The organism is Halomonas sp. IOP_14, from assembly GCF_021021315.1.
Lineage (GTDB): Bacteria > Pseudomonadota > Gammaproteobacteria > Pseudomonadales > Halomonadaceae > Vreelandella > Vreelandella titanicae.
Genome location: NZ_JAINWD010000021.1, coordinates 1 through 103447, shown reverse-complemented (window position 1 = coordinate 103447; position 103447 = coordinate 1). Strand labels below are relative to the sequence as shown.

Annotated in this window: 92 protein-coding genes and 1 tRNA gene; 47 read left to right on the top strand and 46 right to left on the bottom strand. The window is 51.6% G+C overall.

All coding sequences use genetic code 11. The annotated features are described in order from the left end of the window. Positions 1 to 416 precede the first annotated feature (416 nt). From K7H09_RS15125 to K7H09_RS15015, 23 genes are all read left to right on the top strand, one after another. Positions 417 to 977: a sugar transferase gene (locus K7H09_RS15125; protein ID WP_035537425.1), complete on the top strand. Its 561-nt coding sequence runs from the start codon at positions 417 to 419 to the stop codon at positions 975 to 977. Positions 978 to 1147: 170 nt separating this feature from the next. Further along, a complete protein-coding gene (locus tag K7H09_RS15120; RefSeq protein WP_051051897.1) occupies positions 1148 to 2323 on the top strand; it encodes an O-antigen ligase family protein in 1176 nt (391 codons plus the stop codon). A 43-nt stretch (positions 2324 to 2366) separates the two neighbouring features. After that, positions 2367 to 2993 (top strand): ElyC/SanA/YdcF family protein, encoded by a 627-nt coding sequence (locus K7H09_RS15115; RefSeq protein WP_230805089.1) that lies wholly within the window; start codon positions 2367 to 2369, stop codon positions 2991 to 2993. A 51-nt stretch (positions 2994 to 3044) separates the two neighbouring features. Further along, complete coding sequence (locus K7H09_RS15110) at positions 3045 to 3482, top strand: low molecular weight protein-tyrosine-phosphatase (protein WP_009286545.1); 438 nt, start codon at positions 3045 to 3047, stop codon at positions 3480 to 3482. Between the two features lie 661 nt (positions 3483 to 4143). Then, on the top strand, positions 4144 to 5136 hold the full coding sequence (locus tag K7H09_RS15105) for a phosphoribosyltransferase (RefSeq protein ID WP_230805087.1): 993 nt from the start codon (positions 4144 to 4146) through the stop codon (positions 5134 to 5136). A 474-nt stretch (positions 5137 to 5610) separates the two neighbouring features. Then, the gene (locus K7H09_RS15100) at positions 5611 to 6765 is read left to right on the top strand and encodes a polysaccharide export protein (protein WP_084625324.1); all 1155 of its coding nucleotides are present in this window, start codon (positions 5611 to 5613) and stop codon (positions 6763 to 6765) included. A 28-nt stretch (positions 6766 to 6793) separates the two neighbouring features. After that, positions 6794 to 9049, top strand: a complete 2256-nt coding sequence (locus K7H09_RS15095; RefSeq protein ID WP_022523695.1) for a polysaccharide biosynthesis tyrosine autokinase — start codon at positions 6794 to 6796, stop codon at positions 9047 to 9049. A 6-nt stretch (positions 9050 to 9055) separates the two neighbouring features. Further along, positions 9056 to 10870: an ABC transporter ATP-binding protein gene (locus K7H09_RS15090; protein ID WP_041158420.1), complete on the top strand. Its 1815-nt coding sequence runs from the start codon at positions 9056 to 9058 to the stop codon at positions 10868 to 10870. A 24-nt stretch (positions 10871 to 10894) separates the two neighbouring features. After that, on the top strand, positions 10895 to 12040 hold the full coding sequence (locus K7H09_RS15085; RefSeq protein WP_022523694.1) for a hypothetical protein: 1146 nt from the start codon (positions 10895 to 10897) through the stop codon (positions 12038 to 12040). A 53-nt stretch (positions 12041 to 12093) separates the two neighbouring features. Next, on the top strand, positions 12094 to 14094 hold the full coding sequence (locus K7H09_RS15080; protein ID WP_027959257.1) for a polysaccharide biosynthesis protein: 2001 nt from the start codon (positions 12094 to 12096) through the stop codon (positions 14092 to 14094). A 216-nt stretch (positions 14095 to 14310) separates the two neighbouring features. Then, the gene (locus K7H09_RS15075; protein WP_022523692.1) at positions 14311 to 15495 is read left to right on the top strand and encodes a hypothetical protein; all 1185 of its coding nucleotides are present in this window, start codon (positions 14311 to 14313) and stop codon (positions 15493 to 15495) included. Between the two features lie 68 nt (positions 15496 to 15563). Beyond that, on the top strand, positions 15564 to 16631 hold the full coding sequence (locus K7H09_RS15070) for an NAD-dependent epimerase (RefSeq protein ID WP_027959258.1): 1068 nt from the start codon (positions 15564 to 15566) through the stop codon (positions 16629 to 16631). Between the two features lie 50 nt (positions 16632 to 16681). Then, positions 16682 to 18040, top strand: a complete 1359-nt coding sequence (locus tag K7H09_RS15065) for a UDP-glucose dehydrogenase family protein (RefSeq protein WP_027959259.1) — start codon at positions 16682 to 16684, stop codon at positions 18038 to 18040. A 158-nt stretch (positions 18041 to 18198) separates the two neighbouring features. Beyond that, a complete protein-coding gene (locus K7H09_RS15060; RefSeq protein WP_009286552.1) occupies positions 18199 to 19407 on the top strand; it encodes a glycosyltransferase family 4 protein in 1209 nt (402 codons plus the stop codon). A 217-nt stretch (positions 19408 to 19624) separates the two neighbouring features. Then, positions 19625 to 20527 (top strand): phosphoribosyltransferase, encoded by a 903-nt coding sequence (locus tag K7H09_RS15055; RefSeq protein ID WP_141441176.1) that lies wholly within the window; start codon positions 19625 to 19627, stop codon positions 20525 to 20527. A 147-nt stretch (positions 20528 to 20674) separates the two neighbouring features. Beyond that, a complete protein-coding gene (locus tag K7H09_RS15050; RefSeq protein ID WP_027959262.1) occupies positions 20675 to 21493 on the top strand; it encodes a glycosyltransferase family 2 protein in 819 nt (272 codons plus the stop codon). A 262-nt stretch (positions 21494 to 21755) separates the two neighbouring features. Beyond that, positions 21756 to 22715 carry a glycosyltransferase family 2 protein gene (locus tag K7H09_RS15045; protein ID WP_230805085.1) on the top strand — a complete coding sequence of 320 codons (960 nt, stop codon included), beginning with the start codon at positions 21756 to 21758 and terminating at the stop codon, positions 22713 to 22715. A gap of 44 nt (positions 22716 to 22759) precedes the next feature. Further along, positions 22760 to 23686 carry a glycosyltransferase family A protein gene (locus K7H09_RS15040; RefSeq protein ID WP_230805084.1) on the top strand — a complete coding sequence of 309 codons (927 nt, stop codon included), beginning with the start codon at positions 22760 to 22762 and terminating at the stop codon, positions 23684 to 23686. 196 nt (positions 23687 to 23882) lie between these two features. Next, a complete protein-coding gene (locus K7H09_RS15035) occupies positions 23883 to 24389 on the top strand; it encodes a hypothetical protein (protein WP_230805082.1) in 507 nt (168 codons plus the stop codon). Beyond that, positions 24386 to 24658 carry a hypothetical protein gene (locus K7H09_RS15030; RefSeq protein ID WP_230805080.1) on the top strand — a complete coding sequence of 91 codons (273 nt, stop codon included), beginning with the start codon at positions 24386 to 24388 and terminating at the stop codon, positions 24656 to 24658. Before K7H09_RS15035 ends, K7H09_RS15030 begins: the two co-directional genes overlap by 4 nt. A gap of 169 nt (positions 24659 to 24827) precedes the next feature. Further along, a complete protein-coding gene (locus tag K7H09_RS24555; RefSeq protein WP_041158423.1) occupies positions 24828 to 26876 on the top strand; it encodes an acyltransferase family protein in 2049 nt (682 codons plus the stop codon). Then, a complete protein-coding gene (locus K7H09_RS15020; protein ID WP_230805078.1) occupies positions 26877 to 27824 on the top strand; it encodes a glycosyltransferase in 948 nt (315 codons plus the stop codon). 238 nt (positions 27825 to 28062) lie between these two features. Then, complete coding sequence (locus K7H09_RS15015) at positions 28063 to 28821, top strand: DUF3750 domain-containing protein (protein ID WP_009286560.1); 759 nt, start codon at positions 28063 to 28065, stop codon at positions 28819 to 28821. A 180-nt stretch (positions 28822 to 29001) separates the two neighbouring features. On the opposite strand, the gene mntR is transcribed toward K7H09_RS15015, so the two are convergent. Continuing rightward, a complete protein-coding gene (mntR, locus tag K7H09_RS15010; protein WP_022523680.1) occupies positions 29002 to 29481 on the bottom strand; it encodes a manganese-binding transcriptional regulator MntR in 480 nt (159 codons plus the stop codon). Between the two features lie 160 nt (positions 29482 to 29641). On the opposite strand from mntR, the gene K7H09_RS15005 reads away from it, so the two are divergent. After that, positions 29642 to 29779, top strand: coding sequence for a hypothetical protein (locus K7H09_RS15005; protein WP_155705819.1), 138 nt, complete (start codon positions 29642 to 29644; stop codon positions 29777 to 29779). Positions 29780 to 29895: 116 nt separating this feature from the next. Here K7H09_RS15005 and K7H09_RS15000 read toward each other — a convergent pair whose 3' ends face one another. The 4 genes from K7H09_RS15000 to K7H09_RS14985 form a co-directional block, all read right to left on the bottom strand. Further along, positions 29896 to 30243 carry a P-II family nitrogen regulator gene (locus K7H09_RS15000; protein WP_027959268.1) on the bottom strand — a complete coding sequence of 116 codons (348 nt, stop codon included), beginning with the start codon at positions 30241 to 30243 and terminating at the stop codon, positions 29896 to 29898. 15 nt (positions 30244 to 30258) lie between these two features. Beyond that, positions 30259 to 31047 carry a Na,Li,K/H(+) antiporter subunit UmpB gene (gene umpB / locus K7H09_RS14995; RefSeq protein WP_009286562.1) on the bottom strand — a complete coding sequence of 263 codons (789 nt, stop codon included), beginning with the start codon at positions 31045 to 31047 and terminating at the stop codon, positions 30259 to 30261. Then, the gene (locus tag K7H09_RS14990) at positions 31044 to 31811 is read right to left on the bottom strand and encodes a DUF1538 domain-containing protein (protein WP_230805074.1); all 768 of its coding nucleotides are present in this window, start codon (positions 31809 to 31811) and stop codon (positions 31044 to 31046) included. The genes umpB and K7H09_RS14990 overlap by 4 nt, the downstream gene beginning before the upstream one ends. A 242-nt stretch (positions 31812 to 32053) precedes the next feature. Further along, positions 32054 to 33262, bottom strand: a complete 1209-nt coding sequence (locus tag K7H09_RS14985; protein ID WP_039858333.1) for an MFS transporter — start codon at positions 33260 to 33262, stop codon at positions 32054 to 32056. 166 nt (positions 33263 to 33428) lie between these two features. On the opposite strand from K7H09_RS14985, the gene K7H09_RS14980 reads away from it, so the two are divergent. Beyond that, on the top strand, positions 33429 to 34778 hold the full coding sequence (locus tag K7H09_RS14980) for a Na+/H+ antiporter family protein (RefSeq protein ID WP_041158427.1): 1350 nt from the start codon (positions 33429 to 33431) through the stop codon (positions 34776 to 34778). A 66-nt stretch (positions 34779 to 34844) separates the two neighbouring features. Here the strand turns inward: K7H09_RS14980 and K7H09_RS14975 are convergent, their stop codons facing one another. From K7H09_RS14975 to K7H09_RS14960, 4 genes are all read right to left on the bottom strand, one after another. Beyond that, the gene (locus K7H09_RS14975) at positions 34845 to 35576 is read right to left on the bottom strand and encodes an RNA methyltransferase (RefSeq protein WP_027959272.1); all 732 of its coding nucleotides are present in this window, start codon (positions 35574 to 35576) and stop codon (positions 34845 to 34847) included. 200 nt (positions 35577 to 35776) lie between these two features. Further along, entirely contained in the window at positions 35777 to 37420 is a 1644-nt protein-coding gene (groL, locus tag K7H09_RS14970; protein WP_230805072.1) for a chaperonin GroEL, read from the bottom strand. Positions 37421 to 37505: 85 nt separating this feature from the next. Continuing rightward, on the bottom strand, positions 37506 to 37799 hold the full coding sequence (locus K7H09_RS14965) for a co-chaperone GroES (RefSeq protein ID WP_027959273.1): 294 nt from the start codon (positions 37797 to 37799) through the stop codon (positions 37506 to 37508). Positions 37800 to 38034: 235 nt separating this feature from the next. Next, the gene (locus K7H09_RS14960; RefSeq protein WP_039858336.1) at positions 38035 to 38520 is read right to left on the bottom strand and encodes an FxsA family protein; all 486 of its coding nucleotides are present in this window, start codon (positions 38518 to 38520) and stop codon (positions 38035 to 38037) included. Between the two features lie 181 nt (positions 38521 to 38701). Between K7H09_RS14960 and K7H09_RS14955 the strand changes: the two genes are divergently transcribed. Beyond that, entirely contained in the window at positions 38702 to 39463 is a 762-nt protein-coding gene (locus K7H09_RS14955; RefSeq protein ID WP_027959275.1) for an SDR family oxidoreductase, read from the top strand. 111 nt (positions 39464 to 39574) lie between these two features. Here K7H09_RS14955 and K7H09_RS14950 read toward each other — a convergent pair whose 3' ends face one another. From K7H09_RS14950 to K7H09_RS14940, 3 genes are all read right to left on the bottom strand, one after another. Beyond that, a complete protein-coding gene (locus K7H09_RS14950; protein WP_027959276.1) occupies positions 39575 to 40561 on the bottom strand; it encodes a hypothetical protein in 987 nt (328 codons plus the stop codon). Between the two features lie 49 nt (positions 40562 to 40610). Further along, positions 40611 to 41270 (bottom strand): hypothetical protein, encoded by a 660-nt coding sequence (locus K7H09_RS14945; RefSeq protein ID WP_027959277.1) that lies wholly within the window; start codon positions 41268 to 41270, stop codon positions 40611 to 40613. Between the two features lie 336 nt (positions 41271 to 41606). Then, positions 41607 to 41691 (bottom strand) — tRNA-Leu (locus tag K7H09_RS14940). An 83-nt stretch (positions 41692 to 41774) separates the two neighbouring features. Here K7H09_RS14940 and K7H09_RS14935 point away from each other — a divergent pair. Together K7H09_RS14935 and K7H09_RS14930 are read left to right on the top strand one after the other, a co-directional pair. Continuing rightward, complete coding sequence (locus tag K7H09_RS14935) at positions 41775 to 42479, top strand: ComF family protein (RefSeq protein WP_027959278.1); 705 nt, start codon at positions 41775 to 41777, stop codon at positions 42477 to 42479. 54 nt (positions 42480 to 42533) lie between these two features. Beyond that, positions 42534 to 43508 (top strand): serine/threonine protein kinase, encoded by a 975-nt coding sequence (locus K7H09_RS14930; protein WP_009286566.1) that lies wholly within the window; start codon positions 42534 to 42536, stop codon positions 43506 to 43508. A gap of 45 nt (positions 43509 to 43553) precedes the next feature. Here K7H09_RS14930 and K7H09_RS14925 read toward each other — a convergent pair whose 3' ends face one another. Next, positions 43554 to 44114 carry a hypothetical protein gene (locus K7H09_RS14925; protein ID WP_230805070.1) on the bottom strand — a complete coding sequence of 187 codons (561 nt, stop codon included), beginning with the start codon at positions 44112 to 44114 and terminating at the stop codon, positions 43554 to 43556. Between the two features lie 391 nt (positions 44115 to 44505). Between K7H09_RS14925 and folE the strand changes: the two genes are divergently transcribed. Next, positions 44506 to 45057: a GTP cyclohydrolase I FolE gene (gene folE, locus K7H09_RS14920; RefSeq protein ID WP_022523664.1), complete on the top strand. Its 552-nt coding sequence runs from the start codon at positions 44506 to 44508 to the stop codon at positions 45055 to 45057. Between the two features lie 120 nt (positions 45058 to 45177). Next, the gene (locus K7H09_RS14915; RefSeq protein WP_022523663.1) at positions 45178 to 46635 is read left to right on the top strand and encodes an NAD-dependent succinate-semialdehyde dehydrogenase; all 1458 of its coding nucleotides are present in this window, start codon (positions 45178 to 45180) and stop codon (positions 46633 to 46635) included. A gap of 152 nt (positions 46636 to 46787) precedes the next feature. On the opposite strand, the gene purH is transcribed toward K7H09_RS14915, so the two are convergent. The 8 genes from purH to ppa form a co-directional block, all read right to left on the bottom strand. Beyond that, on the bottom strand, positions 46788 to 48404 hold the full coding sequence (gene purH, locus K7H09_RS14910) for a bifunctional phosphoribosylaminoimidazolecarboxamide formyltransferase/IMP cyclohydrolase (protein ID WP_202606275.1): 1617 nt from the start codon (positions 48402 to 48404) through the stop codon (positions 46788 to 46790). Positions 48405 to 48453: 49 nt separating this feature from the next. Beyond that, a complete protein-coding gene (gene fis, locus K7H09_RS14905) occupies positions 48454 to 48822 on the bottom strand; it encodes a DNA-binding transcriptional regulator Fis (RefSeq protein ID WP_022523661.1) in 369 nt (122 codons plus the stop codon). Beyond that, the gene (dusB, locus tag K7H09_RS14900; RefSeq protein WP_230805068.1) at positions 48819 to 49856 is read right to left on the bottom strand and encodes a tRNA dihydrouridine synthase DusB; all 1038 of its coding nucleotides are present in this window, start codon (positions 49854 to 49856) and stop codon (positions 48819 to 48821) included. The genes fis and dusB overlap by 4 nt, the downstream gene beginning before the upstream one ends. A gap of 113 nt (positions 49857 to 49969) precedes the next feature. Beyond that, positions 49970 to 50884, bottom strand: coding sequence for a 50S ribosomal protein L11 methyltransferase (gene prmA / locus K7H09_RS14895; protein WP_230805066.1), 915 nt, complete (start codon positions 50882 to 50884; stop codon positions 49970 to 49972). A gap of 128 nt (positions 50885 to 51012) precedes the next feature. Then, positions 51013 to 52353 (bottom strand): acetyl-CoA carboxylase biotin carboxylase subunit, encoded by a 1341-nt coding sequence (accC, locus tag K7H09_RS14890; RefSeq protein WP_027959283.1) that lies wholly within the window; start codon positions 52351 to 52353, stop codon positions 51013 to 51015. A 31-nt stretch (positions 52354 to 52384) separates the two neighbouring features. After that, positions 52385 to 52861: an acetyl-CoA carboxylase biotin carboxyl carrier protein gene (gene accB, locus K7H09_RS14885; RefSeq protein WP_022523657.1), complete on the bottom strand. Its 477-nt coding sequence runs from the start codon at positions 52859 to 52861 to the stop codon at positions 52385 to 52387. A 334-nt stretch (positions 52862 to 53195) separates the two neighbouring features. Continuing rightward, positions 53196 to 55070 (bottom strand): protein-disulfide reductase DsbD, encoded by a 1875-nt coding sequence (gene dsbD, locus K7H09_RS14880; protein ID WP_230805064.1) that lies wholly within the window; start codon positions 55068 to 55070, stop codon positions 53196 to 53198. 190 nt (positions 55071 to 55260) lie between these two features. Next, on the bottom strand, positions 55261 to 55791 hold the full coding sequence (ppa, locus tag K7H09_RS14875; RefSeq protein WP_022523655.1) for an inorganic diphosphatase: 531 nt from the start codon (positions 55789 to 55791) through the stop codon (positions 55261 to 55263). Between the two features lie 283 nt (positions 55792 to 56074). On the opposite strand from ppa, the gene K7H09_RS14870 reads away from it, so the two are divergent. Further along, positions 56075 to 57790: a bifunctional protein-serine/threonine kinase/phosphatase gene (locus K7H09_RS14870; protein ID WP_009286572.1), complete on the top strand. Its 1716-nt coding sequence runs from the start codon at positions 56075 to 56077 to the stop codon at positions 57788 to 57790. 186 nt (positions 57791 to 57976) lie between these two features. On the opposite strand, the gene K7H09_RS14865 is transcribed toward K7H09_RS14870, so the two are convergent. Then, positions 57977 to 59236: a 6-phosphofructokinase gene (locus tag K7H09_RS14865; protein ID WP_009286573.1), complete on the bottom strand. Its 1260-nt coding sequence runs from the start codon at positions 59234 to 59236 to the stop codon at positions 57977 to 57979. A 168-nt stretch (positions 59237 to 59404) separates the two neighbouring features. After that, on the bottom strand, positions 59405 to 60073 hold the full coding sequence (gene rnt, locus K7H09_RS14860) for a ribonuclease T (RefSeq protein ID WP_230805062.1): 669 nt from the start codon (positions 60071 to 60073) through the stop codon (positions 59405 to 59407). 271 nt (positions 60074 to 60344) lie between these two features. Here rnt and K7H09_RS14855 point away from each other — a divergent pair, with 271 nt between their 5' ends. The 3 genes from K7H09_RS14855 to K7H09_RS14845 all read left to right on the top strand — a co-directional run bounded on the left by K7H09_RS14855 (position 60345) and on the right by K7H09_RS14845 (position 63152). Beyond that, on the top strand, positions 60345 to 61565 hold the full coding sequence (locus K7H09_RS14855; RefSeq protein WP_027959286.1) for an argininosuccinate synthase: 1221 nt from the start codon (positions 60345 to 60347) through the stop codon (positions 61563 to 61565). A 75-nt stretch (positions 61566 to 61640) separates the two neighbouring features. Beyond that, a complete protein-coding gene (locus K7H09_RS14850; RefSeq protein ID WP_022523652.1) occupies positions 61641 to 61970 on the top strand; it encodes an HlyU family transcriptional regulator in 330 nt (109 codons plus the stop codon). Positions 61971 to 62009: 39 nt separating this feature from the next. Next, complete coding sequence (locus tag K7H09_RS14845; RefSeq protein WP_027959287.1) at positions 62010 to 63152, top strand: DUF294 nucleotidyltransferase-like domain-containing protein; 1143 nt, start codon at positions 62010 to 62012, stop codon at positions 63150 to 63152. Between the two features lie 6 nt (positions 63153 to 63158). Here the strand turns inward: K7H09_RS14845 and K7H09_RS14840 are convergent, their stop codons facing one another. From K7H09_RS14840 to K7H09_RS14820, 5 genes are all read right to left on the bottom strand, one after another. Then, positions 63159 to 64385: an EAL and HDOD domain-containing protein gene (locus K7H09_RS14840; RefSeq protein ID WP_230805060.1), complete on the bottom strand. Its 1227-nt coding sequence runs from the start codon at positions 64383 to 64385 to the stop codon at positions 63159 to 63161. Between the two features lie 97 nt (positions 64386 to 64482). Next, positions 64483 to 67227, bottom strand: coding sequence for an ATP-binding protein (locus tag K7H09_RS14835; RefSeq protein WP_230805058.1), 2745 nt, complete (start codon positions 67225 to 67227; stop codon positions 64483 to 64485). A 2-nt stretch (positions 67228 to 67229) separates the two neighbouring features. After that, positions 67230 to 67439: a hypothetical protein gene (locus tag K7H09_RS14830; protein WP_022523648.1), complete on the bottom strand. Its 210-nt coding sequence runs from the start codon at positions 67437 to 67439 to the stop codon at positions 67230 to 67232. Further along, the gene (locus K7H09_RS14825; protein WP_039858347.1) at positions 67439 to 69499 is read right to left on the bottom strand and encodes a 3'-5' exonuclease; all 2061 of its coding nucleotides are present in this window, start codon (positions 69497 to 69499) and stop codon (positions 67439 to 67441) included. The genes K7H09_RS14830 and K7H09_RS14825 overlap by 1 nt, the downstream gene beginning before the upstream one ends. Continuing rightward, positions 69496 to 69870, bottom strand: a complete 375-nt coding sequence (locus K7H09_RS14820; protein ID WP_022523646.1) for a response regulator transcription factor — start codon at positions 69868 to 69870, stop codon at positions 69496 to 69498. Before K7H09_RS14820 ends, K7H09_RS14825 begins: the two co-directional genes overlap by 4 nt. Before the next feature lie 368 nt (positions 69871 to 70238). Here K7H09_RS14820 and K7H09_RS14815 point away from each other — a divergent pair, with 368 nt between their 5' ends. Further along, entirely contained in the window at positions 70239 to 71372 is a 1134-nt protein-coding gene (locus tag K7H09_RS14815; protein WP_230805055.1) for a tRNA-queuosine alpha-mannosyltransferase domain-containing protein, read from the top strand. 11 nt (positions 71373 to 71383) lie between these two features. Here K7H09_RS14815 and nth read toward each other — a convergent pair whose 3' ends face one another. From nth to K7H09_RS14760, 11 genes are all read right to left on the bottom strand, one after another. Next, positions 71384 to 72022 carry an endonuclease III gene (gene nth, locus K7H09_RS14810; protein WP_009286578.1) on the bottom strand — a complete coding sequence of 213 codons (639 nt, stop codon included), beginning with the start codon at positions 72020 to 72022 and terminating at the stop codon, positions 71384 to 71386. A 73-nt stretch (positions 72023 to 72095) separates the two neighbouring features. Beyond that, positions 72096 to 72797 (bottom strand): electron transport complex subunit E, encoded by a 702-nt coding sequence (locus K7H09_RS14805; RefSeq protein ID WP_009286579.1) that lies wholly within the window; start codon positions 72795 to 72797, stop codon positions 72096 to 72098. Further along, the gene (rsxG, locus tag K7H09_RS14800) at positions 72794 to 73453 is read right to left on the bottom strand and encodes an electron transport complex subunit RsxG (protein WP_009286580.1); all 660 of its coding nucleotides are present in this window, start codon (positions 73451 to 73453) and stop codon (positions 72794 to 72796) included. Before rsxG ends, K7H09_RS14805 begins: the two co-directional genes overlap by 4 nt. Continuing rightward, positions 73450 to 74499, bottom strand: a complete 1050-nt coding sequence (locus tag K7H09_RS14795) for an RnfABCDGE type electron transport complex subunit D (RefSeq protein ID WP_009286581.1) — start codon at positions 74497 to 74499, stop codon at positions 73450 to 73452. Before K7H09_RS14795 ends, rsxG begins: the two co-directional genes overlap by 4 nt. Continuing rightward, positions 74496 to 76151, bottom strand: coding sequence for an electron transport complex subunit RsxC (gene rsxC / locus K7H09_RS14790; RefSeq protein ID WP_230805053.1), 1656 nt, complete (start codon positions 76149 to 76151; stop codon positions 74496 to 74498). The genes K7H09_RS14795 and rsxC overlap by 4 nt, the downstream gene beginning before the upstream one ends. Next, on the bottom strand, positions 76151 to 76747 hold the full coding sequence (rsxB, locus tag K7H09_RS14785) for an electron transport complex subunit RsxB (RefSeq protein WP_039858351.1): 597 nt from the start codon (positions 76745 to 76747) through the stop codon (positions 76151 to 76153). The genes rsxC and rsxB overlap by 1 nt, the downstream gene beginning before the upstream one ends. Before the next feature lie 12 nt (positions 76748 to 76759). Further along, entirely contained in the window at positions 76760 to 77341 is a 582-nt protein-coding gene (rsxA, locus tag K7H09_RS14780; protein ID WP_007114112.1) for an electron transport complex subunit RsxA, read from the bottom strand. A gap of 176 nt (positions 77342 to 77517) precedes the next feature. Next, a complete protein-coding gene (gene metG / locus K7H09_RS14775; protein ID WP_009286583.1) occupies positions 77518 to 79554 on the bottom strand; it encodes a methionine--tRNA ligase in 2037 nt (678 codons plus the stop codon). 104 nt (positions 79555 to 79658) lie between these two features. After that, on the bottom strand, positions 79659 to 79940 hold the full coding sequence (locus K7H09_RS14770) for a hypothetical protein (protein WP_022523639.1): 282 nt from the start codon (positions 79938 to 79940) through the stop codon (positions 79659 to 79661). A gap of 128 nt (positions 79941 to 80068) precedes the next feature. Then, positions 80069 to 81250 carry a 1-acyl-sn-glycerol-3-phosphate acyltransferase gene (locus K7H09_RS14765; RefSeq protein WP_230805044.1) on the bottom strand — a complete coding sequence of 394 codons (1182 nt, stop codon included), beginning with the start codon at positions 81248 to 81250 and terminating at the stop codon, positions 80069 to 80071. 93 nt (positions 81251 to 81343) lie between these two features. Further along, positions 81344 to 82273, bottom strand: a complete 930-nt coding sequence (locus K7H09_RS14760; RefSeq protein WP_230805042.1) for a recombination-associated protein RdgC — start codon at positions 82271 to 82273, stop codon at positions 81344 to 81346. A 141-nt stretch (positions 82274 to 82414) separates the two neighbouring features. Between K7H09_RS14760 and K7H09_RS14755 the strand changes: the two genes are divergently transcribed. The 8 genes from K7H09_RS14755 to K7H09_RS14720 all read left to right on the top strand — a co-directional run bounded on the left by K7H09_RS14755 (position 82415) and on the right by K7H09_RS14720 (position 93471). Further along, positions 82415 to 82849 carry an acyl-CoA thioesterase gene (locus K7H09_RS14755; RefSeq protein WP_230805040.1) on the top strand — a complete coding sequence of 145 codons (435 nt, stop codon included), beginning with the start codon at positions 82415 to 82417 and terminating at the stop codon, positions 82847 to 82849. A 152-nt stretch (positions 82850 to 83001) separates the two neighbouring features. Further along, positions 83002 to 85746: a DNA gyrase subunit A gene (gyrA, locus tag K7H09_RS14750; protein ID WP_027959296.1), complete on the top strand. Its 2745-nt coding sequence runs from the start codon at positions 83002 to 83004 to the stop codon at positions 85744 to 85746. Further along, positions 85730 to 86833, top strand: coding sequence for a 3-phosphoserine/phosphohydroxythreonine transaminase (serC, locus tag K7H09_RS14745; RefSeq protein ID WP_022523604.1), 1104 nt, complete (start codon positions 85730 to 85732; stop codon positions 86831 to 86833). Before gyrA ends, serC begins: the two co-directional genes overlap by 17 nt. 6 nt (positions 86834 to 86839) lie before the next feature. Next, positions 86840 to 87931, top strand: a complete 1092-nt coding sequence (gene pheA / locus K7H09_RS14740; RefSeq protein WP_009286587.1) for a prephenate dehydratase — start codon at positions 86840 to 86842, stop codon at positions 87929 to 87931. A 5-nt stretch (positions 87932 to 87936) separates the two neighbouring features. Next, a complete protein-coding gene (locus K7H09_RS14735; protein WP_039858355.1) occupies positions 87937 to 90216 on the top strand; it encodes a bifunctional prephenate dehydrogenase/3-phosphoshikimate 1-carboxyvinyltransferase in 2280 nt (759 codons plus the stop codon). Next, positions 90209 to 90907: a (d)CMP kinase gene (gene cmk / locus K7H09_RS14730; protein ID WP_022523601.1), complete on the top strand. Its 699-nt coding sequence runs from the start codon at positions 90209 to 90211 to the stop codon at positions 90905 to 90907. The genes K7H09_RS14735 and cmk overlap by 8 nt, the downstream gene beginning before the upstream one ends. Positions 90908 to 91090: 183 nt before the next feature. Continuing rightward, positions 91091 to 92770 carry a 30S ribosomal protein S1 gene (gene rpsA, locus K7H09_RS14725; RefSeq protein WP_008957327.1) on the top strand — a complete coding sequence of 560 codons (1680 nt, stop codon included), beginning with the start codon at positions 91091 to 91093 and terminating at the stop codon, positions 92768 to 92770. Between the two features lie 326 nt (positions 92771 to 93096). After that, a complete protein-coding gene (locus K7H09_RS14720; protein ID WP_022523599.1) occupies positions 93097 to 93471 on the top strand; it encodes a histone-like nucleoid-structuring protein, MvaT/MvaU family in 375 nt (124 codons plus the stop codon). An 88-nt stretch (positions 93472 to 93559) separates the two neighbouring features. Here K7H09_RS14720 and K7H09_RS14715 read toward each other — a convergent pair whose 3' ends face one another. Further along, on the bottom strand, positions 93560 to 94390 hold the full coding sequence (locus K7H09_RS14715) for a helix-turn-helix transcriptional regulator (protein WP_230805038.1): 831 nt from the start codon (positions 94388 to 94390) through the stop codon (positions 93560 to 93562). Between the two features lie 374 nt (positions 94391 to 94764). Here K7H09_RS14715 and K7H09_RS14710 point away from each other — a divergent pair, with 374 nt between their 5' ends. Further along, positions 94765 to 95124, top strand: a complete 360-nt coding sequence (locus K7H09_RS14710; protein ID WP_039858361.1) for a hypothetical protein — start codon at positions 94765 to 94767, stop codon at positions 95122 to 95124. Positions 95125 to 95147: 23 nt separating this feature from the next. On the opposite strand, the gene K7H09_RS14705 is transcribed toward K7H09_RS14710, so the two are convergent. The 6 genes from K7H09_RS14705 to pilB form a co-directional block, all read right to left on the bottom strand. Further along, positions 95148 to 96035 (bottom strand): DNA replication terminus site-binding protein, encoded by an 888-nt coding sequence (locus K7H09_RS14705; protein WP_230805036.1) that lies wholly within the window; start codon positions 96033 to 96035, stop codon positions 95148 to 95150. A gap of 39 nt (positions 96036 to 96074) precedes the next feature. Continuing rightward, positions 96075 to 96308 carry a DNA gyrase inhibitor YacG gene (gene yacG / locus K7H09_RS14700; RefSeq protein WP_022523595.1) on the bottom strand — a complete coding sequence of 78 codons (234 nt, stop codon included), beginning with the start codon at positions 96306 to 96308 and terminating at the stop codon, positions 96075 to 96077. 35 nt (positions 96309 to 96343) lie between these two features. Then, on the bottom strand, positions 96344 to 96946 hold the full coding sequence (coaE, locus tag K7H09_RS14695) for a dephospho-CoA kinase (protein ID WP_039858363.1): 603 nt from the start codon (positions 96944 to 96946) through the stop codon (positions 96344 to 96346). A 68-nt stretch (positions 96947 to 97014) separates the two neighbouring features. After that, the gene (locus K7H09_RS14690) at positions 97015 to 97860 is read right to left on the bottom strand and encodes a prepilin peptidase (protein WP_230805034.1); all 846 of its coding nucleotides are present in this window, start codon (positions 97858 to 97860) and stop codon (positions 97015 to 97017) included. Positions 97861 to 98052: 192 nt separating this feature from the next. Next, complete coding sequence (locus tag K7H09_RS14685) at positions 98053 to 99285, bottom strand: type II secretion system F family protein (protein WP_230805032.1); 1233 nt, start codon at positions 99283 to 99285, stop codon at positions 98053 to 98055. A 3-nt stretch (positions 99286 to 99288) separates the two neighbouring features. After that, positions 99289 to 101037, bottom strand: coding sequence for a type IV-A pilus assembly ATPase PilB (pilB, locus tag K7H09_RS14680; RefSeq protein ID WP_230805030.1), 1749 nt, complete (start codon positions 101035 to 101037; stop codon positions 99289 to 99291). 241 nt (positions 101038 to 101278) lie between these two features. Here pilB and K7H09_RS14670 point away from each other — a divergent pair, with 241 nt between their 5' ends. The 3 genes from K7H09_RS14670 (at position 101279) to K7H09_RS14660 (ending at position 103253) form a co-directional block, all read left to right on the top strand. After that, positions 101279 to 101794, top strand: coding sequence for a pilin (locus tag K7H09_RS14670; RefSeq protein ID WP_171051140.1), 516 nt, complete (start codon positions 101279 to 101281; stop codon positions 101792 to 101794). Positions 101795 to 101902: 108 nt separating this feature from the next. Further along, positions 101903 to 102337 (top strand): anti-virulence regulator CigR family protein, encoded by a 435-nt coding sequence (locus K7H09_RS14665; protein WP_138800338.1) that lies wholly within the window; start codon positions 101903 to 101905, stop codon positions 102335 to 102337. Between the two features lie 94 nt (positions 102338 to 102431). Continuing rightward, positions 102432 to 103253: an inositol monophosphatase family protein gene (locus tag K7H09_RS14660; RefSeq protein WP_138800339.1), complete on the top strand. Its 822-nt coding sequence runs from the start codon at positions 102432 to 102434 to the stop codon at positions 103251 to 103253. The last annotated feature ends 194 nt before the right edge of the window (positions 103254 to 103447 follow it).

The following is a 103447-nucleotide window of genomic DNA, read 5'->3' as shown; positions in this document are numbered from 1 at the left end:
AATATCGGCAGTTATTCAGACCTTCCTTAAGGATCGAAAGTATTTGGCTGTCTGAAAAACGTGATTTTTTCGTGCAGGTTATCCCTGCGTTTAGCTTACGGAAAATTCTACTTCTGAGTTCCCTGGTTTTTCGGAGGGGATTACCAAATAATATATATTAATGGGAATTGTTTTAGCCTTTTTTGCTTAATTTCTAATTGGTGAGACTAGTAAAATAGAATGAGAAAATATGCCTAAATTGTTAGGTTAACAGTTATAGCTATATAAACAGCTTGTTTATATACTTCTCTTCGAGATCGTTACTCTTTGGTTGCCTTTGTTTGGGTGATAAAGCGTATTCTTGTTGAAGTGGAAGTTGCCAAGATCTAATTTTTATATGGTAATAATAGTGACTTAACTATGCGGGTATTGACATCATGACTAAAATATTACGATTTTTTGATATCCTGTTTGCTGCCACGGGCCTACTCATTGGTCTGCCATTATTGCTTATATTAGCCTTAATCGGTTACTGGGACACGGGGTCTCCTCTATTTTTGCAAAAGCGTGTGGGATACCGTGGCCAGCCGTTTGTATTGATTAAATTTCGTACTATGAAGCCTGATACCGCTTGGGTTGCTTCGCATCTTGCGGATTCTTCTTCAATTACCAAATTCGGTCATTTCTTACGGCGTACCAAATTGGATGAGTTACCGCAGCTATGGAATGTATTGAAAGGGGATATGAGCCTTGTGGGGCCTCGTCCTTGCTTATACACGCAAGATGAGTTGATCAAAGAGCGTACCGAGCGTGGTGTATACAATGCTCGCCCAGGAATTACCGGGCTGGCGCAACTTAACGATATTGATATGTCTACGCCTCAATTACTGGCAGAAACGGATCAAAAAATGTTGGCGACAATGGCGATGCCGACGTATTTTCGCTACCTGTTCCTCACTGTGATGGGTAGAGGAAGCGGAGACCGGGTGAGACAATAAAGCATGCGCACTCCTGTGGCCTACAAGGTAAATACTGCATGCAGGCTTTAGCAATCACCGTGTTACCGCTATTGGCCCCCTTGGGCTATTGGCTAGGATTGGCGATCACTATTATATGGTCGTTTCTTGCTAGGCATGAGCGACAAAGGCGTAGCTTTTTTAGAAAACCAATGGGGCGTGGTGATGGCCTTCTTTTGGCGTTGCTACTAGGAGTCGGTATTGTCGAAGTAGTGGCTGGCGCTTGGCATTCTAGCTTGGAGCGGGCCTTGCCATTAGCTGGTGCAGCTTGGCTCGCGGCATTGGCGTTTATGTTAGTGCGCGCCGTTCCACCACGTCCTTCAGCATGGTGGGTGGGTTTAGCGCTAAGTGGATTGGGTGCAGGGGGTTGGGCGGCGTGGCAAAAATGGATAGTCGGTTTAACCCGTGCTACAGGCCACCCACCGTTACATTCAATCTTTTTCGGCAATCTTGCGCTATTGATGGCGCTGTTATGTTTGGCCGGATTGGGGTGGGCCTGGCAACAGCGATCAACACGTTTTTTTTGGGTAGCGCTTTTGCTGAGCGGCGCAATGGGGGGCGGACTAGCCTCGGCTCTTTCTGGCACCCGGGGCGGGTGGTTGGCACTGCCGCTAGTGATATGGGTATTTTATTACGGTTATGCGCGTCGCTGGCGAGCGCTGTGGCGATGGTTGGCACTGACTGCTGCAATAGCTGTGATGATAGGGGTGTATACGACGCCCCATAGCGGCGTAGAAAAAAGGGTGGATAAGGCGGTGGCCGAGGTGCATCGCTACATGGAAGGCGCTGACTATGGCTCCGTAGGGGCTCGCTTGGAAATGTATCGCGGCGCATTCTGGCTGATTTATGAACGTCCCCTCGTGGGCTACGGGCATCAGGGCTATCTACCCGCCATGCAAAGACTAGAGACTCAAGGCGTGCTAAGCCCCGAGTTAGGCAATTACTGGCATGCGCATAACGACCTTCTGGATGCCTGGGTACGAAAAGGGCTGCCAGGTCTTGTTATAGTCGTGAGCCTCTATCTCATTCCCCTGTGGCTTTTTTTCCCAGGTTTACGCGCTGAAAGCGCCACTCAGCGCTCCTATGCCGTGGCTGGTATATTGCTGCCAATCACTTTTATGGGCTTTGGCTTAAGCTATTCTTTTTTTGCTTATCCAGCAGGGGTAGCGGTGTATGCTAGCTGGCTGATTTTCCTTTGGGTTCTCGTTTCCGAGCAAGTTCTGCAAGATGGTTGCCATGTATACACTAATGAAAAGCCTGACGGCGATATTGCTGATGCCAATGTCTCTGATGGCCCTCACTTTTACTATCGGATGGTTGATTCGTAAGCTTGGGTGGTACCGCCTGGGTCACAGCATAATGACGTTAGCAATGCTCTTGCTATTGCTGGCGGCCTGGGCACCAGTGGCAGATAATTTGCTAGGGCCGTTGGAGTCTCAATATGTCGCTTGGGAGAAATGGCCTGAAGAGCAGAACATCGAAGCAGTGGTAGTCCTCGGGGGTGGTTGGCAGCCGGATCGCCCTTGGTCGATAACCGGCAGGCTCAGCGAAAGTTCGGGTTTGCGTCTGATGGAAGGCCTGCGGCTATGGCATGAGCGTCCAGACTTGCTACTGGTAGTGTCAGGGGGAGGGCAAGATCCAAAAATGACCATGGCTCATGGTTACGCCGAAGCTGCCGAAGCATTGGGGGTTCCGCCAGAGAGTATCGTGACGCTGGTGTCGCCCAACGATACTGCTGAAGAGGCCAAGTCAGTTCGGGCGCTGCTCGGTGAAGGTGCGCAAGTATTGATTGTGACATCAGCGTCGCATATGCCGCGCGCTATGCGTCATTTCGAGGCGGCAGGCCTAGCTCCAGTTGCTGCACCTACCCATTATTTGGCCGATCGAACGGAGGGATTAGCGCTAGCTTATTGGCTGCCCTCTGCCCGTGAGCTACGCAAGACTGAGAGGGCAATCTACGAAACCCTTGGGTTGCTTGCTATTCAGTGGGAGCATTGAAGGTGTCATTTGAAAACGTCTACCTCTGCTCACCCAGGAGATAAGTAAGACATGTTCGAGCGTATTTTAGTGGTGTGTACAGGTAATATTTGTCGTAGTCCTGTCGCTGAGGCATTTCTTAAACAGCGGCTACCCGAGCGTCATATCAGTTCTGCAGGCTTGGGCGCCTTGGAAGGCGAGCCTGTATCCCCGTTTGCACGTCAATTGGCCGAGGCCGATGGTTTGGATGTGACCAGCCACCAGGCACGGCAATTAACGGTGATAATGATACAGGAAGCCGATCTCATTCTGGTGATGTCTGAGGGCCAGCGCCGTGCCGTAGGACAACACGTACCCCAAGCCTTAGGTAAGACGCTATTGCTAGGTCGTTGGCTAGATAGTGGCAAAGGGCGCAATATCCCCGATCCTTACCGAAAATCCAGGGAAGTTTTCGAGCATATCCATATGTTGCTAAAGGACGCTGCCTTTACGTGGGCAGAGAGGCTCTAGAGGCATCGCCATCGCTTCTTTTTCTTTTTTACTGCTTGATCTGTCTGCGGTATGGCCAATGTGCATGTCAGTATTAGATCCATTTTTCGTTTTAAAATTTTTAGTTGACTAATCATTAAGTAATGATTTTTTTGCTGTTTTTTTGCTATTTTTTAATTATGTATTTCTTGTTTTTAAGATGTTGATCTTTGTATTTATGATGGGAATTATGTATTGTTTTTCTCATTTATTTTGAAGGAGTAAAATTGTTAAAAATGCCTGATTTAAATGCCAATAGAGTAGAAGATTGAGGTTTCTGTCTTTAGACTATGAAGGTGAATAAATTTAACAGAAACAAATGCTTGTATTTTTTTTATTGTAGTTTTAATAATTTTTTCTGGAGATATAATATAACCTATCATTTAAGTGACACGATTTTGTCATTCGATAAAGTTACCGTTCCACTATAAGTCGTAACTAAGCGATTTTGTTCATTGCAGAAACTATCGGAAAAGCCTTTTTAACTCTCTGGCGTGATGCTCCATCTTGGGTAGAGGCGTGACGTACCGAGAGTATGTCTTTGTGTTTAGGGCCATCACCGCTGGGTTTTACAAGAAAGGCGATTCTACCTAACCATCCATTAATTTGGCGGTCAAGCCTGATAAATAAGGAGGGATAGACAATGAATTACAAATCCTATGGTGATTTAAGTGAGGACATCGCTGCGTCCTTGTTCAAAGTTCACGGGAAGGATTACGACCTGGTGGTCGGTATTCCCCGTAGCGGCATCATCCCTGCCAGCATGGTTGCGTTGGGTTTGCATCTCGATATGATGGGGCTCCCAGACTTTATTGACAACCAACCGCTGAAAACTCGCTTGCGTAGAAAGGAAGAAAAGCCGCCGGGAGCCGCCTGGGACGCGAAAAAAGTTCTTTTCGTCGATGATAGCGTCATTACAGGGAAGACTGTGCAGAAAGCACGGAGTGCTATCCCCGAAAACTGTCCTTGTATAATAGATACCTTGGCGATCTATGCTGATCCCGACGGTAAGCAACATGTTGATTTTCATTTTTACACGCTAGAATCGCCTTGTGCTTTCCAGTGGAACCTTTTCACTCCTGCCATACTTTCCCAGTCATGTGTCGATATCGATGGTGTACTGTGCGTCGATCCTACCGACCTTCAGAACGATGATGGAGAGCAGTACATTGCGTTTTTGAATAACGCGGAGCTTCTTTTCCTACCTGCTGGCCGAATCGGCTGCTTGGTAACCAACCGTCTTGAGAAGTACCGTAGCCAGACAGAGCAGTGGCTGAAGCAACAGGGAATTGACTATGAGCGCTTGGTCATGCTGGATCTGCCTTCGAAAGAGGAGCGCCAACGCCAGGGGATTCACTCTACGCACAAGGGCCTGTTCTATAAGAACTCGGATTACACTTTCTTCATTGAGAGTGCTACCAGGCAGGCTGCAAGTATTGCAAAAATATCGGGGAAAGCCGTTTATTGCTGTGAAGATAATAGAGTCTATACAGCGTCTGATAAAATCTCCGCCAAAAAGGGATCGCATAGCTATACGAAACGCCTTCTCAGCGCCAGCAAAAGAAAGATTTTATCTAGCTTTCCAAGCCCCCTCAAGACGGCACTGAGGGAGCGGTGGAAACCCAAAAAGGCGTGAGCGGATTCAAAGACCAACTTATGGCCGCCCCTCCAAGGGTGGCTTTTTTCTATGTGACCACTGTCACTAAGAAACCCCTCAATTAAGGCGATATTACAATTGTTCCGCGATTGTAACTTGAAATTTCTTCTTTTGTAACTTTTTACAACTTATTAATTTTAAATATAAATTTTTTATTATCATTAAATGTTTAATACCGCTAGGCATGATCTCCTCTCCTCTCACCCATGACGCCAAACCTCATTTCTAAACGCCTAAATAGCGTTAGCTATCTCATCCTCAGCAATGAAGTAAATCAAAGTATGTTTTTTGTTTTTTTATGTAACATTATATTTGTCTGCCGTAATGGCATTCATGTCTTATGGCGGCTCGAAGGTTGCACTGCCAAGGCGAGTTTCCAAATAGGCTCTGGGAAATGCCATTTAAAATCCCCGGGCGGTAGCGTGGTAAGACACAAAGCAAAGGGAACAAAAAATGAATAATTTCAAAGCAATAGAAGGTGTAGAAACCAGAAAAAACCCATTGCGGCTGGTTCGCTATCTAATGTTCATCATGCTGCTGGGGATATTAAGTGGCTGTGCCATGGCCCCAGGCGGGCATATTGATGAAAGCGAGCTCGACCAATCGCTTGATGGCCGAGTGGACGTACAACCCATTACACCAGAGTTTGTAGATAGGTTGTATGTCCCAGAAGAGCCTACCACGCAAGCCACGTCTCAAGCATTGAATCAAGAAGTGCAAGACTACGAATATCGGGTAGGGCCTGGGGACATTTTAAGCGTGATCGTCTATGACCATCCAGAATTAACGATTCCTGCCGGCGCCGAGCGCTCCGCTGCGGAAACCGGGAACCGTATACGGCCCAATGGCACGATGTTCTATCCCTACGTAGGGCGTGTGAGAGTCGAGGGCATGACGCTTGACGAGGTGCGCGAGTTAATCGCACGGCGATTGTCCGCAGTAATCAATGAGCCGCAGGTAGAGGTAGGCATTGCGGCGTTTAACTCCCAAAAAGTGTACATCAGTGGTGCAGTGGAAAACCCCGGCACTCTGCCTCTGAGTATTGTGCCGATGACGGTACTTGATGCCATTAGTGAAGTAGGCGGGGCACGTGATAATGCGGATTGGCGTAATGTCACCCTAAGCCGCAATGGTGGTGAAGAGGTGATATCGCTTTACGCCATGATGCGTCAAGGGGATATGACACAAAACCGGTTACTGCGTGATGGCGATCTACTTCACGTGCCCACCATGGAAAATCAAAACGTGGTCGTTCTGGGACAGGTTAGCCGTCCAGGTGCCATTGCCCTGGGCAATGAACGCATCACGTTGACGGATGCATTGGGAAGGGCAGGTGGTGTGAATGAAAATCGCGCCCAGCCGTCGGGTATTTTCGTAGTAAGGGGAAACCCGCCGGGTAGCGAGAAAATTGCCACCGTCTATCAGTTGGATATTCAGGATGCCACTCGCTTATTGCTAGGAACACGTTTTCCTCTTGAGCCGCAGGATGTGGTGTACGTGACGTCAGCACCGCTGGCTCGCTGGAACTCTGTGATCTCCCTGCTGTTGCCATCAGTTAGTTTGCCAGGCGACTTTGCAACGTCTGCTATTGATGCCGGTGAGCTTTAATATATTTTCTGAGTGATGAGGCATCTCCATGACTAATTTCCCTTCACCAGCGCCGTCGCCAGCACCTCGAGAGAGCGATGAGCTTAATCTGCGTAAGTTGGTAGACACGCTGTCCGATCATCGCTGGTTTATTGTGTCGGTGACGGGATTTTTTCTGCTGGCGGGCTACTTTAATGCCAGCTCTCAGCCGAGAATTTATCAGGCCGATGCCTTAGTTCAGATAGAGACCCGAGGATCGAACTTGGCGTTTATGGAGTCATTGGGAGAGCCGCAACAAGGCAACCCTACCTCTGCTGAGCTCGAAATTCTGCAGTCACGTATGGTGTTGGGTGAAACCGCTGACCGTCTTGACCTTGCCATTCAGGTTGAGCCGCGTAGGTTGCCGGTGGTGGGGGACTTTCTGGTTCATCATGGAGTTAATCAGCAGTGGTTCGAGAGCCTCACGCCTGAATTCATTCGCCAGTGGTTAGCAGACTCTGTGGATGATGCTTGGAGTAACCCCTATGTGTGGGCTGGGGAATCACTGCGAGTCGCTCGTTTCGATGTTCCCGAGGAGAACGTGGGGGGGGAGCATGTGTTGCGGCTTCTCGACGGCGGTGAATTCGAGCTGCTGCTGGAAGAAGAAACGCTGCTTACTGGTAGCGTTGGGGAAACGGTACAGAATGATGAATTGGGGTATCGTCTTTTTGTCAGCCAGGCAGAGGCCCACCCCGGCGCAGAATTCACATTAGTAAGAACGTCTGCTCTTAGTGCAATAAGTGAGCTGAAGAATCGCTTTGAAATCATTCCGCGTGGGTTAGAGTCGGGCGTCTATGAACTGACGTTGAACGGGGCGGATCAAAACCAGATTCAGCCAACACTAGACACGCTGACCAGCGTCTTTTTGACTCAAAACGTGCAGCGTCATTCAGAAGAAGCAGAAAAACAGATCGCCTTTCTCAACGAGCAAATTCCTCAGGTTAGCAACCAATTGTCAGATGCCGAAGGCATGCTCAACGATTACCGAGCTCAGCGCGACTCTGTCGACCTGACGTTCGAGACACAGAACCTGCTTACTCGGGTAGTCGATGTGGAAAACCAGCTTGGTGAGTTGGCTATGCGGGAAGCGGATCTGGCTGAGAGGTACCGTCCTTCACACCCTAACTACCAAACGTTACTGAGACAGCGCGGCCAGCTAGAAGCCGAGCGTGACCGACTTAACGCTCTGGTGAGTGAATTACCCGAAACCCAACAGGAGGTGCTGCGTCTTACTCGGGATACTCAGGTCAATCAGCAAGTGTATGTCCAGCTACTCAATCAGCTTCAAGAGATGCGTTTGGTGAAGGCTGGCACAGTAGGCAATGTGCGTATCTTGGATGCGGCCATGCTGTCCCCCGGTACCATTGCTCCACGTATCCCTTTAATAACCGCTGTTAGCGGCCTGTTTGGCGCCTTGTTGGCAATGTTATTAGTGATCGTTCGTATGTTGCTTAGTCGGTCTATCAAAACCCCCGAGCAGCTTGAAGAATTGGGTCTGCCTGTCTATGCCACCTTACCGAATTCCGGTGAACAGGCAGGGCTTACCGAGCGTATTCGTCCGCGTCGTGCCAAGAAAGCCCAAGAAGTTTTTCGTGGCTTGCTGGCCGTCAAGAAACCCGCTGAAATTGCCGTTGAGGCATTGCGTGGGCTTCGTACCAGCCTCTACTTCGCCATGCTCGAATCCGATAACAATCGGTTGATGATTACTGGTGCTAGTCCGGGGGTAGGTAAGAGCTTCATAGCCGCGAACTTAGCGGCGGTATGTGCCCAGGCTGGCCAAAAAGTGTTGTTAATCGATGCTGATATGCGCCGCGGCCATTTGCACCATGCCTTTCACGGTAAGGGAATAAAGGGACTTTCAGAGTTGTTGGCACGGCGTATCAGTGTGGAGGAGGCCATTCGCCATAGTGAGCTTGATGGACTTGATTATGTGGCAAGAGGAAGCGTACCGCCTAATCCATCAGAGCTTTTGATGCAGCAGAGTTTTCACGACTTTCTAGACACGATAAGCCAGCACTATGACCTGGTAATCGTGGATACGCCCCCGATTCTGGCGGTAACCGATGCCTCGGTAGTCGGCAAGTTGGTTGGTACCAGTCTAATGGTGGTGCGGTTCGACACGAACCCTCCTGGCGAAATCAAAGCCGCTAAGCGTCGTCTTGAGAGTGCTGGTGTGAGGCTCAAAGGTGGAATTCTAAATGGTGTTAAGAAGCCGACCAGCAGCCGTCACGGATACTATGGCAGCTACCTCTATGCTTACCGGTGAGCCAATATGCTTAATCAATTGCGCGAATTTTATTCTTTACTAACGCAACAACAGCGCCGCCGATTGTTAGGGCTTCAGGCACTGATCATTGTGATGGCGCTAGCTCAAATTGCCAGTGTCATCGCCATTGGGCCTTTTATGGCGGTGGTCGGCGATATGAGCAAACTCCAGGGCAATGGTTGGTTAGCCTGGGCTTATACTTATAGCGGAATGCAAAGCCACAAGTCCTTCTTGAGTCTATTGGGCGGTATGGTACTTGGAGTGTTGTTAATGGCAGCGCTAATTTCCATGTATACCACCTGGCGGCTGTCGCTCTACAGTGAGCAAGTGGGAGCGGAACTCTCTAGCCGCCTCTATCGTTATTATCTGTACCAACCTTGGTTATTTCATTCGAGCCAGAATACCAGTGTCCTGATCAGCAAGGTCTCCGTTGAAGTCCAGCGCGTTACGACAAAGGTGATCAATCCAGCGATGGAGCTCAACGCCAAGGCGGTCATGGTGACCTTGATGAGCTTGGCTATCTTTATCTATAACCCTGTTGTAGCAATATCCGGCTTAGTGATATTCCTCGCCACTTATCTACTGCTTTATCAGACGGTGCGGCGCTTTCTCAGCATTAATGGAAGGCGTATATCTGAGGCTCAATCGAAACGCTTCAAGCTGATGACTGAAGGGTTTGGAGGCATCAAAGATCTTCTTTTATTGCATCGTCAGGCGAGTTTTACCACGCGGTTTGAAAAGGCCAGCAACCGCATAGCGCGAGGCCAAGGTGTAACACAAGGACTGAGTGAGGCACCCCGTTATGCTATCGAGCTAGTGGCCTTTGGTTCGGTAATCCTGCTGGTTCTTTACCTGCTTAACCTCTACCAAGGCAATCTGGGCGCCATTTTGCCGGCGCTTTCAATTTATGCCCTAGCCGGTTTCAAGATGCTGCCTGGCTTTCAGAAAATCTATACCTCCATTACTAAAATACGCGGCAACCTGGCGGCTTATGATGCAATCCGTGAAGATTTGATCGCCAGCAGTGAGGAAACCATAAAACTGAAAACAGGCAGTGAATCTAAGCCTGCTGCTCAGTCAATGCCGTGGGTTCCTCAGCGAGAAATCAAAATTCATGAGGTCGCCTTCGACTACCCAGGAGCGCGAGCACGGGCGCTGAATGGCCTGACTCTGACAATTCCGGTCAACAAGATGGTCGGCTTAGTCGGTGCTTCTGGCAGTGGTAAAAGTACTGCTGTGGATCTATTGCTGGGTCTGATCGAGCCTCAGCAAGGGCAAATACTCATTGATGGTGTGGCTTTAACGCAGGAGAACTTGCGGAATTGGCATGCCAGTGTGGGGTTTGTGCCGCAACAGATATTTCTGTCCGATGCCACGATCCTCGAAAACGTCGCCTTTGCCATTGAACGCGAAAATATTGATGTTGAGAGAGTCAAAGAAGCCCTACACATGGCGCAACTCGATGAACTGATCATGCGATTTCCCGAAGGGCTCGAAACTAGAATCGGGGAGCGCGGAGTGCAGATATCAGGGGGACAGCGTCAGCGTTTGGGTATCGCCCGTGCTCTTTATCAGCAAGCCAGTGTATTAGTTTTTGATGAAGCCACCAGTGCTCTGGATGGGATCACCGAACGTCGTGTGATGGAAGATATCCAGCGCTTCGCAGGCCAAATGACGGTGGTGCTTATTGCCCACCGCCTGGCCACGGTCAAAGAGTGCGGCATAATTTATATGCTTGAGGACGGGCAAGTAAGTGATGCAGGTACTTATGATGACCTGGCCAGTCGCAATCATACCTTCCAGATGATGGCTAACCTCTAGCCACAGTAGAAAAAAGGTATCGCCATGAATCTGATCGGTGCGCTATTGCTGTTTGTGGGGCTTTCGCTAAGCAGCCTTTATTTGTTTCCCAGCGGTGGGCCACAGCTGGCTGATTTTGTGCTGATCGGTTTTGCCGGCGTGATGCTTTTGATGTCATTAGGAGACAAACACCTGAAAGTTTCACCCTTCGCTATGTGCTGGGGATTAATGGTGTTGTGGGTAGTAATGGTATGCCTTAGCTGGACGTTAGTGATGGAAACCACTGAATTTTTTAGACCAGCCCAGTTTTTCCTGTTCAATTTTTTAATCGGTATGGGGCTGCTGCGTTTCCTAAGCGTTTACGGTGAACGTGCCATAGGGCTTATTCGAAATAGCATCTCTATTGCGCTAGTGATCGCCGGTGGCCATGTGTTAGTGCAATTAGCCTTGGGGATCAACCGCACCACTGGCAGCTTTAATAATCCCAATCAGCTGGCCTACTTTTCGCTATGTGGCGTAGTGGTGTTGTTAATGCTCGATGATTTTCACCCTAAAATGAGGCCTTTGGCATTGGCCGGGCTAGCTAGCGGCGTGTTGGGGATCTTATCGGCGTCGTCGTTGGCCGCTATGGGAGGTGGGGCTATGGTGGGGATCGGCTGGGCCATAGCAAATGCTAAGCAGGTCAAGTACTTTGCGCGCCTGTTGCTGCTGGTGCCACTATTATTGGGAGGTGTTGTGCTCGCCAATATTAGTACTGAGGGGCAGGTGTTGCGCAACCTGGAAGCGCGTATGGATCGAGCACCAAGCAAAATTGATAGTGTGTATGAAGAACGCAAGTTTGACCGACTGACTAACTTTCCCGCCTACGCAATATTGGGGGCAGGAGAAGCCGAACGGCAGCGTTTTGCACCATATGATGGGGCCGAAATCCACTCCTCCTTTATTAACATGTTGTTTGCTTATGGCTTGCCAGGCCTAGTGCTTTTCCTATCGATAATAGCCACCGTATTGCGCCGAGCTCCCCTTTACATCTGGGCTGGAGTAGCAGGGCCATTGATTTATTCCACTACTCATAACGGGCTGCGCGCGACGTTATTCTGGGTACTACTAGTGATCTGTTGGCATCTCTATCGAGAAGGCTCGATAGCGGCTTCCCGTCAAAATCTCGTTTTTGATCGCCCACTTCAATAATGCGGCTGTCAGCGCTGTAACTTGGCAACCCGCAAGGACGGATAGAGATAACTATGGCTAGTTTCATAAAGTCGTTATCAATGGCGCCGCGCTCCATAAAGCGCCGGGTACTTGTTGTATTTGATGGTTTGATTGTGGTGGGTAGCCTGCAACTTGCCACAATGATTCACCTGGAAAGCCTACAACCACTCAGCAGCATTTCCTTGTGGATGACCATCAGCGTGTTAGTTCCGATAAGCCTTTTGCTTTTCCGCTGGTTAGGGCTTTATCGCGCCGTCATTCGCTACATGAGCCATGCCACTGTATCCACTATAGCTGTTGTTGTGCTGGCATCGACTTTGTTAGTAGCGCCGGCCAGTTACATGGTTAACTCGCCCATTGGACTATCTATTATCATCATTTATGCGCTGCTCTTATTGTTGGGTATCGGTAGCCTGCGTTTTCTATTGCGCGAGTTGTATCGCCACAGTCAGCTTCGACAGCGCAAGCCAGTGGTGATTTATGGGGCAGGGGCCGCAGGTTGCGAGCTGGTGGCTGCTCTGCGCAATGGAGAGGAATACCAGCCGGTGGCCTTCGTTGATGACTGGCGGGGATTGGAAGGCGCCATGGTAGAAGGGCTGCGGGTACATCAGCCGGTAGCATTAGCTGCTCTGGTTCAAGAACACCGCGCCACAATGGTCTTGTTAGCTATCCCCAGCGCCCCACGTTGGCGTCGCCGCGAGATACTGCACTGGCTTTCGGGCCTTTCCGTGCCTCTTAAGACAATTCCTGGTAGCGCCGATGTAATTGCCGGTAGAGCCAAAATCAGTGAACTTCGCGATGTGGCGCTGGAAGATTTATTGGGTAGGGAGTCTGTGCCTGCCTTCCCCGAACTGATGGAGGCCAATATCCGCGATAAATCGGTCATGGTGACGGGGGCAGGAGGCTCGATAGGCAGTGAACTGTGTCGTCAGATTCTTGATCAGAATCCTGTCCGCCTGCTTTTGATCGATAACTGCGAATTTGCGCTATACGCCATTGAGCAAGAGTTGAAGCAACATATCGAAAGCACCGCGTCACGGTGCGAGCTAAAACCATTGCTTATCTCAGTGCAGCATTCGGGCAGTCTTAAGGCAGTGTTCGAATGTTTCGAGGTGCATACTGTCTACCACGCTGCTGCTTACAAGCATGTGCCGATGGTGGAATTTAATCTCGTGCAAGGAGTGAGTAATAACGTCTTTGGCACATTGAATCTGGCCAAGGCGGCAATGTCGGCCAATGTTGAAACCTTTGTGGTGGTATCCACCGATAAAGCGGTTCGCCCCTCCAATGCCATGGGTGCATCCAAGCGTTTGACTGAGCTTATCTGTCAGGCCTTCGCACATTCTCAGTCCAACACTCGATTCTGCATGGTGCGCTTTGGCAATGTTCTGGGTTCAAGTGGCTCCGTTGTCCCAGTGTTTCGTCAGCAGATTGAGCAGGGCGGCCCCGTTAAGGTGACTCACCCGGATATCACCCGCTATTTCATGACAATTCCCGAAGCTGCGCAGCTGGTTATCCAGGCTGGCGCCATGGGGGAAGGTGGGGAGGTTTTCGTGCTCGATATGGGCGAGCCGGTACGCATTCATGATCTGGCCATGAATATGATTCGCCTTTCGGGATTGGAGGTAAGAGACGCTGCGCATCCTGAAGGGGATATCGAAATCATCTATTCCGGCTTGCGGCCTGGTGAAAAGCTTTACGAGGAATTGTTGATAGGTCATGACGTCAGCAAGACGCGCCATGATCGTATCATGACTTCAAAAGAGCGCTTCTGGGAATGGCCGAGGCTCGAAGCCTTTTTAAAGCAGCTGGAGCAGGCATTTATCGCTACTGATCACCTGCGTATCCGCCAGTTGTTGCAGTCGGCTCCACTGGACTACAACCCTTTGGACGAAATAGCCGACCTGGTATGGAAAGCGCGTCAGACCATGACCTCAGATACGCAACGCCAACATGTTGATGCAACGAACACAGCCTTAAGGTCGGTCGCCAGACTAGGCCCTGTATTACGCTCCGTACCCAAAGAAGGTTGAGAATCTTATTGAATCGCTGGCTATCACAAGACGACGGAATCTTACCAACTTTGCTGCAACCCGTTTACTTCCGGCGCCTACGCCATAGCGACTGAGCCGTTTCCCCCTCGCTCTGATCACCACTTTTCATGCTTGAGTGATGCGAAAAGCATTATTGAGCATGTCATCAATGCTTATTTAAAAATAAGTGCTCTCTTTAGCACAAGGAGGCAAGTCATGACGAACAAACAATCTGATGACGAGCAACAAGAGTGGCTATCCGGGATTACTGTTTTTCTGATTAGAGAGTGTGAGTTGGCGTATTTGGACACCCTTCTTAAGTTGCTTGATCACTATGGATTTAATGTGTTGTGTAGCGTGCCAATCGAAAGTGGGCAGCAACAGGCGCTCGCTCAGTGGGTTCTTGATGATGGACAAGAGCAAGGAAATTTTGCCAGCAGTGGGTCGCCGCCAGTTTTTCTGCTTGTGGTACAGGATGTCCATCCAGTACCGGTGAAGCGGATGTCGAGTGACTCTCCCAATTTAAGACTACCTACCATCAGGGCAACCTTCAGTGCCACGCTCTCTCCAGAGGAGAGCAAAGCAGAACAACAGAGTCCGATACATTGCTCCCGCGATGCGGATCAGGCGTTTAAGTATCTCAAAACCTTGGTGCCCGAGCAGATCGGTAAGATACGTGAAGCAGCCCTAAGCAACGATGCAGCATTTCGCACACCTTACCCGGTATTAGCTGACCTAAGTAAAGAGGTTTGCCGAGCCAAAGTAGAGCTGGTGGATTTTCATGGCACTGAGGCGATTTGCAAGACATTTCGGCCTGGGCGTGAGCGCTACCTAGAGCGTGAAGTAAAGGCGCGTGAACTCGGTGCCTCTCTGCCAGAAGTATCCCGTCTGCTAGAAGTCGGTACTCATTATCTAGTGTTTGAGCGCTATGCCAATTGCATGGAACGCATTTTATCGCCTCGTGCGCCTTTTTCTAATCATGGTTTGCTGCCTATCTGGGCCATCGAGCGCGTGAGAGCCGTTATTTTGCACTATCGCAGTCTTGGCTATGAATGCATCGATCTTAATCCGCATGACCTTATCTATGACCCTTGCCAAGGGCTAAAGATTATCGATTTCGAGTTTCTACAGCCCGGTTCTGACGAAATAAAGACGCTGAAAGGCAACTATGCCTGGTACGCCGTACCTTCGATTTTTACCGGCGATTTACCTCCTTCAGCCCGGCAGAGCTCCTATCGACAATGTTGGTTTCCCTATACCGGCCTGCCGCGAACCTTATGTCTGAGTGAGCTTCCGCGTCCGTTACTTGCCATGGTGCGTTCAGTGGCTCTGGTGCCCTTGACGTTGGATGGCTTGAGGCGAGTGAGCTGGCGCCATATTCAGCGCTTTGTACGCAGCTGAGATTAGCGCTGTTATTTGCCCTACTCCTGCCAATGCCCTCTATTTCTCCCACGTCATGGAGTTATTAAATGAAGATTCTTGTTACCGGCCATGCCGGATTCATCGGCTTTCACACTGCCAAGCGGCTACTGGAGCGCGGTGATAGTGTCGTCGGCTTTGATAGCGTCAATGACTATTATGACCCTGCCATTAAGGAGGCGCGCCTAAAAATTCTTGAGCAGACGGCGAAAGAGACAAGAAACGACTACCTTTCTATTCGCGCTAATCTAGCTGATCAACAGGCGGTGGCCGAGTGTTTTAATGAACACCACTTTGACCGAGTTATTCATCTAGCTGCCCAAGCAGGGGTTCGTTATTCGCTGGAAAACCCACTTAGTTATGTGGAAAGTAACTTGATTGGGTTTACTAATGTTTTGGAGGCGTGTCGTTACTCCAGCATTGCGCACCTGACGTACGCCAGTACCAGTAGTGTTTATGGCGCTAATACTTTAATGCCGTTTTCCGAGCATGAAGGAGCCAACCATCCACTGCAATTTTATGCTGCCACCAAAAAAGCCAATGAAATGATGGCCCACAGTTATAGTCATTTGTTTAGATTACCGACCACCGGGCTAAGGTTTTTCACCGTCTATGGCCCCTGGGGGCGCCCAGATATGGCGCTTTTTAAATTCACCAAAAATATTTTGGCCAATGAGCCCATCCAGGTTTTCAATTATGGCTGCCATACCCGCGACTTCACCTATGTGGATGATATTGTTGAGGGCGTTATTCGCGCCAGTGATGATATAGCCACTCCTGCTTTTGAGTGGAATAGCGATAACCCTGACCCTGCTACCAGCAATGCGCCATTTCGTATCTTCAACATTGGCAATAATGATCCTGTGACGGTCAACATCTATATCGAAGCCATTGAAAAAGCATTAGGTAGAAAGGCCATCAAGGATCTACTGCCTTTGCAGCCTGGCGATGTTCCAGACACTTATGCGGATTCAGGTGAATTAGAAAAAAAGGTTGGTTATAGGCCCGCCACATCAGTTTTTCATGGCGTTGCCAAGTTTGTCGAATGGTATCGAAGTTACTATTCGCCAAATAAGGCGAGCAGCACCATAAGTGAAATTCATAGCTTGCCTAAATAAAACTTCTCTCTAATTTTTCTCACCACTTTACTCTCCAGTTAGGAAATCCAATGAACGTTACAGTTTTCGGCACGGGTTACGTAGGCCTGGTTCAAGGAACTATTCTGGCTGAAGTTGGCCATCATGTTGTTTGCATCGATCTAGATGATCATAAGGTCGAACAACTTAGGCAGGGCAACATCCCTATTTATGAACCTGGTCTAGAATCTTTAGTAAAAGAGAACTACGCCGCTGGGCGCCTTGAGTTTTCTACCGATGCGGCCACGGGAGTCAACCATGGCCAAGTGCAGTTTATTGCTGTGGGAACTCCACCGGACGAAGACGGTAGTGCTGATCTCAAGTACGTTCTCACTGTGGCTGCCACCATTGCCGAACATATGGAGCAGAACCAAATTATCATTAACAAATCCACCGTACCTGTAGGTAGTGCTGACAAAGTGCGTGACGAGGTGGAAAAAGTGCTGGAAAGGCGCGGACGCAATGATATCGCGTTTGACGTGGTGTCTAATCCTGAGTTTTTAAAAGAAGGTAGTGCGGTCGTAGACTGCCAAAAGCCTGATCGTATTATTATCGGCACAGAGTGCGATGCCACGATTGAAGTCATGCGCGAGCTATACGCCCCCTTCAATCGTAATCACGACAAGATCATCGTGATGGATGTAAAAAGTGCCGAACTGACCAAGTATGCAGCTAATTGCATGTTGGCTACCAAAATCAGTTTTATGAACGAAATGGCAAACCTGGCTGAGCGTCTGGGTGCCGATATTGAGGCGGTGCGTAAAGGAATAGGCTCGGATCCACGCATTGGTTACGACTTCATTTATCCCGGTGTGGGCTATGGCGGTTCGTGCTTTCCTAAAGATCTGCAGGCTCTTATCCACGTCTCGAATACCATTGATTTTGACGCCAAATTACTCAAAGCAGTGGAGTCGCGTAATAAAGAGCAAAAAAACACGCTATTCAATAAGATAAGCCAGCACTTCCATGCTGAATTAAAGGGTAAGACCTTCGCCATTTGGGGGCTTTCATTCAAGCCCAACACTGATGATATGCGCGATGCCCCCAGCAGGGTACTAATGGAGGCACTTTGGGCAGCTGGTGCCAAGGTGCAGGCTTATGATCCGGAAGCCATGGAAGAAGCTCAGCGTCTCTACGGGAGTCATGATCACTTAATCCTTTGTGGAACCAAAGAAGCAGCTTTAAAGAATACTGACGCCTTGATTATCGTCACGGAGTGGCAGAACTTCCGTGCACCTGATTTTGATCTTATTAAAGAGAAATTAACTGAACCCACTATCTTTGATGGGCGTAATATTTATGAGCCGCGCCGAATGAGGGCGAAAGGATTTACTTATTATTCAGTAGGTAGGCCCAGCCCATTAGAATCTTCATATCTAGCTTCTAATTAAATATTCCATGTATCACATGATTTTGTTTATATTCACTACTTTAAGGATGCATTTATATTATGCATGGGGCTTTATTATAAGTAGGCGTTTATATTTTCGAATTTATATGTTTTTAGCTGGTAATTTTTTTACTATCTGGTGTTCGTTGAGGAGGCAGCATGAACTCTAAGCTTAATAAACCAAAACGTCGCTTTCTGCTAGTGTCGGGCTCAAGCTATTCCTTAGTCAATTTTCGGGGGCCGCTCGTACAAAGCCTGATTAGTGCAGGATTAGAAGTACATGCGGCATCACCAGGGTTACATGATGATCCAAGGACATGCCGCCAGTTAGAGGCTTGGGGAGTATTTGTTCACGATATCCCCATGCAACGAACAGGCCTTAACCCGTGGTATGATTTTTTGACGCTAAAAGCACTTTACTTGTTGATGCGTAATATACGACCCGATGTCGTTCTGGCATATACCATCAAGCCGGTGGTGTATGGGATGTTGGCGGCTTGGCTGGCGAAGGTTCCTCAACGTTATGCATTGATCACTGGCCTGGGATATGCCTTTGCCGGAGAGGCACGCGGTAAGCGCGCTCTGGTTTTCCATCTGGTGCGTAGACTGTATTCGGCAGCTTTGAATAAGGTGGATAAGGTTTTTTTCCAGAACCCCGATGATGAAAGCTTATTTCGTGATTTGGGAATACTACGCGATCGCGTACCTTCCCAAGTGCTCAATGGGTCAGGGGTCGATATGGCGCATTTTGCTACAGCCCCTTTACCTGATGGGCCGCCACGTTTTTTATTGGTTGCTCGCTTGTTGGCAGACAAAGGTGTCCGCCAGTACGCTGAGGCAGCTAGGCGAATCAAGCAGCAGCACCCTGAGGTAGTATTTCAACTGGCTGGTGATATCGACAGCAACCCCGATACGATTTCGCAACAAGAGCTGGATACTTGGGTGGGAGAGGGATCGCTTGAACACTTGGGTTGGCTGAATGATGTGCGCCTGGCACTTGCCGAGAGTAGCGTTTTTGTACTGCCTAGTTATTACCGAGAAGGCACGCCGCGCTCAATTCTGGAAGCCATGTCTATGGGGCGAGCGGTCATCACTACCGATGCACCTGGATGTCGAGAAACCGTCACTAATGGCGATAACGGCTATTTGATACCTGTAAAAAATGTCGATGCGCTTGTTAAAGCCATGCAACACTTTATTGACAGACCAGCTTTAGTTAAAACCATGGGACAGCGCTCCCACGAGATTGCTAAAGATAAATACGATGTGCATAAAGTCAATGCCGTTATGCTTGAAGCAATGGGTATAGGAAAACCAGAGCTTCGTAATAGGGTGCAAAAACCATTTGATACTATTACTGCTAAATAAAATTGTAGCGTAGTGCTGCGTGTTATCTACATTATACCCTGCAAAAGTACTAACAGCCTCGATACTAATTTCCTGATTTTATCTAATTTAATAGCTGCGGCATCACTGATGCAATAGGTATTTCGATTGGTGGTCACCATATATCTATCTGTATCAGCTAAATGGGTGGTAGATAGCTGTTGCTGAAAATATTGAGCGAGTTGTCGGAGAAAACTTAATGCAGATTCAGTTCAAGTCATATGGTGATCTCGGCAGGGATATTACAAAGAATTTTGAAAAATTTTCTGGTGACTGGGACTTAGTCGTCGGGGTACCAAGAAGTGGTATGGTTCCCGCCTACATGATTGCACTTGCACTAAATATAAATTGTACGGATATTTCATCCTGGGTTAATAATTATCCATTGAAAAAAGGGCTTACGAGATGCGTGAGAAAAGATTTGAACTCTCCCTGGGAGGCACAAAAAGTTCTTATTGTAGACGACAGTATAATGACCGGAGGTTCAATAAGAAACGAAATTAACGCGCTCCCCGATTGGTTAGCAGCACGTGCATCGACACTGGCTATTTACTCAGGCAAGCCAATCAGTAGTGATGTAGATATTATTCTTGAATTTCTTCCCCATCCAAGAGCTTTTGAATGGAATATATTTCATCATAATGTAATGAGTAGGTCTTGTATTTGTCTTGAGGGGATGATGTCAGAAAACGAACTTTGTGATGATACAGGTACTACACGCTTTCGTTACCTTCCTTCAAGAGATATCGATACAATCGTTACGTCTCAGAGTGAGTCAAACCGACATAAGGTAGAAGCTTTACTGATGGATAACGGGGTTTCGTATCGTAATCTCGTTATGAAGAAAAATAATAAGAATGTCATGACTATTGATTCGCAGGTGAAATTCAAGGTTGAGACTTTTGTTGCATCCACGGCGGACTTGTTTGTCGAGTTTAATTCTTATCAAGCAAAACTAATTTGTCGAGAAGCAGGTAAGCCTGTTTTCTGTTTTAGTGATAGCCGTATATATAATCCTGAAGATCAGCTTGGGGCTCGTTTTGCCAAGAATAAAATAAAATTATTGATATGGAAAGTAGTCAATATGAAATTTCGCCGATAGAAAAGAGATATAAATTATTTTCAGGCTAAATAAATTGTTAGTTCTGTAGTTAATATGCTAGTGAGTTTTTACTGTTTGTTAGTGATAATTATTATTAATAGAAAAAGTTATCATCATCAGCTTGTCTGATGCCATGGAGGTGGCCTAATGAATCAGATTGATATTTCTGTCATTATGACTGTGAAAAATGGATCCAAATACCTGGAATCAAGTCTTTCTTCCGTTTTTTCTCAAACCTATCTACCTAAAGAAGTTGTTGTGGTCAACGATGGGTCAGACGATGATACCTGGGAAGTGCTCAAGAAGTTACGTCACATGGCCCCTGTCCAGGTTCAGTTAGTGGATACGCAAGGTGTTGGTCGTGCGCGGGCGCTTAACATTGCTGTCAATCATACTCGTTATCCGTGGCTGGCCAATATCGACGCAGACGACCAATGGCTACCCGAAAAATTGGCGCAGCAGGTCGCCACTATAAGCCTATTTCCAAATGTGGAGCTTGTCGTAACAGCTAGCCAGATCGTTTATGGAGAAGGGGAAGGGGAGTTAGTTATTAGTAGAGGATTCTCCGTCACACCAATGGGGTGTGATAGTTTTTATGTTAACAATCCAATAAATCATAGCTCTATATTGTTCTCTCGACGATTTTTTGATGAGGTTGGAGGGTACGATGAAGCATTGTTTAGACAGGTCGATATAGACCTGTGGGTACGCGCTCTGAGAAAAGGTTTTATATTTTACCAAGTGGATTTACCGCTAACAGTTAAACGACTTCACGAAGGACAGAGCTTTGAAGTCGGAAATCGATTGAGTTATACATTTAATTCATTGAAAATTAGTCTAAAAAAATTACGACAGCTTAAAGCTCCTTTCTACTATTTTCCAATTGCTTTTGTTAAATTTTTTTATAATAACATTCCAAGAAGCATCCGGCGTCGCTTGAAAAGGGTGAGCCTTTGGAAATTATAATGATGCTCATCTTTGATATGCTTTAGGGATCGCGCCTGGAATAGCATAATCCTAAATAATTAGCGACATAAAGTGTGTATGTTCTCCATTTGCATTTTACGAATGCACGAAATTCCAGGCTTCTCTTTATGCCAAACAAAAATGTTTATTATATTAAAATGGCAACTAAGGTCAGGTGCTGCCGTATTAATCGCATGTATATGTTAGCCAATAATTAAACGCTGTATTGAGTTTTCAAGGGCATGATTATGCAGGGGACACTATGAGCAAGGTGATCGCGGTGATACTCACCTACAATCGGCAGGATTTGCTACAGCTATGTTTAGCTGCCATTTATTCACAAACATGCATTTGTGACCAGGTGATTGTGGTCGATAATGCTAGCGATGATAATACACAAGAAATGCTAAGTGAATTGGACTATCCGAATCTAAAAGTGTATTTGCTGTCGCAGAATGTAGGTGCTGCAGGTGGATTCAATGCTGGGTTTCGTCTCGCATATAAGGAAGGAGCTGATTATATCTGGATGATGGACGATGATGTCATTCCGGAGCCGTTTGCCTTGCAAAGATTAATTGAAGCAGATAATACCTTGGATGAAAATGGTATTGACAGAGCCTACCTGATCTCTACTGCTTTTACAGAAAATGGTTATGTAACTAATTCACCTTCTATCAACAAAAAAATTAATCATATTGGATATAAAGATTGGCCAAAATTTGCTCAATATGGTGTTGTCTCCGTTGATCGAGCAACTTTTGTATCTATTCTTGTTCCCCGCGGTACCATTGACAGGTATGGTTTGCCTATTTCCGATATGTTCATATGGGGCGAGGATACTGAATATACATTAAGAATAACGGAAGATGTTCCCGGGTTTGTTGTGGGTGCCAGCAAAGTGATGCATTTACGGCAGGAGAAAGGAGTGCTAAATATTATTTCTGAAAATAGTGAGGTGCGCCTTAAGTATTATAAGTACTTAATAAGAAATAGAATATTTGTCACAAAAAAATATCGTCCAGCTCATGTCGTAGTAAAAATTATGTGCTTAGATTTATATATGATATTAAAATTATTACGAAGAAGACAGTTAAAAAAAGCTGGTATTGTAACAGCTGGGTTGGTTGAAGGTTTTTTGTTTTCACCTGAAATTGAATACATTGATTCACCGGTTAAAAGTCAATGTCTTCCATTGAGAGTTTATAAATGTGAAAGTTTATAGTTTTTTGGCTAAAGTTGGCTAATAGCTTAAGACGAGGTGAGTTTATGTATAAGTTTTCTGTCATAGTGCCTGTTCATAACAAGGCTTCAACTTTGTTGGACTCTCTCTCGTGTCTTTATAATCAGACCTTTAAGAATTTTGAAATCATTGTCGTTGATGATGCCTCTACAGATGGGTCTCTCCAGATTTTATTACAAGAGGAACGCAAGGGTAAGCTGCGACTGTTCCAGCGAGATAAGCCTGGCCCAGGCGGCTACGCAGCACGCAATTATGGAGCACAGCAGGCAACAGCTGAATGGTTGGTTTTTTTTGATGCCGACGACCTGCTTGTGTATGACCACCTTTCAAGGTTTGCTAATGCTATTTCCGAAAACCCATCTGTTAATCTTTTTGTAAATGCATTTCGGAAGATGGAAGGAAATATAGTAATTCCGAGAAGTGAACCTTTAAAAAATGGAGTCATGAGTCGACAGGAAGCTTTAGCAGCGTTCTCACGTTCTGATTTCATTCACATGAACGGCGCTTGCATACATAAAAATACATTCATGACCCTTGGTGGTTTTCCTGTTGATCGATACCGACGTGCTGGGGATGTTTATTTTTGGTTAAAAGTTATATGCAGTCTTAAAATGGTTCACTATGATCCCACCGTTACGAGCATGTGGTTGCTTCATAATAGTGGCGTGGTAAGCGACAAAAATAATATGATTCAAATTCATCCTTGCTTAGACTTAAAGAGTGAATGTGAAGTTGACCTATCGTGGCTTGAAAAACATTATCTAAATGCCGCCATTAATCGTAAAATATTGTCATGGGCGGTTGAAAAAAAGATAGTTGGAAGGTCAATTAAGAAAGATATATGCTCATTAATACTATTTAGTATGCGGCCCCGCCAGTGGATGACTTTGGCGACTCTAATAATACCTCAGCCATATTACTGTAGATTACGGGATCGTGTGCTAAGTGGTTAAAAATCGTATCTTCTTTTTATTGCAGAGATTTTTTCGAAATTAAAGTGATAAAGTAAACTATCTAAATAACGGCGCAATTCTCAGAGGATTCGCGGGAACTGTTGTGTCGCTAACACTAACTATCCTGTCTGACGTCAGCATATCTCAGCGAATAATAATAAATCTATGCAAGATCTTCCTTATTAGGTGATTAGCCATGACACAATTAGAATTCATCGCAAAAAACTGGTTAGGTCGACTGCGTACTTTTGAGTATAAGGCACATTTTTTTGTGAAAGGTGTCTTTGATTATCAGATAGAGAACGCAAATAAATCACTTTTTATAGAAGTTGTAGGGTGTCCAGGGGTGGGAAAGAGTACTCTGATAGATTATATGGAAGAAAAGAGGTTAATTAAAGGTTTGATTCGTGCAAGATTGTGGATTGCCAGACTACAACGTAATACGAACATCGATAGTGCTTATAAAAGAATTTTAGATTACAAGTTAATAAGTTTGGAGAATAAAAAATCAAGGTTTAAGTATTCCCAGTACGCTATTACTCCAAGAGCAATAGATAAATATGTTGAAGATAAAAAAATCCCGACTGTCTTGCTAATAGACGAAGGCCTTTTTCACCACTTCAAATATGAAATTAGTGATAATTGGGGAAAGGATAAAGCTTTATTTAGTAAGCTGATGGAAAAAGGGTTATTGTGCATATGACCGCTCGGCCAGAAATTATAGCGGAGCGCATTCTTAAGCGTTATAGGAAGACTGGTAACCTGTTGCCATATTATAAAAATAAACATGAATATGAAATTGCTGAATATTGTAGAAAAGCTCAAAAAAAAAGAAAGAAAGTGATCGGGGAATTTGAGAAAAGAGGAGTACCAGTGTTAACGGTTAATGCTGAAGATGGTGAGCAAGCGAATACGAAACACATAGATGATTTTATCAAAATACTAATGAATGATTACTTAGGAGCTAATTGATTTAACTCGAGGTTGGTTTTTCTAGAAAATACCCGTTGATGAGTAAGAAAATTATCTATTTTTGCCGAAAACTCCTTTACGCAGACTTTAAACTCTCCTCTGGAGGCCCTCAAGGGCATCTGTGGGTAGATGTGTTGAATGTTTTTGCTATTTATTAAGGAGGATAGAAGTGAACAAAACGTTTGATGTTTATACTCTCGATAACAAGTATCGTAAGGATATTCAAGGAGTTCGTGCCATCGGCGCGATACTGGTGCTTGTTTTCCATATCTGGTTTCAGAAGGTATCTGGAGGTGTCGATGTATTTTTCGTTGTATCTGGTTTTCTAATGACCGGAATGTTGCTTCGTCAGTATGCAAGGGATGGTAATATAAAGCCCTTTCATTTTTGGGGAGGAATTATTAAACGGGTGGCTCCATCCGCTTATGTTGTACTCTTAACGACTTTTATTCTCAGTTATTTTTTCGTACCACCTGTTTACTGGGTGGCTACAATACATGAATTTATTTTTAGCGCAGGACATTTAGAAAACTTATTGCTAATAAGAAGAGAGGTTGATTACTTACAAATTGGAGATCCAGCAAGCCCTTTTCAACAGTATTGGGCACTATCAATTCAAGTGCAATTCTATGCCTTTCTCCCTTTGCTTATTGGGCCACTATTGTATATTTCAAACAAAATGAAATCATTGATACCTTTAATGTTGGGAGTTTCTATAGTTTTTTTTATTTCTTTTGTTTACTCGTTGGTCTCTACGCATTTTACTCCTAACACAGCCTATTTTAATCCTTTAGGAAGAGTCTGGGAGTTTCTAGCCGGTGCCTTGGTTGCTATATTTATCCCTTATATTAAGTTGAATAAAAAAACGGCATCAATCATCTCTTTTCTAGGTATTTTTATTCTCTTTAGCATCGGTATAGCATTTCCTAGCGACTGGAATTTCCCTGGATATGTCGCGCTATTTCCTGTTGTTTCAGCTGCTTTTATCATCATTTCAGGAAACGAATCTGAAAAACGTACACTGGTGAATAGGTTATTGTCAAATCGATATCTTGTCATGTTGGGTGCCATGTCTTTTACCATTTACCTTTGGCACTGGCCGATATTGGTTTTTTTTCAGCACTATTATGAAACAACAAACTTAGGCGTTGTAAAAGGTATGACCATTGTTGTATTAGGAGTTTTGCTGGCTATTATTACGACCTGGTTGATTGAAAAGCCTTTTAGGAAAATACCCAAGTCTAGGGTTTGGATCTCCTATATTGCAGGTTTTTCATTTTTCATTCCTTCGGTTACGCTTGGGTTGGGTGCTAAATACTATATTGAAAATCTGCATGATGTAAAAGTTGATTTTAAAAGATCTGCATTCGAGGGCGATGAGATTTCTATACAAGACGATGCTTCCAATTTGAACTATTGGTATGTTACCGCCATTTCTAATGACTTAGGCGAGACCATGGACAGAGATAATGGTTGTGCTACGGTCATTACAGAGTCCAAAATTTCATCTTGTGATTTTGGAGATACCTCTTCAGGAATTGTAGTCGCACTCGTAGGCGGGTCGCATATAGGTCAGTGGGAACCTTTTTTCTCGAGTCTAGGGAATGAATATGGATTTAAAGTGGTAAGTATCATAAAGAATTCTTGTTCCCTTGGCTATGAAATTGTGGAAGGTAATGATACTTGTAAGTTATGGAATGAAAATATCGTTGATTATTTAAGTGACCTGTCCCCTGATCTTGTTATAACAAACTCGACGAGGTCGAATCGTCCCCGTGAGAATAGATTAGTAGTAGGGAATCCTGTTGAGTTTGTTCCTTCTGGACATGTGGAAAAATGGAAGGAAATATCTGCTTTAGGTATTCCTGTAATGGGTATAAGAGATAACCCTTGGTTTGAAAGTGATCCAAGCTATTGCGTTTGGAAGAACCGTCATGAGGCAAGCCTATGTGCTCGACCTATTGAAGAGGTGTTGCTATCTGTTAATCCTGCAGATGCGTATGTAGGTGAAATACCTCTGTTTATCTCAATAGACTTTACCGAATTAATTTGTGTTGAGGGATTATGTCCGGCATATTTTGATGAAAGATTGATGTGGTCTGATACCCACCACCTGACACGAAATTATCTGGAATATATCACCCCAAGCCTGAAAGCTTCGCTTGAGCATCAGACGTCAATTTTTCAGGTTTTTAATAATTACGGGGAGAGCAACTAAATGTTCATTTATGAATTTGAAAAAGCGGTGAAATGTAAAAGTGCGATAGAGGATGCAGGTGGGGTTACGAAGGTTCGCAGCCCAAGAGCTTCAGTAATTGTGCCTACTTATCATGATTGGGCTCGATTGAAGCTGTGTGTTAATGCTTTGAAAAACCAAACATTTCCCCAGGATGATTTTGAAGTTATTATCGTAAATAATGCACCAGAAGATACACCACCTGTTGATTTCTCTTTGCCTCACAATTTCTGTATCATTAAAGAGGGAAAGCCGGGATCATATGCTGCAAGAAATGCAGCTTTAAAATTGGCGAAAGGTGAAATTATTGCTTTTACTGATTCTGATTGTATTCCGGATCCTTACTGGTTGGAAGCTGCTGTTAACCATTTTGATAAAGGTGTAGAGCGAATAGCAGGTAAAATAGAGCTTTTTTTTAAGTCTGATAAGCTCACCCTAGTCGAAATTTATGAGAAGGCTTTTGCCTTTGATCAGGAAAAATATGCTCAGACTGGAGGAGCAGCAACTGCCAATATGATTACATTGGCGAAACACTTTGAGACGGTTGGGCTTTTTAACGATACATTAATGTCAGGAGGCGATAATGAGTGGGGCTGGCGAGCAAAAGATAAAGGTATATCTATTGAGTATGCTCCAGACGTTATTGTAAATCATCCTGCTCGTGCCGATATGAAAGCTATGCTAAAAAAACGCAAAAGGGTGATCGGTGGGGAAGTATGCAATAAAAATAATGCTTCTAAAAATACCTTTTTTTTAATTCTTCTTAAAGGCTATTTTCCTCCACGAAGACAGTTAAATATTTTTGGTAGAAAAGGACTCTCATTTTCTAGAAAGTTTTTGGCATATTTGTTGTGTTATTACTTTAAGATTTACTCAACTACTTATAAGTTAGCCTTGCTAATAGGTATTGCAAAGCCCGAGAGATCTTGATCAATAAAATGAAATGTTGTTGACTCTGTATCAGGTTCATAAAATATAAACCCTCCATAAATATTGGAGGGTTTTTTTTGGTATAAATTTTTCTTTAATTTTTCAAGTGGTGCCTGAAAAGTAGCTTACTGTACTGTTGATCATACTCTATAGAGCACATGGAGTCGTTGGAATCTATACTTGCACCCATTGAGCTATCGCGGTAATAAGCAGATAATCTCCAATTACGGATAATGCGATAAAAATGCTAATGCGTTGGCTTCATAGTCTAGTGGCGCTGTTAGCGTTGCTGTTAGCGGGGCCTGTTTGGCTATTGGCGAGTAATCAGGTGGCGACCGATGGGCATTGGTCGTCGCTGGATCGGTCATCTGCTGGCATAGCGCCTGATCCAGCGGTGAACGCTGAAGCCGTCGTTCAGGTATATTCAGCCCGGGCTTATAACTGGCGCGGAGCGTTTGGCGAGCATATCTGGATTGCGACCAAGACTGAAAACGCCGATAGTTACCGACTGCATCAGGTGTTGAGCTGGCGGCGTCCCACGGTGGTGTCTTCAATCGACACGCCTGATCGAGCCTGGTTTGGCAGTCCTCCTACACTGTTGGCTGACTATCGCGGCGAGGCGGCTGCACAGATAATACCGCAGATAGAGGCCGCCGCCGCTGACTACCCACAAGCTGAGCTTTATCGAGTGTGGCCTGGCCCGAACAGCAATAGCTTTATTGCCTGGGTTATACGCGAAGTGCCAGGCTTTGAGGTGACGCTCCCGGTAACTGCTATTGGTAAGGATTATATTTTCAATGGCGTTTTTGCTGCTGCGCCCAGTGGCAGCGGTTACCAGCTGTCTTTGGGTGGGGTGGTTGGCATTATGTTGGCGCTTGAGGAGGGCATTGAACTTAACCTCCTGGGCTTGAGCTTTGGTATCGATGTTATGCGACCCGCTTTGAAATTGCCGGGCATCGGGCGGTTGGGGATGCCCGTCAAGGTAACAGAAGGTTGATCAATAAGAGTAAAAAACTGTGTTTGCAGATACTTTTTATTAAACTAGTAACTACTGGGCGCTGATGACACCAAGCTGCGTTGCTGACATTATCCAAACCACTTATTTGGAAATGATTTGGAACGGCGCCATCACCCAGGTGAATCAATTGCGTTTTCCCACTGATGAGGAGTAGTGGGGTTAGCTGTTTTGCTGCTGCTCGGTAAAGCGCTGCATAATGGCGAGGGTTTCGTCGCTCACATGGTGCTCCATGCCTTCAGCGTCAATACGCGCAGTCGCATCTCTCACCCCAAGGGCGCGTAAAAAGTGCAGCACGATATCGTGGCGAGCGCGTGACGTTTCCGCCATTTTTTGACCCGCTTCGGTTAGAAACAGCGAGCGATATGGCTTGCTAGTAACCAACTCCAGCTCATTTAAACGCCGAATCATTTTTGAAACCGTCGCCTGGCTGACCGCCATACGGCTGGCAATGTCCGCCGCGCGCGCTTCGCCGCGGTGGGCCAGCAGGTCGCCAATTAGCTCAACGTAGTCTTCAATCAGTTCGGTTTCGTGGGCATTTCGCACCGTTGCATACTGCTGGGCATGCTGCTCCACAGGGGGCAGGGCATCTCCAGGAATGCTTGGGGCAGTCAATGAGGCGTTCGGATTAGAATCAGTCATTGGTAAATTATATCGGAAGCAGTGGGAACAATCATTGGATAGTCGCTGGGATAGTAACGTATTTTTGTGCAATATTGTTAGCCTAGGCTAAACTATTTGCACAATGCTTTCTTGTTGAGCTGCAATATACTTATCGGTCATGTACAAAAAAGGAGAGACAATGAGTAAGCGCAATCTGGGTATGGCCTTGAGCCTACCGCTATGGCTGAGCGCTGCACTAGCCTGTACCGAAGCGCCCAGTGCCGAAGCGCAAGAGAATGCGACTTCTCCTTCCCTACCATCGTGGCGGGTTTGGTAACGGTGGGTATCATTTTAGTGGTGGCGATGCTTTGCTCGCCCAAGCACAGCCTGTTGCTGCGCCAGTGGCGTCGCTGGCGCATGTGCTGAAGCCCAAGACTAGCATCCCCTATATAGCTAAGCTTGATCCGCAGAATCAGAAAGCGATTTGATCTGATTTTTAACGCCCACAGCGTCTTCGACGTCCAATTGAAAGGCGATACCTGTACCGGGGGTCTCATCAAATTCGCCTACTTGGGCGATCGCCTCGAGAATGTGGCGGCTGCGGTGCTCTTCTGCCAGGAACAGAAGCATATCCCGCTGCGCGGTAATCTCCATGCCAAAAATGCCTTGCGCTTTATTAAGCCCTTCCCCGCGGGCGTTATTGATCACCGTGGCGCCGGTAGAGCCCGCGTGGCGAGCGGCTTCAAGAATAGAGTCGGTTAATTCGTCTTCCACCATGGCAACTATCAGTTTAAAGCGCATCGTGATCTCCTTTTCCTAACCACTTGCTTTACAAGAGGGTAAGTCATTTGCTGAGCGTGTCCGCGTGGCTCGCCATTGAGCAATTTGGGCGTAGCCCATCACGGTAATGATGGGGAATAAACAGGCAAGCGCGATCATCCCGAACCCATCCATTACCGGGCTGCGCCCAGGGATTTCAGTTGCAAGGCCTAAGCCTAACGCAGCAATAATCGGTACGGTAATAGTTGACGTTGTGACGCCGCCCGAGTCGAATGCCAGCGGAATGATGGATCTGGGCGAGCGCAGGGTTTGAACAATGACCAGCAAGTAAGCGGCGAAAACGAACCACTGTAAAGGCCAGCCCATCACAATACGCCAAGTACCTAGGGTGATCCCAAAGGCCATACCGAGTGCAACCGCAATGCGCAGCATCAAGGGATCAATCGTGCCACCGGAAATCTCTCCTGCTTTCAGCGAAACTGCAATGAGCGATGGCTCGGCAATGGTAGTACTGGCGCCAATAGCAAAGGCGAAGATATATACCCAGTAGTAGTCACTCCAATGCCGCTGGGCTCCCTCGGTTAAGCTTGGCAAAAAATCATGGTTGGTGAGCTGGGTGGCCATTAACTCACCCATTGGAAACAGTGCTTGTTCCAGGCCGACTAAAAAAAACGACAGCCCCACCCAAACCATAAGAAAACCAACCAAGACCTGCGGCAGACGCTTTACAGGTTTGCGGATGACCAAGTATTGGAAGCCGAAAACGATTGCAGCGATAGGCAAAATATCCAGCAGCGTTCCCCAAAAAGTGGTGATAAGGGTCATGGATCGACTCCTGGTATCAGGTGAATGCCAACAATGCCAAATATCAGCACAAAAATAATCGGCATCACTGATGCCAATGCAATCAGCCCAAAACCATCGAGCATCGGGCTGCGGCCTTTGATTGAAGACGCCAAGCCTACGCTCAATGCTGTCACCAGCGGCACCGTGATGGTAGAGGTTGTGACACCGCCAGAGTCATAGGCAATGCCAACCATCTCTGCGGGGGCGAGCAGGGTTAACAACAGCACTAGCACGTAGCCAGCAATAATCATGAAATGTAGCGGCCAGCCTTTAAAAATGCGTACCACGCCTATGACTACCGCTAAACCCACAGACGCTGCCACTACCATGCGAAGCGCAAAGGCAAAGCTGTTTTGTGCACTAACGCTGTTATCGATAAGTCCGCCTTGGGCAACAACTTCAGCCGCTCGGGCAGCGATGGCGATCAAGGCTGGCTCGGCGACGGTAGAGCCAAGCCCCAGTGCAAAAGAAAACACCAGTAGCCATGTTATTGAGCCTTTATTTACGAATGCTCGCGCTAGGTTTTCGCCCAATGGGAATAGTCCCAGCTCAAGCCCTTTAATAAAAAGGGTCAGACCTAAAACAACAAACACTAGGCCTAAGGCCAGGTCCATCAAGGCGAGAGAGTCGGGCAGTGGCTGGCGAATCACCACTAACTGGAAAAATGCCATCACCAATACCACCGGCGCAAGGTCGCGCAGGCTATCTTTAAGTTGGCGAGCGAGCGATACCACAAGATCCATTAAATTTTCCACGAGTCAGGGGGATAGCAGCGCTGAAGCACTATCTCATTAATGCCAGAGTGTAGAAGGAAAGAGTATCCAAAAAGTTGATCCTGCGCATAAAGATGAGCGTGAGTGCATTTAACAAAGCCGGCTACCTAATAGCAGCAGCGATGGGTCTAACCTGTGCCAGCCCCACCATGCGAGTATTAAACAGCTAAACAGTAGAGTTGCCACCATGGCCTTGAGTAAATTATTGCGTGTCATGGGATCACCGTTGTTGACTGCGAGCGCTCGAGCGGCTTTTCATTGATAAACCAATGCAGTGCAGCAGCGACGACCGAGAGCACAATAGCAATTTGCCAGACCGTATTGTAGTTGCCAGTAAGGTCATAAAAATAGCCACCCAGCCATACACCCATAAAAGAGCCTAACTGGTGAAACAGAAATACGATGCCGCCCAGCATGGAAAGGTGACGAACACCAAACACGGAAGCCACAATGCCGTTGGTTAATGGTACGGTAGAGAGCCATAGAAGCCCCATGACGATACCAAATAGGTAAGCGCTGGTTGGGCTTAACGGCAAATAAACAAACGCCGTAATCACTACGCCGCGAATCAAATAGAGCCAGGTTAGCAGCTTGGGTTTTGACCAGATGCCGCCCATCCAACCCGCGGTATAAGTGCCAACAATATTAAACAGTCCCACTAAGGCCAGTACCGTCGTACCCACCTTTACCGCCAGGCCGTTATCGAATAAGTAGCCGGGGAGGTGCACGGCAATGAACACCACCTGAAAGCCACAGACAAAAAAGCCTAAACAGAGTAGCCAGAAGCCTTTTTGGCCTGCTGCTTCGTTGAGCGCATCTTTGAGGCTTAAATCGGATGCCGTTTTGGCGGAGGGCTTGTCGCGCAGCATTGCCCCCAGGGGCAGAATGATGGTCGCGATAGCTGCCATCGCCATCAGCGCTGCGGCCCAGCCGAGCCACTCGAGCAAACCCAGAGTGCCAGGCAGCATGGCAAATTGCCCAAACGAGCCCGCTGCGCTAACGATCCCCATGGCCATACTGCGTTTTTCAGGCGCCACTGCGCGCCCCACAGCACCTAAAATAACCGAGAATGTGGTACCGGAGAGGCCAAGGCCAATCAACAGCCCGGCGCTGACCGTCATGCCTAGTTCTGACGTAGAGAGGCTCATAAACAGCAGCCCCAAGGCATACAGCAAGCCGCCAACAACGATAATCCTGGCCGCACCGAAGCGATCCGCGAGCGCCCCGGTAAAGGGTTGCGATAAGCCCCAAACCAGGTTTTGTAAGGCTAGTGCAAAAGCAAATACACCACGCCCCCAGCCGAGCTCGCTGCTGAGGGGCTCCATAAAGAGCCCGAAACCATGGCGTAAGCCCATGGCCGTGGAAATAACCAAGCTTCCCAATATAATCAGCAGCAGTGAGTGGCGAAGAACGAAGGCCATGATGTTCTCTTTGTTGGCAGGCTAACAGTTAGCTCACTATCGCATGCGTTGTGCGCTTTTAGAAGCTAGGAATAGGTAAGTAAGGCAGTATTAGTTTTATGCTATTAATCTGCTAAAATCCGCCCCCTTCGCCGTTAATGACCTCTCAATAGCTCTAAGGATTTTCATGAATGCAGTAATTCTTGCGGTGCTGGTGATGGTGGCGCTATCGCTGGCGCGTGTCTCGGTGGTATTTGCGTTAGTGGTGGGCGCTTTAGTCGGCGGTTTAGTGGGCGGGTTGTCACTAGAACAAACTCTGGAAGCCTTTAATACAGGCGTGGGCGGCGGGGCCCAGGTGGCGCTGGCCTACGCCACTTTGGGGGCCTTCGCTGTGGCGATCTCTCGCTCTGGGCTACCGGATATGCTGGCTAATCGTTTGATTACGCTGCTGGGTAAAAAAGAGGCAACCGTTGCGCAGCAGACGCGGGTCAAAATGCTGTTGCTAACGGCTGTGTTGTTGGTGGCTATTTCTTCTCAGAACGCTATCCCGGTACATATTGCCTTTATACCGGTGCTGATTCCGCCGCTATTAACCGTGATGAACCGCTTAAAGTTGGATCGACGCGCGGTGGCCTGTGCGCTCACCTTTGGTTTAACGGCCCCTTATATGCTGCTGCCGGTAGGGTTTGGGGCGATCTTTCTAAACGATATTCTTTTGGCCAACTTAAATAGCGCTGGGGAACCGCTGGGTTTAGAGATCACCCGTGGCATGGTGCCGCTGGCCATGGCAGTACCGGTAGGGGGGATGGCGCTGGGGCTAATCGTTGCGCTATTTTGGAGTTACCGCCGCCCGCGTGAGTATCAGGCCGAAGATATCGCTAACGCCAACGTTGCCGAAGGCCATACGCCCGCTAAACCTCATAGGCTGGGGCTTGTGATGTCTGGAATAGCTATTGTCGCAGCGCTCGGTCTCCAGCTTTATAGCGGCTCGATGATTTTGGGGGGCTTGGTGGGGATTGGCCTGCTTTCAATGGGCGGTATTTTTAAATGGCGCGAAGCAGACGATCTATTTACTAGTGGTATGCGCATGATGGCGCTGATCGGTTTTATCATGATCTCCGCAGCGGGCTTTGCTGAAGTCATGAAAACCACGGGAGAGATTGATGCCCTGGTGTCAGGAGCTTTTTCACTCTTTGGCGATAACCGTGGGCTAGCGGCGCTGGTGATGCTGTTGGTAGGGCTATTCATTACCCTGGGTATCGGCTCGTCGTTCTCAACCATTCCCATTATTGCTGCCATCTTTGTGCCCTTGGCGGTACAGTTTGGCTTCTCTCCCATGGCCACGGTGGTGCTGGTGGGTACGGCAGCGGCGTTGGGTGATGCAGGCTCGCCTGCCTCTGACTCTACCCTGGGCCCCACTTCAGGCCTTAACGTTGACCGTCAGCACGATCATATGTGGGACAGCGTGGTGCCAACGTTTCTGCACTACAACATTCCGTTAGTCGGCTTTGGCTGGCTAGCGGCAATGATGCTCTAAAAGCCTTATCTTCAAACTAAAAAGGGACAACTTGGTTGTCCCTTTTTAGTCGCTTTAACTCTATCACTATTTAGGCAGATGACTTTCAAACGCGCTTAATAGCCCACGCAGAAGCGAAAGCTCTTTGCGGCTGGGCTGAGCGCGAGCGAATAGGGCTTGAAGCTGCTCTTCAGTGCGGGCATGTGGCTGGGTTAAAAAGCCACTTTCCTGCATTAAGCGGCCCAGATGCGCTTGAAAGTGTAAGAACTGTTCGCGGCTGGGTGGCGTTGCCTCCAGCGGGCGCTGATAAGTAAAACCGCTCCCATCACCTTTACGCCAGGCGCGATGTACTTCATAAGCGAGTATCTGTACTGCCTGGGATAGATTCAGAATACCGTAATCAGGGTTGGCAGGAATGCTGACCTGATGCGTGCAGCAGCGAATCTCATCGTTAGTCAGCCCCGAACGTTCACGCCCAAACACCAGTGCCACCGGCGCCGTTTGAGCGTTCTGGATGACGTCTGTTGCCATCTCATCAGGTTCGTCAAAGTGGGGAAGGGGCAGGCTGCGCAAGCGTGCACTGGCACCCACGACCTGCACGCAGTCGTTAACGGCTTCCTCCAGCGAGGTAACCACCCGCGCACTCTCCAGGACATCAGTGGCACCCGCCGCTAGCCGATTCGCTTCTTCATCGGGGAATAGGCGCGGATTAACCAGCACCAGCTCGGTCAGGCCCATGGTTTTCATGGCTCGCGCGGCAGCGCCGATATTGCCGGGATGGAAGGTCTGAACGAGTACGATACGGATATGCTGCAACATGCGCTGGTGCCCAGTAGTGAAAATGTAGCTTAAAAAAATCGCCCAGATAGTAGCACGTTCGGCCCTGGAAATGGCTGACAAAACGCTATCGACAACCTCACGCCTGTAGGCGCCTCAAAACGCAAGAACCCCGCACAAGGCGGGGTTCTTGTTGACAGCTAAATGCTAGCCGTCGATAGAGCGAAGGGCTCAGGGGTGCATTACATCATGCCGCCCATACCACCCATTCCGCCCATGCCACCCATATCAGGTGCAGCGTCTTTCTCTTCAGGGTCTTCTGCGATCATGCACTCAGTGGTGATCATCAGGCCAGCAACAGAACCAGCGGACTGCAGTGCAGTACGGGTTACTTTCGCTGGATCCAGGACGCCCATTTCAAACAGGTCGCCGTACTCGCCGGTTTGTGCGTTGTAGCCGAAGTTGCCTTCGCCATCTTTCACACGGTTAATCACAACGGCAGGCTCTTCACCAGCGTTGGAAACGATTTGACGCAGTGGTGACTGCATAGCGCGTAGCGCCATGTTGATACCGTGATTCTGGTCTTCGTTATCGCCAGTAAGGCCCTGTACTTTGGCCATTACGCGAACCAGTGCTGTACCGCCACCTGGCACCACGCCTTCTTCAACGGCTGCACGAGTAGAGTGCAGAGCGTCTTCAACACGGGCTTTCTTCTCTTTCATTTCTACTTCGGTGGCAGCACCGACGCGGATAACGGCAACACCGCCTGCCAGTTTGGCAACGCGCTCTTGCAGTTTCTCTTTGTCGTAGTCAGAAGAGGTGTCTTCGATTTGCGCGCGGATCTGGCTAACGCGTGCTTCGATATCGCCTTCTGCACCAGCACCATCGATGATAGTGGTGTTTTCTTTAGACATCGTCATGCGCTTAGCAGTACCCAGGTGATCCAGGTTGACTTGCTCAAGCGTCAGGCCGACTTCTTCAGAAATGACCGTGCCGTTAGTCAGAATAGCGATATCCTGCAGCATGGACTTACGACGGTCGCCGAAGCCCGGTGCTTTAGCAGCGGCTACTTTAACGATACCGCGCATGTTGTTTACAACCAACGTTGCCAGGGCTTCGCCTTCGATATCTTCAGCGATGATGGCCAGTGGCTTGCCTTGCTTGGCAACAGCTTCGAGAACCGGCAGCAGCTCACGGATGTTGGAGATCTTTTTATCCACTAGCAGGATGTAGGGATCTTCCAGTTCAACCGTCATGGTGTCCTGGTTGGTAACGAAGTAGGGCGAGAGGTAGCCGCGGTCAAACTGCATACCTTCAACGACTTCCAGCTCGTCTTCAAAGCCACGGCCTTCATCAACAGTGATGACGCCTTCTTTGCCGACTTTTTCCATCGCTTCGGCGATGATTTCACCGATGCGTTTGTCGCCGTTTGCAGAGATAGTGCCTACCTGAGCAATCGACTTGGTATCGGTGCAAGGTACCGACATGGCTTTGATTTCTTTAACCGCGGCGTTGACCGCTTGGTCGATGCCGCGCTTAAGATCCATCGGGTTCATGCCCGCCGTCACGCCTTTCAGGCCTTCAGCGATAATGGCCTGGGCCAGAACAGTAGCGGTAGTCGTGCCATCGCCTGCAGCGTCAGAAGTCTGTGAAGCGACTTCTTTCACCATTTGCGCGCCCATGTTTTCGAACTTGTCTTTCAGTTCGATCTCTTTGGCAACAGAAACACCGTCTTTAGTAACGGTGGGGGAGCCGAAAGATTTTTCCAGTACTACGTTACGGCCTTTCGGGCCGAGGGTAACTTTTACCGCGTTGGCGAGAACGTCGACACCGCGGGCCATGCGTTTACGAGCATCATCGGAGAACTTAACTTGTTTAGCTGACATATCTGCTACTTCCTAATATTGAATGCAAAAACGTGAAAGTAAATAGTCGAAGCACTGGTTAAATAAGTACCAGCTGCAACGATGCTTAGCCTTCAACAACGGCAAGAATATCGGCTTCGCTCATGATCAAGACTTCTTCGCCGTCGATTTTTTGCTTCTCGACGCCATAGCCATCTTTAAAGATCACGTTATCGCCAACCTTAACGTCTAGCGGACGGACATCGCCATTTTCCAGAATGCGACCATTACCGACGGCGAGTATTTCACCGCGTGTCGGTTTTTCTGCTGCATTGCCCGGAAGCACGATGCCGCCTGCGGTTTTTTGCTCTTCTTCAACGCGACGGACGATGACACGATCGTGCAAAGGACGGATATTCATTCACGTTCTCCTGAGTATGGTTGAAGCCCTGGTGAGGGCGGTTAGCCTAAAAGTGTTCTCGAGGGAGTAACCCGCGAGAAGTGAAGACCTCACGGTCTTCTTTGTTAATGGCAGCTACCGTCTCGATCGCTGCCGAATTTGTGTGCTGAATGAAAAATGGGGGCTGCGAATGGCCTTTCAAGGGGGCGAGTAATAAAAAAATTGCTTTTCCGCTGAATTTCTTCCGAAGAAAACCTCAGCGACGGCGTGGGGGCTCATCTCGACTAATAAAATCACCTTCAATCGGGCCATCCTGTTGTGAAGACTGGCTGTTTTGATATTCATTGGGCCGAGCTGATGAAGCGCTGGGGCCTTGCTGTTGTCCGGCAACTTTTTTAAGCCCCAGCCAGGTAAGTGCTTTGAACATCAATTGCCGCGCGCTGGGGATCAAGCATGCCAAGCCTACTGCATCAGACAAAAAGCCTGGGGCCATTAATAAGGCACCGCCGAAGATAAGTGCAGCGCCAGTTAATAGCTCACTGGAGGGGAGTTCACCAGCCTCCATGCGCTGGCGTGCCCGCGCAAAGGTGGATACACCCTCTTTACGAATCAGATGTAGCCCGGCAAAACCTGTGCCGAGCACTAAAAGTAGGGTGGTGAGTAGGCCGATCTGGCTGCCAATCGAAAACAGAACCACAAAATCCAGTAGAGTGAAAAGTGATATAAAAATAAGAATAGGCATGGCTAACTCCCGAAAAAGCGACTCGATAACAGTCGTAAATGCGTAATATGGTGACATAAATATAAATAGCAAGCAGCTGACATGACGTATTCCAGCGATGATGTAGCTCGATTTATGTCCATAATTCTTCTATGCTGCGATGCACAATGAAGCTGGTTTAATCTTTTGTAAGGAGTCACGAATGGTACTTACCGATAAAGTCATTGCAGTCACGGGTGGGGCGCGAGGGTTGGGTTATGCCATGGCGCTGCGCTTGGGCAGGCAGGGTGCACGCATGGCGCTATTGGATATGAGCGCTGAAGCGCTTGATCAGGCAGTATCGCAACTTGCCGCTGAAGGTATCGATGCCCAGGCGTTTGTGGTGAATGTCGCCGAAGAAGCCTCCGTGACTCAGACGTTTGCCGATATCGCGCAACGCATGGGGCCTATCAGCGGTTGTGTCAATAATGCGGGCATTACCCAGGATGCGCTGCTGGTAAAAGCCAAAGAGGGGCAAGTGGAAAAGCGCATGTCCTTAGAGGCTTGGCAAAACGTTATTAATGTCAATTTAACTGGCGTTTTCCTGTGCGGTCGCGAAGCCGCCACTCAGATGATTGAAACCGGACATGAAGGCGTGATCGTCAATATCTCCAGTATTTCCCGGGCAGGCAATATGGGGCAAAGCAATTACGCTGCCGCAAAAGCGGGCGTACATGCGTTGACAGTCACTTGGAGCCAGGAGTTGGCACGCTATGGTATTCGTACCGGCACCGTAGCGCCTGGGTTTGTGGCTACCGAAATGACCGCTGCGATGCGTCCTGATATGTTGGAGCGTATCTCGTCAAGCGTGCCGTTAAAGCGTTTGGGTGAGCCCGATAATATTGCCCAAAGCGTTGCCTTTATTATGGAGAACGACTACTTCTCTGGGCGCATCATCGAGTGTGACGGCGGTTTACGGCTATAGTTTCTTGGCCGTGGTAAGACAAAGGCGTGTTGCATAGGTGGGCGGCTCTAAAAGGCCGCCCGCGTTGCGTGTGTAGATGAACGTGTGAACTCACTCATCTGTACATAACGCTTAAAAGTAGTCGTGGCTAATTTTGCGCTGAAAATACATCTCAAGGCGCAGGGTCATCGCCCAGCGTGGGTCGTAGCTGACATCGCGCTGGAAGTGTAGCTCCGGAATCACATCGGCGAATAAAATACCTTTATGAAGATCACGGCGGTAGCGCGTCTGAAGGTAGTAATTAGTCATGCGAGGATTGGACACACTTTCGCCGATGGCGATAGCCGAGTAGCGCAGTGCACTGCGGCGGTTGATGCGGTGATTGATTTCGGCAACTTCACTGTACTCCAGTTTGTCTTCTTCCTCGCGCCACTGAACTGTCGAGATAAAGCGTAAATGGCGGCGTTTGCTCAACGGTCGGCCGACATCCCAGCGTGTGCGCGCTGAGTAGCCTTCATTGTTGAACCATGAGACGCGGTTATTTGACTCAAGCTGCCACGGCCCTTCACCCAGTTGCCACAGGCGCTCGCTGGTAAAACGCACGTAGGGGTCAAGAGGGAGGCGCAGGCGAACACCGGCACCTACTCGATTGCTCCAGTTTTCGCGTTTATCTCGGCTTTCTAACCAATCCAGGCCGAGCGTAGAGCTGCGACGGTCACGCTGGTCATTGGCAAGGCGCCCAGAGCCCTGCTCTTCTAGGGTGCCTTGCGACTCTTCCGGGTCACTCTCGATGACCAGTCGCAGGCGATCCTCTGAGGTAGGTAGGTCAATACGGTAACGAAGGGTGGTGTCGCCGCGGGTGCCATCCCCCTCCATCCAATCAATCTCTTGGCCGAAACGTAGATAGGACTCGTTGTTGACCTGCATATGGTCGTCAGTGCCAAAGAATCCATCGATGCGGCGCGATGTGTTATCAACCCAGTTGCCTACACTTTCACGAAACGGCTCAATGCGCTCTTCCGCCCACTCGGGTAAGTCACTATCTTCCTCTTCGGCATACACATTCGTCGAAACCGTAGTGAGTAGGCCAAGCCAGCAGAGGGTTAACAGTTTATGCATCGTCGATAGTCTCGGTAATGGGGCGTCGCTGCTTAACAATAGCGTTTATTTAGCGTGCTTTATGGGTCTCAATCTCTTTTGCCCACTCCAGCACACGCTTGCGTTGGCCACGGCTATTGAGTCGATCCGTATCGACGCTCGCCGGGATAAGCTGGTGATTGGGTGGCGCGTTAAGGTCGAGGTTAAAGGTTCGTGACGCGCCTGTCGGCATATCCTCGGAGCCATAAATAGCGATAACGCGAATTTCAAGCTGAATATCCTGCTCTTGCAGTAGATTATCATCGATTTCCCAATAATCTTTAACCTGATTCACAATATCACCAAACGATTGAATGTTCAGATAATCCCCGGAAGCTAACGGGCCTTGATGAGTGCGGTAGCTGGGTTCTTGTTGCTCACCTTTCTGTTGGCTACCCGTTTGCTGTTCACCACCGTGCTGCTGGTACTCCACTACGTCAAGGGAGTAACTGCCCTTTTGGGTATGCAGTACCGCTACCAGGTGTTGAACATAGATCGCTTCGCTGCTCATATTGCTAATTAAGCAGATGGAGTCCACGCCGATACCCTTGCCGCGATTAATGATCACGCGGGGGCGACGCTGTCGCACATAGCCGTTATAAAGTAGCTGGGCGTAAAATACCCATACAAAGAGTGTGCAAATGCTCGCTACAGCCGAGATTGCCTGAGCATTATCGTTGAGCCATTCCATTATATGAGATCCTTCTCATTGTTATTGGTGTTAATCCCTGACACGGGCTTTTGAGGATAGCCATTGAGGGAGGTTGGGTAGCATTATTTAGGAATAGAGACTAGCGGAAAAGTGGGGGTAAGTCAGCCAAATCGGCCTTTGATAGAGGTAGTATTGAGCAAATACCAGACACACAAAAAAATGGCATTAAGCCATTGGTATTTTTCAAACGAAGATAAGGTATTTTGCGAAGAATACTGACCAAAAGCTATCCAGGTAGCGCTAACATCAAGCTGTTTGGAAGCTATTCAAAATACAAGAGGGGTTGTGCTAACTTCTTGAAAACTAACAAGTAATTGGTGCGGATGGGGAGACTCGAACTCCCACACCTTACGGCACTAGAACCTAAATCTAGCGTGTCTACCAATTCCACCACATCCGCTAAGACGAGGCGTATATTATCAAATTTGTGATAGAAGTCAATCAATGATTTGATATTAATGCATATGGCAGTCAGGAGAGGGCATGGCATTAAAGGGGTGGCTACAGTGGGGTAGTAATTGGGTAAAGCAGGCCATGCCCGGCTACTGCGCATTTTGTTTGGCGCCGGCATCCGCAGGGCAAGGGTGGTGCGCAACCTGTTTGTACGAGCTGCCGTGGAACCTACATGCCTGTCGCCAATGCGGTGACCCAGTTGCTCATGGTACAAGCTTGTGTGGGCACTGCTTAGTTGACCCACCGGCATTTTCGACCACCCAAGCGGGGCTGTTGTATCAAGGGTCGATCAAACAGTTGGTGCATGATTTTAAATTTCATGCTTCTCCGCGGGCGGGCACGCTATTGGCTGAATTGATGCTCTTAACCCCGCCGATAGACCTGGGAAACGCACTTCTATCAGTGCCTATGACTACCACGCATGCGTGCACCCGAGGATTTAACCAGTCGCACTGGTTGGCCGAACATCTCAGCCGCCAGCTTGGAATTCCAATGGTGTCGGCCAAACGGATAAAGGATTCCCCCTCCCAGCGCACGTTGAACCGCCGCCAACGGGCTGCCAACCTGGCGGGTGCCTTTGTCTTTGAATCACCGCCCCCGGCGCATTTGTTAATAATCGATGATGTGGTCACCACCGGATCCACAGGCAACGCATTAGGGCGCGCTGCGCTGGAGGCAGGTGCCAAACGTGTTGATATTTGGGCGGCCGCACGGACACCGTTAGGTAAGGATTGATAGAATAGTCTTTTCGCTTATTCATTAGCTCTTTCGCCAACCCAGGAGTGGCCTATGTCACACCCGTTTAGCTCTCTTTCGCCTGATTTAGTGATGTCTGCAGTGGAGTCGCTGGATATTTGGCCTGCAGGCGAGCCTTTTGCGCTAAATAGCTATGAAAACCGTGTACTGCTATTTCGCGATGACGATGGCAAGAACTGGATTGTTAAGTTTTATCGGCCTGATCGTTGGTCAGACAGTGCGATTCAGGAAGAGCATGATTTTCTGCAGGAGCTGGTAGATCAACAGGTGTCGGTCGTTGCCCCTTGGCGTGATAAGGCGGGGGCGTCTTTACACTATTTTAAGGGCTTTCGGTTTACGCTGTTCCCCCATTGCCCCGGCCAGGCGCCAGAGCTTGATAATCCATCGCACCTATTTGCCATGGGGGAGTTGCTGGGGCGGTTGCACCAAGTGTCAGCTAAAAAAACCTTTCAGCATCGCCCGCGTTTAGAAATGGCGAGCGGTATTCTTGATGCTCAGCAGCGCGTGCTGGCCAGCAATTGGATGAGCCGTCATCAGCGCCGGGCCTATGACCGTGTGATCGAAAAGGTTCACCAGCAGCTCCTAAAACATAATGTGCCCGCCAGCAGCATGATTCGCTGCCATGGCGACTGCCATTTGGGGAATGTGCTGGGGCGTGACGAGCAGTTTACCCTAGTCGATTTTGACGACTGCACCATGGCGCCCGCCATGCAGGATATTTGGATGCTACTGCCCACCGATGACCCGCAGGGATGGCGATCGCAGTTAAGTGAAATTACCGAAGGGTATGAAGAGACGTGCCCGTTTCCTAGCGAGCAGATGGCGCTTATCGAGCCGCTTAGGAGTTATCGGCTGATCAGGCATTCGGCGTGGCTGGTATCACGTTGGGAGGATCCCGCTTTTCCTCGGGCGTTCCCCTGGCTGGCGGATAGTGGCTACTGGGATCAGCATATCCGCCAATTAGAGCAGCAGTGCCTTCAGTTAGAGAACCCACGCTGGCTGGCGTAATGAAGTTTCAGCTCACCACTGACTTGTGGCGATATTAGAACAAGGTCAATCAGGCACGGCTTCTTCGCGAGGCACAGGGTTGGCGATACCTTCTCCGTCTGCTTGGCGACGCTGTTCGTTAAGTTCTGCAGATGGATTATCCAGTTCTTCAATCTCTACGGGTTGATCCAGTGTAAGAAGGAATGTCTGACCAGGGGAGAGCGCGCACTGTGAATCTTCGCAGGCGATACCGTATTGGCCATCTTCGCCATAAGCGCTGGCGCTAAATTCGCCAGTGAAAATATCGCTGTCAGCGTCGTGTGTTTCAATACAGGTCGCCTCTTGGGTGGTAACGCGAATGCGCTCATCAACCCGTTGCGCACTGCCTACGATAACGCAGTATTCCGGTAAAGAGTGTGAGGCGCTAGCAGCCTGAGTAGGGTGTAGCAAAATATCGTTAAGGCGCGTTTGGTTTGATTTAAACGCAAGCTCTTCCACAACCTCTACGCCGACGGTTGCCTCATTGGGCAGCGAAAGCGTAGCGTCTGCAGCGGTAGCCAAGAGCGGTGTAGCAAGAAAGGGGGCTGCAAGGGCGGTTAACCACAAAGGCGTTGGTTTGAATGACATGGCGAGCTCTCAATGTTGGCGCCTGCAATAAAGGCAGTTAAATAAAAACGCTTTATTATATCACAGGCATTGGGGGGACAAATTGAGTGGCGCGGCGCTCTGACGCAGTTCAAGGCTGCGCAAAAAAGCCCCTGAGTGAGGGCCAGCAGTTTTCGTACAAAGCCTGGGGAGCCACAGGCAGCCTAGATGCGGTAAAATACACTCTTTGCTTAATACTCGTTGTGCAGTGCTTTTTTAAAGTATACCTTTTGTACAATGAAGGTGGTGGATGACGCCGATTAATGTCCTCCTAATAATGATGTTACTTTTCATGCGCAAAAGGGGATGACCTTGGTGACCGCCTGGAAGCGATTGCGCATCGTTTTTGAGATAGCTATTGATGAGGCTAAATATGTCCGATGATATCGCCGAGCACTACCGCCAGATAATCTCAGCACTTGGGGAAGACCCCGCCCGGGAAGGTCTGCGAGATACGCCTAAACGTGCGGCCAAGGCCATGCAGTTTCTCAATGCGGGCTACACTCAGTCATTGGACGACATTATCAATGGGGCGGTGTTTGAGTCGCAAACGGATGAGATGGTGTTGGTAAAAGACATTGAGCTCTACTCAATGTGCGAGCACCACCTGTTACCGTTCATAGGCAAATGCCATATCGCCTATTTGCCTAACGGCAAAGTGTTGGGGCTATCTAAATTTGCCAGAATCGTCGATATGTATGCTCGCCGTATGCAGATTCAGGAGAACCTAACCCGCGAGATTGCAGAGGCGGTGCAGGAAGTGACCGAGGCAAAGGGCGTTGCTGTGGTTATTGAAGCGCGGCACCTCTGCATGATGATGCGTGGCGTGGAGAAGCAAAACTCCAGCATGACATCGTCTGTCATGCTGGGTGGATTTCGTCAAAACCAAGCAACCCGGCAAGAATTTTTAATGCTCATTAGCTAACGTGTACGGTTGTCATTGACCGATTATGCACGCCGTAAATTTGGTTTAAAGGGGTGTTTCGTCTTAGCATGAAGACGTTAATGAGCCTACAAGGCCATCATTTTTGGTCAGGAGCCTGTCATGGAAGCGCTTAAAGAAACACAGCTATATTGCCCCTTTGCCTATATTGACGGCAGTTGGGTCGCGGCAGATAGCGGTGAGCAGATCACGGTATTGAATCCGGCCACCGGTGAAGCGATTGGCGATATACCTCGCTTGGGTAAAGCCGAAACCGAGCGGGCCATTGATGCGGCGGACGCTGCGCTACCGGCTTGGCGGGCGTTGACTGCTCAAGAACGCGCTGACTTGCTGATGAAGTGGCACGACCTGATGTTGGAGCATCAGCAGGATTTAGCCATGCTGATGACATTTGAGCAGGGCAAGCCACTTAAAGAAGCCGCGGGCGAAATTGCCTATGCAGCCAGCTTCTTACGCTGGTTTGCCGAAGAGGCGCGGCGCGTTTATGGCGAAACGATTCCCGCGGCTAACGCCAATCAACGCATTGTGGTTGCCAAGCAGCCAGTCGGTGTTGTTGGTGCGATCACGCCCTGGAATTTCCCTGCGGCGATGATTACCCGTAAAGCCGGGGCTGCATTGGCTGCTGGCTGCACGATAGTGGTGAAGCCCGCTAGCCAAACGCCGTTTTCCGCAACAGCCTTGGCGCTGTTGGCTGAGCGGGCAGGCATCCCACGCGGTGTCTTTAATGTGGTGCCAGGTAGCGCTAGCGATATTGCCCAAGCGATGACCCAATCTCCCAAAGTGCGCAAGATCACCTTTACGGGTTCGACTGAAGTGGGGCGCAAGCTGATGGCCCAAGCGGCGGAACATATCCAAAAAATATCGCTAGAGCTAGGCGGCAATGCGCCCTTTATCGTGTTTGAGGATGCCGATTTAGACGCCGCTGTGGAAGGCGCCATGGCAGCTAAATTCCGTAACGCCGGGCAAACCTGTGTCTGCACTAATCGCTTCCTGGTTCAGTCCAGTGTAATTAACGCCTTTTGTGAAAAGCTGGCTGTTGCCATGAACAGCGAGCTGCATGTGGGTGATGGCACCAAGCCCAATATTAATATTGGGCCGCTTATCGATGAAAATGCTGTTAAGAAAGTCAGTGAGCATGTGCAGGACGCCATTGATAATGGCGCTGAGCTGCTGTTAGGTGGGCATCCGCACCCGCTGGGGGGTAATTTCTTCACGCCTACGCTGATCAGTTTTGCCACTGACAAGATGAAGGTGGCCCACGAAGAGACCTTTGGCCCGCTAGCTGCTGTCTTCCCGTTTGATGATGAAGAGACCGCTATTGAGATGGCCAACGATACCCAGTATGGCCTGGCGTCTTATTTCTACTCCCGTGATCTTGCGCGCGTATGGCGTGTCGCAGAGGCGCTGGAGTACGGTATGGTGGGTATTAATACTGGCGCCATTTCTAACGCTGCTGCGCCCTTTGGGGGGGTAAAAGCCTCGGGCCTAGGCCGCGAAGGTGGTCATCAGGGCTTGGAAGAGTATCTGGAAACCAAGTATCTGTGTATTGATCTGGGCTGAAAGGCTCAATATTGGCTAGAAACTCGATATTGAGTCGATAGGCAGTGATTGATTAGCGTTTATTGATGATAGTAAGAAAGCCCCTTAGGCATGCTCCTATTAAAAGAGCGCCTAAGGGGCTTTGTGTTTCTAATCTGGGTTATTTAGCGGACTTAGTGGCGGAAGTGGCGCATACCGGTAAATACCATGGCAATGCCTGCTTCGTTGGCGGCGTCGATCACTTCCTGATCACGCATGGAACCACCGGGCTGAATAACCGCGGTAATACCTGCCGCTGCGGCAGCATCGATGCCGTCACGGAAAGGGAAGAAAGCATCAGACGCCATCACCGAGCCGGGAACCGAAAGGCCTTCGTCTGCGGCCTTGATGCCTGCAATTTTAGCCGAATAAACACGGCTCATTTGACCCGCGCCAACGCCCACCGTTTGGCCCTCTTTGGCATACACAATGGCGTTGGACTTAACGAATTTAGCTACCCGCCAAGCAAAAGCAAGGTCACGCAGTTCCTGCTCGCTGGGAGCGCGCTGACTGACCACGGTCAATTCGTCGCGGGTGACCATTCCGTCGTCACGTTCTTGCACCAGCAAGCCGCCGTTGACGCGCTTAAAGTCTAGTGCAGGCTGTTGCTCGCCGGGCCAGTGAGCGCTGACGTCCAGTAAGCGTACGTTTTGCTTATTAGCCACGATCGCGGCAGCTTCATCGCTGACGCCCGGGGCAATAATCACCTCGACAAACTGGCGGTCAATAATCGCCTGGGCGGTTTCGGCTTCCAGCGGCGTATTGAAGGCGATAATGCCGCCAAACGCGCTGGTAGGGTCGGTGGCAAAGGCTTTGTCGTAAGCTGCTAAGGCGGTTGCACCAATGGCGACGCCGCAAGGGTTGGCGTGCTTAACAATCACGCAGGCCGTCTCGCTAAACGCTTTTACGCATTCAAATGCAGCGTCGGTATCGGCGACGTTGTTATACGAGAGGGGTTTGCCCTGAAGCATTTTTGCTGTGGCAACGCTGGGTTCGCTTGCCTGGGGGTCAACGTAGAAAGCTGCCTTTTGGTGCGGGTTTTCGCCGTACCGCATATCCTGCTTTTTCTCGAGCTGCAGGTTAAAGGTGCGTGGGAACGCTTCATCAGCGGCATTGACCTTACGGCCTAGGTAGTCAGCAATCGCGCCGTCATAACCGGCGGTGTGCTCAAAGGCTTTAACCGCTAAGTCAAAGCGCGTAGCGCTACTGACCTGACCATCTTGGGCGGCCAGCTCGCCCAGCACTCGCGCGTAGTCACTGCTATTGACGACGATCGTGGTGTAGGCGTGATTTTTGGCGCAGGCGCGAACCATGGTGGGGCCGCCGATATCGATATTCTCGATAGCATCTTCAAGTGTGCAGTCGGGCTTGGCTACCGTGGCGGCAAAGGGGTAGAGATTGACCACCACCATGTCGATCGGCGTAATATCGTTCTCAGCCATGACCGCATCATCCTGGCCGCGACGAGCCAAGATGCCGCCGTGAATTTTCGGGTGCAGCGTTTTAACGCGGCCATCCATGATTTCGGGGAAGCCTGTGTGCTCAGACACTTCTTTCACGGCAATAGCATTTTCTTGCAGTAGACGGAAGGTGCCACCAGTGGAGAGGAGTTCAACACCGTGCTCAGTGAGGCCCCGAGCAAATTCCACAATGCCGGTTTTATCAGAAACGCTCAGCAGGGCGCGGCGGACGGGAGTGGCGTTGCTGTCAGTCAGGGAAGGATTATCAGCCATGAGAGGGGTATCAGCCATTAGAGTGCTCGTGTGCAGAGTCGAGAATTAAAAACAACAACGCCCCTGGTTATGGGGCGTCACCTTCGATAAGTCCGTATAGCTTGAGTTTTTTGCGCAGGGTGCCACGGTTTAGCCCTAGCGCATCGGCGGCACGGGTCTGATTGCCGTCGGTGTGCTCCAAGACGCAGGCAAGTAAAGGCGCCTCAACTTCGGCCATCACCATGGCGTATAGATCGGTCGCCTGGCTGCCATCTAAATGTTCAAAGTAGCGTCGCATGGCCGTTTCCACTGCCTCCCGAAGCGGCTGCGGCGGTGAGTTGGCTGCAGGATCCGCTAGCGTGCCTGCTAAATGGGAGTAACTATCGCTGGAGCCGACATCATTGGAATAGCTATCGCTTGAATAGGTGTCGCTAGAGAGAAGATCGCGTTCGGTCATGCAGCATGGTTTCCTTTGGCTAGCAAACGCGAGGCGGCGCCGGGGGCCATCGCGTCGTTGATCCAATCAAATTGCGTTTCAGGTGACGCTAACGCATTGAACTGCTGCTTAAGCGCGCGCTGTTGGGGCGGCGTAAAGCGTTGGTCATCGCTGAGGTACCAGCCGACATGCTTGCGCGCGATACGTACACCCATGGTGGTGCCATAAAACTCATGCAGCGCTTCAACGTGCCCGTGGAGCACTTGGTGACGCTCCGAAAGACTTGGCAGTGCCATCCGCTCTCCATGCTGGAGGTAGTGGCTGATCTGTTGAAATATCCATGGGTTGCCCTGCGCAGCGCGGCCTACCATCACGGCATCAGCGCCGGTATAAGCGAGTACCTCGGCGGCTTTTTCCGGACTTGTTATGTCGCCGTTGGCAATCACCGGGATCGATAGGTGAGACTTAATCTCGGCAATTGTGTCGTACTCTGCTTTTCCAGTATAGCGCTGCTGGCGATGACGGCCATGTATCGCTAACGATTGAATGCCGGCTGACTCGGCGAGCCGGGCAATGCGCAGGGCGTTGTTGGATTCGGCACACCAGCCCGTGCGTATTTTTAGCGTCACGGGTATATCAACTGCTGCCACTACTGCATCGAGAATTTCGGCCACCAAGGCTTCATCTCGAAGGAGCGCCGACCCTGCCGCCTTGTTACATACTTTTTTAGCCGGGCAGCCCATATTGATATCGATAATCTGGGCGCCTAACTCGGCATTCAAGCGCGCTGCCTGGGCGAGCATTTCAGCGTCGCCTCCGGCAATTTGCACCACTCTCGGGTCAGGTTCACCGCGGTGATCCATGCGCAGCTGCGATTTACGAGTATGCCACAAACTAGGGTCTGAAGTGACCATTTCGCCCACTACCCAGCCAGCCCCAAGCCGCCGGCATAGCTGGCGAAAAGGTCGGTCAGTGACGCCAGCCATGGGTGCAAGCATTACTCGATTAGGTAATGCAAACGGGCCAATGCTGGCAGGTAGTGTGGTTAACGTCATGGCGTCAGACTTTGTTGGTTTTAAGCTATGGGTGCAGTGCTAACGGCGAGTAGGCGTTTCAAGGAGGCGTATGATACGCCTACTCGGTGGTGGGGTGAAGGCCAATTGCCGCTTTAACGTGGACGCAAGCCACTAAGCCGCACCCAGCCTTCGCGAATCACCGGTTCATCCATAGCAATGCCTTGCGCTGCATAGGCCTCGTAAACCTCATTGGCCTGGTTTGCCAACACCCCCGATAGCGCAATGCGCCCACCTGGCGCCACGTGCCCGGCAATCATTGGCGCTAGTTCGACCAGCGGCCCCGCTAAAATATTGGCGGTTACGATAGGATAGTCACCGCCGTCGCTTAACTGCTCAGGGTAGTAGAGGTTTAGGTTCGACTCGGCAATACCATTCCGTTCGGCGTTGTCTCGGCTGGCCTGCAGCGCCTGGGGATCAATGTCGGTGGCGTCGGCGTGGCTAGCGCCCAGTTTGAGCGCGGCGATAGCGAGAATGCCAGAACCGCAGCCCACATCCAGTACGGTTTGCTGAGCTAGGTGACCGGTTACGGCCAGCTCATCCAGCCACTCAAGACACAGCGCTGTGGTGGGGTGCGTACCGGTACCAAAGGCGAGGCCCGGGTCGAGTATCAGGTTAACGGCGTCGGCCTCGGGTGGTTCGTGCCAGCTGGGTACAATCCACAGGCGTTGACCCATGCGCAGCGGCGTGAAGTCATCCATCCACTCGCGCTCCCAATCTCGATCAGCGAGCAGCTCATACTTGATGGTCGGGCAGGGCTCACCAGGCATCTGCTCTGACCAGGCGGCCTCGATACGCTCCAGCATGCTCTCGACCCCCTCCAGGTCATCGTATAAGCCGGTAAGGATGGTATCTTCCCACAGCGGTGTGGTGCCACGCTCTGGCTCAAATACCGGATCATCGTGGGCATCCTGAAGACCAATAGCCGTTGCGCCTTCGTCAAGCAGTAGTTCTTCTAGGAACTCTGCCTGTTCGGGGGCGACGTGGGCTTTGAGTTGAAGCCAGGGCATGGAGGTTCTCCGCAAGGCGAATTAAAGATAAATACAGTACAGACACATGGAGTAAAGACAAGGACGGGGTGGACATGGCCACCCCGCTGGGTATCACACAGTGCGCTGGAAAGCGCTTGGCTGCTGCATTAGCTGCCGAGTTTCTTTTCCAGGTAGTGAATGTTGACACCGCCTTGACGGAAGTAGCTGTCGCGAACCAAATCCTTTTGTAAGTCGATATTGGTTTTAATGCCTTCCACCAGCAGCTCGTCGAGGGCGTTACGCATCCGTGTCAGGGCTATTTCACGATCCGCGCCCCAACTGATCAGCTTGCCGATCAGAGAGTCATAGTGCGGCGGCACGGTGTAGCCGGTATAGAGATGGGAATCCATCCGCACGCCGAGGCCACCGGGTGCGTGAAACAGCGTTACCTTGCCGGGAGACGGCATAAAGGTGCGCGAGTCTTCGGCGTTAATACGGCATTCGAAGGAGTGGCCGTTGAGCTGCACATCTTCCTGGCGAATCGACAGCGGCAGGCCTGAGGCAATACGCAGCTGCTCTTTGACGATATCCACGCCAGTGACCATTTCGGTGACCGGGTGCTCGACCTGAACGCGGGTATTCATCTCGATGAAGAAGTATTCACCGTCTTCATACAAGAATTCGAAGGTGCCCGCACCACGGTAGTTGATCTTGATACATGCCTGGCGGCACGCTTCAAGCACCTGAGCACGGGCGTCTGGGTCAAGACCTGGCGCCGGGGCTTCTTCAAGCACTTTCTGGTGACGACGTTGCAGCGAGCAGTCGCGGTCATAAAGATGGATCGCGTTACCCTGGCCGTCGGCTAATACTTGTACTTCCACGTGGCGCGGCTTCTCAAGGAATTTTTCCATGTAGACCGTGCCGTCACCGAAGGCGGCGTGGGCTTCAGTGCGAGTAACGGTAATCGCTGAAAGCAGATGGCCTTCAGTGTGCACCACGCGCATACCACGACCGCCGCCGCCAGAGGCAGCCTTAATGATCACCGGGTAGCCAATGCGACGTGCCGTGGCGAGATTCGTTGCGTCATCATCACCCAAGGGACCGTCTGAGCCTGGCACCGTGGGAACGCCCGCTTCCTTCATCGACTGGATGGCGCTGACTTTGTCGCCCATCAGACGAATCGTCTCGGCGCGGGGGCCAATAAAGGTAAAGCCTGAGCGCTCAACCTGTTCAGCAAAGTTGGCGTTTTCAGACAAAAAGCCATAGCCGGGGTGAATGGCGGTCGAGTCGGTGACTTCGGCTGCACTAATTAGGGCCGGAATGTTTAAGTAAGACTGCGCTGACGATGCCGGGCCAATACACACGGCTTCATCCGCCAGGCGAACGTGCATCAGTTCACGATCAGCTTTGGAGTGTACCGCTACGGTTTTGATGCCGAGTTCTTTACAGGCCCGTAGGATACGGAGGGCAATCTCGCCGCGGTTGGCGATAAGTACCTTGTCCAGCATGGGAGAGTCCACCCGTGTTGAAAATGAAAGATTAAGCGATAACGATCATGGGTTGATCGAATTCTACAGGCTCGCCATCTTCCACCAGGATGGCTTCCACTACACCGTCACGGTCAGCTTCAATCTGGTTCATCATTTTCATGGCTTCAATGATGCATACAGTGTCACCTTGTTTGACGCTATCGCCGACTTCCACAAACGATTTGGCGCCCGGCGCTGGGCTGCGGTAGAAGGTGCCTACCATGGGAGAGTTGACTGCCTCGCCACGGTAGCTTGCGCCCTGAGGCTCTGCTTCAGCAGCCGGTGCTGATGCTGGAGCGCCCGCTGCGGGGGGAGCAGGCGCATAGCCAGGTTGCTGCGCATATTGCGGCATCGGCTGTGGCTGCCACGAAGCGCCATTAGGGTGACGGCTGATGCGGACTGACTCTTCGCCTTCCTGAATTTCAATCTCGCTAATATTGGACTCTTCGAGTAGCTCAATCAGTTTCTTAACTTTGCGGATATCCATGGCATAGCCCCATCAATGTCATAAAAGGTAGTCACAAAGCGCGCGAGCATAAGTGCAGGAAGCTCTTTATGGCGCGTACGTTGCGCAGTAAACCAAATTTAAAAATGAAGAGAACGCTGCATGTTAGCGAACGTTACCCCGTTCTCACCGTTAAAAAAGCAAGTTTTTAGCTAATATGGGAGCGGAGTTTGCCGAAAAAGTGCCAGGATGTCCAGCAACTGCCTACGCCAACGTCCAAGCCATCATGTAGTTAAGAATTAAACAACTGTTTGACGATGTTCGCGTCAGAAAGCGGCTTTAGTGCCTCAATGAGTAGCCAGCATAGGGTTTGAGCTTAGCTATTTGCTAGCCACTGGCTAACTGACTCCAGATGTTCGCGCAACTGATCGGCGGTCACTTCGCCTTGAATGCGTGCATCGCGAATCTCCTCACCCTGGCTGAAAAAGAGCAGGCTGGGTGGGCCGAAAAGATTATATTGGTTGAGCAACTCACGACTTTGAGAGTCCGTGCGGGTGACGTCGGCGGCGATCAAGGTGTAATCATTAAGCGCTGCGACGACCTGCGGGTCGGGGTAAACATCCCGCTCCAGCAGCTTGCACGAAATACACCAGTCGGCGGTAAAGTGGACAAAGACGGGCTGGTTGGCGTCTTCAGCTTGTGCAATAGCCGCTTCAAGCTCAGTTAAGCTGTTGACCTCGATGAAGTCGAGTGCTTCTGCCTGAGGTTCGCCGGAAATGCTGGAGGTTGCCGCAAGGGGGCGCAAGGGGTTACTACCCCCCTGAGCGGCGCCAATCACCAACACTATCCCCCAAGCTAGCAGCATAAGCCCCAGCGTTTGGCGTGCCCGCGGCCACCCCTGCGGCTGATTGAAATTCAGCGCCCCAAGTGCCAGTGCCGTGCCGATCGCAAGGGCTGCCCATAGCAGCAGCGCAATAGGCGCGGACACTAAACGCTCGACCATCCAAATCGCTACGCCCAACAGTAAAAGGCCAAAGGCAATTTTTACGCCGTTCATCCAGGCGCCGGAACGGGGCAGCAGCGTGGCGCCAAAGGTACCGACCAAAAGCAGTGGCACGCCCATGCCCATGCCCAGCGCAAACAGCACCGCGCCGCCCATCGCGGCATCCCCTGTTGAAGAGATAAACACCAGCGCGCCGGCCAAAGGCGCCGTTACACAGGGCGATACCACCAATACCGAGAGGGCGCCAGCCAGCGCTAGGCCGGCCGGGCCACTGCGCTGAGCGCGTGCCTGCCAAGCGTCAACACGGTTGGCTAAACGAGGCGACAGATTGAGGTTAAATGCCCCAAACATGGCCAGGGCAAAGAGCGTGAAGAGTACTGCAAAGATGATCAATACCGGTGCTGACTGCAGTCGCGCCTGAAGATTAAGCCCGGCGCCAAACAACCCCATTAACACCCCGACCAGGGCATAGGTCAGCGCCATGCCGAGCACATAGCTTAACGAAAGGGCAAAGGCGCGGGGGCGTGTGGGGTTCTGGCCAACCACGATCGATGACAAGATTGGAATCATCGGCAGCACGCAGGGGGTAAAGGTAAGCCCCAGGCCGGCAATAAAAAACAGCCCCAGTGCCAGTGGTAGGCTAGCATCGCTAATCAAAGCGCTAAAGCGGCTATCTTCGCTTTTGGGGGCGGCGAAACCATTCTGTTCAGAGGTGTTAGCGGCTGAAGTGTTGGCTGCTGGACTGGATGCCGTACTATCGGCTTGCCAATCGGCAAACTGGCTGGGGGGTTGGGTTTCGCTGGCCTCTAGGGTTGTTTGCTCTGGAGGGTAGCAGAGCCCGGCATCTGCGCAGCCTTGAAAGGTCAGGGCAATATTGAGCGGGCCTGAGTAGGGTGCTTCCAGCGGTACTTCAAACACTACCTGATCGCGGAACACATACACATCGCCCATAAACTCATCGTTGGTAAAGATGCCTTGGGGGATAATGGGGTCGCCGAGACTGACATCCTCAGTTTGGCTGACTACCGCGAACTGGTGGCGATATAGGTAGTACTCACCTGCGATATCCATGCCGATATAGAGCGTATCGCCATCATGCCAAGCAGTCGGCTGAAAGGCTTCCATAACCGGCAAAAATTCATCTTGGTTGCTAGACGATGAAAACCATTGGGCGTTTGCACTTAGCGGTAGCAAGCCAAGAAAGAAAATCAATAATGTAAACAGGCTCAGGCGTTTAAGAGATAACACGGTGCGTCCTTAATCAATGGCATCGCAATGAAAGGCGAACAGCATACCGCAACCTTAAGTCCCTGGCGTATACGCTGCGGTGACGTGACGCGGCCGTTAATAATGCGTTAATCCTGCGCATATAAAAAGACCGCCCAGAAGGCGGCCTCTTATCCCATTGGCGGCGGAGAAATACACCGCAAGGAGATTTTTACGCTTTTTGATAGGCGGTTACGGACTTTTCAATCGCCTTACGCGCAGCGTCAGCACCTTCCCATGACTCAACCTTTACCCATTTGCCTTTCTCGAGATCTTTGTAGTTCTCAAAGAAGTGAGCAATTTGCTGGCGCAGTAGCTCAGGCAGGTCGGTAACTTCGTGGACATCGTCGTAGAGCGAGCTTAGCTTGGCATGGGGTACGCAGATCAACTTGGCATCTTCACCGGCTTCGTCGGTCATGTTCAGAATGCCTACCGGGCGCGCGCGAATAATGCTGCCAGGTTGAACCGGGTGCGGGGTAACCACCAAGGCGTCCAGCGCATCGCCATCGTCGGCGAGGGTATGCGGGATAAAGCCGTAATTGGCGGGGTAGAACATGGGAGTGGCCATAAAGCGGTCAACGAGTAGCGCGCCCATGTCCTTATCAATTTCATATTTGATCGGGTCGTGGTTGGCTGGAATTTCGATCACCACGTAAACGTCGTTGGGGAGATCCTTTCCAGCAGGGATATTATCGAAGTTCATCGTTGATTCCTTGGTAGTGCTGTGGCTAGAGTCGTGCCGTGGTTAGGCAAACGTGTCAGAGTCGTTTATGGCGGAGAATTATACGAACATGACTGCACGATTACCAATGCGACATAGGTTGCTCGTGGGTGATCATTCATATGTCCTGCTATTTGGACGAATACGATAGAGACGTTTGGTGGGCATCGTTTCTGTTCCGCTGCGTGTATCATAGCCAGAGTTTATCAATAGTGTTGGTTGGCAGTGATGTCCCTCGATCGAGTCGGCAGCCTAGGAGGATGACTTGTCGCACGCCCAGTTGCTCATTAGTTATGGTCAAGCGTTTGTCGCGCCCGATCGGCGCCTGCATCGCAGCTCAATGTCAGTTCGCTTTCCTGAAGCGCCGCTGCTTCGCGCCAAAGGCGGCTGTGCGGTGATCAGCGACTCCATTTCACGCAATACCATGGCCAAACAGGCCGGTGATATCAGCGTGCGCGGCTTCCTGGCCGATTACTTCTCCACCCCTGATCACTGGGACGTAAAAACCTCTGCCACCCGCGTACTGCGCGCGCTTAATAGCTGGTGCTACAGCCAAAGCCAGCATGTGAAAGAGGGGAGTTTTGTTTCATCCATGTCGGCGATGGTGTTTCGTGGCCGTGAAGCCCACCTGTTCCATATGGGGGATACGCTGGTCTTTCGCTTACGGGGTGCCGAGTTTGAACAGCTAAGCCGCGACCATGTGACTGATTTAGGCGGCTATCGTTACCCTTCACGGGCACTGGGTCTGGATGGCAGTGTCGATATCGATTACACCCACATTGCGCTTAAGCAGGGCGATCTGTTCCTGTTTACTACCCAGGGCGTGCGCGGCACGCTGCTACCTTCCGACTATGTGCGCTTGATTCGCCAGGATGCCAGTGATCTGGATGCCGCCTGCGAGCGGCTAGCTGATGAGGCGAAGCAGCGCGCCCAGGAGCGTGGCTATGGCGGTGATCAGTTCTGCTTTCAGCTGGTACGTATCGATGAATTACCCGATGAGGTCGCCGAGCACCCGGGGCAGCTCTACGGTGATCTACCCATTCCCCCTGAGCTGGCGCCGGGTGAGCGTTTAGATGGCCTGGAGGTTCTCGCCGTGCTATCGCGAACGGCGCAGTCGCGGGTGTACCGTGTCCGTGATGTGCATAGCGAACGGGAAATGGTCATGAAAGCGCCCAGCCCCGAGCTCTCGTTGCGCAATGCCTATCTTGAGCACTTTCTGCTCCAGCAGTGGGTAGTGGAGCGGGTTAACTCGCCCTTTGTGGTTAAGGTGATGGAGCCATCTCGGCCACGACGCTACCTCTATTATCTGATGCAGCATATTGAAGGCGAGACGCTGCGACAGTGGGCAGAGCGCCATCCTCAAGCCAGCTTGACCCAGCGCCTGGACATTGCCAATCAGTTGGGTAAAGCGGTGCAAGCGCTGCATCATCGGGACATTATTCATCAGCAGATCAATCCCGATAATATTTTGATCGACCCACATGGCAAGCTCGTGCTCACCGATTTTAGTGCCTGCCATATGCGTGATGGGGAAGGGCATCGCCACTCAGGTGAGTTGCTCAGGCAGATTGGCTTTAACGAACACAGCGCACCTGAGTATGCCTTGGGCGACAGCATCGGTCGGCGTAGTGATCAGTACTCGCTAGCCTCCACTACTTACTGGCTTTTGACCGGCGCGTTACCTTACACACTGACACCCAACAGGCTGCGCAGCCATACCGACCTCGAAGAGTTGACCTATCGTAGTGCGCGAACAACCAATCCTGAAATCTCCCAGGAATTAGACGATGCACTACGCCGCGCCTTGGATCCACAAAGGGCGTTGCGGTTTAGGCGTATGTCTGAGTTTTTGCATGCGCTTAGGGTGCCGCTCGGGCGGCTGCCCAATCGGGAAGAGAGCCGCCAGGAGCCGCGGCGTTTCTGGCAGGGTGTGGCGGGAATTCTGTTATTGCTGTTAGTGCTTTCCTGGTTGCTACGCTAACTCCAAGTAGTAAAGGTGGATAAATAAGATTATGTCATTGCGAGGAGCGAAGCGACGCGGGAATCTAAGTGTATTGTGGCAGCCAACCCCGAGATTGCTTCACTGCGTTCGCAATGACATAAGGGTAGGTCATTGCGAGGAGTGAAGCGACGAAGCAATCTCAGTTCGCAATGACCGGTGATCCGTTTACAGCGTAAAAATGGGCAACTTGCGTTCTGCTTTGGCCAGTTTCAGTTTGGCGACTTTGGGTAGGCCATTCTCGAACGGTGGGAAGTCCTCGCCCTGAATCAGCGGTGAGAGATAGTCCCGGCAGGTCTGGGTAATGGCAAAACCGTTTTCGCTGATAAAGTCCCGGGGCATAAACTTCTCTTGGTTGGCCACCTGGGAGAGCGGGGCAGAGATCACATCCCACTGGTAGGGCGCCTGAGAGATGCGGCGAATGGCGGGCATCATGGCGTTTTTACCCGCCAGCGCCAAGGTTACCGCTTCGCGACCCACCGCATAGGCTTGTTCAACGTCGGTTTTAGACGCCAGGTGACGCGCCGCGCGCTGCAGATAGTCGGCCACTGCCCAGTGATACTTGTAGCCCAAATCCTGCTTGATCATACCGGCAAGTGTTGGTGCCACGCCGCCAAGCTGGCGGTGGCCGAACGCATCGGTGTTACCTGCATCGGCCAGGAAAGTGCCATCTTCGTAGCGAGCGCCTTCAGAGACCACAATAACGCAGTAGCCATACTGTTTAACGCTCTCTTCAACCCGTGCCATGGCCGCTTTACGGTTAAAGGGGATTTCCGGGAAGATAATCATATGCGGCGGCTCGCCTTCGGCTTCGCCTGCTAAACCACCTGCGGCGGCAATCCAGCCCGCGTGGCGGCCCATCACTTCGAGCACAAATACCTTGGTGGAGGTAGCGCACATGGAGGCGATATCCAGCGATGCCTCCAGCGTTGAGGTGGCAATATACTTGGCTACGCTGCCAAAGCCCGGGCTGTTATCGGTAATCGGCAAGTCGTTATCGACGGTTTTAGGCACGTGGATAGCGGTCAGCGGATAGCCCAGCTTCTCGGAAAGTTGAGAGACCTTTAAGCAGGTGTCGGCGCTATCGCCGCCGCCGTTATAGAAAAAGTAGCGAATATCGTGGGCTTTGAAGACTTCGATCAAGCGCTCGTACTGGGCACGGTGGGTGTCGATGTCTTTGAGCTTATAGCGGCAGGAGCCAAAAGCGCCGCCCGGCGTATGGCGCAGTGCGGCAATGGCCTCATCACTCTCCTGGGTAACGTCGATAAGGTCTTCCGTTAAGGCACCGATAATGCCGTTATGACCGGCGTAAACCTTGCCTATTTGATCGGGGGCTTGACGGCAGGCTTCGATAACGCCGCAGGCGCTGGCGTTGATCACGGCGGTGACGCCACCTGATTGGGCGTAAAAGGCATTATGCTGGGCCATGGAAACGTCTCATCTCCTAAAAACGGATAGTTTTAATCGATATATTTATCACCGCCAAATACCCGCTACCCGGCATTGTCGGTTCTAAACCAGATTGCTGTAATGGGGCGAAGTTTAGCGTAAAGCCTGGCTCTCTGCATTAGCGGCTACGCTGTTGACGGCGAGGTGTTAATCCGCACCGTCCATCTCTTGCTCGCGCTGGGCAAGCTGCCAGCCACCCAGGTCTTTATAGCGATTAACCATCGCGCAAAACAGTTCGGCAGTGCGCTCGGTGTCATAACGAGCGGAGTGAGCGGCTTTGTTGTCAAACTCAATGCCCGCGGCACGACAGGCCCGGGCAAGCACCGTTTGACCATAGACCAGGCCTGCAAGGGTGGCGGTATCAAAGCTTGAGAACGGGTGAAAAGGATTGCGCTTAATGCCGCAGCGATTGACCGCCGCATTCAAGAAGCCCTGGTCGAACGCCGCATTATGGCCGACTAAAATAGCGCGCGTGCAGTCGTGGGCTTTGATCGATTTACGAATCGGGCGGAAAATTTCGCCCAGCGCTTCAGACTCGCTCAGCGCCACCTGGCGACGCAGGGGGTCGTCCAGGTTGATACCGGTAAAATCGAGCGCAGACTGCTCTACATTCGCCCCTTCAACGGGCTGAATGTGGTAGGCATAGGTGGCATCAGGAAGCAGGTTGCCCTCCGGATCCATGGTCAGCGTGACGGCGGCTATCTCGAGTACAGCGTCGCCTTGGGCATTAAATCCCCCGGTTTCTAAATCAACGACCACAGGCAGGTAACTGCGAAAACGTTGGGCCATTAATTCGCGGGCAATAGCCTCGCTCATGCAGCTCTCCTTGGTTTAAAGCGAGTAATAGTAAAGCGAGTCATCAGTCAACATCAGCGGCAAACCACCGCTTTGAATGGGGAGATTCTAGCAGCTTTAGCCCCCAGGCGTCGTTGACGGTATTCGCTGGGCATTGAGAACGCTATACTCAACGTCAGTCTCAACGGTTTACTCCAACGAGCTATCAAATACGAGCTATCACATTCGCCAGGCGCTAGTGGCAAGTGTAGTTTTTACTAATGAATATCTTATGGTCAACGAGGAGCAAAGAATGTCCGATGTCAAAAAGGTTGTGCTGGCATATTCAGGCGGCCTGGACACATCCGTTATCGTTAAGTGGTTGCAAGAAACCTACAACTGCGAGGTAGTGACCTTTACTGCCGACATCGGTCAGGGCGAAGAAGTCGAACCGGCGCGAACTAAAGCGCAAGCGCTTGGCGTGAAAGAGATTTACATCGAAGACTTGCGTGAAGAGTTCGTGCGTGACTACGTCTACCCGATGTTCCGCGCCAATACTATCTATGAGGGCGAGTACCTGCTGGGTACCTCTATCGCTCGTCCGCTGATTGCCAAGCGGTTGATCGAAATTGCCAATGAAACGGGGGCTGACGCTATTTCCCATGGTGCTACGGGTAAAGGCAACGACCAGGTGCGTTTCGAACTTGGCGGCTATGCCCTGAAGCCCGGCGTAAAAGTGATCGCCCCTTGGCGGGAGTGGGATTTAACTTCCCGCGAAAAGCTAATGGCGTATTGCGAAGAGCATAAAATTCCGGTCGATTTTTCTAATAAAAAGAAAAAATCGCCCTACTCAATGGATGCCAACCTGCTGCACATCTCCTATGAGGGCGGCATTTTGGAAGATCCCTGGGCCGAAGCTGAAGACGATATGTGGCGCTGGAGTGTCTCTCCTGAAGCCGCGCCCGACCAGCCCACCTATGTTGAGCTGACGTTTGAAAAGGGCGATATCGTGGCCATCGACGGCGAGCCGTTGAAAGCCCATGAAGTGCTCGAAAAGCTCAACAAACTGGGTGGCGACAACGGTATTGGCCGTTTGGATATTGTTGAAAACCGCTACGTGGGCATGAAATCTCGTGGCTGTTATGAAACGCCAGGGGGCACTATTATGTTGCGTGCTCACCGTGCCATTGAGTCGCTCACCCTAGACCGCGAAGAAGCCCACCTAAAAGATCAGTTGATGCCGAAGTACGCAGAAGTGATCTACAACGGTTACTGGTGGAGCCCTGAGCGTCGCATGCTGCAGGCGGCCATTGACGAGACCCAAAAGAATGTAGCGGGTGTCGTGCGTATGAAGCTCTACAAAGGCAGCGCTACCGTAGTGGGCCGCAAGTCCGATGAGTCGCTGTTTGATGAATCAATCGCTACCTTTGAAGATGATGCTGGCGCTTACAATCAGAAAGATGCCGAAGGCTTTATTAAGCTAAACGCGCTGCGTTTGCGCATTGCCGCAGGCAAGGGTCGTAAGCAGAGCTAATTAAGCGCTGATAAAAGCAGCTTATATCTTGCAGGGTGGCCATCTCCTTGCCGCCCTGCAAGCAAAGGAGCCATTATGCTTAAGAAATTATTTTCCGGTCTCTTCGGTAGTGATCGTCAGGCTGAGCCAGGTGCTACCACCAAAGCTGCTGAGCCGGTGGAATACAAAGGTTACGAGATTGTCTCTCAGCCAGACAATCAGAGCGGTCAGTACCGCGTCAGTGGCTGGATTCGCAAGGCCGACGCCAGTGGTGAAACTCTTGAGCACCGCTTTGAGCGTTCCGATATGCTCCCAGGGCGAGAGGCCTGTGATGCCATGATGATCACCAAAGCGCAACGCTATATTGATGAAGTAGGTGAAGCGATGTTCGAGCCAGACCCGCGCAGGGCAGGCGAGGGCGAGTAGCAACAACGCCATCATATCATTCTAGTAAAGGAGAGGCGTATGCGTTTAGTACACCAAGCCTCACCCTGGCGCTCTCTGTTCCATGAGGATGGAACGCTTAATGCCTCGGCGCTTAATGCGCCGTTAGATCATCTCTTCTCGAAACTCTTCTCTACATTCCCCTTGCCGCAAACCTCATTAGCTGATGTCTATGCGTGGCAACTGCCGCTGGTCGAAACGTTGGTGCATTATGATTTACCCGCCTGGCGTATTAGCCAAATCATCAGCGACCACAATGCTTTACTTTATCGTCAGGCTATTGCGCAATCCCTGGACGAAATGCAGGCGCAGGGGTGGGGCGCTCCGCCAGTCGACTACTGCATACTGCTACTAGGTTCCGCGGCGCGTTTTGAGAGCCTGCTAGGCCCCGACCAGGATAATGCGCTGATTATTGACGATTATCCTGACCATCGCCACGTAGAGATCGACGGCTACTTTCAAGCGCTGGGTGAGCGGTTTACCCAGCGCCTGGATGAGGCCGGTATTCCGCTCTGCAATGGCCATGTCATGGCGCGATGGCCGATGTGGCGCAAACGGCTGAGTGAGTGGCACGCGCAGCTAGACATTTGGAGCGCTGATCGCCGGGTAAAGCGCGTACAACAGACTAATATCTTACTCGATTTTGCCCCGATCGCTGGTAATCCGGCGCTTGCTAAGCAGTTGGGTGAGAGCATCGCTTCGACACTTCCCAAAGCGCCACTGTTTATGGATGAAATGGCGGCGCTACTGGATGAGTTGCCGGTGGCGCTGGATCGCTTTGGGCGGCTTGCCTCAAGCCCGGGCCTGGATGCCCCTCACGAACAAGCCCTTAATCTTAAGCATCAAGGCTTGTTGCCGTTGATTAGCGCTGCACGCTTACTCTGCTTGCGGTACGGGCTGCGCGATATACCCACACGCGAGCGATTGATCGCGCTAAGCCATGCAACGGATGCGCTAACGTCGGCTGAATCGGCGTTGCTTGTAGCCGCTTTTGAGCGACTGCAGCAGCGCCTATTGGATCAGCAGCGGTATAACAAAGCTCGCGGTCAGGCTGCAGATGGCTGGGTTGACCTGCGGCGCCTGCGCGAAGACGAGCGATTACTGCTGAAGTTTGATCTACAGCAGATTAAACGTTTGAGTGCTAGCGCTCAAAGCAGCGTATAAAATAAATCAGCTAGCGTCGGTATAAACAAGCGAGCGCGCTTTAGAAGCCGCTTGGAGCATGACGTCGGATGGAAAATCTAGAGGAGAAAATTGACTCTCTGCGGCCTCCACATCATTAAGTAACTTACCTAATGAGCCTATACGCTGATTGATAGCATCTTCAATAAAGCGCCCAAGCCTGATTTCATTCTTCATGAGTTCGGCACTAATCCCCAGGATGGTAGGCATTAGCGAGAATAAACCCGCGATAAAGCTTTCCTGTTCATCGAGTCTACGTTGGTCGGCCATCATTTCACATGCAAATGCCCGGGTTAACCCTTTGATAAGGTTAAGTTTGCTCACAGGGCTGTTGTTAGCGAGCATAACAATGGTAACCAGGGTACGTAGCTCCCTCAGCCCTATAATATGTAAACAATCAATCAGTTTCGTCGTGGGACGACGTGAGCCCTTCTCCGCGGAGTTTGCGCGCTTGAATATTGCGCTCAGTAAGTAAGGATCCCTAGCCACTAACGTACTGATTTCAGAGAGACGCACATTGTCACTATACAGTGCGGAAAGTAGCTGCATTTGATTGGCGCGTGACGTTGAGAGACGAGCTGTTTGAGTTAGTTGGGTTTTGGGGCGCTCATAAAAATAGCCCTGGAAAAGAGTAAAACCTAGCGCTTTACACTGCTTGAACTCTTCCTGTGTCTCAACTCGTTCAGCCAGAAGCGTAATCCCTTCTTTGTGTAGCTTTTTTATTAGTTTTTTAGGTAAGTCGTTGGATATGTCAAATTTGACGATGTCGCAGAAGGGCAGAAATGCATGGTTATGTTCATCTAGGATAAAATCATCTAACGCTAATTTATACCCTTGGCTTTTAATGTAGTGCAAGGCATCAATAACTTCTTTAGTAGGCGAAGTATCCTCGAGAACCTCAATGACTATTTGTTGACTAGGTAGCCCAGTCAGGTCTGGATTGGTGAGCCAGTCTGCAGAAGCATTAATAAACAGCTGGCGTGTGCCGCAAAGTTTATCCAGGCCAATTTCATAGACAGCAATAGCACATGCTCTGGCGGTGGCTTGGACATTATCAAAAACGTTAGCAGTCTGATTCGTTTCATTAGCCCGATAAAGAAGTTCATCGGCGACATGACGTAGCTGAGCATCCACTATTGGCTGGATCGCAATAGTGTACTCATTTGTGTTCGCTTTTTGAGGAAGGTGACACTCATTTTTCATCGGCTCATCCACGACATGCTTCTTTAGGCGAAAGTAGAACTCTGGAGTAAAGAATAACTTAGTTTTAGTGAGCAAGGCTAGCCGTTGTCACCAATAAGGAATCAACGCTTTATGTTGGAGGCGCAGCGGGGAGTTCTAGCGTTAAGCAGGCACCGCCTAAGGTTTTAGCATCTTCGACCCAAAGCCGTCCCCCCAGGTGGGCGATAATGCCCCGGCTAATCGGTAGCCCTAAGCCACTGCCCCTTGGCCGACCACGGGGAATATCATCGCCTTGCTGAATTTGATGGAATTTTTCAAATACCCGCTCACGCTCATCTTCGCTAATACCCGCACCGTTATCCTCTACACTCAGACGGAAATGACGCCGATGACGATAAAGCGTGAGGCGCACTTTTGGCTGCTCCCGATCGGCAAACTTACCCGCGTTATCAAGCAGGTTAATAATCACCTGTTCTAAACGGTCATGATCGCCAACCACCATCGCAGGATCAGCTTCTAAGCTAACGTCTAGCACTATGCCGCGCTCCTCATGCAGATGCGCAATAGCATCAATGCTATGCCGAGTCAGGGCGGCAAGATCAAGAGGAACGGGGTTAAGCGTTAAACGGCCGCTCTCCAGACGGGCAAGATCCAGAATTTCTTCAATTAAACGTGACAGGCGCTGGCTCTCGTGGACGATCACGCCAAGAAAATGCTGACGTTTTTCATCAGGCAGTTGGCTGCTATCGCGCAATATTTCGGCAAAGGCGCGAATCGAGGTGAGCGGCGTGCGTAGCTCGTGGCTGACCATGGCGACAAACTCATCTTTCAAGCGATCCAGCTCACGCAGGCGCTCATTGGCACTACGCAGTTCTTCGCCAATTTGCACCAGCTCCTGAGACTTCTGCTCCAAACGGCGGTTGTACTCCAGAGTTTGTGAGGTCGTGTCCAGAATGCTCAGAATCGACTCAATATCCAGTGCTTCGCCGCGTACCACCGAGTTGATCAATACTCGCGCTGAGGAGCTACCCAACGCCCCCGCCAGTGCCTGTTCGGCGCGAGTAATCAGCTCCGCGGTGGCGGGCTCGTCCGCTGCATAAGCGCTTTTGGCTCCGCTATGGCTAAATACACGGCGGGTGGTCGGGGTGCCAAGATAGCGAACGAGTAGTTCTTTGAGTGCACCCTGGGTAGTTTGCCCGCGCCATAGTGACGAAGATAGTGAGGTGGTTTGCAAATTGGGGTGCATCGCTTCGGTGAACAGTGCCGCCTGAGTTTGCTCAAGGGGCGTAGGGCGGGTAAACAGCGATACCCCCACCAATAGCCCCACGTTGGCCAATATGCTCCAGAGCAGCGAATGGGTATAAATATCCCAATTTTCGAGCCCGAATAAGCTGTAGGGCACTAGCCAACCGATGCCCCATGGCCCCTCGGTGAGCAGTGCTGTATCCAACCAACCGGATTGAGCAAACCCGGGTAGCAGCAGGGTATAGCACCAGATTAAGAACCCGGCGATTAAACCAACGGTGGCGCCTTGGCGAGTAGCGCCACGCCAATAGAGTCCAATCAAAAGCGCTGGAGCAAACTGCGCGGCCCCAGCGAAGGAGACCAAGCCAATAGTGACAAGGCTATAGGAGTCACCAATCAGAGCATGATAGAGATATCCGAGCAGTAGAATCAGCACGATAGCGATGCGGCGAATACCCAACAGCCAACCGGCAAGCTCCCCTTTGGTACTCAGGTGCAGGCGCCGTGAGCGCAGCAGCAGTGGCATCACCAACTGATTGCTAACCATAGTGGAAAGCGCGATTGTCTCCACAATCACCATGCCTGTCGCCGCAGACAGACCACCAATAAAGACCAGTAGCGGCAGCCCTTCTAAACCAGCTGAGAGCGGCAGCGTGAGTACGAAGCTGTCTGGATCACCTGCGCTTACGCCTAACAGCAGGCCAGCCAGCGCAATGGGAATAACGAACAGATTAATCAGCAGCATGTAGAGGGGGAATAGCCAGCTTGCTCTGGCTAAGTGCTGCTCATCGACATTCTCCACCACCAATACCTGGAATTGGCGAGGCAGAGTTAAGAAGGCCAAAAAGGCCAGCACCAGCATGCCCACCCAGCCGGTGACCCCACCAGGAACACTATTCAACCGCATGCTATCGACAAGGGCCGGCGTGGCCGCTACCTGGGCAAACAGCGCGGCGGGGCCTTCAAACATCACAAACACCACGAACACGCCAACGGCCATAAAGGCTACCAGCTTAACGATAGATTCCACGGCGATCGCTGCCACCATGCCTTCATGGCGCTCGCTGGCATCCAGGTGGCGTGTGCCAAACAGAATAATAAACACCGCCAACACCAGGGCGACCCAGAGGGACTTATCCATCCAGAAGTGTTCATCCACCAACGTAGTGTCGGCCGCGTGGGGATAATTGATCAGTACCGCATGGCTAACAGTGATGGCTTTTAACTGCAGGGCAATATAGGGGGTGATGCTAATGAGCGCCATCAGTGCCACCAGCGCGCCTAAACTGGTGCTTTTGCCATAGCGGGCGCTGATAAAGTCGGCAATGGAAGTGATTCGCTGCCGCGCGGCGATGCGCACCATCTTGCGTATAACAAAAGGGGCCAACAGCATCGCCAGCGTCGGCCCCAGATAGATGAGCATAAAACTGGGTCCATACTCAGTGGCGCGCCCTACGCTGCCGTAGAACGTCCAGGCCGTGCAGTAAACAGCAATAGAAAGGGCATATACCGTTGGCGAGCCAATGATGGAACGACCCTGCTCTGCCCGCCGGTCGCCCCAGGCGGCGACCACAAACAGCAGCGCCAAGTAGCCAAAAGCGGTGCCGAGGATAATCGCCTCACTACGCATGGTTAGCGGCCTGCACGCTGTTCCATCAGCCAGGCGGTTAAGCCGATCACCCCAGCCCAGGCGATAAATAGATAGAGCGGTAGCCAGCCCACGCTAAACGCGGGAAGGCGATCCACCACGATAATCAGCGGCGGGCAGAACAGTAGCAGGGCAATCGCCACCAGAGCCATTAGGCGCTCTGTTTGGCGTGATTTAACACCGAACGGTTTCATTAGGCACTGGCATCCTGTCGGTCGAAGGCGTTGGCTTGCAGCGCTAACAACTGCTCGAGGGTATCGACGCCGCGGGCTTCTAGGCGTGGCAGCAAAGCTAGCCATAGCTCGGCGGTAACACGAGCATCGCCTAATGCAGTGTGGCGGGTGCCCGGCGGAAAAGCCAGATCATAGCGCTGGGCAAGGCTATCCAGATCATGCCCAGCGAGTGCTTCGTCCAGTGCCCGTGAAATCAGTAGGGTATCGATCACAGGGATATCAAAAACGACCCCTTTGTGGCTAATGGCAAGCAGATCAAAGGCGGCATTATGGGCCAGCAAGACGGCTTCGCCGACATAATCACGAAAGCGGGTAAGCACAATATCCAGCGGTGGCGCACCGATCACATCGGCATCGGTAAGGCCGTGAATCGCGGTGCTAGCCGGCGGGATCGGCCGCTGCGGATCAACTTTTTGATCGAAGACCTCGCTTGCCAATAAACGGGCGTTGACCACGCGGCAGGCGCCAAGACTGATGACGGTGTCGCCTCGGCGTAGCTCAAGCCCGGTGGTTTCCGTATCAAAGGCGACTATTTCCAGGCTGCGCAGTGTTCGGCTGGCCAGCGCTTCATCTGGTGGAGGCAGGTCGGCAATGCCAAAGTCATGGAATTCAGGGCGCGGCGGGGCGGTTTCGCGTGGGGCGCCGACGCGCTCCATGGCGGGCAGGGGGAGTCGCAGGCGTGAATGAACGCCGTCATCGTCGGCAAGGCTCCAGATGTCGCTGGCGTGTTGGCGCAGCACATCCGCGACGCTTGGCGTCAATGGCAGGGAGTTTAGCGGCTGCTGGCGCCACTCCGCCAGTTCGTGTTCAGGGATTGCTTTGCCACGCCAAATAAGGTCGAGATAGACGCGCTTATTGCCCAGGCACATCTCACCCTCAAAGCCACTGTCAGGCAGATGGGTATTGAGGTGTTTGACTAAAGAGTCGAACAGCGCAATGAGTGCCGGAGCGTCGCCTTTAAACCAGGCTGGCATGCCCACCGGGGTGATTAGGCGGTGCTCCGGATCAAGACGCTCATCCAACGCTTGCCAGAAATCGTTTGACCACATGGGCGTCAAGCGCTCGCCCTGGTGTTGCATGTCGTCGAGTAGCTGGCCGATTTTAGCCACGTTGTCGCCAAGCGTAACGCCTTCCTCGTGGATTACCCGCTCAAAACGCTGGCGTAAAGAGGATGTACTGGCGTCATTTTGATCGCGCAGCTGTATCAGCGCATCAGCAGCGCTGGTCAGGCTGGCGGTATGCTGGCGAAGCGGGGTCAGCATGGCCGCCAGTTCCGCTCTAACGCCCATTTCGCTCGACCAAGAGGCGGTGGCGTCACTAAAAGTCAGCAGTGTTTCGCCATCGCTACCCGGTACGCGGCGTAAAATGACTTTGAGCCAGCGGTCATCACAGGGAGCGAGTAACTCGCGCGGGGAGCCGTCATTAGGCAGTTGACCGAGCATTTGCTGTAAGCTTACTACTGGCAGCAGCGCCTCCAGGCGTTTACCCAGCCCTAACCCGGTATTACCCTCAAAAAAGTCCTCGGCTGCCTGATTGAACAGCATGAGCCGGCGGTGGTGATCACACAGTAGCAGCGGTGTTTCGAGCACTTGCAGCAGCGTTTCCAGCTCCTGACGAATACGTGCAGCGCTGCGGGCGCCGTCAGCGTGAGCGGTGGCAAGGCGACTGCGATCTGATCGCCAACTTTCGCGTACTCGACGTAGGTCGGGCCCCAGCCCTTTTAGCCAACCTTCGGGTGGGTGCTCGTCTCGGGCGTCCGGGTTGGCGACCAGGCGTGCCAGCTGCACCTGTAAATGGCGCAGCGGGGTAAACAGCATGCGCTCAAGCAGCAAACCGACTAAAAAAATCGTCGCGCCACCGGAGAAACTGCCTAGCCAGAGAGCGATGCGCGTTACGCCTGTGGGAGCAAGCTTGGCATCCAGCCAAGCGGCGAAAATGGCTCCACCCAGCAGGCTGATGCCGCTAAGTAGCAACCAGAGGCCAATCAGGCGCTGACGCTTGGGCAGCCCGCCTCGGGTCATGGCTGCTCCTCAATCAGTAGCGCTTTGACTTTTTCGACCAGCGACTGAGTAGAGAAGGGCTTGGTGATGTAATCATCGGCGCCCAGCGCCATGCCTTTTTCCCGCTCAACGTCACGCCCGTGAGCGGTCAACATAATAATGGGAAGCTGGGCAGTAGCCGCTTCGCTACGCAGCCGCTCTAAAACGTCAAAACCGCTAATCCCGGGCAGGCTAATATCAAGTAGCAGTAGATCAGGCTGGCTATCATTCACTCTTGCCAGGGCCTGTTCACCATCTTCGGCAGTGACGACCTCAAACCCCGCTTGCTCCATCAGGAATTCTAGCGATAAAACAATGTTGGGTTCGTCATCGACGACGAGCACTTTAGCCATGGAGCTCTCCTGCTTTTATTTGTTTTAACGTTTATTTGTTTTAAAGCCGTATGAATGCAGTCTAGATAGATCTAACAGGTCAGCCAAGACGACCTTGGCCGAATGCGTGCAAGTTCAGGGAGCTATTGCAAAAGAGATAGGGTTTGCACGAAAAGTCGGCGAGCGAAGACTAGACAAGGCAAAAATCAACGAGAAAGCGGAGTTTACGGGGTGTAAATGAGCATTTCGAGGCGATTTTTAACGCAGTATTGTCGAGCGCAGGCAGTTTTCGTACAAAGCCTAGTAAGCGCGCTTTGTTACACTGCACACCTCTGTGCCATTGCTTAACATGTTATGGCGTTCCACTGATCTGGCTGTTAGGGCTGTAAATGCGCGTTCTCCTGTTATCTGCCTACGAGGCGGTGAGCCATCGCTACTGGGCACAAAGTTTAATGGCGCAGCTTGAGGAGGTGTCGTGGACGCAGTTGAGCCTGCCGCCACGACATTTTGCTTGGCGTATTCGTGGCAATCCGCTGAGCTGGATGCTCAAAGAGCACGATACTCTCAGCCAGTCGTTTGATGTAGTGCTAGCCACTTCGATGGTTGATCTGGCAACGCTGGTAGGGCTGTTCCCGCATCTGGGTCGAGCAAAAAAGGTTGTCTACTTTCATGAAAACCAGTTCGCCTATCCTGAGTCGAGCGATCAAATGCCACAAGTAGAGGCCAAAATGGTCAATCTCTATACGGCGCTGGCGGCGGATAGCGTGGTGTTTAACAGCGCCTATAACCGTGACTCCTTTATTGATGGCGCGCGAGCTTTTTTGAAAAAAATGCCGGAAAACCTTCCGGCAGCTAAGCCATTAGAAGCGATACGCGAGCGGGCTATGGTATTGCCGGTGCCCATTCCTGATAGCACAGCCCCTGAAAACTTAGCACCTGAAAACGTAGAGCTTGAAAACTTAGCATCTAAAAACTTAGCACCTTGCCAGCAAACGGCTTTTCAAAAAATGGTGCCACAGCGAATTATCTGGAATCACCGCTGGGAGTATGACAAAAATCCCGACGACTTCTTCACCGTGTTGTTTGCGTTAAGCGAAGCCGGTGTAGCGTTTGAACTGGCGGTGCTTGGTCAGCGTTTCCGCCAAGTCCCCGCTATTTTTGCCGAGGCCGAGCAGCGCTTAGCCAAGCATATTGTGGCTTGGGGGCCACAGTCGGAGGAGGCCTACCGTGAGTTGTTGGATAGCGCGGATATTGTGGTTTCGACCACTTGGCATGAATTTCAGGGGTTGGCGATCATGGAGGCGGCCCAGCGCGGGGCGTTGCCGCTGGTGCCTCATCGGCTCTGCTTCCCGGCGCTTTATCCGCCTGCCTATCGCTATGACGGTACCCGGGAAGGGCTTTACGACCGGCTCAGTGCTTGGCTTAACGATCCAGCGACTCGCCCTGAACTACTTGATACTACCGCTTGGGAGTGGCCCGCTTGGCGTGAGGCTTACCGCCAGTTGCTGATGAGTTCGACTTGATGGCCTAGCCGTTAAGCAAGTTCGGTTTTGTCTTTGTAGTCGCACAGATCCTCGATAATGCAGCTACCACAGCGGGGTTTGCGCGCGATACAGGTGTAGCGGCCGTGCAGAATTAGCCAGTGGTGAGCATCGTGCAGAAACCCTTTTGGCACATGGCGCAGCAGTTTTTGCTCCACCTCAACGACATCTTTGCCTTTAGCGATGCCGGTGCGATTGGATACCCGGAAAATATGCGTATCCACCGCCATGGTGGGCTGACCGAATGCCGTGTTGAGAATCACATTGGCAGTTTTACGGCCTACGCCGGGTAAGGCTTCCAACGCTTGGCGGGTGTCGGGCACTTCGCCACCGTGCTGATTAACGAGGATGTGGCAGGTTTTCATCAGGTTTTCGGCTTTGGTGTTGTACAAGCCGATGGTTTTGATATGCGCTTTAAGCTCATCGATACCTAAATCAATGATCGCTTGGGGCGTGTTAGCGACCGGGTAGAGCCGCGCCGTGGCTTTATTGACGCCTACATCGGTGGCTTGAGCAGAAAGCAGTACGGCAGCCAGCAGCTCAAAGGGCGTGTTCCAGTTAAGCTCGGTGGTGGGGTGCGGGTTCTCTGCCTGAAGGCGAGCAAAGATTTCATGACGCTTTTGGGCATTCATGGCGGGTCTCTTAATAAATACGCGTTATAAATACAAGCAGTTGCTTACATGTGTACTTTCGGCATCTTGCCAACTATTTAATCGTGCCGGTAACCCGTACGCGGCGCTCAGTTCGGGGTGCTGCCGCGACTGGCTTGGCACGGGCAGCATTGCGTTGATCGATAACGTTTTTCAGCGCGATTAACAGGCCCGCCACAAAGAACGCGCCGGGCGGCAGCACGAAAAACAGGAACTGGTAGTCGTCGGCAATCGTCAGCTGCCAACTGGCCGCTTGCGGCCCAAACAGTAGCGCCATATCGCTAAACAGCGTGCCTTGGCCCAGCAACTCGCGCAGAGCGCCAAGTAACACCAGTACCGCAGCAAAACCCAACCCCATCATAAAGCCATCGATGGCCGCTGGAAGCACCGGCTGGCGGGAAGCAAATGCATCGGCTCGGCCAAGAATGGCGCAGTTGGTCACGATCAGCGGAATAAAAATCCCCAATACCTGATAGAGCGGGTAGGCGTAGGCGGCCATGAGCAGTTCAGCGCAGGTAACAAAAGCTGCAATCACCATTACGAAAGCGGGCAAGCGCACCGCGCTGGGCACCTGGTGACGAATCAGCGAAATCGCCGTGCTGGCGCCTACCATTACCAGTAGCGTAGCCAGCGCCAGCCCCAGCGCATTGACGACATTTCCACTCACGGCTAGCAGCGGGCAAAGTCCCAGCAGTTGCACCAGCGCGGGGTTATTCGACCAAAGGCCGCTTTGGGCTAGTTCGCGCCACTGGCTCATAAGGTGGGCTCCTCAAATGACATCGGTAGCGGTGTATCGGCGGCGTACTGAAGCGCTTTATGGACAGCGTTGACCACGGCTCGGGGCGTAATCGTTGCACCGGTGAACGCATCAAAGTGACCGCCATCTTTAGCTACCGCCCAGCCTTCTGGTGGCAAGCTATCTAACCTTAAACCATTAAACCGGGTGATCCAGTCGCTGCGGCTGCGCTCAATGTCATCGCCTAGCCCAGGCGTTTCCTGGTGCTGGGTAACGCGCACGCCGCTGATACGCTGGTGCTCATCAATGCCAATCAGTAGGTGGATTTTGCCGTTATATCCCTGGCGGGTTACCACCGGCAAGATCACTGCGCTGCTTCCGTTTCGGCTCGGGTTATTGTTCTCGCTGCCACTTACCCACCAGCCTTGGCTATCACTCGCCAACCCTAGCGCTTGTGGGTTGGGAAGGGTAAAGGTGCTCTCCAGTACCTGGGTGACGGGGGTATTCGCCAGCGCTTGGGGCAGTACTTCCTGCAACTGGCGGTGTTGGTAAGCCAACTGATGTGTCTCTATACGTTCGGCGGTTAGCGCGCGGGTAAGCGCGACACTGCCGGCGGTAATCAGTGCAAAGGTGCCCAGCGCGAAGGCGCCACGCCGCATGGCCTGGAGCAGCGTCATGGCTGTTCTCCTGGCTTACCCGGTGAAGCTTTTTGCTGGCCAGTGGGCCGCGGCACGCTATATATATCCAGTAATGGTACGCACAGGTTCATCAGTAAGACCGCAAACGCCACAGCATCGGGGTAGCCGCCAAAGGTGCGAATAATGATAACCAGCGCGCCGATCCCCGCGCCATAAATAAGTTTGCCGCGTTGGCTGGTGGCAGCGGAGACCGGGTCGGTGGCAATAAAGAACGCCCCGAATAGCGTTGCCCCGGTGAGCAGGTGAAACAGCGGTGAAGCAAAGTGGCTGGGGTCGCTGAGATAAAACAGCGTGTCCAGTAGTACTAGGCTGCCAAGCATCGCGATCGGAATATGCCAACTAATAATCCGCTTCGCTAACAACACCACACCACCTACTAGCCAAGCAAGTGCTACCCATCGCCAGGCAGTTAGGGTTCCATTCGGCAGTGGGTTAGCCGCCCAAAACTCGCTGGCAAGCACGGCGTCCCCTTTGTGCTTAAAAGCATCTAGCGGTGTTGCGCCGCTCAAACTATCTAGTTGGGCGGTCGGTAGAGTTCCGGTGATTTGCGCCCATAAATCATTAGGTAGCATTTCCTGGGGCGGTGCCCATAGCGTCATGTAGGTAGGAAACGACACCAATAGCAGCGCATAGCCCACCATGGCGGGGTTAAACGGGTTATGCCCCAAGCCGCCGTATAGCTGCTTGGCGACTACAATTGCCGCGATCATACCCACGCCGACAAGCCACCAGGGGCTAGCGGGTGGCAGTGACGTGCCCAGCAAAACGCCGGTAAGCAGGGCACTTGAGTCATTCAGCGTCACACGAATGGGGCGCTTGCGTAGCCGTAGCACGGCGGCTTCAAGCGCAATACCAAAAGCGGCGGCTAACAGTACATTGCTGATAACTCCAAGGCCAAAGAAGTAGCTCATGGTGGCGATGCCTGGCAGGGTTGCTGCAATTACCCAGCGCATTAAGCTTGCCGTTGGTGGCACCGCGGTTGCCGTCATGGCATCTTTAACGCCTGAGGCGTGCATCATGCTCATGGCGACTCCTCGTTAGACTGCTGTTCGCGCGCCTGGGCAAGCTGCAACTCGGCTGCTTTCAAGTTCTCCTGGGCGGTGGCAAGCTGCATTTCTAAGTCATCCAGGGATTGTTTAGGATCTTCCTGAGCGACGCGCGCCAGGGTTTTTTCAGCCTTTTTGACCGATGCTTTGGCGGCGGCATGGGCGATGCGCAGACCGCGTAAGTCGACCTTTTCGCTGTTGGTTGCGGCAGTGTTAGAAGGGCGCCGCTGTTGCGCCTGGCGGGCTTGCTTGCGTGCCTGTTTCTCAGCCTCCTCCCGAGCAAGCCGCGCTTGGCGAAACTCAAAACGGTGCTTGGCGTGCTCCGCTTTTGCTGTCTCAATTCGCTGCAGGCGTAACCGGCTTTTAGCTTCCCGGTAATCCACCACGAGCGGAATATGGCTGGGGCAGACGTAGCTGCAGGCACCGCACTCAATGCAATCAAATAGGTGGTAGCGCTCAAGCTTGGCATCATCCTGAGCGCGGGCGTACCAGTGCAGCTGTTGCGGCAGCAGTGCTACCGGGCAAACGCTTTCGCACTCACCGCAGCGAATGCAGGGCGATTCTGCTGGGGGCGGCGGTAACTCTTCAAGCGTTGCCGCGATTAAACAGTTGGTAAGCTTGGTGACCGGCGTATCGAGCGTTAGCAGTGGCGTGCCCATCATGGGGCCACCTTGAATCACTTGGTGTAACTCTGGGGTATTTAACCCTGCCTGCTCCAGCAGCTCTCTAACCGATGTGCCCAGACGCACCCAGCGATTGCCGGGCTGGGTGATGGCCTCTCCAGTCAGCGTGACCACCCTGGAAACCAGCGGCTGACCATCGCGCACTGCGTGTAGTATCGCCAGTAGCGTGCCTGGGTTGTGGCACAGCACGCCAACATCAGCAGGCAGCCCGCCACTGGGTACGTTGAGGTCTAGCAGTTTTTTAATCAGTTGTCGTTCGCCGCCGCTGGGGTAGCGGGTGGCGATCACGGCCAGCTCGACGGGGACTGGCTGACTATTGGTTAGGGCTTGCTTCAGCGCGTCAATGGCCTCGGGTTTGTTATCCTCGATGCCAATAACGATATGCTGCGCGCCACACAGTTTGGCGATTATCTGTGCGCCTTCAAGCACCTCGTTAGCGTAGTGGCGCAGGGTAAGATCATCGGCGGTGATATAGGGCTCGCACTCGGCGGCGTTAATCACCAGGGTGTGAATCGTATGTTGTTCGACCACCCGCGCTTTAATATGGGTGGGAAACCCGGCGCCACCTAAGCCGACGATGCCGCTCTCGTTTAAACGCTCAAGCAGCGCGTGGGGTTCGACATTTTGCCACACCAATGGTGGCAGTCTAAGCCACTCATCTTGCCCGTCACCCTCAATGCTGATTTGGGTAGTGCTAACCTCGCTCACCGTACCGCTAATGCTGGCGTGCAGGGCACTAGAGACCATACCTTCACGTTTGGCAATCACGCTGCCCACTTTTACCGCATTTCCTTGCGCCACACAGGGCTTCGCTGGCTGACCGCTGTGCTGCTGAAGGGGGAGAGTGACCCGGCGGGGCAGTGGCGCTTCAATCAGCGCGGATTGGTTTGAACGCTGTTTGCGTTCGGGGGGGTAAATCCCTCCCGGGAAGTCAAAGGCGTTCGACATCAAGACACCCTTGAAGCGGGTTGGCGGTCGCTGGCAATCATGTTTGATGAGTGCGCCACTACCGGCTGCCACTGGGTGAGCGGGGCTGAGCGTGGCAGCATATCGATACAGTCCACGGGGCAGGGGTCAAGGCAGAGATCGCAGCCGGTGCACTCGTCTTCAATCACGGTATGCATTAATTTAGCCGCGCCGATAATCGCATCGACCGGGCAGGCCTGGATGCACTTGGTGCAGCCAATGCACTCCGCTTCGCGAATAAATGCCACCTTGGCTTCGCTTTGCGCTTCGCCATCCAGGGGCTCGGGGTCGCGCCCGAGAAGATCGGCAAGGGCGTGAATCGTCGCTTCGCCACCCGGAGGGCATTTATTCAGCGCATCACCCTGGTTAATGGCTTCAGCGTAAGGGCGGCAGCCTGGGTAGCCGCACTGGCCGCACTGGGTTTGCGGCAGTAGCGCATCAATTTGCTCAACTAGCGGGTTATCTTCGCGCTTAAAGCGCTCGCTCACCAAGCCCAGCAGGGCGCCAAAACCGATACCCAAGCCGGTTAATACCGCGACGGCGCTGAGGATTCCAATGATATCAATGGTGCTATTCATTGCGCGCTGCCTTCATCCCTGCACCAACCCTGAAAACCCTAAAAATGCTAACGACATAAGGCTGGCGGTGACCATAGCAATCGCGGCGCCTTGGAAGGGTTTGGGAATATCCGCCCCCGCTAAACGTTCGCGCATCGCGGCAAACAGCACCAAAATAAGCGAGAAGCCCAGTGCTGCGCCCAATCCATAAAGGGTGGTGTGGAAAAAGCTTAATTCACGGTTTAACGACAGCAGGGCTACACCCAATACCGCGCAGTTGGTGGTGATCAGCGGCAGGAAAATGCCCAGCACCTGGTGCAGCAGCGGACTCAGTTGGCGCACCATGATTTCGGTAAACTGCACCACGGCGGCGATCACCACGATAAAACTAATGGTACGCAGGTAGGTTACATCCAGCGGCACAAGCAGGCCGTGATAAACCACGAAGCTAGCGGCCGATGCCAGGGTCAGCACAAAGGTAGTGGCCAGGGACATGCCCATGGCCGACTCCAGTTTATTGGAGACGCCCATAAACGGGCATAGGCCCAAGAACTGAACCAGTACGAAATTGTTGACCAGGGCAGTGCTGATCAAAATGATAAATAACTCACTCATGGCAGCGTATTGTGCGAAGAAAAGGCGGCGCTGGCTAGTGGGAGGCAAGGAAGTTTGATGTGTGAAAAACCTATGCAGGAGGAAGTTTGAATAAAATTGCCGCTGTAATAAAAATGCAAAGGGCAGAGCGCTTTTGAGTCTCTGCCCTTTAACCTGCTTACCGCTTATGCGACGGGTTAGGTTACCCGCTGACCCGGCTCGGCACCTGCATCGGGAGAGAGCAGGTAGATGCCATCTTCGTTAGCAGAGGCCAGCACCATGCCTTCCGATACGCCGAAGCGCATTTTGCGCGGAGCCAGGTTGGCGACCATGACCGTTAAGCGGCCTTCCAGGGCTTCCGGGGCGTAGGCGGAGCGAATGCCGGAGAAGACGTTGCGGGTTTCGCCACCCAGGTCGAGGGTCAATTGCAGCAGTTTGTCGGCGCCTTCTACGTATTCGGCTTTGGCAATACGCGCAATGCGCAGGTCGACTTTAGCAAAGGCGGCAAAGTCGATTTCCTCGGCGATAGGCTCTTCCACCAGCGGGCCTTTGGGTGCTTCTTTCAATTTTTGCTCTTCCACGAGATCTTCCTTCGACGCTTCAATCATGGCATCGATTTTGTCACGTTCAACGCGGGTCATCAGCGGCTTGAATTTGTTGATTGTGTGCTCGGTGAGCACACTCTGTCGAGTGTGCCAGTCCAGCGACTCAACGTTAAGAAAAACACGGGCCTCTTCAGCCATGGCGGGTACCACAGGAGCCAAATAAACCATCAACTGGCGGAACAGATTAATGCCTACCGAGCATATCTCAAGCACCTCTGTGTCACGGCCATCCTGCTTGGCCAGCGCCCAGGGTTCTTTATCAGCAATGTAGGTGTTGGCTTCATCCGCCAGTTCCATAATTTTGCGCATTGCCCGGCTAAATTCCCGGGCTTCAAAGTCTTCGGCAATATCATCACCGGCGGCAATAAAGCGGGCGACCATCTGTGGCTCAGCGCAGTGGCTTGAGAGGCTGCCACTGCCGAGCTTTTTAACAAAACCGGCGCAGCGGCTGGCAATGTTGACCACCTTGCCGACTAAATCTGAATTTACCCGCGCGGCAAAATCGTCCAAATTCAGATCCAGGTCATCAACTTTGGAAGTAAGCTTGGCGGCAAAGTAGTAGCGCAAGTATTCCGGGTTGAGATGATCGGCGTAGGTGGCGGCTTTAATAAAGGTGCCGCGGGATTTCGACATCTTGGCGCCGTCTACCGTCAGGAAACCGTGGCAGTTGACGGCGGTGGGGGTGCGCAGATCCGCGCCATGCAGCATGGCGGGCCAGAAGAGCGCGTGGAAGTAGACGATATCTTTGCCGATAAAGTGATATACCTCGGCATCAGAGCCTTTGTTCCAGTAGCTGTCGAAGTCGATACCTTCGCGGTCACACAAGTTCTTGAAGCTGGCCAAATAGCCAATTGGCGCATCCAGCCAGACATAAAAGTATTTGCCCGGGGCATCGGGAATTTCGAAGCCGAAGTAGGGCGCATCCCGGGAAATATCCCACTCGTTAAAGCCAGACTCAAACCACTCCATCAGCTTATTGCGGATTTGCGGCTGCACATGGCCGTCGTCAATCCAGCCCTGCAGGAAGTCGGCAAAGTCAGGCAGTTTAAAGAAGTAGTGGGTCGATGTACGTACTTCGGGCGTTGCGCCTGAAATGGCTGAAACGGGGTTGATCAAGTCGGCGGGAGTATAGGTAGCGCCGCACTTTTCGCAGTTATCGCCATACTGGTCTTCAGCGCCACATCTAGGGCAGGTGCCTTTAATAAAACGGTCAGCCAGAAACAGGCCTTTCTGGGGGTCAAACATCTGCTCGATATCACGGGTGGCAATATGGCCTTTATCCCGTAAGCGCTTATAAATCATTTCGCTGAAGTGGCGGTTTTCAGCGGAGTGGGTCGAGTGGTAATTGTCGAACCCAACGCCAAAACGGGCAAAGTCTGTTTGGTGATCGTTGGAAACCCGCTCAATCAGGGCTTCAGAGGTAATACCTTCCTGCTCGGCACGCAGCATAATGGCGGTGCCATGGGCGTCATCGGCACATACGTAGTAGCACTGCTGGCCACGGCTTTTCTGGAAACGTACCCAGATATCAGTCTGGATATACTCAAGTAAGTGACCGAGGTGAATGGCTCCGTTGGCGTAAGGGAGCGCGCTAGTCACCAAAATGTTGCGCGTGGCGGTAGTAGACATGGTGAAGGTTAATTCCGAGTGAATAAGGGTGCCGGTCAGGCGATAGTAAAAAAGACGGCGAAGTCGCTAAACGCTTCGCCGATACCGTTACGTCCTAGCAACGATTAATAAAGCGCTTGCTCTTCTTGAACGACTTCACGCAGCAGTTCTAAAAAGAGCTTATCAGCCTCAGAGTGTTCAGCCGGGTCTTCCGGTATATGCACGCTGGTGGTATCGGAAATTTCGTTGGCAATCCGCGCCATCACCGCAGGGCTATTGCCTTCGGTCAGCTGTTCTCTGGCAATCGCCAGTGATTGCTCAAGGATCTTTGGATCTTGCAGCAGCTTACGAATAAAGCCACGTAGCTCGTTGATGATACGTGTTTTCTGAATTTCTGAACCGGACATGGGGGTCTCCTTAGGATCGCAATTGACGACAGCGCCATGCGAAACCAATCAATGCGTCGACCATAGCATTTTTTCCGCCAACGGGCATGAATTGCCCGTTATTAAAATGGCAGCTTAAAAACGCTGATTTAGAGCGTCAGTCGCCCTGCCTTGTGTTTAACAGGGTTCGCGTACTGGGCAAGCCAGTAGGGGCGCAGAGGCTCCGGCACTTCGGCAAGCCGGGCATTAAAGCGTTCACGGTCTTGTCGAGTGATGGCTTTGCGTGCCACCAGCTCCGGTGCTTCGCCCAGCGCCTCTAAAGCCAAATAATGACTGGGGAACAGTCGATAGCCACCAATCACCTGGCGGTCAATCTCAGCAGCGACTTCGTCGGGCGTGGCCATATCAGAACCTACCGGTGTGCCAAAGTGCAGCCGTACACGCCCTTTGGAGCCGGTAATGCCGGCTACAATGGAGCGAATATCTTCAAACTCACTTTTAGCGTAGCTACCCAGTGTGTCGATATCGTGCAGCTCCTGGGCTTTTTGGACATCGCAGGGGTCGTATTCATAGCTAATCGATACCGGCACCAGCTTTAACTCAGCAATTGCCTCGCCAAATACCATGTCTCGTTCTGCGGCCCGCCTGGCCATGATCAACATTTTGATAATGGCGGGCTCAGTGTGGTCGATGCCGTTCTTGGCACGGCCTTCGCGCTGTGCCATCCAAATTGAGTGCTGGTCTTCGGTAATGGTATGGCGAATATAGGCGGAAAGTTGCTGGTATGCTGCCAGCATAGCCCGCTTGCCCCGGGCGCTGCGTGGCACGATAAAGCTTTTATTAAGCCGCATTAGATCGGTGACGTAGGGCTTCTTAAGCAGGTTGTCACCGATCGCGATACGCACGGTGTCGCGGTTTGCTTGATACAGCGCATAGTTGACGAACGCGGGATCCAGCGAGATATCGCGGTGGTTACCTATAAACAGATAAGCGCCGTTGGCGTCGAGTTTGTCGAGGCCGGTAACTTCAAAGGCATCCGTGGTGGTGCGAATCATGCGCTCCATGTAATGGGCAATGCGCATTTGAAACTCATAAACCGTCGTTACGTCTTTGACTTCACGACGCACGGCACGGCTGGCAAAAACACGCGCCAGTGATGGCGTCCAGCGCGCCATGCGCGGCAGCCGAAAGCGGGTCAGCGCATCCAGCAGCTCGTTGTCCCGTGAGAGCCTGGCCAGTACATCGGCCACTTCATGATCCATAAAGGGCCGAATATCGGCCCACGGGTCTGTTTCGGTAGAGGCGTTGGTAGCGTTATTGTGATGAGTCATGCGAACCGTTGGATGATAAATAGTAAATATCGATTAATGACATCGAGGCGAAAAGACGACTTCGAATAACAGTCTTGAACGACTATAGAGCCCTTACTGCGCAGCGGGTTCCCGCTGCGTCTCGCCGCCAAGCCACTCTATCAAGCGTGGAATATCGGTAGATAGCGCCTGTGCCATTAAAATAAAGTCTGTTTCCAGACGGGCAAGCGCATCGTCTCCGTCGTCAGCGTGGTCGGCTTCTTCAATCAAAGCATCGCCAAAACGCAACGATTTCAGTGCCAAATCATCGTGTAGCACACAACTTAGCCGTCCTTCCAGGCTAATCGCGAGTTTACTGGCTTGGCGGCCGCTCTCAAGCAGTTGCTGAATTTCATCGCTGTCTAAATCGACCTGGCGAGCACGCAGCACGCCGTCATCACCTTTGGCTTTGAGTTCAACCTGGTCACCAAGCTGAAGATCAGCCGGGCGACTGGCCGCATCACCTAGCCAAGTGGTCATGGCGCGAATAGGCAGCGTCTGCGAGCTCAGTGGGGTGACTTTTAAGCTGCCCAGGGTTTCGCGAAGCAAATCCAGAATATCTTCGGCGCGGGTGCGTGAACTGGCATTGATGCCAATCATCTGGCCGCGAATGTCCCACCAAAGATCAATTTTCTGACTACGCACAAAGGCGCGGGGCAATAAATTCTCGGTGACCTGCTCTTTTAATGCAGTCTTCTCTTTGCGGGTCACTTTGCGGCCTTCACTGGCCTCAATATCCGCCACCTGCTCATCGACTTCCTCTTTTACAACAGAGGCGGGCAGTAGACGCTCTTGGCGCAGCGCTGAAAGCAGCCGATGTGATTGAATTTCGTGAACGAGCTGCCCTGCGCCCAAACGCCCAGCTGGCGCAGTCCAGCCCAGACGGCGTGCGTCGGCGTTGCCGAGTGGTTTGGCGGCATGCTCTTGTAGAGCGCTAGCAAGCGCATCACTGGATAGTTCGGGCGCGTCGTGCAGGCGGTATAAATGCAAGTGCTTAAACCACATGGAGCCAATCCTGTTTAAAAGGTGGCACATTATGGCGAAAGCGGGGCATTCCTACCAGCGGCTGTCGCCAATCGTCTCTGTTGCACGTGTTTCAAACTTGTGTTTGATTGAGTCGTTGCCAATCACTATAGAGGAGTCGATATGAGTACATCGCTGTCGCGAGTTCATCTGCGCGTTAGAGGCTACCATCTGGATGGTTACGGGCATGTCAATAACGCTCGCTATCTTGAGTTTATGGAAGAAGGGCGCTGGGATTTTTTTGATCAACACCCAGAGATGATCAAAGAGCTCCATCAGGCCCGGCGGGCATTCGTTGTCGTCAATTTGAACATTGATTATCTGGCCGCTGCCCGCCAAGGGGATGATTTGGAAGTGATGACCGGGATCATCGACGTTGGTGAGCGCAGCGGGCTCTGCCACCACCGTATTGTGCGTAAGGATGGCACCGTCATTGCCCGTGCCGATTTAACCTTCGTACTACTCGATATGCGCGCCAACAAGGCCGCTGCCATCGAGGGAGAAGTGCGTGAGGCGTTAGCCGCGTTAACCTTGGGGAAAGAGGCATTTAGCGTCTAAACGGCTTTGGTGAGCTCTCTGGCTGCCCTTGCTGCTTTTGCGGTGGTATGATGTCGCAGTATTTGCGCGCCGCTCTATGGTAATTTCAGAGCGGTGTTTACCAGCGCTTTCAACTCTCGCAGTGCCAATGCAGTGCAAAGGATCTGACTTTCATGGGTGACATCGCCAGAGAAATCTTGCCCGTCAATATTGAAGACGAGCTTAAACAGTCGTATCTCGACTATGCGATGAGCGTCATTATCGGCCGCGCGCTTCCAGATGTGCGGGATGGCCTTAAACCGGTTCACCGGCGTGTGCTGTTTGCCATGCATGAACTGGGTAATGATTGGAATAAACCGTACAAGAAGTCGGCGCGTGTCGTCGGCGATGTCATCGGTAAATACCATCCGCACGGTGATAGCGCGGTATACGACACTATCGTACGTATGGCGCAGCACTTCTCGATGCGCCATGTCCTGGTCGACGGTCAGGGCAACTTCGGTTCTATTGATGGGGATAACGCGGCCGCCATGCGTTATACCGAGGTGCGTATGTCGCGCCTTGCCCACGAACTGCTTGCTGACCTTGAGAAAGATACCGTCGATTGGGTGGATAACTACGACGGTACCGAGCGTATCCCCGCCGTATTACCCACCAAGGTACCCAACCTGCTCATTAACGGCTCGTCGGGTATCGCGGTAGGTATGGCGACCAATATTCCACCGCACAATATGCGTGAAGTGATTGACGGCTGTTTGGCCCTCATCGACGACTACACGCTGTCGGTAGATGACTTGATGGAGTATATCCCCGGGCCTGACTTCCCCACCGGTGCCATTATCAATGGCCGCGCGGGCATTTTGTCGGCGTATCGTACAGGCCGTGGACGTATTTATGTGCGCGCTTGCCACACCATTGAGCACCACGACAAAACCGGTCGCGATCACATCATCATCACCGAACTGCCTTATCAGGTGAATAAGGCGCGGTTGATCGAGAAGATCGCCGAGCTGGTGAAAGAGAAGAAGATTGAAGGCATCGCCGAACTGCGCGATGAGTCGGATAAAGATGGTCTGCGCGTGGTGATTGAAATCAAGCGCGGTGAGTCCGGCGAAGTAGTGGTCAATAACCTGTTTGCTCAAACGCAGCTGCAAAACGTGTTCGGGATTAACATGGTGGCGCTGGAAAATGGCCAGCCACGCACGCTCAATCTTAAAGAGATGCTGGAAGCCTTTATTCGTCACCGGCGCGAAGTGGTTACCCGGCGCACACTGTATGAGCTGAAAAAAGCCCGTGAGCGTGGGCATCTGTTGGAAGGCTTGGCCGTCGCTATCTCGAATATCGATGAAGTGATTGAGCTGATCAAAGCCTCACCCAACGCGGCTGAAGCGCGTGAAAAGCTGCTCGCCAAGACTTGGCAGCCCGGTCAGGTGACCGCCATGTTAGAGCGGGCCGGGGCTACTTCTTGCAAGCCAGAAGAGCTGGAAGAGGGTTTTGGTTTAAATACCGCGGCCACCTCTTATCGGCTTTCTCCTGCCCAGGCGCAGGCGATTCTTGAGCTACGCCTGCATCGCTTGACGGGACTTGAGACTGAGAAGCTGCTTGATGAATACCTCAGCATTCTTGAGAAAATTGCCGAGCTAACCGAGATCCTGGCCTCTGCTGACCGCTTGATGGAAGTGATTCGCGAAGAGCTGCGGGCGGTGCGTGATCAGTTTGGCGATGACCGTCGTACTGAAATTCAGGCTAGTCACCTCGATTTGTCGATGGAGGACTTAATCGCCGAAGAGGACATGGTGGTAACCGTGTCGCGTTCAGGCTATGCCAAGACGCAGCCGCTGTCGGATTATCAGGCTCAGCGCCGTGGTGGCCGCGGTAAGTCCGCAACGGCCATGAAAGACGAAGACGTGATTGAACATCTGCTGGTGGCCTCTACTCATGACACCGTGCTGCTGTTCTCAAATCGCGGCAAAGTGTACTGGCTGAAGGTGTACGAAATGCCCAACGCCAGCCGTGGATCGCGGGGTAAACCGCTGGTGAATATGCTGCCGCTTGAAGAAGGTGAAGCGGTCAACGCCATCTTGCCGGTGCGCGACTACAACCCTGATAACTACATCTTCTTTGCTACAGCCAAAGGCACCGTTAAGCGGACTAGCCTTGAGCAGTTCTCGCGCCCACGCAGCGTTGGCCTGATTGCCATTGACCTGGAAGAGGGTGACCGCTTAGTTGGTGCGGCGATTACCACGGGTAATGACCATGCCATGCTGCTGTCGTCTAACGGCAAGGCGATTCGCTTTGAAGAGGGCAAAGCCCGCGCCATGGGGCGTACTGCCCGCGGGGTGCGTGGTATGCGCCTAGCCGGCGACGCGGAAGTCATTAGCCTGATTATTCCTAAAAGCCAGCAGATCGACGCCGAGGCGGATGCCGAAGGGGAAACGCAAGACGGTGCCCAAGAGAGCACTGTAGCCGAGACCGCCGTTGGTCAGATCTACATTATGACCGCCAGTGAGAATGGTTACGGCAAGCGCACGCGCCTGGAAGAATTCCCGCTGCGTGGTCGTGGTGGCCAGGGTGTCATCGCCATGCAAACCAGCGAGCGTAACGGTTCGCTCGTGGCGGCGATGCAGGTCTATGACAGCGATGAAATGATGCTGATCACCGACCGCGGCACGCTAGTGCGTACCCGTGTGGAAGAGGTCTCGACCACATCACGGAATACCCAGGGCGTGATGCTGATTCGTCTTGGCAAAGAGGAGAAGCTGGTCAAGACGGTGCGCGTTGATGAACCGGAAGAGAGCGACGAGCTAAGCGCTCTTGAAGGAGCGGGTGACCCTGAAGAAAGCAGCCTTGAAGACGCACAGGCGAATAAAACATCCGATGATGCACAGGAAACGGGGACTGATGACACGTCACTATAATTTCTGCGCAGGGCCAGCGGCCCTGCCAGTGGCCGTGCTGGAGCGCGCCCGGGAAGAGTTGCTGGACTACCAGGGGCGCGGCCTTTCAGTAATGGAAATGAGCCACCGCAGCGATGAATTTATTGCCATTGCCGAGCGTGCCGAAGCCGACTTTCGTCATCTGTTGGGCGTGCCGGATAACTACCGCGTGCTGTTTCTACAGGGCGGGGCCAGCTTGCAGTTTGCCATGCTGCCGATGAACCTGTTGGGTCAAGGCGGTAGAGGCAATTTTATTCAGACCGGCATCTGGGGCAAGAAGGCGCTCAATGAGGCCAAGCACCTTGGTTTTGATTGCCATGTGGTTGCCAGCAGTGAGTCCAACGGTCATACGGCGGTACCCGCACAAGACGAACTGCGGGTGAGCGCAGATGCTGCCTATTTGCACTACACCTCTAACGAGACAATTGGTGGCTTGGAATTTGATTATACGCCGCATATTCAGCGTGCCGATGGTGCTCACGTGCCGCTGGTCTGCGATATGTCGTCGAACATTCTGTCTGGGCCCATCGACGTTAGCGAATTTGGCGTTATCTACGCTGGGGCACAGAAAAATATTGGCCCCGCCGGGTTAACGCTGGTGGTGGTGCGTGACGACCTGCTAGGTAAAGCTAGGGCCAATATACCTTCGCTATTTGATTATCAAATGCTGGCGGACGCTGGTTCGATGGTCAATACGCCCCCCACTTACGCTTGGTATTTAGCCGGGCTGGTGTTTCAGTGGCTGAAGGACGATATTGGCGGATTGGCGGCGATGGACGCTATCAATCAGCGTAAGGCAGATAAACTTTACGCAGCGATTGATGCCAGCGAGCTTTATAGCAATCCAATTGCTAAAGCCAACCGTTCGCGCATGAACGTGCCCTTTGTACTGGCCGATTCGGCACTGGATAAAGCGTTTTTACAGCAGGCCGATGCGGCGGGGCTGCTTAATTTGAAAGGTCATCGCAGTGTGGGCGGTATGCGTGCCAGCCTTTACAACGCGGTGCCTGAGTCTGCGGTAGATGCCTTAATTGCATTTATGGCCGATTTTGAAAAAACAAGGGGCTAAATCACGATGTCCGACACGTCGATCAATCTGGATGAGTTGCGCCAGCGTATCGATCAGCTCGATAGCGATATTCTGAACCTGATCAGTGAACGCGCCAGCTGTGCCCAGCAGGTGGCCCATGTCAAGCTAGCTGAAGATAAAGATGCGGTGTTTTATCGCCCTGAGCGAGAGGCGCAGGTGCTTCGGCGCATTATGGCGTTGAATAAGGGGCCGCTCGATTCAGAAGAGATGGCGCGGCTGTTTCGCGAAATCATGTCGGCGTGTTTGGCGCTTGAGCAGCCGGTAAAAGTTGCTTACTTAGGCCCTGAAGGTACCTTTACGCAACAGGCGGCGCTCAAGCACTTTGGTGAAAGCGCTGTTAGCCTGCCCATGGCAGCCATCGACGAGGTATTTCGTGAAGTAGAGGCGGGGGCCGTACACTACGGCGTCGTGCCGGTGGAAAACTCCACCGAAGGGGTGGTTAATCACACCCTGGACACCTTTATGGATTCCTCGATTAAAATTTGTGGCGAAGTAGTACTGCGTATTCACCACCATTTGCTGGTCAGTGAAACGACGCGCCGCGATAAGGTCTCGCGTATTTACTCGCACCCGCAGTCGTTTGCCCAGTGCCGTAAATGGCTGGATGCTCACTATCCCCATGCGGAGCGCGTGCCGGTTTCCTCTAATGCGGAAGCGGCCAAGTTAGTCAAAACCGAGTGGCATAGTGCGGCGATTGCAGGTGATATGGCGGCCAAGCTTTATGGGCTTGAGCACATTGCCGAAAAAATTGAAGACAGCCCGGATAACTCCACGCGGTTTTTGATTATTGGCAACCAGGATGTGCCCATGGCAGGAGAGGATAAAACCTCTATTGTGGTTGCCATGCGCAACCAGCCGGGGACGCTGCATGCGCTGCTGGAGCCTTTTCATCGCCACCAAATTGATTTAACGCGCCTTGAAACGCGTCCTTCGCGTACCGGTGTGTGGAACTACGTCTTTTTTATCGACTTTAAAGGCCATCGTGATGAGCCTGAGGTCGCGGCAGTGCTTGAAGAGGTGCAGCTACGAGCGGCAGATCTACGCGTGCTGGGCTCTTACCCCATAGGCGTGCTGTGACGTTAATGGCCGAAGACGGTGTGAAAACATCAGGCTGTCATGAGTCGCGTCTATTGATTGTTGGTCTGGGATTGATTGGTGGTTCGCTAGCGGCAGCGCTGCGCGCGGTAGGGTTTCAGGGTCAAATTGTTGCCTGTGACCCTGACGAAGCTGAGATTGCACGCGGTATTGAGATGGGGCTGATCGACTCAGGCAGTACCCACCTTGATGAGCAAGTCAATGACGCCACCATGGTAGTGCTGGCAGTGCCGGTGCTCGCCATGGAGAGCGTGATGGCAAGCTTGGCCGAAGCGCTACCTAACGCGTCGGCTGACGTTGTGATTACCGATGTTGGTAGTACCAAGGCGACTATCCGCGCCTGCGCTCAGCGTGTATTTGGCCAGGTACCCACTAATATGGTGCTGGGGCACCCTATTGCCGGTTCAGAAAAAAGCGGTGTGGCAGCGGCGAATCCGCGTTTGTATGTAGACCACAAGGTTATTTTGACACCTGAGCTGAACGTCGACCGTGAGGCTTTGCAGCGCGTGCGCTGCTTATGGGAAGCCTGTGGTGCCGATGTGCTGGAAATGGACGTAGAGCGCCATGACCAAGTGTTGGCGCGTACCAGCCATTTGCCGCACTTGCTGGCATTTTCGCTGGTGGATACGCTGGCCCGTCAGGATGAGCGGCTAGATATTTTTCGTTACGCAGCGGGCGGCTTTCGCGACTTTACCCGTATCGCGGGAAGCGACCCGGTGATGTGGCGAGATATTTTTATTGCCAACAAGCAGGCGGTTTTAGCATCGCTGGATGATTTTGAAGCGGGGCTTTCTCGATTGCGTCATGCGGTAGAAGCCGGTGACAGCGATGCGCTGATTGCCACCTTTGATCGGGCTAGCCACGCCCGGCACTATTTCGACTCTTTATTGAACAAAACCAGTTATCAGGCGGAATATCATATGCAACCACAAGGTAAGGTCACCTACCGTGTGCAGCCGGGCGGTCAAGCCCAGGGGCGTTTGCGCGTACCTGGCGATAAATCCATGTCGCACCGCTCTATCATGTTGGGCGCGCTGGCTGAGGGTGTCACTGAAGTAAAAGGCTTTCTGGAAGGTGAGGATAGCCTGGCGACCCTGCAGGCGTTTCGGGAAATGGGTGTGGCGATCGAAGGGCCGCACCAGGGCCGCGTGACGATTCACGGTGTGGGTATGCATGGCTTAAAAGCCCCCGCAGGCCCGCTCTATGTAGGTAACTCGGGCACCGCCATGCGGCTTTTTTCAGGACTGCTGGCAGGCCAAGCGTTTGATAGCGAGCTGACCGGCGATGAGTCACTAACCAAACGGCCTATGGGGCGCGTGGCTGACCCGCTGCGCTTGATGGGCGCAACCATTGATACCGCTGAGGGCGGGCGTCCGCCGTTGAAGATTCATGGTGGCGCCAAGCTTAAAGGCATCCATTACGATATGCCCATGGCCAGTGCCCAGGTAAAATCTTGCCTGTTGCTGGCGGGGCTGTACGCCGAAGGCGAAACTCGAGTGCGCGAACCTGCGCCGACCCGCGACCACACCGAGCGTATGCTCAATGGTTTTGGCTATGCGGTTTCCCGTGAGGGCGATACCTGCTGGCTCAAAGGGGGCGGTAAGCTCACCGCAGGCCCCATTGATGTGCCTTCGGATATTTCATCTGCAACCTTCTTCTTAGTGGCAGCTGCCATTACCCCAGGCTCAGATATCACCCTTGAACACGTCGGCATTAATCCCACCCGGATTGGCGTAATCAATATTCTTACCCTGATGGGGGCGAATTTGGCGTTAGAGAATGAGCGCGAAGTGGGTGGCGAGCCGGTGGCCGATATTCGTATTCGCTATGCGCCGCTGAAAGGCATTGATATTCCCGAAGAGCAAGTGCCGTTAGCCATTGATGAATTCCCCGCGCTGTTTATTGCCGCCGCTAATGCCGAGGGTGTGACCCGTCTTAGAGGTGCTGAAGAGCTACGGGTCAAAGAGTCTGATCGCATTCAGGCCATGGCCGATGGCTTGGCTGTGTTAGGTGTGCAGCACACCGTTGTAGACGACGGCATCGATATTGTCGGCAATGGCGATGCGCAAAAAGCGAGCTACGGCGGTGGGCGTGTCGATAGTCTGGGCGATCACCGTATTGCCATGGCGTTTGCGATTTCATCACTACGTGCAAGTGCAGAAATTGTGATTGAAGACTGCGCCAATGTGGCGACCTCATTCCCTGACTTTGTCGAATTAGCCACGCGTATTGGCATGGGCGTTAGCGTGGAGGGCGCGCATGAATGATCGTGTTGCTGCTGCTCCCGTTGTCACCATTGATGGGCCTGGCGGCGCAGGTAAAGGTACGATCAGTGGCTTGGTGGCAGAGCGCCTAGGCTGGCATCTTCTCGATAGTGGCGCACTTTATCGACTGACGGCTCAAGCAGCAGTTAAGCACAACGTAGCCGTTGACGACGAGTTGGGCCTGGCACGCTTGGCAGAGCAGTTAGATGTGGCGTTTCCTGTGGAAGAGGGGCAGCCACGTACACTGCTTGAGGGTGAAGATGTTGGCCAGGTGATTCGCACCGAACAGGCCGGCGAGCGAGCTTCTCAAGTGGCGGCACTGCCTGCGGTGCGCCAAGCCCTGCTACAGCGCCAGCGCGATTTTTGCCAAGCGCCGGGCTTGGTGGCGGATGGTCGTGACATGGGTACCGTGGTGTTTCCTGACGCGGCGCTGAAGATTTTTTTAACCGCCAGCGCCGATGAACGGGCGCGTCGACGCTATCTGCAGTTGCAGGAAGCCGGGGTGGATGCTAGTCTTTCGAGTCTTTTAAAGGAGATTCAGGCACGCGATGCACGCGACACGCAGCGCAGTGTGGCTCCTCTCAAGCCGGCAGATGATGCCATTACGCTTGATACCACGCGCCTGAGCATACCGGAAGTGGTTGATCGACTGACCGAACTGCTCGCCCAAAAAGGGCTGGTAAGCGGCGTCTGATTCTCCCTTGCGGCGCTTTTGGATAGGTGTCACGACGTGGCAGGGCACTAAACTCACATCGGTGAGCCCGGTCAGGTCTAACCAGCGTTAACACCCCCAAAGGCTGAGTGACATTAGGCCCGCACTTGCTGGTGGTGCGGAGAAGGCATTTATGCCTCAACAACGTAATTACGTAGGAACACCATGAGCGAAAGCTTTGCTGAGCTGTTTGAACAGTCTCTTAACGACATCAACATGGAGCCAGGCGCTATTGTCGCGGCTCAGGTTGTCGACATTGACGGTGACTGGGTTACTGTCAACGCTGGTCTGAAATCTGAAGGTCAGATCCCTGCGTCACAATTCCGCGATGAGCACGGTAATCTGAACATCGCTATCGGTGACGACGTGCACGTTGCACTTGAAGCCGTAGAAGATGGTTTCGGTGAAACGCGTCTGTCTCGTGAAAAAGCCAAGCGTGCAGAAGCTTGGAAGATTCTTGAAGCAGCCTTCGAGAAAGACGAAATCATTAAGGGCGTTATTAACGGTAAGGTTAAAGGCGGCTTCACTGTTGAAGTTGACTCTATCCGTGCCTTCTTGCCGGGCTCGTTGGTTGACGTTCGTCCAGTTCGCGACACTGCGCACCTGGAAAACAAAGAGCTGGACTTTAAAGTCATCAAGCTCGATCCGAAGCGCAACAACGTTGTGGTATCACGTCGTGCGGTTCTGGAAGCAGAGAACAGTGCCGAGCGCGAAGCGCTGCTGGCAACTCTGCAAGAAGGTCAGCAGATCAAGGGTATCGTTAAGAACCTGACAGACTACGGCGCTTTCGTAGACCTGGGTGGTGTTGACGGCCTGCTGCACATTACAGACATGGCGTGGAAGCGTATTAAGCATCCGTCCGAAATCGTTGCCGTTGGCGATGAGATCAACGTCAAAGTTCTGAAGTTTGACCGTGAGCGTAATCGCGTTTCACTGGGTCTGAAGCAGTTGGGCGAAGATCCGTGGGTCAACATTAAAGAGCGTTATCCAGAAGGCATGAAAGTACACGCGGTCGTCACTAACCTGACTGACTATGGCTGCTTTGCCGAGCTGGAAGAGGGTGTTGAAGGTCTGGTTCACGTTTCTGAAATGGACTGGACTAACAAAAACATCCATCCGTCTAAAGTCGTTCAAGTGGGCGATGATGTTGACGTCATGGTGTTGGATATCGACGAAGAGCGTCGTCGTATTTCTCTGGGTATCAAGCAGTGCACTGCTAACCCGTGGGAAACCTTCAACACTGACTACAACAAGGGTGACCGTGTTTCCGGTACCATCAAGTCAATTACTGACTTCGGTATCTTTATCGGCCTAGAAGGCGGTATTGACGGTCTGGTTCACTTGTCTGACATTTCTTGGACTGATACTGGCGAAGAAGCTGTACGCAGCTTTAAGAAAGGCGATGAAGCTGAAGCCGTTATCCTGTCTATTGATCCTGAGCGTGAGCGCATCTCGCTGGGCATCAAGCAGATGGATTCTGACCCCGTTGCTGAGTACCTGTCAGTCAACGATAAGGGCAGCATCGTAACGGGTCGCGTCATTGAAGTTGATGCTAAAGAAGCTCAAGTTGAATTGGCGACTGACGTTATTGCTGTGCTGAAAGCCTCTGAAATCAGTGCTGACCGCGTAGAAGACGCGCGCAATGTGCTGAATGAAGGCGACAGCGTAGAAGCCCGTATTGTAAGTGTTGATCGTAAGAGTCGTCAGATCAATCTGTCGGTAAAAGCGAAAGACCAAGACGATACGCGTCAGAACCTGAAGAAGATGCGTGAGCAAGAGCCGGAAACTGCAGGTGGCCCGACCACCATCGGTGATTTGATCAAGCAGCAGATGGGCCAAGACTAATTATCGATTAGTTATTGGTTTGTAAAAGCGCCGCCCTTATGGGCGGCGCTTTTGTTTGTAGTGGTTGAGTGCTTGTAATAGCTCTACGGTAGGTGTGTATAGTCGCCATGTTCTATTAGGGTTAAACTCTTTAAGCAGCAATTGAGTTTTAAAAAAACGATTAGTAATTGAGTGAAAATCAACTAGACTGTTGTCAGTTACTCTTTTTACAGGAATAATGTCCCTGCATTCTGAACTAGTGGGTGTCAAGGTTGTCAATCTGCACCTCAGTTAGATCCCATTCAGCTGAGCCCCATTCAGTTGGATAAGCTATTAAAGGAACCTCGATGTCATTACTTAACGAATATATCCAAAAAGAGCAGCAGCTAAAGCAGCTTCAGGAAGATTTGCAGCGCTTAGAAGGCGACCAGCGTCTAAAAAGCGAGTTGGAATTTAAGGCCAAACTTGAAGCGCTAATGACTGAGTTTGGCAAGCGCCCAGGCGATGTCATTGCCTTATTGGATCCGGCTGCTGACCAGCGTACGGCTAAAACCACAGCCAGTGGCAATGCACGTCGTAAGCGTCGTCTTAAAATTTACAAAAACCCCAAAACGGGGGAAGTCATTGAGACTCGTGGCGGCAACCATAAGGGTCTGCGTAGCTGGAAAGATCAGTATGGCGATGAAACCGTCGAGTCTTGGCTGGAGCGCATGGAAGACTAAGTTAGTTAACAACCGGCATTTCTGTACAGGAATGCCGGTTTTTTATTGCCCTGTGTTCAGCTATATCGCTAAGACGTGACCATCACTGCTAGGCTATTAAGGGAATACGAAGTTCTAAATGGTTCGCTTTCCATAATACCTGCGGAGGGTGGCCGCTAACGTGACAGACATTTTTCTTGTGAAGTAGATACATGATGGTATGCATCAACGCGCTATTTAGATCAGCGAAGTCGTCAAAGCACGTGCTCGCGTAGTGGTGGGTGGGAATGTCGACCCGCCGGTAGTGCACTGGTAACGCAATGTCTTGTGCATTGTCCGTATCCGATAGGTAAAGACCAAAGTCGGTACGGTATGAATGAAAAAATTCACTATTAAGTGCATTAACCTTATCTGCGAGTATGTCGGGCAGTGCAATGACGGTCGTTGATAGTCTAAGGCGCGCCTGTAAGCGCGCTAGCTGCTTATTCTGATAGCTGGCATCCCCTAGCCCCTTAATATGCGTGGGAGCTTTGTAGAGGCGCATTAGGATCATTTGGCGGTCATTGCTTTTTTCGATGCGCGTGTTAAAAACAGGATGCGGTTTTGGCTGAATGAGCGCGGTTTTCAGGGTTTGTCGAAAATGGCGCGGACTCAGCTGATAGCGACGTTGAAATGCCCGGGAAAACGACGAGTGGTTATGGTACCCGCAACGTATCGCAATTTGCGCTATATTGAGAGGAGTAAGCCCTAGCAACACCGCTGCGCGCTCCAATCGCCTTATTTCACGGTAGGCGCTAGGTGAGATGTCAAAGCTTTGGCGAAATTGGCGCCGAACTTGGGAAGATGAATACCCTATGTGATTCGCAAGGTCTTCAATACCGAGTGGCTTATCAAGTGTGTCCTGCAGCCAGATCTCAGCTCGTGTCATCGCGTTGAACATTATCTGGCCTCTAATACGTGAATCATACAGGTCGTGCTTATCTTGCCTGTAATGCACTCTCCCAGTGCGTTAGTGTTGGTAACCTGGCTGAAAGGAAAAAGTTCAGCTTACTGATGAGAGTGGAATCTCTATTCAGGCTACTTGTGGGTAATGTTGATGCGAGGCATCAATTAATGCGTTGTCGCTGACTGTGACGTGTTTGATAAATGTGTGGGTTACCCTCATATACCTAATAATGATGCCTTTATGCTGGTAATTGGGTGGCAAAGGCAAGTTTGCTCGTTAGCTTTACGCGTTTGTGCACAGTTTTTGCCAAAAAAAGCGACATTGGCAGTCATATCGACCATTTCAAGCAAGGTGTAAATGAAACATCGATGAAATATCAAAAGGTTCAAAAGCCGATAGATGAGCGCGAGAAGCTGCGTAAGTTTCGTGAGTTAGACGATGCTTTTGCGCAGGCTTTACGCCAATTAGATGACCCAGAGAGCGGTTTCGATATACCGACAGGCCCGCCGGTACGCTCGCTTGCGGCATTGGAGCAAGAAGATTTAGAAAGCCAGCAGGAGGAACAGCAACAAGAGCGGGAGCGTATTTTTAAACAGCGCTTTGAAGCTTTGTTGAGCGAGTATGGTGTGGATCATTACGACCTGGCCGAGCTGATCGAAGCGCTGCTTGGCTATGGGGTATGGCAGCAGGATGTAGTGCCTGCAGCTAGCATATCCAAAACACCGTAGAAGTCTTTGCAGGTGCCTTTATGCTAACGGTAGCGATAAATCCTCAAGCTCGGTAGAAATACATCCTGCTCTAGTTTCTCATCGCGTCGTCTTGCCCGTGTGCGGGCAGTGGGAGGTTCTGGCGTAGGCAGGTTAATGTGGGGCAGCCGCTGGTTATTGTCAGGCACAAAAATAGGCATAGCGGCATTCAGTGCCCGTCGTGTATGCCCATCGTCGAGTGGTTCGGTAAAAAACAGGTTTGCCCGCATCAGCGGGGCCTGAGTTTGCACCTGGGCAAGCACTTCGCCGCTTGGAATACCGGCTAGCTTGCGTAGCTGAATACGAATATGCGGTGCATCAGTATCAAGCTGCAATAGCTTATGTTCAGCTTCTTGAACTGACAGGCGTTTAATAGAGCGACCACTACTGTACCAAGCAAAGCGAATGCGTGAGACAGGCGCTTGTGCGATAGGTAGCTGCCGCCAGCTCTGTTTAAGATGTAAACGGGCAAGTCCATTGCGGCGTAACACTTCATCAACGTGAGGGTGGCGTTTCGGTAGGCGACTTTTTGCATCGCTAAGTGTTTGGGGAAATGCCTGTTTGATATGTTGTAATTGGTCACTAAAACTGACCTTGGCTTGATTTACAGCGTCTATTGTCATTAGTAGCTCGTCATTAGCGGCTACTACGGCAATATAGTTGCGCGTCTCACGGCCATCTTGATCCTGCTCATGCCACATATCGAACAGGGCTTTACGCAACCAATCGCTAGACGGCGCCGTTTGATGAAAGAGCCATGTTGCCGGTAGTTGCTGTTCGTATAGTGAAACAGCGGCTTCAATGGTTGCAAGTAGATGATCAAACTGCTGCTCCAGTTGAAGCAGCAGATGATAGGCCGAAGGCGATGATGGGTTAGCGTTTATCTCGGCCATAGTCAGTGTCAGTGCTCGTTAAGTCAGTTTTCGTAAAAACTAGGTCAGTGGTGCATCCTTGTCGGCTTGCGCCAGTAAGGTTTCTATATCGGCTTCATCCATGGCAGATTCGCCCGATATGCGATGTGACTCATCGGCCCAGGCACCCAAATCCAATAGTTGGCAACGCTTACTGCAGAAAGGGCGGTAAGTGCTTTCTGGTAACCAGGGCACGCGCTTAGCGCACTGCGGACAATTAACTTCTAGCGGGGAATCGTTTGCAGGGCGAGCCATAAAAAAACTCCAATTGCGTTAACAAGTGCGATATCTCAGTAGTTAAGCTGTCGACGGTAGCGTTCATCAAGCCGTGCCACTTGTTCCATCATGCTGGCGTGGTCACCGCTGTTATCTATCACGTCATCTGCCTTTGCTAGCCGTTGTTCGCGGGAAAGTTGGGCGGCGAGAATAGCACGCACCTGGCTTTCACTCACCCCATCACGCTGTTGGGTTCTCGATAATTGTAGCGCTTGGGGCACATCGACAACCACCGCGCGGTTTACTAGTGTGTTTTGACCCGACTCAAACAGTAACGGTGACACAAGCAGCACGTAAGGCGCTCCCTGGGCTTTGAGCCGCGCTAAATGCTGCAATAGCCGCTCCCTTATTCTGGGGTGTGTGATGGATTCTAGCCACTGGCGTTGTTTTGGATCGTTAAAAATAATCTCGCGCAGGGCGGCGCGATTAAGCGTGCCATCCTGGTGCATGACCTGACCGCCGAAGCGATTTCTAATGGCTAGCAGTGCCGGTTCTTCAGGTAAGACTATTTCCCTGGCGACATCATCGGCATCGACCCAGGCAGCGCCAAGCGTTTCGAAGGCGCGAGCGACGGTCGATTTTCCCGATCCAATGCCACCCGTTAATCCGATAATCATCTGCTGCCTCATATAGCTAAAGTTTATAGGGCCACGTTTCACATGGCCAAAGTTCACATGGCTCAATTTTACATAAGCAGGTTGAGATACATTGCCATTATTTCATCACCGACTAACAACGCCACCCAGCCGGCGAGGGCGAGAAAAGGGCCGAAGGGAAACGGTGTGCCGCGTAGGTTAGGTGAGTAGGCCTGGGCAACTATCCCAACAATGGCCCCAAGCCCTGCGGAAAGTATCAATATTAGCGGTAAAAAACTCCAACCCAGCCAGGCGCCTAGTGCTGCCAGCAGCTTAAAGTCGCCATAGCCCATACCCTCTTTGCCGGTGGCCAGTTTGAATAGCCAATAAAAGCTCCACAGTGAAAGATAGCCTACCATTGCGCCGATAACGGCACTTGGCAGCATCAGTGGCTGGAAGAGGAGCTGAAACAGTAACCCTGCCCAAAGCAAGGGGAGGGTGATGATGTCGGGGAGAAGCTGGGTGCGAAAGTCGATCACGGCGAGCACTAACAGCATCAGACAGGCCCCGTAGACGAAGGCTGATTCTGCCGTAAGCCCGTGGAGCGCTAGCACCGCCATGGCCAGTAAGCCACCGGCTACTTCTACCAGAGGATATTGAACGCTAATCGGCGTTTGGCACTCAGCGCAGCGGCCGCGGCGCTTTATCCAGCCAATCAGTGGCAGGTTGTCGTGCCATGCAATGGGGGCTTCACAGCGTGGACACATAGAGCCTGGTGTGACCAAATTAAAGCGTGGTGAGTGTTCAGCGCTAAGCTCAAGTGCTTCGCGGGCTTCATTACGCCAGCCACGCATCAGCATCACCGGCAGGCGCGTAATCACCACATTTAGAAAACTGCCCAGGCATAGCCCAATCAATAAAACGATTAACCACAGGATAAACGGAGGGTGATGCATGGAACTCCTTAGGTTTCTAGAAATTAGCGTTTTTTTAGGCTCTGTCTGAAAAGTCGGCGAGCGAAGGCCAGACAAGGCAAAAATCGGCGAAAAGACGGAGTTTACATGGTGTAAATGAGTACTTTGAGCCGATTTTTAACGCCGTATGGTCGAGCGCAGCCAGTTTTCTGACAGAGCCTAAGCATTTGGTGCTTAGAGGGCTGCGCCCAAGTCGAAAATGGGTAAGTACATAGAGACAACCACACTGCCAACGAGCACGCCCAGTACTACAATAATAACCGGCTCCATGAGCGAGGTAAGAGCATCGACCTTATTGTCGACTTCTTCTTCGTAATAATCGGCAACACGATTAAGCATGGCATCCAGCGACCCCGCTTCTTCACCGATACTGACCATTTGGATTGCCAAGGGGGGAAAGCGGTTGGTCATCCGCATGGCGAAGTGTAGCTGTTGCCCGGTGGCTACGTCCTGGCGCGTTTGTACCACCGCGCGTTCGTACACTTTATTACCGGTGGCACCGGCGGCGGTATCTAAGCCTTCTACGAGCGGTACACCGGAGGCAAAGGTCGTCGCTAACGTGCGAGAAAAGCGCGCGATCGCGGATTTATGCACGATGTCGCCAATGACCGGTAACCGAAGCAGCAGTGCGTGCATGCGGTAGGCGACATTGGGCGAGCGCTGAATGCTTATTTTGAGCAGGAACATGGCAGCAAACACTGCGCCGAGTGCCACTAGCCAATAACGCTGGGCAAGCTCGGATAAATTCACGGTCAACTGGGTCAGTGCTGGAAGTTCAGCGCCAAAGCTCTGGAACATGCTTTCAAATTCAGGCACTACTTTAATCAATAGCAGCATGGTGACTGCAATGCCAATCGTCATAACGGTGGTGGGGTACCAAAGCGCTTTTTTTACTCGCGCTTTCAGCGACTCAACCTTCTCCTTATAGGTCGCAAGACGATCAAGCATTTGATCCAGCGCACCTGACTGCTCGCCAGCGCTGACTAGGTTAACAAACAGGCGATCAAAGTGTTTGGGGTGACGGTTCAATGCATCAGAGAAGCTGGAGCCCGATGATATATCGCTTATCATCTGTTGCATTAGGGCAACCATAGCAGGTTTTTTTAGGCTCTCTGCCACCACTTGAAGCGCCTGTAGCAAGGGGATACCAGCGCGAACCATTGTGGCCATCTGGCGCGCAAAGACCATAACATCGTTGGGGTTAATTCGGCCGTTGCCGCCTAGGTTGGCTTTTTTACTAATCCGGTGGATAACGATATTTTGCTTGGTGAGTTTAGCGGCTACTTCGGCTTTACTGCGGCCAATCATCTCACCGCTTAGCGCTCTATCCTGGGGGGCTTTACCGATCCATTTCCAGCGCGCTAGCTTGATGGCGGGCGTTTGGCGTCGACGTGCCGTTTTAGCCATGCCTTACTCCTTGCTCACTCGGTTAACCTCTTCCAGGCTGGTAATACCCTGCATGACTTTCAGTAACCCACTGCGGTGAAGGCTTGGATAGCCCTCCTTGCGCACCTGTTGATCAATATCTAAGGCGTTGGCATCACGCATAATTAGTTGACGCATCGCTTCGGTGATCGGCACTACCTCATAAATGCCAATTCGACCTTTATAACCGTGAGTACAGTGCTTGCAACCTAACGGTTTGTAGATCGTTGCCTGATGGATTTCTTCGCTACTAAAGCCTTCTTTGCGCAGCGCCTCGTGGGGAATGTCAATGGGCTCTTTGCAGTGTGTGCATAGTTTGCGAGCCAGCCGTTGGGCAACAATCAAGCTAACGGCGCTGGCGATATTAAACGAAGAGACTCCCATATTAGCCAGTCGAGTCAGTGTCTCAGCTGCCGAGTTGGTATGCACCGTGGAAAGTACCAGGTGGCCTGTCTGAGCCGCTTTGACGGCAATTTCGGCTGTTTCAAGGTCACGAATCTCGCCCACCATGACCACATCAGGGTCTTGGCGCAGAAACGCTCTTAACGCACTGGCAAAATCGAGGCCGATCTTAGGCAATACATTCACCTGATTGATACCAGCGACTTTGATTTCAACCGGATCTTCGGCGGTGCAAATATTACGTTCCACTTTATTAAGAATATTAATGCCGGTATACAGCGAAACGGTTTTACCACTACCGGTAGGGCCGGTTACTAGAATCATGCCTTGGGGTTGTTTTAAGGCGTGCTCATAATAGCGCCGTTGTTCGTCGGTAAATCCAAGTTGCTCAATACCTAGCTGCATTGCGGTAGGGTCTAATATTCGCAGCACCAACTTTTCACCATAGACAGTAGGCAGCGAATTAACCCGGAAATCGAGGGAGCGGGTGCGCGAGAGCTTGAGTTTTATCGAGCCATCCTGAGGCAGGCGGCGCTCGGAAATATCAAGGCGGGCCATGATTTTTAGCCGGGCCGCGATACGATTGCGCATGGCGAATGGTGGCCGTGCCACTTCTATGAGCATTCCATCAACCCGAAAGCGTACTCGGTAAAGCGCTTCGTAAGGTTCGAAATGGATATCGGAGGCGCCTCGGCGGATAGCATCTAGCAGAATTTTGTTCACAAATTTAACGATGGGTGCATCTTCGCTATTTTGGGAAGACTCTTCCAGCGGTACATCGTTACCGCCGTTGTTCTGCATAATGCTCAGCGAGCTGACCACATCGTCCAACTCATCCAGCATGCCGCGCTCGTTGTGAGCAAGGTAGCTATTGAGAACGACAGTGATTTGATCAACGGGCGCGAGGATGCCTTCAATGCTCAGGCCTGTTGCAAACTGCAATTCATCCAGTTGCGTCAATGTGGCGGGGTAGGGCACCGCCACCGTGAGGCGATGACCGTGGCGCGCTAATGGCAAAACGTTAAGGCTCTGCAGTACTTTGACAGGATAGTCTGCAGCGGGAGGCAGTGAGGTAGGCCGCACCGCCTCCAGGTTAATGACTGGAAGCCCATACTCCCAGCCAGCCGCTAGTGTGGCTTTATTAGGGTCGACCAGGCCGCTTTCGATCACATGCTGAAGTAACGATATTTCCAAGTCCGAGGCGGTTGTTTCCGCTGTTGCGGCCTGGGCGTTGGTCAGCAAGCCGTGCTTGACCAAGCGCTGGGCAATGCCGCGCAGGTCGCCATGTGCGGAGGCGTGGCTTAAAGTCGACTCTAAGGAGGGCTGGCTCATCAAAAAACCTGTTTTACATCGATATAAGCGTGTTACTTGTACCATAAACTAGCGTTTACAGGGATGAAATGACTAATCCTTTCACGTAGTTAAAGCGGTAGTCAGCTAAGCCGATCATATTAATAAGGTTCGTTGTAAAAGTAGACCATTTAAGTTAGTTTAATTTCAACGATTTCTAATTCTTTTTAAGGATCCACGATCCTTAAAAAGGCTTTTCCTTCACCCCACAGGAGATGCCTTCATGCAGAATGCTGCACAGCCAATTTCTCGTAACACCACCCAAGGCGGTTTCACGCTGATTGAGCTGATGATCGTCGTTGCGATTATTGGTGTATTGGCATCTATTGCCATACCGCAATATCAAAATTATGTGGGTCGCGCGCAGGCTGCAGAGGCTTTTACTGCTACAGCAGGTTTGAGAACTGACATCGGTTTATACTTTTCTGAGAATGGAAACTTTGTAGGCTATAAAACAATAAACAGCACCCCTTCTTACATCTCCAATACCGCAAATCAAATAGGTGGTCAGTACATCAGTGGTGTGACACTAAATGGACAAGCGAGCGGTGGGTTCACCGTCGCATTTGATAATGGCGTTCATAGCGGCTCTTCAATGGTGATTCAACCACTTATCAGCAATGAAACGACGAATGATGCTGTGGCAACTGCTAGCACTAGCGGTGGGCAAATTACTGGTTGGCGTTGTAGCAGCACTACTATCGACGATACCTTTCTTCCCTCAGCTTGTCGTCCCTAGCTCTTTACTTATTAATTCCAAAGGGCCCACGTGCCCTTTATTACTTCCATACTTCCTACTCATTTGTTCTTTACACTATAAACTCTGACCTTAAGCGAGGAGCTTACAGTGAAGCCCATCAAACTGATTGCCATAAGCGCGCTTGGCGCATTGCTAGTTAATAGCGCAGCCTTTGCTCAGCCTGACCATGCCCCGGCTCACGGTGCCCGCGATAAGGGCCAGCACCTGCAACATGAATCTAACCGACCTGGTCACTTCCGCGATGAGCGGGTTGATTTACCACGCATTAACGAACGTGAGTTGCGCCAGCTGCTGCGCCGGCATGACGCACCGCGAGCCGAATCGTTGCCGCCAGGTATTCAGCGCAACCTTGAGCGTGGCAAACCTTTGCCCCCAGGTATCGCCAAGCGTTTTGACGGCCAGTTAGCATCTCAATTGCCGCGCTACCCAGGCTATGAGTGGGAGCGTGTTGGTGCCGATGTGGTGCTAATTGAAGCTGCCACGCGCATCGTGGTGGATGTATTGGTAGACGTATTGCGTTAACCATTGCAAGCGCAAGTCGGTATGACTCGAAAATTACATCCCGGCGGCTTATGGTAGAAGCTCACAGTATCATCGCGTCCTAAAGGGAGATTCAATGAGCGACCACACACTAGCCGCACGTCTTGAAATTACTATCGCTATTGCCGAAGAAGCTGGGCAGATGATTATCAAGGCGCGGGAGCAGCAAGGCTTTGCCCAGCGCTTAAAAAAGGATAATGAGTTGGTCACCGACGTGGATGTGGCCGTGGATGAACTCATTAGTCAACGCCTGGAGGAGCACTTTCCGGGGGAAGCGCGGCTGAGTGAAGAGCTTGCTCCAGAAAGCGCTTTGCATGAAACAGCACCTAAGCTGTGGGTGGTGGATCCTATTGATGGCACGGTTAATTTTGCTCAAGGGCTTCGCCACGTAGCGGTTTCCATTGGCTGGATGGAAGAGGGCGTTGCCAAGGTGGGCGTTGTTCATGCACCGTTTTTAGGTGAGACCTTTAGTGCTGCAGAAGGCTCTGGGGCTTTTTGCAACGGTCAAACCATACAGCCAAGCAGTGCGGAATCACTGGCGAACACCCTGGTAGGGACAGGATTTCCCTACCGTAAAGAGGAGCGTAAGCAACTTTTGAAGCGCTTGGAAGCTGTGCTGTTTGAGTGCCAAGACGTACGTCGTAATGGCGCAGCAGCGCTCGATTTATGCGATGTAGCCTGTGGTCGTCTGGATGCATATTACGAGAGTGTCTCGCCCTGGGATTTCGTTGCAGGCTGGGTTATTGCACGGGAAGCCGGCGCGCGAGTAGGGCATCTATACCCAGTACCTTCAGCGGTGCCGGAAGATATCTACCCGGATCATTTAATCGTAACGGCCCCCGGTGTATATGACGCAATGGCTTATCTGCTGCTTGAAGCCGATCAACGTAAGCCATAAAGGGTGATGAGATTTATAGCGGTGTGTGACAAATACTTGAAAAGAAAGCGCTATAAGGGCTTTTCATTTATGCAAGAAACCGCTAGTATACGCACCGTCTTGAGGCAAAGATGTAGCGGCCAATAAAGACAGCGGAGCGTGGCGCAGCTTGGTAGCGCGTTGCAATGGGGTTGCAAAGGTCGCAGGTTCGAATC

Excerpts from the sequence above, each read along its gene's own strand:
- ppa (WP_022523655.1), bottom strand. The coding sequence starts at position 55,791 with ATGAACTTCGATAATATCCCTGCTGGAAAGGATCTCCCCAACGACGTT.
- K7H09_RS14760 (WP_230805042.1), bottom strand. The coding sequence starts at position 82,273 with ATGTGGTTTAAGCACTTGCATTTATACCGCCTGCACGACGCGCCCGAA.
- K7H09_RS14805 (WP_009286579.1), bottom strand. The coding sequence starts at position 72,797 with ATGAGCCAGTGGCGCGAACTAGCCCAAAGCGGCCTTTGGTCGAATAAC.
- K7H09_RS14720 (WP_022523599.1), top strand. The coding sequence starts at position 93,097 with ATGTCATTACTTAACGAATATATCCAAAAAGAGCAGCAGCTAAAGCAG.
- umpB (WP_009286562.1), bottom strand. The coding sequence starts at position 31,047 with ATGACCCTTATCACCACTTTTTGGGGAACGCTGCTGGATATTTTGCCT.
- K7H09_RS15100 (WP_084625324.1), top strand. The coding sequence starts at position 5,611 with ATGAATAATTTCAAAGCAATAGAAGGTGTAGAAACCAGAAAAAACCCA.
- accB (WP_022523657.1), bottom strand. The coding sequence starts at position 52,861 with ATGGATATCCGCAAAGTTAAGAAACTGATTGAGCTACTCGAAGAGTCC.
- cmk (WP_022523601.1), top strand. The coding sequence starts at position 90,209 with ATGAATGATCGTGTTGCTGCTGCTCCCGTTGTCACCATTGATGGGCCT.
- rnt (WP_230805062.1), bottom strand. The coding sequence starts at position 60,073 with ATGAGCGAGGCTATTGCCCGCGAATTAATGGCCCAACGTTTTCGCAGT.
- K7H09_RS14825 (WP_039858347.1), bottom strand. The coding sequence starts at position 69,499 with ATGACCCGAGGCGGGCTGCCCAAGCGTCAGCGCCTGATTGGCCTCTGG.
- K7H09_RS14690 (WP_230805034.1), bottom strand. The coding sequence starts at position 97,860 with ATGCATCACCCTCCGTTTATCCTGTGGTTAATCGTTTTATTGATTGGG.
- K7H09_RS14770 (WP_022523639.1), bottom strand. The coding sequence starts at position 79,940 with ATGTCCGGTTCAGAAATTCAGAAAACACGTATCATCAACGAGCTACGT.
- K7H09_RS15090 (WP_041158420.1), top strand. The coding sequence starts at position 9,056 with ATGCTTAATCAATTGCGCGAATTTTATTCTTTACTAACGCAACAACAG.
- K7H09_RS15060 (WP_009286552.1), top strand. The coding sequence starts at position 18,199 with ATGAACTCTAAGCTTAATAAACCAAAACGTCGCTTTCTGCTAGTGTCG.
- K7H09_RS14670 (WP_171051140.1), top strand. The coding sequence starts at position 101,279 with ATGCAGAATGCTGCACAGCCAATTTCTCGTAACACCACCCAAGGCGGT.
- K7H09_RS14975 (WP_027959272.1), bottom strand. The coding sequence starts at position 35,576 with ATGTTGCAGCATATCCGTATCGTACTCGTTCAGACCTTCCATCCCGGC.
- K7H09_RS14950 (WP_027959276.1), bottom strand. The coding sequence starts at position 40,561 with ATGCATAAACTGTTAACCCTCTGCTGGCTTGGCCTACTCACTACGGTT.
- rsxG (WP_009286580.1), bottom strand. The coding sequence starts at position 73,453 with ATGACGCTGCTCCAGGCCATGCGGCGTGGCGCCTTCGCGCTGGGCACC.
- K7H09_RS14765 (WP_230805044.1), bottom strand. The coding sequence starts at position 81,250 with ATGACTCATCACAATAACGCTACCAACGCCTCTACCGAAACAGACCCG.
- K7H09_RS15050 (WP_027959262.1), top strand. The coding sequence starts at position 20,675 with ATGAATCAGATTGATATTTCTGTCATTATGACTGTGAAAAATGGATCC.
- K7H09_RS15085 (WP_022523694.1), top strand. The coding sequence starts at position 10,895 with ATGAATCTGATCGGTGCGCTATTGCTGTTTGTGGGGCTTTCGCTAAGC.
- prmA (WP_230805066.1), bottom strand. The coding sequence starts at position 50,884 with ATGCCCTGGCTTCAACTCAAAGCCCACGTCGCCCCCGAACAGGCAGAG.
- K7H09_RS14985 (WP_039858333.1), bottom strand. The coding sequence starts at position 33,262 with ATGGCCTTCGTTCTTCGCCACTCACTGCTGCTGATTATATTGGGAAGC.
- K7H09_RS14795 (WP_009286581.1), bottom strand. The coding sequence starts at position 74,499 with ATGAGCATGATGCACGCCTCAGGCGTTAAAGATGCCATGACGGCAACC.
- K7H09_RS14705 (WP_230805036.1), bottom strand. The coding sequence starts at position 96,035 with ATGGCCGAGATAAACGCTAACCCATCATCGCCTTCGGCCTATCATCTG.
- K7H09_RS14915 (WP_022523663.1), top strand. The coding sequence starts at position 45,178 with ATGGAAGCGCTTAAAGAAACACAGCTATATTGCCCCTTTGCCTATATT.
- groL (WP_230805072.1), bottom strand. The coding sequence starts at position 37,420 with ATGTCAGCTAAACAAGTTAAGTTCTCCGATGATGCTCGTAAACGCATG.
- K7H09_RS15080 (WP_027959257.1), top strand. The coding sequence starts at position 12,094 with ATGGCTAGTTTCATAAAGTCGTTATCAATGGCGCCGCGCTCCATAAAG.
- pilB (WP_230805030.1), bottom strand. The coding sequence starts at position 101,037 with ATGAGCCAGCCCTCCTTAGAGTCGACTTTAAGCCACGCCTCCGCACAT.
- yacG (WP_022523595.1), bottom strand. The coding sequence starts at position 96,308 with ATGGCTCGCCCTGCAAACGATTCCCCGCTAGAAGTTAATTGTCCGCAG.
- coaE (WP_039858363.1), bottom strand. The coding sequence starts at position 96,946 with ATGATTATCGGATTAACGGGTGGCATTGGATCGGGAAAATCGACCGTC.
- K7H09_RS14925 (WP_230805070.1), bottom strand. The coding sequence starts at position 44,114 with ATGTCATTCAAACCAACGCCTTTGTGGTTAACCGCCCTTGCAGCCCCC.
- K7H09_RS15035 (WP_230805082.1), top strand. The coding sequence starts at position 23,883 with ATGACACAATTAGAATTCATCGCAAAAAACTGGTTAGGTCGACTGCGT.
- K7H09_RS14735 (WP_039858355.1), top strand. The coding sequence starts at position 87,937 with ATGGCCGAAGACGGTGTGAAAACATCAGGCTGTCATGAGTCGCGTCTA.
- K7H09_RS15045 (WP_230805085.1), top strand. The coding sequence starts at position 21,756 with ATGAGCAAGGTGATCGCGGTGATACTCACCTACAATCGGCAGGATTTG.
- K7H09_RS15005 (WP_155705819.1), top strand. The coding sequence starts at position 29,642 with ATGAGTAAGCGCAATCTGGGTATGGCCTTGAGCCTACCGCTATGGCTG.
- K7H09_RS15095 (WP_022523695.1), top strand. The coding sequence starts at position 6,794 with ATGACTAATTTCCCTTCACCAGCGCCGTCGCCAGCACCTCGAGAGAGC.
- K7H09_RS14815 (WP_230805055.1), top strand. The coding sequence starts at position 70,239 with ATGCGCGTTCTCCTGTTATCTGCCTACGAGGCGGTGAGCCATCGCTAC.
- K7H09_RS14960 (WP_039858336.1), bottom strand. The coding sequence starts at position 38,520 with ATGCCTATTCTTATTTTTATATCACTTTTCACTCTACTGGATTTTGTG.
- K7H09_RS14660 (WP_138800339.1), top strand. The coding sequence starts at position 102,432 with ATGAGCGACCACACACTAGCCGCACGTCTTGAAATTACTATCGCTATT.
- K7H09_RS15040 (WP_230805084.1), top strand. The coding sequence starts at position 22,760 with ATGTATAAGTTTTCTGTCATAGTGCCTGTTCATAACAAGGCTTCAACT.
- K7H09_RS14930 (WP_009286566.1), top strand. The coding sequence starts at position 42,534 with ATGTCACACCCGTTTAGCTCTCTTTCGCCTGATTTAGTGATGTCTGCA.
- K7H09_RS14945 (WP_027959277.1), bottom strand. The coding sequence starts at position 41,270 with ATGGAATGGCTCAACGATAATGCTCAGGCAATCTCGGCTGTAGCGAGC.
- K7H09_RS14835 (WP_230805058.1), bottom strand. The coding sequence starts at position 67,227 with ATGCGTAGTGAGGCGATTATCCTCGGCACCGCTTTTGGCTACTTGGCG.
- K7H09_RS15110 (WP_009286545.1), top strand. The coding sequence starts at position 3,045 with ATGTTCGAGCGTATTTTAGTGGTGTGTACAGGTAATATTTGTCGTAGT.
- K7H09_RS15125 (WP_035537425.1), top strand. The coding sequence starts at position 417 with ATGACTAAAATATTACGATTTTTTGATATCCTGTTTGCTGCCACGGGC.
- K7H09_RS14710 (WP_039858361.1), top strand. The coding sequence starts at position 94,765 with ATGAAATATCAAAAGGTTCAAAAGCCGATAGATGAGCGCGAGAAGCTG.
- fis (WP_022523661.1), bottom strand. The coding sequence starts at position 48,822 with ATGACCGAACGCGATCTTCTCTCTAGCGACACCTATTCAAGCGATAGC.
- K7H09_RS14715 (WP_230805038.1), bottom strand. The coding sequence starts at position 94,390 with ATGTTCAACGCGATGACACGAGCTGAGATCTGGCTGCAGGACACACTT.
- accC (WP_027959283.1), bottom strand. The coding sequence starts at position 52,353 with ATGCTGGACAAGGTACTTATCGCCAACCGCGGCGAGATTGCCCTCCGT.
- K7H09_RS14755 (WP_230805040.1), top strand. The coding sequence starts at position 82,415 with ATGAGTACATCGCTGTCGCGAGTTCATCTGCGCGTTAGAGGCTACCAT.
- K7H09_RS15075 (WP_022523692.1), top strand. The coding sequence starts at position 14,311 with ATGACGAACAAACAATCTGATGACGAGCAACAAGAGTGGCTATCCGGG.
- rsxA (WP_007114112.1), bottom strand. The coding sequence starts at position 77,341 with ATGAGTGAGTTATTTATCATTTTGATCAGCACTGCCCTGGTCAACAAT.
- K7H09_RS14845 (WP_027959287.1), top strand. The coding sequence starts at position 62,010 with ATGCGTTTAGTACACCAAGCCTCACCCTGGCGCTCTCTGTTCCATGAG.
- K7H09_RS14685 (WP_230805032.1), bottom strand. The coding sequence starts at position 99,285 with ATGGCTAAAACGGCACGTCGACGCCAAACGCCCGCCATCAAGCTAGCG.
- K7H09_RS14865 (WP_009286573.1), bottom strand. The coding sequence starts at position 59,236 with ATGGCCCAGCATAATGCCTTTTACGCCCAATCAGGTGGCGTCACCGCC.
- K7H09_RS15055 (WP_141441176.1), top strand. The coding sequence starts at position 19,625 with ATGCAGATTCAGTTCAAGTCATATGGTGATCTCGGCAGGGATATTACA.
- K7H09_RS15070 (WP_027959258.1), top strand. The coding sequence starts at position 15,564 with ATGAAGATTCTTGTTACCGGCCATGCCGGATTCATCGGCTTTCACACT.
- K7H09_RS14820 (WP_022523646.1), bottom strand. The coding sequence starts at position 69,870 with ATGGCTAAAGTGCTCGTCGTCGATGACGAACCCAACATTGTTTTATCG.
- purH (WP_202606275.1), bottom strand. The coding sequence starts at position 48,404 with ATGGCTGATACCCCTCTCATGGCTGATAATCCTTCCCTGACTGACAGC.
- K7H09_RS14955 (WP_027959275.1), top strand. The coding sequence starts at position 38,702 with ATGGTACTTACCGATAAAGTCATTGCAGTCACGGGTGGGGCGCGAGGG.
- K7H09_RS14965 (WP_027959273.1), bottom strand. The coding sequence starts at position 37,799 with ATGAATATCCGTCCTTTGCACGATCGTGTCATCGTCCGTCGCGTTGAA.
- K7H09_RS15020 (WP_230805078.1), top strand. The coding sequence starts at position 26,877 with ATGTTCATTTATGAATTTGAAAAAGCGGTGAAATGTAAAAGTGCGATA.
- K7H09_RS15065 (WP_027959259.1), top strand. The coding sequence starts at position 16,682 with ATGAACGTTACAGTTTTCGGCACGGGTTACGTAGGCCTGGTTCAAGGA.
- K7H09_RS14830 (WP_022523648.1), bottom strand. The coding sequence starts at position 67,439 with ATGAAACCGTTCGGTGTTAAATCACGCCAAACAGAGCGCCTAATGGCT.
- rpsA (WP_008957327.1), top strand. The coding sequence starts at position 91,091 with ATGAGCGAAAGCTTTGCTGAGCTGTTTGAACAGTCTCTTAACGACATC.
- serC (WP_022523604.1), top strand. The coding sequence starts at position 85,730 with ATGACACGTCACTATAATTTCTGCGCAGGGCCAGCGGCCCTGCCAGTG.
- K7H09_RS14935 (WP_027959278.1), top strand. The coding sequence starts at position 41,775 with ATGGCATTAAAGGGGTGGCTACAGTGGGGTAGTAATTGGGTAAAGCAG.
- rsxC (WP_230805053.1), bottom strand. The coding sequence starts at position 76,151 with ATGTCGAACGCCTTTGACTTCCCGGGAGGGATTTACCCCCCCGAACGC.
- dusB (WP_230805068.1), bottom strand. The coding sequence starts at position 49,856 with ATGACGTTAACCACACTACCTGCCAGCATTGGCCCGTTTGCATTACCT.
- K7H09_RS14980 (WP_041158427.1), top strand. The coding sequence starts at position 33,429 with ATGAATGCAGTAATTCTTGCGGTGCTGGTGATGGTGGCGCTATCGCTG.
- K7H09_RS15030 (WP_230805080.1), top strand. The coding sequence starts at position 24,386 with ATGACCGCTCGGCCAGAAATTATAGCGGAGCGCATTCTTAAGCGTTAT.
- nth (WP_009286578.1), bottom strand. The coding sequence starts at position 72,022 with ATGAATGCCCAAAAGCGTCATGAAATCTTTGCTCGCCTTCAGGCAGAG.
- K7H09_RS15120 (WP_051051897.1), top strand. The coding sequence starts at position 1,148 with ATGGGGCGTGGTGATGGCCTTCTTTTGGCGTTGCTACTAGGAGTCGGT.
- folE (WP_022523664.1), top strand. The coding sequence starts at position 44,506 with ATGTCCGATGATATCGCCGAGCACTACCGCCAGATAATCTCAGCACTT.
- K7H09_RS14850 (WP_022523652.1), top strand. The coding sequence starts at position 61,641 with ATGCTTAAGAAATTATTTTCCGGTCTCTTCGGTAGTGATCGTCAGGCT.
- K7H09_RS14990 (WP_230805074.1), bottom strand. The coding sequence starts at position 31,811 with ATGGATCTTGTGGTATCGCTCGCTCGCCAACTTAAAGATAGCCTGCGC.
- K7H09_RS15000 (WP_027959268.1), bottom strand. The coding sequence starts at position 30,243 with ATGCGCTTTAAACTGATAGTTGCCATGGTGGAAGACGAATTAACCGAC.
- K7H09_RS15115 (WP_230805089.1), top strand. The coding sequence starts at position 2,367 with ATGCTCTTGCTATTGCTGGCGGCCTGGGCACCAGTGGCAGATAATTTG.
- metG (WP_009286583.1), bottom strand. The coding sequence starts at position 79,554 with ATGTCTACTACCGCCACGCGCAACATTTTGGTGACTAGCGCGCTCCCT.
- gyrA (WP_027959296.1), top strand. The coding sequence starts at position 83,002 with ATGGGTGACATCGCCAGAGAAATCTTGCCCGTCAATATTGAAGACGAG.
- mntR (WP_022523680.1), bottom strand. The coding sequence starts at position 29,481 with ATGACTGATTCTAATCCGAACGCCTCATTGACTGCCCCAAGCATTCCT.
- K7H09_RS14855 (WP_027959286.1), top strand. The coding sequence starts at position 60,345 with ATGTCCGATGTCAAAAAGGTTGTGCTGGCATATTCAGGCGGCCTGGAC.
- rsxB (WP_039858351.1), bottom strand. The coding sequence starts at position 76,747 with ATGAATAGCACCATTGATATCATTGGAATCCTCAGCGCCGTCGCGGTA.
- pheA (WP_009286587.1), top strand. The coding sequence starts at position 86,840 with ATGTCCGACACGTCGATCAATCTGGATGAGTTGCGCCAGCGTATCGAT.
- K7H09_RS15105 (WP_230805087.1), top strand. The coding sequence starts at position 4,144 with ATGAATTACAAATCCTATGGTGATTTAAGTGAGGACATCGCTGCGTCC.